Origin of the sequence: Flaviflexus sp. (genome assembly GCF_052087705.1) — a bacterium.
Lineage (GTDB): Bacteria > Actinomycetota > Actinomycetes > Actinomycetales > Actinomycetaceae > Flaviflexus > Flaviflexus ciconiae.
The window spans coordinates 56,478-151,058 of sequence record NZ_JBQCYC010000004.1; the positions used below are offsets into that span (position 1 = coordinate 56,478).

91 protein-coding genes and 2 tRNA genes are annotated in these 94,581 nt (G+C 60.7%); 34 read left to right on the forward strand and 59 right to left on the reverse strand.

Annotated features, from left to right (window positions below; all coding sequences use genetic code 11):
* The first annotated feature begins 280 nt into the window (after positions 1–280).
* The 5 genes from ACTHUY_RS03395 (at position 281) to ACTHUY_RS03415 (ending at position 4,667) form a co-directional block, all read left to right on the forward strand.
* Entirely contained in the window at positions 281–1,135 is an 855-nt protein-coding gene (locus ACTHUY_RS03395; protein WP_441655391.1) for a transporter substrate-binding domain-containing protein, read from the forward strand.
* On the forward strand, positions 1,135–1,815 hold the full coding sequence (locus ACTHUY_RS03400) for an amino acid ABC transporter permease (protein ID WP_441655390.1): 681 nt from the start codon (positions 1,135–1,137) through the stop codon (positions 1,813–1,815). Before ACTHUY_RS03395 ends, ACTHUY_RS03400 begins: the two co-directional genes overlap by 1 nt.
* Positions 1,812–2,558: an amino acid ABC transporter ATP-binding protein gene (locus ACTHUY_RS03405; protein WP_441655389.1), complete on the forward strand. Its 747-nt coding sequence runs from the start codon at positions 1,812–1,814 to the stop codon at positions 2,556–2,558. Before ACTHUY_RS03400 ends, ACTHUY_RS03405 begins: the two co-directional genes overlap by 4 nt.
* A gap of 176 nt (positions 2,559–2,734) precedes the next feature.
* A complete protein-coding gene (locus ACTHUY_RS03410) occupies positions 2,735–3,922 on the forward strand; it encodes a CaiB/BaiF CoA transferase family protein (RefSeq protein ID WP_441655388.1) in 1,188 nt (395 codons plus the stop codon).
* Between the two features lies 1 nt (position 3,923).
* Positions 3,924–4,667 (forward strand): enoyl-CoA hydratase/isomerase family protein, encoded by a 744-nt coding sequence (locus ACTHUY_RS03415; protein WP_441655387.1) that lies wholly within the window; start codon positions 3,924–3,926, stop codon positions 4,665–4,667.
* 223 nt (positions 4,668–4,890) lie between these two features.
* On the opposite strand, the gene ACTHUY_RS03420 is transcribed toward ACTHUY_RS03415, so the two are convergent.
* From ACTHUY_RS03420 to ACTHUY_RS03430, 3 genes are all read right to left on the reverse strand, one after another.
* A tRNA-Asn gene (locus ACTHUY_RS03420) sits at positions 4,891–4,965 on the reverse strand.
* Between the two features lie 82 nt (positions 4,966–5,047).
* Positions 5,048–5,509 (reverse strand): hypothetical protein, encoded by a 462-nt coding sequence (locus tag ACTHUY_RS03425; RefSeq protein ID WP_441675033.1) that lies wholly within the window; start codon positions 5,507–5,509, stop codon positions 5,048–5,050.
* On the reverse strand, positions 5,499–5,714 hold the full coding sequence (locus tag ACTHUY_RS03430) for a hypothetical protein (protein ID WP_126703081.1): 216 nt from the start codon (positions 5,712–5,714) through the stop codon (positions 5,499–5,501). The genes ACTHUY_RS03425 and ACTHUY_RS03430 overlap by 11 nt, the downstream gene beginning before the upstream one ends.
* 276 nt (positions 5,715–5,990) lie before the next feature.
* Here ACTHUY_RS03430 and ACTHUY_RS03435 point away from each other — a divergent pair, with 276 nt between their 5' ends.
* The 4 genes from ACTHUY_RS03435 to ACTHUY_RS03450 all read left to right on the forward strand — a co-directional run bounded on the left by ACTHUY_RS03435 (position 5,991) and on the right by ACTHUY_RS03450 (position 11,709).
* Positions 5,991–6,431: an OsmC family peroxiredoxin gene (locus ACTHUY_RS03435; protein ID WP_126703080.1), complete on the forward strand. Its 441-nt coding sequence runs from the start codon at positions 5,991–5,993 to the stop codon at positions 6,429–6,431.
* A gap of 199 nt (positions 6,432–6,630) precedes the next feature.
* A complete protein-coding gene (locus ACTHUY_RS03440) occupies positions 6,631–7,113 on the forward strand; it encodes a YybH family protein (protein WP_441677654.1) in 483 nt (160 codons plus the stop codon).
* Positions 7,114–7,131: 18 nt separating this feature from the next.
* Positions 7,132–7,782, forward strand: a complete 651-nt coding sequence (locus ACTHUY_RS03445) for a class I SAM-dependent methyltransferase (RefSeq protein WP_441677656.1) — start codon at positions 7,132–7,134, stop codon at positions 7,780–7,782.
* 342 nt (positions 7,783–8,124) lie between these two features.
* Positions 8,125–11,709: a metallophosphoesterase gene (locus ACTHUY_RS03450; RefSeq protein WP_441677658.1), complete on the forward strand. Its 3,585-nt coding sequence runs from the start codon at positions 8,125–8,127 to the stop codon at positions 11,707–11,709.
* Between the two features lie 232 nt (positions 11,710–11,941).
* Here the strand turns inward: ACTHUY_RS03450 and ACTHUY_RS03455 are convergent, their stop codons facing one another.
* On the reverse strand, positions 11,942–14,140 hold the full coding sequence (locus ACTHUY_RS03455) for an MMPL family transporter (RefSeq protein WP_441677660.1): 2,199 nt from the start codon (positions 14,138–14,140) through the stop codon (positions 11,942–11,944).
* 156 nt (positions 14,141–14,296) lie between these two features.
* On the opposite strand from ACTHUY_RS03455, the gene ACTHUY_RS03460 reads away from it, so the two are divergent.
* Genes ACTHUY_RS03460 through ACTHUY_RS03475 form a run of 4 tightly spaced genes read left to right on the forward strand, consistent with a single transcriptional unit; the run spans position 14,297 to position 17,771 of the window.
* Positions 14,297–15,187 carry an ABC transporter ATP-binding protein gene (locus ACTHUY_RS03460; protein ID WP_126703074.1) on the forward strand — a complete coding sequence of 297 codons (891 nt, stop codon included), beginning with the start codon at positions 14,297–14,299 and terminating at the stop codon, positions 15,185–15,187.
* Between the two features lie 2 nt (positions 15,188–15,189).
* Positions 15,190–15,963, forward strand: coding sequence for an ABC transporter permease (locus tag ACTHUY_RS03465; RefSeq protein WP_441677662.1), 774 nt, complete (start codon positions 15,190–15,192; stop codon positions 15,961–15,963).
* 9 nt (positions 15,964–15,972) lie between these two features.
* The gene (locus ACTHUY_RS03470) at positions 15,973–17,166 is read left to right on the forward strand and encodes a sensor histidine kinase (RefSeq protein ID WP_441677664.1); all 1,194 of its coding nucleotides are present in this window, start codon (positions 15,973–15,975) and stop codon (positions 17,164–17,166) included.
* Complete coding sequence (locus ACTHUY_RS03475) at positions 17,163–17,771, forward strand: response regulator transcription factor (protein WP_441677666.1); 609 nt, start codon at positions 17,163–17,165, stop codon at positions 17,769–17,771. The genes ACTHUY_RS03470 and ACTHUY_RS03475 overlap by 4 nt, the downstream gene beginning before the upstream one ends.
* A 203-nt stretch (positions 17,772–17,974) precedes the next feature.
* On the opposite strand, the gene ACTHUY_RS03480 is transcribed toward ACTHUY_RS03475, so the two are convergent.
* Genes ACTHUY_RS03480 through nrfH form a run of 7 tightly spaced genes read right to left on the reverse strand, consistent with a single transcriptional unit; the run spans position 17,975 to position 24,522 of the window.
* On the reverse strand, positions 17,975–18,565 hold the full coding sequence (locus ACTHUY_RS03480) for a TlpA family protein disulfide reductase (protein ID WP_441677668.1): 591 nt from the start codon (positions 18,563–18,565) through the stop codon (positions 17,975–17,977).
* Entirely contained in the window at positions 18,558–19,475 is a 918-nt protein-coding gene (gene ccsB / locus ACTHUY_RS03485; protein ID WP_441677670.1) for a c-type cytochrome biogenesis protein CcsB, read from the reverse strand. Before ccsB ends, ACTHUY_RS03480 begins: the two co-directional genes overlap by 8 nt.
* Positions 19,468–20,895: a cytochrome c biogenesis protein ResB gene (locus ACTHUY_RS03490; RefSeq protein ID WP_441677672.1), complete on the reverse strand. Its 1,428-nt coding sequence runs from the start codon at positions 20,893–20,895 to the stop codon at positions 19,468–19,470. The genes ccsB and ACTHUY_RS03490 overlap by 8 nt, the downstream gene beginning before the upstream one ends.
* A 4-nt stretch (positions 20,896–20,899) precedes the next feature.
* Positions 20,900–21,610, reverse strand: a complete 711-nt coding sequence (locus ACTHUY_RS03495) for a cytochrome c biogenesis CcdA family protein (protein ID WP_441654493.1) — start codon at positions 21,608–21,610, stop codon at positions 20,900–20,902.
* Positions 21,607–22,509 (reverse strand): tetratricopeptide repeat protein, encoded by a 903-nt coding sequence (locus ACTHUY_RS03500; protein ID WP_441675029.1) that lies wholly within the window; start codon positions 22,507–22,509, stop codon positions 21,607–21,609. Before ACTHUY_RS03500 ends, ACTHUY_RS03495 begins: the two co-directional genes overlap by 4 nt.
* Positions 22,502–23,986: an ammonia-forming cytochrome c nitrite reductase subunit c552 gene (locus tag ACTHUY_RS03505; RefSeq protein ID WP_441677674.1), complete on the reverse strand. Its 1,485-nt coding sequence runs from the start codon at positions 23,984–23,986 to the stop codon at positions 22,502–22,504. Before ACTHUY_RS03505 ends, ACTHUY_RS03500 begins: the two co-directional genes overlap by 8 nt.
* An 8-nt stretch (positions 23,987–23,994) precedes the next feature.
* On the reverse strand, positions 23,995–24,522 hold the full coding sequence (gene nrfH / locus ACTHUY_RS03510) for a cytochrome c nitrite reductase small subunit (RefSeq protein ID WP_441654496.1): 528 nt from the start codon (positions 24,520–24,522) through the stop codon (positions 23,995–23,997).
* 432 nt (positions 24,523–24,954) lie between these two features.
* Here nrfH and ACTHUY_RS03515 point away from each other — a divergent pair, with 432 nt between their 5' ends.
* From ACTHUY_RS03515 to ACTHUY_RS03535, 5 genes are all read left to right on the forward strand, one after another.
* A complete protein-coding gene (locus ACTHUY_RS03515) occupies positions 24,955–25,647 on the forward strand; it encodes a TetR family transcriptional regulator (protein WP_441677676.1) in 693 nt (230 codons plus the stop codon).
* Complete coding sequence (locus ACTHUY_RS03520) at positions 25,644–26,552, forward strand: ABC transporter ATP-binding protein (protein WP_441654498.1); 909 nt, start codon at positions 25,644–25,646, stop codon at positions 26,550–26,552. The genes ACTHUY_RS03515 and ACTHUY_RS03520 overlap by 4 nt, the downstream gene beginning before the upstream one ends.
* On the forward strand, positions 26,549–28,189 hold the full coding sequence (locus ACTHUY_RS03525; RefSeq protein ID WP_441677678.1) for an ABC transporter permease: 1,641 nt from the start codon (positions 26,549–26,551) through the stop codon (positions 28,187–28,189). Before ACTHUY_RS03520 ends, ACTHUY_RS03525 begins: the two co-directional genes overlap by 4 nt.
* A 274-nt stretch (positions 28,190–28,463) precedes the next feature.
* Positions 28,464–28,537, forward strand: a tRNA-Ile gene (locus ACTHUY_RS03530).
* Between the two features lie 360 nt (positions 28,538–28,897).
* Positions 28,898–29,875, forward strand: coding sequence for a Sir2 family NAD-dependent protein deacetylase (locus tag ACTHUY_RS03535; RefSeq protein WP_441677680.1), 978 nt, complete (start codon positions 28,898–28,900; stop codon positions 29,873–29,875).
* Here ACTHUY_RS03535 and dnaG read toward each other — a convergent pair.
* The 5 genes from dnaG to ACTHUY_RS03560 form a co-directional block, all read right to left on the reverse strand.
* Positions 29,872–31,764 (reverse strand): DNA primase, encoded by a 1,893-nt coding sequence (dnaG, locus tag ACTHUY_RS03540; RefSeq protein WP_441677682.1) that lies wholly within the window; start codon positions 31,762–31,764, stop codon positions 29,872–29,874. The genes ACTHUY_RS03535 and dnaG overlap by 4 nt on opposite strands.
* Complete coding sequence (locus ACTHUY_RS03545) at positions 31,761–32,951, reverse strand: deoxyguanosinetriphosphate triphosphohydrolase (RefSeq protein ID WP_441654502.1); 1,191 nt, start codon at positions 32,949–32,951, stop codon at positions 31,761–31,763. Before ACTHUY_RS03545 ends, dnaG begins: the two co-directional genes overlap by 4 nt.
* A 263-nt stretch (positions 32,952–33,214) precedes the next feature.
* Positions 33,215–34,372: a tRNA dihydrouridine synthase DusB gene (gene dusB, locus ACTHUY_RS03550; RefSeq protein WP_441677684.1), complete on the reverse strand. Its 1,158-nt coding sequence runs from the start codon at positions 34,370–34,372 to the stop codon at positions 33,215–33,217.
* The gene (locus ACTHUY_RS03555) at positions 34,365–35,486 is read right to left on the reverse strand and encodes a YibE/F family protein (protein WP_126703058.1); all 1,122 of its coding nucleotides are present in this window, start codon (positions 35,484–35,486) and stop codon (positions 34,365–34,367) included. Before ACTHUY_RS03555 ends, dusB begins: the two co-directional genes overlap by 8 nt.
* Positions 35,486–36,871 (reverse strand): glycine--tRNA ligase, encoded by a 1,386-nt coding sequence (locus tag ACTHUY_RS03560; protein WP_441654504.1) that lies wholly within the window; start codon positions 36,869–36,871, stop codon positions 35,486–35,488. Before ACTHUY_RS03560 ends, ACTHUY_RS03555 begins: the two co-directional genes overlap by 1 nt.
* Before the next feature lie 152 nt (positions 36,872–37,023).
* Here ACTHUY_RS03560 and ACTHUY_RS03565 point away from each other — a divergent pair, with 152 nt between their 5' ends.
* The 8 genes from ACTHUY_RS03565 (at position 37,024) to ACTHUY_RS03600 (ending at position 43,075) form a co-directional block, all read left to right on the forward strand.
* Positions 37,024–38,268: a metal ABC transporter substrate-binding protein gene (locus ACTHUY_RS03565; protein ID WP_441654505.1), complete on the forward strand. Its 1,245-nt coding sequence runs from the start codon at positions 37,024–37,026 to the stop codon at positions 38,266–38,268.
* Entirely contained in the window at positions 38,265–39,029 is a 765-nt protein-coding gene (locus tag ACTHUY_RS03570) for a metal ABC transporter ATP-binding protein (RefSeq protein WP_441654506.1), read from the forward strand. Before ACTHUY_RS03565 ends, ACTHUY_RS03570 begins: the two co-directional genes overlap by 4 nt.
* Complete coding sequence (locus tag ACTHUY_RS03575) at positions 39,026–39,937, forward strand: metal ABC transporter permease (protein ID WP_126703054.1); 912 nt, start codon at positions 39,026–39,028, stop codon at positions 39,935–39,937. The genes ACTHUY_RS03570 and ACTHUY_RS03575 overlap by 4 nt, the downstream gene beginning before the upstream one ends.
* Positions 39,922–40,335, forward strand: a complete 414-nt coding sequence (locus tag ACTHUY_RS03580) for a Fur family transcriptional regulator (protein ID WP_441654507.1) — start codon at positions 39,922–39,924, stop codon at positions 40,333–40,335. The genes ACTHUY_RS03575 and ACTHUY_RS03580 overlap by 16 nt, the downstream gene beginning before the upstream one ends.
* The gene (locus ACTHUY_RS03585) at positions 40,335–40,838 is read left to right on the forward strand and encodes a VTT domain-containing protein (protein WP_441654508.1); all 504 of its coding nucleotides are present in this window, start codon (positions 40,335–40,337) and stop codon (positions 40,836–40,838) included. Before ACTHUY_RS03580 ends, ACTHUY_RS03585 begins: the two co-directional genes overlap by 1 nt.
* On the forward strand, positions 40,831–41,040 hold the full coding sequence (locus ACTHUY_RS03590) for an RNA-binding S4 domain-containing protein (protein ID WP_126703051.1): 210 nt from the start codon (positions 40,831–40,833) through the stop codon (positions 41,038–41,040). Before ACTHUY_RS03585 ends, ACTHUY_RS03590 begins: the two co-directional genes overlap by 8 nt.
* Positions 41,041–41,390: 350 nt before the next feature.
* Positions 41,391–42,320 carry an ABC transporter ATP-binding protein gene (locus tag ACTHUY_RS03595; RefSeq protein ID WP_441654509.1) on the forward strand — a complete coding sequence of 310 codons (930 nt, stop codon included), beginning with the start codon at positions 41,391–41,393 and terminating at the stop codon, positions 42,318–42,320.
* Positions 42,317–43,075 (forward strand): ABC transporter permease, encoded by a 759-nt coding sequence (locus tag ACTHUY_RS03600; protein ID WP_126703049.1) that lies wholly within the window; start codon positions 42,317–42,319, stop codon positions 43,073–43,075. The genes ACTHUY_RS03595 and ACTHUY_RS03600 overlap by 4 nt, the downstream gene beginning before the upstream one ends.
* A gap of 152 nt (positions 43,076–43,227) precedes the next feature.
* On the opposite strand, the gene ACTHUY_RS03605 is transcribed toward ACTHUY_RS03600, so the two are convergent.
* The 25 genes from ACTHUY_RS03605 to dinB form a co-directional block, all read right to left on the reverse strand.
* Positions 43,228–44,202, reverse strand: a complete 975-nt coding sequence (locus tag ACTHUY_RS03605; protein ID WP_441654510.1) for a YeiH family protein — start codon at positions 44,200–44,202, stop codon at positions 43,228–43,230.
* 37 nt (positions 44,203–44,239) lie between these two features.
* On the reverse strand, positions 44,240–44,431 hold the full coding sequence (locus tag ACTHUY_RS03610; RefSeq protein WP_126703047.1) for a DUF6767 domain-containing protein: 192 nt from the start codon (positions 44,429–44,431) through the stop codon (positions 44,240–44,242).
* The gene (gene dnaE / locus ACTHUY_RS03615) at positions 44,428–47,967 is read right to left on the reverse strand and encodes a DNA polymerase III subunit alpha (RefSeq protein ID WP_441654511.1); all 3,540 of its coding nucleotides are present in this window, start codon (positions 47,965–47,967) and stop codon (positions 44,428–44,430) included. The genes ACTHUY_RS03610 and dnaE overlap by 4 nt, the downstream gene beginning before the upstream one ends.
* A gap of 284 nt (positions 47,968–48,251) precedes the next feature.
* Positions 48,252–48,701 (reverse strand): GNAT family N-acetyltransferase, encoded by a 450-nt coding sequence (locus tag ACTHUY_RS03620; protein ID WP_441654512.1) that lies wholly within the window; start codon positions 48,699–48,701, stop codon positions 48,252–48,254.
* Positions 48,698–49,627 (reverse strand): RluA family pseudouridine synthase, encoded by a 930-nt coding sequence (locus ACTHUY_RS03625; protein ID WP_441654513.1) that lies wholly within the window; start codon positions 49,625–49,627, stop codon positions 48,698–48,700. The genes ACTHUY_RS03620 and ACTHUY_RS03625 overlap by 4 nt, the downstream gene beginning before the upstream one ends.
* Positions 49,620–50,126 (reverse strand): signal peptidase II, encoded by a 507-nt coding sequence (gene lspA / locus ACTHUY_RS03630; RefSeq protein ID WP_126703043.1) that lies wholly within the window; start codon positions 50,124–50,126, stop codon positions 49,620–49,622. Before lspA ends, ACTHUY_RS03625 begins: the two co-directional genes overlap by 8 nt.
* 45 nt (positions 50,127–50,171) lie before the next feature.
* Positions 50,172–50,756, reverse strand: coding sequence for a DivIVA domain-containing protein (locus ACTHUY_RS03635; RefSeq protein ID WP_441654514.1), 585 nt, complete (start codon positions 50,754–50,756; stop codon positions 50,172–50,174).
* 75 nt (positions 50,757–50,831) lie between these two features.
* Positions 50,832–51,128, reverse strand: coding sequence for a YggT family protein (locus ACTHUY_RS03640; RefSeq protein ID WP_441654515.1), 297 nt, complete (start codon positions 51,126–51,128; stop codon positions 50,832–50,834).
* On the reverse strand, positions 51,128–51,538 hold the full coding sequence (locus ACTHUY_RS03645) for a cell division protein SepF (protein WP_126703040.1): 411 nt from the start codon (positions 51,536–51,538) through the stop codon (positions 51,128–51,130). Before ACTHUY_RS03645 ends, ACTHUY_RS03640 begins: the two co-directional genes overlap by 1 nt.
* Positions 51,539–51,625: 87 nt before the next feature.
* Positions 51,626–52,324, reverse strand: a complete 699-nt coding sequence (locus ACTHUY_RS03650) for a polyphenol oxidase family protein (protein WP_441677709.1) — start codon at positions 52,322–52,324, stop codon at positions 51,626–51,628.
* Positions 52,321–53,532, reverse strand: a complete 1,212-nt coding sequence (gene ftsZ / locus ACTHUY_RS03655; RefSeq protein WP_441675023.1) for a cell division protein FtsZ — start codon at positions 53,530–53,532, stop codon at positions 52,321–52,323. Before ftsZ ends, ACTHUY_RS03650 begins: the two co-directional genes overlap by 4 nt.
* A 177-nt stretch (positions 53,533–53,709) precedes the next feature.
* Positions 53,710–54,735, reverse strand: coding sequence for an FtsQ-type POTRA domain-containing protein (locus ACTHUY_RS03660; protein ID WP_441654517.1), 1,026 nt, complete (start codon positions 54,733–54,735; stop codon positions 53,710–53,712).
* Complete coding sequence (murC, locus tag ACTHUY_RS03665; protein WP_441654518.1) at positions 54,732–56,081, reverse strand: UDP-N-acetylmuramate--L-alanine ligase; 1,350 nt, start codon at positions 56,079–56,081, stop codon at positions 54,732–54,734. The genes ACTHUY_RS03660 and murC overlap by 4 nt, the downstream gene beginning before the upstream one ends.
* On the reverse strand, positions 56,078–57,175 hold the full coding sequence (gene murG / locus ACTHUY_RS03670) for an undecaprenyldiphospho-muramoylpentapeptide beta-N-acetylglucosaminyltransferase (RefSeq protein WP_441654519.1): 1,098 nt from the start codon (positions 57,173–57,175) through the stop codon (positions 56,078–56,080). Before murG ends, murC begins: the two co-directional genes overlap by 4 nt.
* Complete coding sequence (locus ACTHUY_RS03675) at positions 57,172–58,395, reverse strand: FtsW/RodA/SpoVE family cell cycle protein (protein ID WP_126703029.1); 1,224 nt, start codon at positions 58,393–58,395, stop codon at positions 57,172–57,174. The genes murG and ACTHUY_RS03675 overlap by 4 nt, the downstream gene beginning before the upstream one ends.
* Positions 58,396–58,398: 3 nt before the next feature.
* Positions 58,399–59,802, reverse strand: a complete 1,404-nt coding sequence (murD, locus tag ACTHUY_RS03680) for a UDP-N-acetylmuramoyl-L-alanine--D-glutamate ligase (protein ID WP_441654521.1) — start codon at positions 59,800–59,802, stop codon at positions 58,399–58,401.
* Positions 59,803–59,807: 5 nt separating this feature from the next.
* Positions 59,808–60,893 (reverse strand): phospho-N-acetylmuramoyl-pentapeptide-transferase, encoded by a 1,086-nt coding sequence (mraY, locus tag ACTHUY_RS03685; RefSeq protein WP_441654522.1) that lies wholly within the window; start codon positions 60,891–60,893, stop codon positions 59,808–59,810.
* Entirely contained in the window at positions 60,887–62,278 is a 1,392-nt protein-coding gene (locus tag ACTHUY_RS03690) for a UDP-N-acetylmuramoyl-tripeptide--D-alanyl-D-alanine ligase (RefSeq protein WP_441654523.1), read from the reverse strand. The genes mraY and ACTHUY_RS03690 overlap by 7 nt, the downstream gene beginning before the upstream one ends.
* Positions 62,275–63,771 carry a UDP-N-acetylmuramoyl-L-alanyl-D-glutamate--2,6-diaminopimelate ligase gene (locus tag ACTHUY_RS03695; protein WP_441654524.1) on the reverse strand — a complete coding sequence of 499 codons (1,497 nt, stop codon included), beginning with the start codon at positions 63,769–63,771 and terminating at the stop codon, positions 62,275–62,277. Before ACTHUY_RS03695 ends, ACTHUY_RS03690 begins: the two co-directional genes overlap by 4 nt.
* On the reverse strand, positions 63,768–65,669 hold the full coding sequence (locus tag ACTHUY_RS03700; protein ID WP_441675019.1) for a peptidoglycan D,D-transpeptidase FtsI family protein: 1,902 nt from the start codon (positions 65,667–65,669) through the stop codon (positions 63,768–63,770). Before ACTHUY_RS03700 ends, ACTHUY_RS03695 begins: the two co-directional genes overlap by 4 nt.
* Positions 65,670–65,677: 8 nt before the next feature.
* Positions 65,678–66,079 (reverse strand): hypothetical protein, encoded by a 402-nt coding sequence (locus ACTHUY_RS03705; protein ID WP_441654526.1) that lies wholly within the window; start codon positions 66,077–66,079, stop codon positions 65,678–65,680.
* Complete coding sequence (rsmH, locus tag ACTHUY_RS03710; RefSeq protein WP_441654527.1) at positions 66,076–67,020, reverse strand: 16S rRNA (cytosine(1402)-N(4))-methyltransferase RsmH; 945 nt, start codon at positions 67,018–67,020, stop codon at positions 66,076–66,078. Before rsmH ends, ACTHUY_RS03705 begins: the two co-directional genes overlap by 4 nt.
* Positions 67,021–67,136: 116 nt before the next feature.
* Positions 67,137–67,568 carry a division/cell wall cluster transcriptional repressor MraZ gene (mraZ, locus tag ACTHUY_RS03715; RefSeq protein ID WP_126703021.1) on the reverse strand — a complete coding sequence of 144 codons (432 nt, stop codon included), beginning with the start codon at positions 67,566–67,568 and terminating at the stop codon, positions 67,137–67,139.
* Positions 67,569–67,775: 207 nt separating this feature from the next.
* Positions 67,776–68,147, reverse strand: a complete 372-nt coding sequence (locus tag ACTHUY_RS03720; RefSeq protein WP_126703020.1) for a DUF3040 domain-containing protein — start codon at positions 68,145–68,147, stop codon at positions 67,776–67,778.
* A 29-nt stretch (positions 68,148–68,176) separates the two neighbouring features.
* Complete coding sequence (gene dinB, locus ACTHUY_RS03725; RefSeq protein ID WP_441675016.1) at positions 68,177–69,382, reverse strand: DNA polymerase IV; 1,206 nt, start codon at positions 69,380–69,382, stop codon at positions 68,177–68,179.
* 23 nt (positions 69,383–69,405) lie between these two features.
* Here dinB and ACTHUY_RS03730 point away from each other — a divergent pair, with 23 nt between their 5' ends.
* The gene (locus ACTHUY_RS03730; protein ID WP_441675014.1) at positions 69,406–70,173 is read left to right on the forward strand and encodes a spermidine synthase; all 768 of its coding nucleotides are present in this window, start codon (positions 69,406–69,408) and stop codon (positions 70,171–70,173) included.
* A 183-nt stretch (positions 70,174–70,356) separates the two neighbouring features.
* Here ACTHUY_RS03730 and ACTHUY_RS03735 read toward each other — a convergent pair whose 3' ends face one another.
* Positions 70,357–71,862: an MFS transporter gene (locus ACTHUY_RS03735; RefSeq protein WP_441677686.1), complete on the reverse strand. Its 1,506-nt coding sequence runs from the start codon at positions 71,860–71,862 to the stop codon at positions 70,357–70,359.
* Complete coding sequence (locus ACTHUY_RS03740; protein ID WP_441654531.1) at positions 71,859–72,779, reverse strand: PAC2 family protein; 921 nt, start codon at positions 72,777–72,779, stop codon at positions 71,859–71,861. Before ACTHUY_RS03740 ends, ACTHUY_RS03735 begins: the two co-directional genes overlap by 4 nt.
* A gap of 77 nt (positions 72,780–72,856) precedes the next feature.
* Here ACTHUY_RS03740 and ACTHUY_RS03745 point away from each other — a divergent pair, with 77 nt between their 5' ends.
* The 4 genes from ACTHUY_RS03745 to ACTHUY_RS03760 all read left to right on the forward strand — a co-directional run bounded on the left by ACTHUY_RS03745 (position 72,857) and on the right by ACTHUY_RS03760 (position 78,690).
* Complete coding sequence (locus tag ACTHUY_RS03745) at positions 72,857–74,929, forward strand: HelD family protein (protein WP_441677688.1); 2,073 nt, start codon at positions 72,857–72,859, stop codon at positions 74,927–74,929.
* Entirely contained in the window at positions 74,929–75,330 is a 402-nt protein-coding gene (locus tag ACTHUY_RS03750) for a DUF3151 domain-containing protein (protein WP_441654533.1), read from the forward strand. Before ACTHUY_RS03745 ends, ACTHUY_RS03750 begins: the two co-directional genes overlap by 1 nt.
* Before the next feature lie 239 nt (positions 75,331–75,569).
* Positions 75,570–76,778 (forward strand): phosphoglycerate dehydrogenase, encoded by a 1,209-nt coding sequence (serA, locus tag ACTHUY_RS03755; protein WP_441654534.1) that lies wholly within the window; start codon positions 75,570–75,572, stop codon positions 76,776–76,778.
* Positions 76,779–76,848: 70 nt separating this feature from the next.
* Entirely contained in the window at positions 76,849–78,690 is a 1,842-nt protein-coding gene (locus tag ACTHUY_RS03760; RefSeq protein ID WP_441677691.1) for an AMP-binding protein, read from the forward strand.
* A gap of 85 nt (positions 78,691–78,775) precedes the next feature.
* On the opposite strand, the gene nrdR is transcribed toward ACTHUY_RS03760, so the two are convergent.
* Together nrdR and ACTHUY_RS03770 are read right to left on the reverse strand one after the other, a co-directional pair.
* Complete coding sequence (nrdR, locus tag ACTHUY_RS03765) at positions 78,776–79,255, reverse strand: transcriptional regulator NrdR (protein ID WP_126703011.1); 480 nt, start codon at positions 79,253–79,255, stop codon at positions 78,776–78,778.
* 23 nt (positions 79,256–79,278) lie between these two features.
* Positions 79,279–79,569, reverse strand: coding sequence for a hypothetical protein (locus tag ACTHUY_RS03770; protein ID WP_441675003.1), 291 nt, complete (start codon positions 79,567–79,569; stop codon positions 79,279–79,281).
* Between the two features lie 171 nt (positions 79,570–79,740).
* On the opposite strand from ACTHUY_RS03770, the gene lexA reads away from it, so the two are divergent.
* The gene (gene lexA / locus ACTHUY_RS03775) at positions 79,741–80,397 is read left to right on the forward strand and encodes a transcriptional repressor LexA (RefSeq protein WP_441654537.1); all 657 of its coding nucleotides are present in this window, start codon (positions 79,741–79,743) and stop codon (positions 80,395–80,397) included.
* 144 nt (positions 80,398–80,541) lie between these two features.
* On the opposite strand, the gene ACTHUY_RS03780 is transcribed toward lexA, so the two are convergent.
* Both ACTHUY_RS03780 and hflX read right to left on the reverse strand, forming a co-directional pair.
* Positions 80,542–82,392 carry an ATP-dependent DNA helicase gene (locus ACTHUY_RS03780; RefSeq protein WP_441654538.1) on the reverse strand — a complete coding sequence of 617 codons (1,851 nt, stop codon included), beginning with the start codon at positions 82,390–82,392 and terminating at the stop codon, positions 80,542–80,544.
* The gene (gene hflX / locus ACTHUY_RS03785; RefSeq protein WP_441677693.1) at positions 82,379–83,848 is read right to left on the reverse strand and encodes a GTPase HflX; all 1,470 of its coding nucleotides are present in this window, start codon (positions 83,846–83,848) and stop codon (positions 82,379–82,381) included. The genes ACTHUY_RS03780 and hflX overlap by 14 nt, the downstream gene beginning before the upstream one ends.
* 29 nt (positions 83,849–83,877) lie before the next feature.
* Here hflX and ACTHUY_RS03790 point away from each other — a divergent pair, with 29 nt between their 5' ends.
* Entirely contained in the window at positions 83,878–84,498 is a 621-nt protein-coding gene (locus ACTHUY_RS03790; RefSeq protein ID WP_441677695.1) for a class I SAM-dependent methyltransferase, read from the forward strand.
* Here the strand turns inward: ACTHUY_RS03790 and ACTHUY_RS03795 are convergent.
* From ACTHUY_RS03795 to pgsA, 11 genes are all read right to left on the reverse strand, one after another.
* Positions 84,464–85,345, reverse strand: coding sequence for a hypothetical protein (locus ACTHUY_RS03795; protein WP_441677697.1), 882 nt, complete (start codon positions 85,343–85,345; stop codon positions 84,464–84,466). The two genes, ACTHUY_RS03790 and ACTHUY_RS03795, sit on opposite strands and share 35 nt — an antisense overlap.
* Positions 85,342–86,259, reverse strand: a complete 918-nt coding sequence (miaA, locus tag ACTHUY_RS03800; RefSeq protein WP_441677699.1) for a tRNA (adenosine(37)-N6)-dimethylallyltransferase MiaA — start codon at positions 86,257–86,259, stop codon at positions 85,342–85,344. The genes ACTHUY_RS03795 and miaA overlap by 4 nt, the downstream gene beginning before the upstream one ends.
* On the reverse strand, positions 86,256–87,815 hold the full coding sequence (miaB, locus tag ACTHUY_RS03805) for a tRNA (N6-isopentenyl adenosine(37)-C2)-methylthiotransferase MiaB (protein WP_441654551.1): 1,560 nt from the start codon (positions 87,813–87,815) through the stop codon (positions 86,256–86,258). Before miaB ends, miaA begins: the two co-directional genes overlap by 4 nt.
* Positions 87,816–87,864: 49 nt before the next feature.
* Positions 87,865–88,251 carry a hypothetical protein gene (locus ACTHUY_RS03810; RefSeq protein ID WP_441654543.1) on the reverse strand — a complete coding sequence of 129 codons (387 nt, stop codon included), beginning with the start codon at positions 88,249–88,251 and terminating at the stop codon, positions 87,865–87,867.
* Positions 88,252–88,253: 2 nt separating this feature from the next.
* Positions 88,254–88,835 (reverse strand): SatD family protein, encoded by a 582-nt coding sequence (locus ACTHUY_RS03815; RefSeq protein ID WP_441677701.1) that lies wholly within the window; start codon positions 88,833–88,835, stop codon positions 88,254–88,256.
* 40 nt (positions 88,836–88,875) lie between these two features.
* On the reverse strand, positions 88,876–89,388 hold the full coding sequence (locus ACTHUY_RS03820) for a regulatory protein RecX (RefSeq protein ID WP_441677703.1): 513 nt from the start codon (positions 89,386–89,388) through the stop codon (positions 88,876–88,878).
* A complete protein-coding gene (gene recA, locus ACTHUY_RS03825) occupies positions 89,388–90,455 on the reverse strand; it encodes a recombinase RecA (protein WP_126703001.1) in 1,068 nt (355 codons plus the stop codon). The genes ACTHUY_RS03820 and recA overlap by 1 nt, the downstream gene beginning before the upstream one ends.
* Before the next feature lie 228 nt (positions 90,456–90,683).
* Positions 90,684–90,908 carry a DUF3046 domain-containing protein gene (locus ACTHUY_RS03830; protein WP_441654546.1) on the reverse strand — a complete coding sequence of 75 codons (225 nt, stop codon included), beginning with the start codon at positions 90,906–90,908 and terminating at the stop codon, positions 90,684–90,686.
* A 101-nt stretch (positions 90,909–91,009) separates the two neighbouring features.
* On the reverse strand, positions 91,010–91,339 hold the full coding sequence (locus ACTHUY_RS03835) for a helix-turn-helix domain-containing protein (RefSeq protein ID WP_228201657.1): 330 nt from the start codon (positions 91,337–91,339) through the stop codon (positions 91,010–91,012).
* A 134-nt stretch (positions 91,340–91,473) separates the two neighbouring features.
* Positions 91,474–91,974, reverse strand: coding sequence for a CinA family protein (locus ACTHUY_RS03840; protein ID WP_441654547.1), 501 nt, complete (start codon positions 91,972–91,974; stop codon positions 91,474–91,476).
* Complete coding sequence (pgsA, locus tag ACTHUY_RS03845) at positions 91,949–92,560, reverse strand: CDP-diacylglycerol--glycerol-3-phosphate 3-phosphatidyltransferase (RefSeq protein WP_441654548.1); 612 nt, start codon at positions 92,558–92,560, stop codon at positions 91,949–91,951. The genes ACTHUY_RS03840 and pgsA overlap by 26 nt, the downstream gene beginning before the upstream one ends.
* A gap of 47 nt (positions 92,561–92,607) precedes the next feature.
* Here pgsA and ACTHUY_RS03850 point away from each other — a divergent pair, with 47 nt between their 5' ends.
* Complete coding sequence (locus tag ACTHUY_RS03850; RefSeq protein WP_441654549.1) at positions 92,608–93,960, forward strand: CapA family protein; 1,353 nt, start codon at positions 92,608–92,610, stop codon at positions 93,958–93,960.
* 328 nt (positions 93,961–94,288) lie between these two features.
* Here ACTHUY_RS03850 and ACTHUY_RS03855 read toward each other — a convergent pair.
* On the reverse strand, positions 94,289–94,581 hold a 293-nt coding region (locus tag ACTHUY_RS03855), incomplete at its 5' end, for a hypothetical protein (protein ID WP_441677705.1).

Sequence of the window (94,581 nt, forward strand, 5' to 3'; positions counted from 1 at the left end):
TAGCCACATCCGCTGTACCCAATCCGGTCCACTTCATCAGCCAACGCTCACCCGCATCTATCACGGCACCGGTGCTCCCACGCCACATAACCCTGGACTAGCTATATCCAATCCCGGGCTTATCCCGCTGGGCTACGTGTATCCCGGCGCGAAGCCGTAGTTTTCCGCACCCATTTTCATCCGGCCAAGTGCCGTCACTCTTTCACACCCAAAACCCTCCAACACTCTTTCCAAACGTCTCAATTAGCCACCGATAGAAACCCCAAAAGGAGAGACCACCATGGTCCGAACAACGAAGAATCTGTCCCGTCTAGCTGCCGCGGGTGCGGCCCTTATGCTCACTCTGAGCGCCTGCGGCGGTGGGGATGATGGTGCGGACAGCAACGTCATTGTCGTGGGCGGCACGGGGACGAGCTTTCCTCATTCCTTTGTGGAGGACGGTGAGCTGACCGGCTTCGACACGGATGTCATCACGGAGGCCGCGGAGCGTGCGGGTTACACGGTCGAGTTCCAGACGATGGACTTCCCGGGCCTTATGGGCTCCGTTTCCTCCGGCCGGATCGACACCACGGGAACGAACCTCACGTGGACCGAAGAGCGGAGCGAAACCTACGTGTTCACGCGGGCCTATGCCTATGGCGGGGTGGTGCTTTCCACCGGTGGGGATAATGACGCAATCCAGACAGCGGATGACCTGGCCGGCAAGGTGATCGCCACCGGAGCTGGCTCAACCAACGAAACGGCTACGCTTGCCTGGATCGAAGAGACCGGCAATGGCGCAACCGTGCGCGCCTATGACGGACCGCAGCAGGCTCGTACAGATACCCAGCTGGGCCGTACGGACGGCTATGCCTCCCCAATTTCTTCAATTTCGGCCATGATCGCGGTGCAGGACGTTGACATGAGGATTGTCAGCGAGTTCCTCACGTTCGAGCAGACCCGCTTCCCGTTCGCCGACACGGAGCGTGGCCGTCAGCTTGCCGCCGATATCTCAGGCGCGCTCGACGAGATGGAAGAGGACGGCACACTCACAGATATCTCGGCAAAGTACTTCGACGATGATCTCACCGTTCCCACCGAGGACCACATGGTGCCCGATCCGTACAGCGGAACCTTTCCGGGCGGTGCCGAGTAATGAAGGGTTTTGATCCGAGCTATATGCTCGAGGCACTGCCGGATCTGCTGGGCTACGTGCCAACGACACTGCTGCTGGCAGCTCTTGCCATGGTGTTGTCCGTCGCAGTCGGCGTTGTCCTGGCCCTGGTCCGGTTCACAAAAGTCCCGGTTCTCAACGAAGTAGCGATCTTCTACATTTCGTTCTTCCGTGGCATCCCCGGCCTGGTCATGCTCTTTCTCATCTACTACGGCCTACCCCAGATCATTCCGGGCATGAGGGCGGTGGATGCTCTCACGGCGGCCGTTGTTGGCCTCGGGCTGAAGGAGGCCTCGTATCTGGCCGAGATCTTCCGAGCCGCCCTTATTTCCGTTGATCGGGGCCAGCGGGAGGCGGGCCTCAGCCTCGGGCTGAGCCACGAACAAATCTATCGCCGCTACATTCTTCCCCAGGCCGCCTACAACGCCCTGCCCGGAACCGCCAACGTGTTCATCGGCTTGGTCAAAGAAACATCGATCGTCTTCACTCTCGGAATCACCGACATGTTCGCAAGCGCACAGATGGTATCGGCTGCGAATCTGCGTTACCTGGAGACCTACCTGATGGTGGGCCTGCTCTACTGGGCCATCATTTTCATTTTCGAACAGCTCGTCCGCGTCCTCGAGGCACGCATGAGCCGACCCTACGTGAGGTTAACATGATCACCGTTCACAACCTTCGGAAGAACTTCGGAACCAACGAGGTACTCAAAGGCATCGACCTTGAGGTTCACCGCGGCGAAGTTGTCGCCGTTGTCGGGCCATCCGGCTCCGGCAAATCCACCCTCTTGCGTTGCCTCAACCTGCTGGAATCCCCGGATGCTGGGACGATCAAGATCGGCGATGCTCAGATCAGCGCCGAGGGCAAGATCCCGCACAGCGCCGCCCGGGCCCTGCGGTCAAAGACGGCGATGGTTTTCCAGCACTACAACCTGTTCCGCAATCGCACCGCGCTCAACAATGTTCGCGACTCAATCGAAATGCGGAAAGTTGCGCATCGTATCGAGGCAACGACGATCGCACAGGATCTGTTGCGCCGCGTTGGCATCACCGCCGACGTTGAGCGCCAGTACCCGATCACGCTATCGGGAGGGCAGTCTCAGCGAGTCAGCATCGCCCGCGCACTTGCCATCAACCCCGAAGCGATTCTCCTCGACGAACCCACGTCTGCACTAGATCCGGAGCTCGTCGGAGAGGTTCTCACCGTTATCCGCCAGCTCGCCGCCGAGCACACGACGATGGTGATCGTCACCCATGAAATGACGTTCGCTTCCGAAGTCGCCGACCGCGTGATCTTCATGGACGACGGGCAAATCGTTGAACAGGGACCCGCCCGAGATGTCATCTTCAATCCCCGTCATCCCCGCACCAAACAGTTCCTCGGCAGTTCCCTCGCGGCGGCCTAACCCGCCATCGTGAACGAGCGTAGCCACCGCGTCGCGGATACTCCCGCCAGGCCGCAGATGCTTGGCCACCCGCGAGCACCCACAAGCAAACCCAGAAAACCCCGATTTGACGAAACGAATGGCTTAAGTCAGCCGCTTGCTTCTCCGCGAACGGCAACCCTGAAAGGACCAGATTTATGGGAATCAAACAGAAACCACTGAGTGGATGGCGGGTGGTGGAATTCTCCCACTTCATCGCCGCACCCTCCGTCGGTCAGGCACTTCTCGACCTCGGTGCCGAGGTCATTAAAGTGGAGAATCCCGCCGGTGACCCCACCCGCCCCACGACAGGTAGCGCGGCCTCCTCGATCTTCGAGACCTTTAACCACGGGAAGAAGTCGGTCGTTCTTGACCTGAATGATCCAGAAGATGAGGAGATTGCGCAACGGCTCGCGCTCGGGGCCGACATTGTCATTCACAACATCTCCGCCTCCTCCATGGAGCGTCACGGCCTCGGAGGCAAGCAGCTTCGCGAACAGAACCCCGCCCTTATCTACGGATCGATACGCGGCTTCCCCTCCAACACGTCTCGGGCACACGATAAAGGGTTTGACGGAATCGGCCAGGCCGAGACCGGCATGATCTGGGTGAACGGGACCGAAGAGAGTGGCCCGCTCAAACTGCCCTACAACCCGGTCGACGTTGCCACGGGCGATTCGCTCCTGCAGGGCATCTTGGCGGCGATCATTCAGCGCCTACAAACCGGGGAAGGAACAGAGGTTGAGACAAGCCTGTTCGAGGGTGGCCTGCACGCCCAAACCTACTACTGGGGCCTGTTCCTCCAGGGTGGCGAGAATCCGGGCCGGATCGGTAACCGCGAACCCGCCGTCGCCCCCGCCGCAGAGATCCACGAAGTGACGGACGGATACGTCATTTTCTCCGCATACCTTCCCAAGCACTGGGAGGCCCTATGCACGGTCCTCGACGTCCCCGAACTCATCACCGATCCCCTGTTCGAAACAAACGACCGGCGGCTGGCAAACCAGGACGAGCTGTGGAAGCGCCTCCAGTCCGCACTCGACCGTAAAGGCTGGACTGTCAAACAGGCCGGAGAAGCTTTCGACTCGATCAAGATCGCCAACGGTCAGGTCTCCAGTTACCAGGACATTTATGACCGTGGGCTCCTTCAAGAAAGTGGACAGCTCGCGCAAATCCGCGAAGACAACCGCGATCCCTACTACGTCTTCAACGCCCCCTACCGGTTTGTTGGAACCGACCGACCAGCAACCGCAGAGGTACCTCCAAAGCTCGGTGCACACACGGACGAAGTCATCGCCTCCGTCACGGCAGGCGGCTGGGAACTCGACACCAGGAAGGTGAGCTGACATGACCCTCAACAAGATCCAGGGCGATGCCCCCATCATTGTGACCGAACGGGGAGCCGTCCTCGAAATTCGGATCAATCGTCCCCACAAGCGCAACTCGCTTACCCAGGAGGCCGTTGATCTGCTGGGTGCGGCGTACGAGAAACTCGAAGCGAACGACTTTGCCGTCGGCCTCGTCTACGGAACCGGTGATGCAGCGTTCTGTGCGGGAGCCGACTTTAACACTCCCCCGAAAGATGATTCCCGCGCCTACCCGAACTTCACCATCAAGCTCACCAAGCCGCTCGTTGCCGCCGTCGAGGGATATGCGGTGGGAGCCGGTTTTGTTCTCAGTCAGAGCTGCGACATCGTCGTAGCCGGGGATGGCGCACAGTTCGGCTACCCCGAAGCACGGATCGGCGTCACCGGAGGCGGCGGCACCTATATTGCCTCCCGCGTCCCCACGAAAGTCGCCGCCGATCTACTTCTGACCGGCCGGTTCTACACCGCCACCCGGGCCCGCGAAGCTGGCCTTGTCAGCGAGGTCGTTGAGCGGGGCAAGGCGCTCGCGTTTGCTCGCGAGCTTGCCGACCAAATCGCCGACAACCACGGCCCTTCTGTCCGACTTCTCAAGGCGCTTATTGATCGAGAAACACAGACGACAACGGCCGAGTCCGCGCAATTCTTAGGTCTGCTTAAGGCCCACACGTCCGACTCCAGCAGGCTCCAAGTCTCCAAGGGACTCAAGGGCTTGAAGGGCGCATAGTCAGGCACTGCTTGGGGCGGGGTGGCTCAAAGTCCGCCCCGCCCCTTCTTGTACCTCTGATCAACATTCTGGAACTGGCTCGCAACGCACCAAATAAAGACACACTTTTTGACACTTAACCCACAGCGCCCCGTGGGCCAGACACACTTTTGTGGCCTACAACTCGGCTTTCGAATCGCGGGCAGTAAAACTAAAAAGCCCCGGACGCGTGGTCCGGGGCCGGTGGCTCCCGCAGCTGGATTCGAACCAGCAACCCTTCGATTAACAGTCGAATGCTCTGCCGTTGAGCTATGCGGGAAGGCAACACAGTGACTTTAGCAAGCAACGCCGCGAGGTTTCAAACTCGTTCTTGCCTTTTGCCAGAACTGTGCTGAATGGCACTAGTCGATCGGCATCCCGACCGCTTCGCGCACCGCGTACTCCAGTTCCAGAACAACCTTTTCCACCGTGGCCGGGTCAGCATCATCAATGTTGAAGCCCAGCGACTGGGTAAACATGGTGCCGTCCGGGTTCCGCCTGACGAACACCCGAACCCAGCCAGCATCGGTGACAAGGGCGGTCTCCTGGTAGACAATCGAGGACTCGATGCGGTCGGAGATCACCAGGCCAACGCTGATATCGGTTTGGGGACCGAACTCGAGGATCAGGTCATCAACGTCGTCGGCAATCGCTGTCGCCTCGAATGTTCCGGCTTCGCCTTCCCACTCTCCCGAGGCGTAGTTAACCCACGGCCATTCCTTGACCGTTTCAGAACCGTCGACGATGAGTCCGAAGCTCTCGGTGACAACAAGCGTCGTTCCGTCCTCAAGCTTCCCTTCCCACATCGTCCGCTCACGCGACATAGCTAACCTCCTGAACGATCGAGACACCGACGGGAGCCGACTCATCGTCAGATACCCATTCCTTCACGGTGCGCCCCGCGAAGAACGCGATGATCAGCATGAAGAGCCCCGCGAGCGCGAACAGAATGAACTGCTTCCGCTGCTTGCGGATCGCTTCCTTCTCGTTGAACGGCGTCTCGATGTCGTCCTTATCGTCGGTTGCCACGCGGCCTCCCTTTCGTAAACTCTTCGCCCAGTCTACGTTGTTCCCCATGGGCCCCACGACGGTGACATGTCACAGTTCTCAGGGTATCGTTCTCGGCTCGTCCGGCATCCTCTCGCCACCACCAGGCGAACGTGCCACAGCTGGCGGGCTTTGATTGCAAGGTTCTTCGCCAACAGCTTGGCACCGTTGACCTGGACCACACTGCGGGCGAAGAATGAATGCACTCCGACATCGAGGCTCGGCTCACTACCGGGCAGAAAAGCTAAGGAGATCATCATGGCTATCGCATCACGCAATACAACGACGACGTGGGAAGGCGACCTGCCGTCCGGCAAGGGCGTCCTCTCGAATTCTTCCTCCTCTGTTCTTGACGACCAGGTCGTCACCTGGGGATCCCGCACCCGCGCTCCCGAGGGCAAGACCAGCCCCGAGGAGCTTCTCGCTGCGGCTCACTCTTCCTGCTTTGCCATGGCGTTCAATGACCGTCTCAGCAAGGACAACCTTGTTCCTCAGCGTCTCGAGGTGAGCGCGGAGGTTACCCTCGACGAGGTGGACGGCAACCCGACCATCACCACCTCGGCCCTCACCCTGAAGGCTCAGATTGACGGCATGGAGCAGGATGCTTTTGAGGCCGCCGTGAACGACGCAGCGGCGGGATGCCCGGTGTCGCGTCTCTACGCATCGGCAGAGATCACGGTCAACGCCGAGCTGGTCTAGGGCCAATGCCGTAGCCGGATCCCCCGCACCGTTGCTTGGGCTCTCATGAGCCATGCTCGCCAGGTGCGGTTGATCCACCAAACTTCTTGCCTGTGGGGCCGCGCGATGCGGCCCCACAGTCGTCTTTAACACGTCGCTTGTTCTCTACATCAACGCCTTACTTGCCCTCACCCAACTTGCCCTCATCGAAAGACCGATCATGACGGATGTTTCTTTGCCTGACTCCCCCAAAGGCGTTCTGCATGCGTTCCGGGATGCCTGGAACAGGCACGATGCCGATGAGCTGGCCTCGATCTTTGCCCCCGACGCAACCTTTGTGAACGTCACGGGACTCTGGTGGAACACCAGGGAGAAGATTAAAACGGCACACGCCTACGGTTTCGAGAAGATCTTCGGCCAGAGCTCAATGAGGGTGGGACGTACGACGGTGAAAACGCTCGGTGACGATCACGCCGTTGTCGTTGGCAGGCTTATCGTGACCGGTCAGGTCGATCCCGACGGCCGGGAGCTCGATGAGAGGCGAACGGTGCTCACGGTTGTGGCCCAGAAGCTTGCGGCTGGCACCTGGCGAGCGGTGTCGGCGCAGAATACCGACATTCCGCCTGGCGGAATGGAGACTCATGCAAATGTGGGCTCAACGCAGTCACCGATCACCTATCGCGGTTCGACACCCCGACATTAAAGGCCGATACTTAAGCGTATGAGCGCGCCCGAGCACAATGTCTGGAAATCCGTGACGAGTCAGAATCCCGATCATGCGATTCGCTATGCGGAGAGGTGGCGGAACCTCGAGAGGGCCGGTCACGATATTCACGGTGAGGCACGCCTGGTCGATGCACTCGCGGAGCGCGGATCTCGGATTCTTGACGCTGGCTGTGGATCTGGCAGGCTCGGTGGCTATCTGGCTCGCCGCGGCCACCAGGTCATTGGAATCGACCTTGACCCTTATCTCATCTCGGTAGCTCAAGAAGATCACCCGACCGCACAGTGGGTTGTTGGTGACCTCGCTACCTTCCAGCTCCAAACTGATACCGGGCTCGCAAAGTTCGACCATATTGTCTCCGCCGGTAACGTCATGACATTCCTGGCCGGCCATGAGCGTCTCCCTTCCCTACAACGGCTGCATGAGCACCTGGCTGACGATGGCCGGATCACCATTGGCTTTGGTGCCGGACGCGGCTATGACTTCGCGGAGTTCGAGGCGGATGCGTTGGATGCTGGTCTGGTTATCGACGCAAAGTTCTCTAGCTGGCAGCTTGCCCCAGCGAACGAAAACTTCCTTGTTGCCTTCCTGTCGAAGGCCAGCAAGCACACCCCGGTTAACCCCGGCGTCCAGGTCAACATCGGCTAACCTAAGGCGTTTCCGAGCACCCGGCACGGCCAAACCCTAGCCACTCCTGGGCCGAACCCCTAGCTTCGGACCAGGCGCAGCACCAGGCCGAGCCGAGCCATGTCTCATCGTTTGGCCTTAATCGGGGCAATAAGGTCAAATCACCCTGGTACATCCGGGCTCCCCTACAGCCGTTTGGGTTGGTCCACGACAACCAATGTTAACGCCGCCTGTGCAGGTCAGTGACTTTTCGGGCCAGCTCATGAACAAAATCGCCAAGCCGTAACCTGTCGGTTAAGTGACGGTCATCTCCCCCTCGTAGCGTGGCAAGGTCTCTACTGGCCACAACGACTAGGAGATCACATGAGACCCCTGCCTCCACGCAGGACCGCCGCGGCGGCAACAGCCCTCACACTGCTGTTTGCCACGCCCGGAATGGCAACAGCAGTCAACGATGACACGTCAAGCACCGATACGGGGGTGCAGTGGGCGCCGATCGAGCCCGATCCGGGACAGGTTGAGGATGGCTCCCCCACCCTTAACCTGGAGGATGCTCAGCGCATTTCTGGGACGCACACGGTTGTGTCGTCTCCGAGTTCCCCGGGAGCTAATCCAACGGAGATCCGGGTTGACGGAACAGCGGCGGCTGACGCCCGGGAAACTCTCGGCTCGGAGTATCTGGACGAGACCGACTCGGCATTGGTGCTCGACGTCAAGGCCGCGATTGAGATCGCCTATTCAAACTACCTGCTTGTCAACGGCGAGCGCGTGGCGATCCTCGAACAGATCGCGCACGTTAACGATCACCCGATCAACGTTCCGGCGGAGCTGCTCACAACCGGTGAGAACTCCATTGAGTTTTGGACGGGCACCCGAGCATCAACGTGCGGGCTTAACCACGACGATGTTGTGATCGCAAACTTCCGCCTTCAGGGACCAGACGGCACACAGTACACGAACCCGGACAACCCGATTACGGGACCCGCTGTTGGCGCTGACGGTTACTACAACATCGGTGACGGCAACTGCGGTTCCTCCAACAAGCCCCGCCACCTCACACTTTCGTTCAATGTTGATGGTGAGCCGGGCCCGAACTCGGGCCTGCTCCTTGAGCTCGATACCACCGAACTTGAGGATGGCACCCACACCATCACGGCAGCCGCCGGAGACGCCGAGACAACGACCGAGGTCATTGTCGACAACACCGGCCCCGCCCTCTCCTCCTCCGTGCCTGCCGACGGAGACGAAGTCCTCGGCGAGGTCACGATCGACGCAACACTTGCTGATGATGCTGGCGTAGCGGGGGCACCCACCCTCACTCTCGACGGCGACCCCATCAATATTGGTGACACGCTGTCGAGCGACGAGATGGCGGCGGGCGCGCACGAGCTCCGGATCGAAGCAACCGACGAGCTCGGCAACACCTCCGTTCACATCGTTTCCTTCACCACTCACCCGAACACGCCCGTCTTCGGCGACCTGTCACCCGTTTCCGGCACGTCCGGGACCGAGGGAACCGTGACCCTGTCCGCCACCGTCACCGATCCGCACGGTGGGGATGTTGATACCACGTTCTACGAGGCAACGCCCCGCATGCCGGAGATGGCGGCGCAGGGCACGACGCCTTCCCTGCCCCTCAACCAGCTGAGCTTCACCGGCCAAGAAGAAGCCGGCACCGACGGCCTCGCCCCCGGTGATGACGAGACGCTCCGCAGCCCTGCCGCGGAAGAGGTCACGTTCCAGCGCTTCGATGTTCCCGTTGACGAATCATCATCCGATCAGGTGATCTCCTGGTCCGGTGAAGTCGATCCGGCACGCGGCGCACGCCTTTACGTCTGGGATGGTGAAGAGCAGATTTGGCAGCTCCTGCAGGATTCCCGCGGTACCGCGGACGGCCTGACCGAGCTCACCGGTATCGCACAGCCCGCCCACATCACCGACGGCACGGTTCACCTGCTTGTCGAGGGCTACGATCCGTTCACGGATGACATTGCTGGCGAGGTCACGGACGAGTTCCGGGATCCCGAAACATACGACTTCTCAATCGCCCACAACACTGACACGCAGTACCTTGCCGAGGGCGCAGTCGACCAGGAGGGTGCCGCCGCTGAACGCTTCCGCGACGCCTATCTGGACACCACCCAGTGGATTGCGGATAACGCTGACGAGCGCAAGATCGCCTATGCCGTGCACACGGGCGACCTCGTTAACGACGACACCGTCATCACGAACGATCCGGAGTGGATTGGGCACGCCCGCGACCAGTACGCGGTCGCTGACGAGGCCCAGACCATCCTGGACGAGGCAGGAATCCCCAACGGCGTCCTGCCTGGTAACCACGACAACAAGTACGGTACCGACAACTCCCTGTACAACGAGTACTTCGGTCCAGAACGCTACGAGGCACTATCCGAGACCTGGGAAAATGCCGAATACGGTGGCCCCTGGAAGCCCGGAGATAACCAGAACCACTACGATCTCTTCACCGCTTCCGGGCAGGACTTCCTTGTCGTGTACCTCGGCTACATGGCAACGGATGAGGAACTGGCCTGGGCCAACGAGGTTCTCGCCCAGTACCCCGACCGCAACGCGATCCTTGCCTCCCACGAGTACATCAACGCCTCCACGGCAACCGATGCTCGCGGAGCATCCCACACCGCCCACTGGGGCGAAGCGATCTACGAGAAGGTTGTTTCGCAGAACCCGAACATCTTCCTCATTCTCTCCGGTCACGTCCACGGCGTCGGCACGAACGTGCGCCACAACGTTGCCGAAGACGGCCACCACGTTATCGAGCTACTCGCTGACTACCAGGAATACCTCGTTGATGGTGAGAAGACCGCGGGCTACATGAGGCTCCTCCAGTTCGATGTTGATCGTTCAGAGATGTCGGTCAACACGTACTCGGCACGCCTGGATGATCACGGCGCACACGAGTACGACTCCGCAACGAACCGCGAGTACGACGGCACCGAGGACGAGTTCACTGTCCCGATCAACCTCAATACTCGCACCACCAGCATCGCAACCGACTCCGTGCTCGTCACCGCCTACTCGGACATCGAGATTGGTAGCGACACCGTAGCCTCCGGCGCGAGCGCCACTGCCGACTGGACAGGACTCGGGCCCGGTACCACCTACGGATGGTACGCAGTTGCAGAGAACGCCACCGGCGGAACCGGCACCTCTCCCCTGTCGGTCTTCACGGTCGCTGCATCTACCACCGAACCGGAAGAGCCCGGCGACCCCACCCCTATCCCAGACGCCGAGGGCAAGACCTACCTGCTCTCGAACACGTGGGATAGCACCACCCACGACACCGCATTCGTCTACGGACGCGCCAACGATGAAGTGTTCGTTGGTGACTGGGACGGAGATGGTGAAGACACCCTGGCAGTCCGCCGTGGCCACACCTTCTACGTCAACAACAAACTCATCGGAGGCAACGCCGACGCCGAGTTCGCCTACGGACGCGAGGCAGATACCGTCCTCGTTGGCGACTGGGACGGAGACGGCAACGACACGTTCGCGGTACGCCGCGGCGATCGGTACTTCGTCTCCAATGAGCTGAGGGGCGGCAACGCCGACAGCGAGTTCGCCTACGGTCGCGAGGCAGATACCGTCCTCATTGGTGACTGGGATGGCGACGGCGAGGATTCTCTCGCTGTCCGTCGCGGGCACACCATCTACGTCAACAACGAACTCATCGGAGGCAACGCCGACGCTGAGTTCGCCTACGGACGCGCAGACGACACCGTTATCGCGGGCGACTGGGACGGAGATGGATCCGACTCGTTCGGTATCCGCCGGAGCAACGAATTCTTCCTGCGGAACGCCCTCGAAGGAGGCGTTGCCGACATGACGCTCCGCTACGGTCGCGACAGCGACATCGTCCTCATCGGCGACTGGGATGGCAACGGAACAGATACTCCCGGCGTACGCCGCTAGTACGGCTGGCTGACCGAGCGTCACTAACCGCTGTGGGCCCAAGCAAACGCTTGGGCCCACAGTCGCGTCCGCGGTAGCTCACGGCATCGAAGTGCAACGAGATCTCCCCCGTTGACCGAGAGTGCTCCGCCGTCACCATCAAGCCGTTATGACCACAGCGCTCTTCGCCAGGCAGGCCATGCACCCGGTTCTGAGTCACCGGTGCAACTGCCAGGTGCGGATGAATGCTGCCCTAGACGCGGGTGTCTTCTCGGTCGCCTTCGATCTGCTTCTTTTCTTCGGCTTCGACCATCTTCTCGTGCCAGGGCCACCACACCTTGTTGCCGATCTGGTGGACGAGGCCCGGGATAAGGAGAGTGCGAACGACAAAGGTATCGAGAAGAATACCTGCGGCCACAATGAGCGCCAGCTGGACCATGAAGAGCAACGGGATCACGGTCAGAGCCGCGAAGGTCGCGGCAAGGACGAGACCCGCGGACGTGATGACACCGCCGGTGACGGCAACGCCGCGGACGATTCCTTCCCGCGTGCCGTACTCGAGTGACTCTTCTCGTGCTCTCGTCATGAGGAAAATCGTGTAATCGATCGATAGGGCAACGAGGAAGATGAAGGAATAGAGCGGGACCGAAGCATCCGAACCGGGCCAGGACAGAACATGGTTGAAGACCAGTGCCGCCAAGCCCATCGTGGCCGCAAACGACAGGATGTTCGCTCCCAGAACGAGTAGCGGCGCTGCGATGGAGCGGAGAAGCACCATGAGCATGAGGACAACAACAAGGAGCGTGACGGGCACGACCTTGATGAGGTCGGACGTTCCCGTCTGCTGGGTGTCGAGGCGCGTGGCAGCATCGCCGCCAACAGCCACATCCATGCCTTCCACAGCGTCACGAATATCCGCGACAGTTTCCTGCGCTTCCATGGCCTCCGACGGTGCCGTCGTGGCAACGCTGATGAGGACCTCACCATCGACAACAATTGGGCCGCTGTCGTTTGTTGTGAGCTCGGCAGAGGCCACACCCTCAACGGACTGAATGGTAGCGATGACGTCCTCAGCACTATCCGCAGGAGCAAGCACGGAGAGGGGCTGTGCCGAGGCGGCCTGCGGGAAGTTCTCGTAGAGGACCTCCAGCCCGTCTTCCGATTCTGTCTCGCCGAGAATCGTGTCGGTCTGGGACAGGCCCTTGGCTTGGAAGGTCGGAGCAAATGCTGCGAGCGCAAGGAGCGCGATCGCCGTTGTGATCCACACCTTGCGGTCGTTTCGGGCCACAAAGCGTGCCGACTTTGACCAGAAGCCATGCTGCGCCATGAGGTCGGTTTCGGTCGTTTCTGAGGGACCGGGAACCTTGGCGGGCCAGAACATGGCTCGCGAACGACTGCCCGGGATCAGGAGCAGAACGGGAAGGAGGGTGAGGGCTGCCAGGACACAGAAGATGATTCCGATGACGGCGACGGGACCGAGGGAGGACGTGACTCGCAGGTCCGACAGGAGGAGGCAGAGCAGGCCCGCGATCACCGTGGCCGCGGAGGCAATAATAGGCTCCCAGGTAGCCTTGAGCGCCTGCCTCATGGCTCCCTTCGTGTTCTGGATTCGGGCGAGTTCTTCTCGGTAGCGGGCAACGATCAGCAAACAATAGTCCGTTGTCGCGCCAATGACGAGGATGGAGAGGATGCCCTGGGTTTGGGCCGACAGGAGGACAATCTCGGCGTTCGCCAGGAAGTAAACGAGCAGGCCAGCACCGCAGAGCGCAAAGACCGCCGTCAGAAGGACCGCTATCGGGATCAGGAAAGACCGGTAGACAATGATGAGAATAATGAAGACAAGGACCACGGCGACAAGCAGGAGCACGAGATCGATTCCTGCAAAGGCATTCCCGAGGTCGGCTACGAGGCCACCCGGGCCGGTCGTGTAGGCAGTAATACCTTCCATGCCGTCCACCGTGTCGGCAACGTACGCTCTGATGGCTTCCACGGAGCTGGATTGAACGGGATCGCCGTTCGCGTCCAGGTCCTTGATCTGGGTGGAGTCGAGCGAAATGGGCCACATGCCGGCAGTTCCGCTCTCGGCCGGAACAAAGGCAGACTGCGAGTTATCGAGGAAGTCGGCAAGGGTCTTACCGCCCGGCATAGCAATACCCGGCACTCCCTGGGCGGCTTCGTTCAGGGCAGCGATCTGCTCGCCTGTTAACGGGTCACCGCTATCGGTTTCAAACACAACAAAGACCGGAAGCGAGGTGGAGTCGCTGTATTCCCCGACTTTCTCAGCAACCCTGGTCGATTCTGCTGACTCGGGAAGATAGAGCGCCTGATCGTTTTCTTGGACGCCGGACAGCTGACCCTGAGCCATTCCGCCGACAGCGCCAACAACGAGCCAGACGATGAGGATAAGAAGCCGCAGGAGGGTTGTTTTCCTGCCCCGTAACGCGTTTTGCATGGTGACCTTTCAACGACTAACCACCCAAGACTACTTTGCCGACATCACCGGTTCGGGCCTCGTGACAAATGTCAGTAATTGCTCCCACACATCTTCATGAACTCGGGTGACAGTGCGCTCTACTGGGCTTTCCTCGTTCCGGGAAGACTGATAGCCATGAATACGACACCAGTCCTCACGGCCCGCGGCCTCACCCGCACATACGGTAGCTCCTTCACGGCAGTCGACGGTATTGATTTCGACATTTACGAGGGTGAGATCTTTGGCCTGCTCGGAACGAACGGCGCGGGCAAGACATCGACTCTTGAGATCCTGGAAGGCCTGGCAAAGGCCTCCGCCGGAACCGTCAAGGTCTTTGGCCTTGACCCCATCAAAGACAGGAAGAAGGTCCGGCCCCGCCAGGGACTGATGATGCAGGAAGGCGGTTTCCCGACCGACCTGACGGCCAGGGAAACCCTGTCCATGTGGGCGGGCACCCTGTCGAACCCGCTTCCCGTTGGCACAGTCCTGGACTGGGTAAGCCTCGATCACCGCGCCAACGTTCGCGTCTCATCACTTTCCGGCGGTGAAGTGAGACGCTTGGACTTGGCCTGCGCCATCATCGGACAGCCCCAGCTTCTGTTCCTGGACGAGCCCACAACGGGCCTGGACCCAGAGTCTCGCCGGCAAGCCTGGGAGCTTATCGCCTCCATCCAGTCCTCCGGCACAACAATCGTGCTGACCACGCACTACCTGGAGGAAGCCGAGTACCTGTGCGACCGGCTCGCCATCATGCATGAGGGAAAGATCGTCACCTCCGGAACATCCGATTCGGTCGTTGCCGGTCACCCCTCGACAATCAAGTTCGACGAGCTCGCCATTCCTGTCGAGTTCGAATCCAGGGCAACGTCCCACCGCGGGACAACAACGATCACAACCCACCAGCTCCAGAAGGACCTCGCAAAGCTCCTCGCCTGGGCAGAGGAAACGGGCACTGAACTGTCTGGCCTCAAGGCTTCCGCCGCGTCCCTCGAATCCGTGTTCCTCGACATCGCAGAAGGAAAGTAACCATGACAACGACCGTAGATACACCCCGCGTTTCCCCTTTCTCCCGCTGGGCCTCGCTTACCAAGGCCGAGTTCGTCCTGTTGCGCCGCAACGCCCTCCAGCTTTTCTACGCGCTCATCATGCCGCTGGCGGCGCCCTTCCTGTTCCGCGATCTCGCAGACGTTGAAGGAGTCCACGGGCTCCTCGCTTCCGTCATCACTCTCATCGTGCTGTTTGGCCTCGTCTTCGTTGCCTTCTACAACCCGCTGTCAGCCATCGTGAACCACCGCGAAGAATCCGTCCTCCAACGCCTGCGGGGCGGCGAGGTCTCCGACGCCACGATCCTCACCTCGGTATCCGCTCCCGGCTTCCTCGTCGGGGTCCTCATGGCGTTTGCAACGATTGCTATTTCTGTCCCCGCGCTTGGCCTGGATATCCCGGTCAACATTCCGCTCATGATCGCAACCATTCTCGTGACCGCAGCGATGTTTGTTGTCATGGCGTTCGCGACCTCGATTTCGACCCGCACAGCCGAGTCCGCCCAGATCACCTCGATGCCGTTCATCATCCTCGTGTTCCTGGGCGCCGCAGTTCCGCTCATGCCGGACACGACCTCAACGCTCTACCAGATCGGCCAGTTCCTGCCGACGGCCCCCGTTGCGGAACTCCTCTCCGCCAGTTGGTTTGGCCCCGTCGACTTTGCGGAGCTCGGCCAGCCCGTCCTGATCCTGCTCGCATGGACCGTCCTTCCCGCCCTGTATGCGGCAAAGCGATTCCGTTGGGCGAAGCGGTCCTAGTCTTTTACTATGAAGCCCATGTCCCCCATGACCCGCGCAAGGTGGCGGTACGAGCCGCACGATGAATTCACCACGAAAGAATCGCGCAGGCTCTACCGCACTTTCGCGTGGTCCCTCTGGGGTCTTATCCTCTTCATCCCCGTCGTCCTCATCGGCCCAATGATGGTCACCGCCGACTTCGGACACCTCTCCGACCCGTTCACGCTCACCTTCCTCCTGCCCGGGCTGATCATCCTCGCGGTTGTGTACGGCAAGTGGCTGTTCCGCGGATCAGATCTGCGGGAGAGATCGACCCAGCTCGAGGCGGCCTCCCTCTTTGTTGTCCCGGCGATCACCGCGATCGCAGCCATACTCACGGATTCCCCGGACCAGACTCTCTCCGCGGCCTCGACCGCAGCCTCGCTCTTCATCACCGCCCTCATCTGTGTCACCGCAACCGGACCAAACTCGGTGTCACTCCTCGTTGCTCTGCTGTCAGGTGGAGCAACTGCACTTATCCCCGGAAACCAATTCATCCAGGTGGTAGCAATCGCCTTCGTCACCTTCGTGTTCTGGGGATCGGTCAAGATGTCACTCTGGTACGTCGTTGTTATCGGAGACCTCGAAAAGGCTAAACAAACCGAAGCTGATCTTGCCGTAGCCCGCGAACGACTCCGCTTCTCAGCCGACCTGCACGACGTCATGGGCCGCAATCTCGCCGCGATCTCGCTCAAAGCCCAGCTGGCAGACCAGCTCATGGCTCGCGGGGACGACCGTGCCCGCGCGCAGCTTGCCGAAGTTTCATCTCTCGCCAACTCCTCACTTGACGAGGTCCGTGCCCTCGTCCGCGGCTACCAGGCACCCGACCTGGCAATGGAAATGGAAGGGGCAATTTCCCTCCTTGAGGCCTCCGGAGCTCGCGTCACCCTCACGGGACGCGCACACGAGCTCAGCCCCGAACGGGCCACCCATACTGCCGCTCTTATCCGCGAGGCCACGACAAACATCATTAGGCATTCCAACGCCACCCAGGTCTCCATCACTCTCGGTGCCGACGGCGTGCAAATCATCAACGACGGTGTGGGATATTCAGACCAAGAGCAACGGTTAGATGGCACGGGCCTCGCGGGACTAGCTCGCCGCATCGGAACCGATGGAACGATCACGCACTATCGTGAAGGACAGCAGTTCGTTCTCACGCTCGACTTTCCGGAGGCCCCATGATCCGCATCATCCTCGTCGATGACGAGCACCTGATCCGCTCCGCAATCGCAGGTCTCCTGGGTCTCATGGATGACATCGACGTCGCAGGGGAATTTGAAAGCGGCGAGGAAGCCCTCAAGCTGGCACCGGCCCTGGAGCCAACCCTCGCCATTGTCGACCTGCAACTGGGTGGCATGGACGGGATCGACACCGCCATCGCCCTCATGGACAAGGTCCCGGGACTCAAGACCATGATCCTTACGTCCCACGCGCGGCCCGGCTACCTCAAGCGAGCCCTGTCCTCCGGGATCTCGGGGTTCCTTCCCAAGAACGCCATGGCCCAGGACCTCGAGAAAGCAGTTCGGGACGTTGCTCGCGGCTCACGGGTCGTCGATCCCGGGCTTGCTGCCGACACGATCGCCGCCGGCGATTCACCGCTCACCCCGCGCGAAACCGACGTCGTTGAACTTGCCGCGCACGGAGCACCGATCGCCGATATAGCCCGCCGCGCACATCTTGCCGAAGGCACCGTCCGGAACTACCTGTCCTCCGCACAGCTCAAACTCGGTGCAAAGAATCGGCACGAAGCAGTCGATATTGCGAGAGCCAAAGGCTGGTTGGGTTAGCCACCGTTCTTCTCCTGCTCGTCACGAACCCGAACAACGTCAGTATTCGCTACCGATAGGCCCGGAGCGCGATTCCGTCTGATAACAGAACGTGGGAGGCGATACTTTGCCTCCCACGTTTAGATTCTTCATGTCGGCCTGATCAACCCCCGTTCCTGCAGTCCCCACAAGCAGTGGACTCATAATCCATCGGTCGCGCGGGTCTATCCAAGCCCCTCCAGTGCCCTGTCGATCTGGGAGGGCGAGATCGCTCCCTGGTGGATCGAGGCAACCGTGCCATCGGTGTTGATGAAGAAGTGAGCGGGTACCCCCATCGTTCGATAGGCAGCAGCAATCTCTGTTGTGGGGTCAAGCATGTGGGTGTAGCTGAGCCCAACCTGGTCAGTGTAGGACCGGACAGCATTCTCAGATTCGTTCACGTAAATCGCCAGGATATCGATGTCATCCCCGTACTTTTCTTCGGCTTCCTGAATGTGTGGGGTCTCTGCCCGACATGCCGTGCACCAGGTGGCGTTGAAGATGAGCCAGACGGGTTCGTCTATGTTCTCAAGATCAACGGTTTCGCCGTTGAGGTCGATTCCGCTGAACGTCGGGGCTTGTTCTCCAATGGCAGGGGGCTTGGCGGCGGCCTCCTCGGAGAGTTCGATCTCCGACAGTGCGGCCGCCTCTTCGTTTCCGCCTTTGACAAGGAGAACACCGGCGATGACAATCACGGTCGTGATGATCACGACGAGGAGGGAACCGATCCGGGAGTTCTGGATCCGTTCCCGCCAGTCAAGTATCTGATCAGCCATAGGAGTGCAGACCCCCGAAGAAGTAGTTGCCGAAGTAGGCGAAGAGGACGGCAATAAAGCCGGCGATGAGGAGCCAGGCGGCACGCTTACCTCGCCAGTCGCGGACCACGCGCGCGTGCAGATAGGCACCGTAGAGAAGCCAGGTCACGAACGCTGCCGTTTCCTTCGGATCCCAACCCCAGTACCTGCCCCACGCAGTATCTGCCCAGAGGGCTCCGAGGAGAATCATGATGGTCAGCACCGGGAAGGTGAACACCGCCGCCTTGTAACCGATTTCATCGAAGAGATCAGCGGACGGCATGCGGCGGATCTTCTTCGACAGGGGCTTATGAGCCAGGTAGAGAACGGCCCCACCGAACGACACGCACGCAGCACCGTAGGCGAGGATTGCCGTGGAGACGTGGAGAGTCAGAAGCAGGTTGTTTTGGAGGGCCGGGACGAGTGGCTCGATGCCGGTGTCGAGGCTTTGGGCGTAGATCATCAAGCCAAGCACCACCGGCATAACAACCAGTGAGAGCATACGGATCCGGTAGCGCCACAGGAAAAACAGGTAGGCGCCGAGGATCCCCCATGTGAACGACACGGCGAACTCGTGCTGGTTGGCAAACGGACCGTGGCCGGTCAGGCTCATACGGCCAATGAGATACACCGTGACGAGAAGGAACGCGACGATCGTGAAGGCGCTACCGTACCAGGCGAGCCCCTTCGTCTTCGGGCTCCTCGATGCTGGCTGGATCGGACCGGGATTGTCCTGCCCGTCGACGATCCCACTACCCGCAGCACCTGCCAGAACCTTGGGCTGTTTGCGGACCTGATGCTTGCAAGATGTCAGGTAGGCACCATCGCAAATCAGGGCAAGGGCAGCGACGATCGTTGCCGCCAAAAGAAAATATTCAAATGTCTCAAGCATCGGTGGTCCTTTCGGGGATCTGCTCGATTTCACCAATGAGCCGGTTGAATTGATTGGCGTAGATCGCGTCGTGCTTGTCGACGGACGCAAGCGACAGGTTCGAATCATCATCGACTCGGACCCAGATCCTGCGGTGCGGGAAGCCGAATGTCATGAACATGCCGACAACAAGCAAGATTGACGCGATCCAAAGGAGCGGAGAGCCAGGATCATGACGGGCAGTGATACCGGTGTACTGGGCTTCGCCTTCGAAGGTAAACACGAAGTCGCCGACGGTCACCGCCTCACCCTGGGGTAACTGAGTAACAGCAAGCGGTTCGTTAGACCCACTGGGATAGATCTCGACCATGGCCGAGCCAATCGGGATGACGGAGTCGGTACGTCCCGAAGCGGGCGTGACGATCAGAATGTCGAGGTCTTCCCGCTCGTCAATTGAGCCAACGGAGTTTGTGCCATCCGTCGAGGTCCACTGCATTGGCACGGCACCGTCGAAGACAACATTTCCATCGAGCTCGGTGACGTGAACGTTGGAGGCAATGCCGTACGAGGTCTGGTGGAACTTCACTCCCCCATAGGCAAGGGGCGTGTTGACACGCACTTCCTGCGAGACCATGTCCGTCCCGTTATCAACGATGGTCAACTCAGACACGTAATCGATCGGCCTGCCGTCTTCGTTGTAGGAATCAACGAAACTGTCCGCGCGAACTTCCACACTGGAATCCTCAAGTTCGACAGAGCCTCCGACGGGGATGACCATGAACTGCTCAAAGGAGAAGAGAGAAGAGACAACGAAGGCGGCCATGATCAGAACAAACGCGGCATGGGCCAGTGCCGTTCCGAATGGACCGAAGCGGTTCTTATCCGTGTAATAGGCACGCGGATCCCTATCATCGGCAAGTATCCGCCAACGGTTCTTCTTGAAGACGTCCTTCGATCGTTGCAGGAGCGCATCTGGCTCATCCTCGGATGTGACGAGACGACGGTTCTGTGCGTGACGGTGGAAACCCTGGGAGACGTGAGTGCGGGGGTGCATGGCGGCCCGCCACAGTAGCGGCAACCGGTGCACGGTACAACCGATGATTGAGCCTGCCAGCAGGGCGCTCACGGTCAGGAAGATCGGGGACGTGTACATCCGGAAGAAGCCAAGGAATGCGAGGACGTCGGTCCACATGCCGTACTTGGGTCGGACAGACTCGAGGAAACTCTCGGCCTGAATCGGATCGTCAAAGGTACCTGTCGGCGCCTGCATGATCATCGTTCCGAACAGCGCAAGAACCGCCATGAGAATGATGAGGATCAGACCGACCGTCTTGTTGTAGAAGAAGGCGTAGATTCGCTTGACGAGGGTCAGGGGCGAAACATCGTCCTCCTCCGGGGGAAGCTCCGGAGCCGAGCTTTGCTGTCTCACTGTTTCAGCCATGTTGCTACACCACCGCCGGGACGAGGGCCGCCAGCCTTTCCAGCAGGCCCGAGATCATGAGGAAACCGATAACGATGAGGAAAAGTCCAAGGACGAGTTCGATCGTCCGATAGTGCCGCTTGATCCAGGCAGTACGCTCAAGAACGTCGCCGAGCCCGGTAGCAACAAGAATGAAGGGAATGCCAAGACCTGCGCAGTAAACAGCAAGAAGGAGAGCTCCTTCTGCAACGCTCTGCGTCGTAGCAATACCGATGACACCACCAAGAACGGGTCCGATACACGGGGTCCAACCTGCTCCGAACGCCAGCCCGAGAAGAGCGGCCCTGCGGACTGATGGATCACTGTCGCCATCAACCTTCGCACGGACGGTGCGGTCAAGGGCCGGAATACGGAGGAGGCCAGCAACGTGGAGCCCGAGAGCGATGAGGATGATTCCGCCGACGATGGTGAGGGTGTCGCGGAAATCCCCCACGACGTATCCGATGAGTCCGACGAGGATCCAAAGGCCCGCGAATACGGTGGAGAACGCGAGAACAAAGACGCTGGCTCGCGCAGCCGCACGGGTTCTTGTGGCGGTCAGGACCGCCCCGCCTTCCGATCCCGGCCGTGCCGGACTCGTTCCCGCGACATAGGTTGAGAAGACGGGAACAACCGGCAAGAAGCACGGGGATAGGAAGGAAACAAAACCCGCGAGGAAGACGAGCGCGATACTCATGGCTCCTCGGTCTCCTCAGGAACCGTCCCGTCATCGGCGGGGACAGATTCATCCTCGGCGGGGACGGTCGTTTCTTCGGCAGGGTCCGCCGACTCATCGGCCGATCCTTCGCCCATTCCGCCGAGCGAGTCGACGTGCATCTTCACGTTCGCCGCGTAGTCCGAGTCGGGAGCAAGGTCAATGACCCTGTTCCACGAATCAACGGCCTCCTGCTCGCGCGCGGGTTCGGAAGCGAGGTAGGCAAAGCCCATGTAGTAGTGGCCAGCAACGCTTTCCGGGTCCAGCTCAATGGCCTTCGACCAGTGCTCTTCGGCAACCTCGTATTCGCCGTTGTCGAAGCGGAGTCCGCCCATGGAGATGAGGAGGTCAACGTTGTCCGGGTCCGCCTGGAGGGCGGCCTCGGCCTGCGCCATTTCGGCAACAGACACGGCCGGCTCATCGCTGATATCGGGATGTCCCGCCGGCATCCCCATCGAGGCACTGGTTTCCGGCGTCTCCCACTGGCTTGCGAAGTAGGCGCTGGAGCCGATACCGACAACGAGGGCAACGACAAGGGAGATAAGAACGACCTTGCGTTCCGACGGCCCATTATCTGCATTCTCGCTCGCAGGCTTGGCCGCCTTGCGTGCGGCCTTTGCTTTGGCCCTCTTACGGAAGACAGGCACTTCTTCCTCGAACTCGTCGAGTTCGGCGAGGGCCGTTTCGTTCTCGTCGAGAGGCGCCGACGCAGTCGTTGCCGGCTTCACGGATGTTGCCTGCGCATCCAGTTCTTGCCGGATGAGCTTGGACTGCTCCCCCGCCCATCCTCGAATCGACTCCGGGGCCGATTCGAGGAAGGCAAGGATGTCGTTCGGGTCCCCGCCCGTGGAGGCGGGCAAGGAATCCGACTTCTTACTCATTAGCTGCAGACCGCCTCTGCTCGTTCCTCTCCAGGTTTGCCTGGGAGATATCGGAAGGCTCAAGCTCCTCGGCTGTCTTACCGGTCAGGGCAAGCTCGCCGTTCCTCGATGCATCCATCGAGGACATGAGGATCGACTGAATGTAGTCCGGTGCGTGGAACCCGTAGGAGTTCTCCGAGTACACGTAGTCGAGGTAGAAGCTGGCCTTGTTCTGGTATTCGCGTGCCAGGTCAATGGCCTCGTCATCGACACCGTCTTCAATCGCGGCCTCGATGTTGTAGATGAGGCTGACAAGAGCATCGAAGGTCTGGTCGCGGGAAACGATGAAACGGTCCTGGATCGTTTCAACTCGGTTGACGAGAACGTCCGAATCATCGCTGTGGCAGGTACCGCACGACTGGTTGGTGTCGAGCAGCGGGGAATTGATCTGGTGATCGGTGACCTTCTGAGCCCCGGCACGGTCATATGCCATATGGCAGTCCGCACAGGAGACGCCAGCATCGGCGTGGACACCGTTCCTCCACAGGTCGAATTCGGGGTGCTGAGCCTTCACGATCTCTGCTCCCGTGATCTCGTGGGTGAAGTCGATGTGACCATCCTTCTGGTAGTACTCCCAGATCTCGTCAATGTGAATACCCTCGGACCAGGGGAAAGTCAGGCGATTGCCAGCATCCCCGTCGAAGTAGTATTCGACGTGGCACTGGGCGCACACATAGGACCGCATCTCGTCCGTTGTCGCATCCCGGTTGACGTCGTAGTCTTCAATGCCTTCCGCCGCCTTAAGATCGGCGATGCCGTTGATAAACGCAGGCCTCGTGATCTGGAGTTCCATGGTTTCCGCGTTATGGCAGTCGATGCAGGCAATCGGACCGGATGCGTGCTCAACCGCTTCCTCATACGAGAGTGCGTTCACCGCATCAAATCCGGCATTCATGTCACCATCACCAAGCTCGTTATAGATCTCGGGCATGGAAGCATGGCAGTTCAGGCACGTGCCGGGCTGGTTAAAGTCCGTCACGCGCTGGGTGTACATCTGGTCAATCAGCATGTACTCGTGTCCGCGTGCGTGCGTGTAGTCGACGGAGAAGGGGTAGCCGGCCCACATGATCTCCAGCCTGGGATCCTCCTCGAGCCTCGACGAAGATGCCTCGGTCCGAGGATCGTCCTCGGTCGGCTCCTGCTCGACTGCGTGCGCACCCGCATACCGGGTCGGTACCATTTCGTCGGTCTGCAGGTATGTCTCGTACTGCTGCGGGTAGTTCTGGCCCCACACTGCCGGGTCATACGTCGTGTCAGTCAGCTCGACAACATTGTGCGAGGGCTGCGCCGCCTCATTCTTGCGCTCAAGAATGTTGAGAAGCAGCGCCGTCATAGCGAATGTCACGAGAGCAGTCACGATGACAGCAATGAGGATTTTCGACGCGGACCACGACCTCACAGCCTTCGCGTCATTGTTTGTTGTTTCGTTGTCACTCATCTTCTTACTCACTTCGCATGTCCCACGGTCTCGTGGCACCTTGTGCAATCCAATTCGTCACCTTCAGCACGAACCTCATGTACGCCGCTGAGATAATCTCCGTGGCAGTACACGCAGGCTTCGTTCGTCACCTGCCTGTTTGACTCACGGATTTCGATATTCGTCGGGTAGTCACCGGTCGTGAACTTCAACGCATGCCAGAAGCCGTTATCGGCCTTCACCCACAGCGACTTCGCCAGGTTGTCATGGGGCATATGGCAGTCATTGCACGTCGCCACATCCTTGTGGCTACCCTTGTTGTATCCCTCCAGATAATCGTCCATAGCGTGGCACTGAGCGCATCCCTCCGGTTCGTCGTAGAGGTAGCCAATGCCGTTCGCGTAGAGGAACGTGAAGCTTCCGACTCCGATGAAGGAGCCGAAAACGAAGACCGCGAGAAAAAGAAGAACGTTCTTCCCGCGTAGCCATGTGCGTTGACGTGCCGGCCTAGCTTCCGAAGGCTGTTCGGTAGCTGTTACCGTTTCCTCCTCGGCCATTGCCCGTCCTTTCGTTCACCGACCTCGGCGTCGATGTGTTCCACGTCCTGTCAGAGTATTCACAGGATCAGTAGAATTAATTGTCAGGTTTAACCAGTAATTAACCTGGGTCGCAGGTCCCAGAACCCTTCAAACCGTTGCAATGAAGCCACTTCCATTGGACACGACCCGCGTATAGCAGTTGACAGATATATGCAACAAATAACTGACCTAATGTGTATTTATACCGTTTTGCGCTTATTGTCCGGTACGTCCCACCGACACGATCTACTCATTCCATCGAAATCTCGACGCACATCTCGACAGGCTAGCGAGCACAAACCTCGATTCGCACCCTGCTACAGCACGAAAATTGCGGCCACTGACGTCCCAAAGCCCATCGATCCGAGGTCTGACTTGAACCGGATTAAACAGGCGTTTAACATATTGAATATGGGTTCAGATCCCGATCTCAGCACCTCGGCCCGGATTCGCAATGCTGCGATCCTGCGCTACGCATCCGATGGCATGAACGCTTCCATACGGTCAATTGCAGCAGAAGCCGGGGTGAGCCCCGGTCTCGTTATTCACCACTTTGGATCCACTCAGGGACTGCAGGAAGCCTGCACCGACCACGTCCTTGCCATGATCAAGGAGGCAAAGACTTCCGTTCTCCAGCCAACCGATGGTCCCGCGGTTCTTCTTGGCGCACTCGCCTCAATCGAGGGTTATGCGCCCCTCGTTGGCTACACCCTTCGCTACCTTCAATCGGGCGGGGAAAGGGTGGCAACGTTCGTGGACCAGTTCGTTTCGGACGCTAAAGACTACATGGAGGACGCGGCCTCCCACGGCATCGTCAGCTCCACTCGATTCCCGTCAACGCGGGCCCGAGTTCTTGCTGAGCAGGCACTCGGCGCTCTACTTCTCAACTTCTCCATGACGCAACAGGGCTTCAACCTCGAAACCCTTCCAGCATGGCTCCGGTCCTACTACGAACGGGCGACCGGACCAATGCTCGAGGTTTATACCGAGCCTCTCCTTCTCGACTCCACCCTTCTCGACAGTTATCTCGCCAACCGGAGCAATGACTCCATCGAACAGCATTCCGAGCCACCCAAAGATACTCCCCCGAAGGAGATCCCATGACCCACCCCTCGATTTCCGTCTCCAATCTCGTCAGAACATTCGGATCCACCCGGGCCCTTGACGGTTTCAGCCTCGCGGTTGAACCGGGTGAGATCCGCGGTTTCCTTGGTCCGAACGGCTCCGGTAAATCCACAACCATTCGTATCCTGCTCGGCATGCTGCGCGCCGAATCCGGCCGGGCCCAGGTTCTTGGACTCGATCCCTGGAACGACTCGGTCCACATCCACCGCAGGATCGCCTACGTCGCGGGCGACACCGCTCTCTGGCCGAGCCTGACAGGCGGGGAAGCAATCGACGTATTAACTCGACACTGGGATTCCCCGAGATTGACGTCGCGAAAGGAGGAGCTTCTCGAACGATTCGAACTGGATCCCACAAAGAAGACGAGGACATACTCAAAGGGCAACCGGCAAAAGGTCGCACTCGTCGCTGCGCTGTCCTCCGATGCCGAGCTGTACTTTCTCGATGAACCCACCTCGGGACTGGATCCACTCATGGAGGCGATCTTCCAAGATGAGGTGCGCAAACTGAAGGATGAAGGACGCACGGTGCTGCTCTCGAGTCACATCCTGGCCGAGGTTGAGAAACTCTGCGATTCCGTCACCATTATTCGCGCAGGCAAGGATGTCCAAACCGGCACTCTCCAGGAGCTCCGACACCTAACCAGGTCACGCGTAACAGCAACCGTCTCATCGGATCCTGCTTCCCTCCTTCAACACCCCGCTGTCCACGACGCCTCAATCGACGGTGACCGCATGTCTTTCGACATCGACGACACAGACGTGAACAGCATCCTTGCCACCCTTGCAGACCTCGGCGTCCGCAATGTGACAATTGCTCCACCTTCACTCGAGGAAATGTTCCTTCGGCAGTACGGCGATGAGATTCCGGAGGAAACAGAATGACCACCGCAGTAGAGGACACCCGCTCATCCGCATCAGCCCCGTCCCGCTTCACCGGAACGGGATTCCTACTCTCCTTCTACTTGCGCCTGGATCGAATCCGGATTATTTCCTGGACTCTCGGATTCTTCCTCCTTATCTGGGCATCCGTCATTGCCATGGAGAACGCGTACCCAACCCCGGAGGCCCTGCAGGGCCGCGCCACACTCATGTCGAATCCCGCCGCGGTCATGATGACCGGCCCGGCCTTTGCCCTCGACAACTACACGTTCGGCGCCATGCTCGCGAACGAACTGGCCCTCTGGGTGTTCTTACCGACGGCGATCATGAGCATCCTGTTGGTCGTCCGCCACACGAGGCAGGAAGAAGAGTCTGGCCGCATGGAAGTTCTCCTTGCACTTCCAGTTGGCCGCTTCGCACCAACAACCGCAACCATGGGAATAGTGGCGATAGCAAACATCGCCGTTAGCCTCGCCATCATCCTCGCCCTCTTTGCCTCGGGCATGACGGGCATTGATTCTGTCGCGTTCGGTGTTGCGGCGGGAGCAACCGGTCTCGCCTTTGGTGCCATCGCCACCCTGACTGCTCAGCTAACTGAGCACGGTCGCACCGCAAGCGGCATGGCCTTCGGAGCCCTCGGCATCGCCGTCATCATTCGCGGCATCGGTGATGTCATCAACCCGGAGGGCTCCTGGCTGTCCTGGTTTTCGGCCATGGCCTGGGCCCAGCAAACGAAGCTCTACGTTGACCTGCGCTGGTGGCCACTCATCCTGTCCCTGGCACTCACCATCATTGTCCTGATCGTCGCCATTAGGCTCAGTATCCGCCGCGACCTTGGCGAGGGCATTCGCCCAACGCAACCCGGACCAGCCGAAGCATCCACGGGCCTTCTCTCCTCCATTGGCATACCGCGCCACCTGCTGACCGGAAACTTTGTTGGATGGACGATCGGCGTCTTTATCTTCGCGGTCGCATTTGGAAGCCTCGCGAACTCGATTGATGGCATGGTGGAGAACAATCCTGCAATCGGCGAATGGGTCCCCATCTCCCTCGATGACCTGACGCTGTCGTTTGCTGCAATCATCCTTGCCTTCCTGGCGATCGGCCCGCTGATCCTTCTCGTTTCCGCAATCCTTCATTTAAAGAGCGAAGAAACAGAAGGTCGCGTCGGAGCAACCATCATCTCGGGAACACCGCGAACGATAGTCATGACAACCTGGGCAGGAATTGCACTCGTCTACGCGATCATTTCCATGCTGTTCCTGGGGCTTGGCGCAGGCCTTGGCCTCTCCGCAGCCACTGGCAACTGGTCGTGGACACGGGAACTAACGAGCGCTTCAGCCGCCTACCTCCCCGCCATTGCCGTCACCGGGGCTATCGCCTTTGCACTCTACGGAATCACACCGAGGTTCACGGGCATGGCCTGGGCCTTCGTTACCTTCATAGCCATTGAGGTTTTCCTTGGCGACCTGCTGAACCTCCCACAGTGGCTAAGCAATCTCTCCCCGATCGCGCACGTGCCACTGGTGCCCTGGACAGATCCTGCACCCCTGCCCCTGGTGGCGATGACGGTCTTCGCATGCCTGCTTGCACTCGCCGGCATTGCAGGCTTTAAGAGAAGGAACATCCTCAACTCGTAGGAGATACGAGGAAGACGCCGCGGCAGTCAGCCGTAAATGCCGCTCTCCCACCCACCCAGCGCAGCACCTTGAATTTCTCAATTCAAGGCCAATGCCTGGGGTCGGTGAGAGCCACCGAGGACTTGTATCAACGTGCCCAGCGCGGCACCGACCGGTCGGTACCGGCCGCAAGCACCGATTGCTGACACGATGAAGGTCGGCAGTGACAACAACATCGCGTGGCACCGGAGCATTTCATGATCTACCGATGATTCATCTAGAATTATGAAGGCCCGCCCCTATAGCTCAGTCGGTTAGAGCAGTGGACTCATAATCCATAGGTCACAGGTTCGAGTCCTGTTGGGGGCACAAGGAAAGACTCACGGTCACGAACTGGAAATAAGCACTCGCCCAACTCGCTCTGGCATACCCCGACCGTATCCAGCCCTACCTCCAAAACCGATTAAACCGCCACCCCCACTTACACAAACAACTTGACAGGCTCCACCCATTGATTCCCAAATCTCACCCCGGTATCACCCGGGTTACCGAGCTAACATGAACGGGTCCGTGAGCCAGGTCTCAGAACGTTGAAAGAAGCCGCAGAAATCGAGCATGCTTCGCATCGCTCGTGACAACCTTTTGACTCGGCTCCCAGATTACCTGCGCAACCGCGCGCGTAGGTAACCTCCCGACTGAGGAATTCTTGACCCGTGATGTAATACGGGTATGGCCAATTCGATTGAGGACTACTTCCCCGGCGGTTCTGTACCGAATCTACGAATCAAACACATCGAAGCACCACCCGCCGAGGCAGCTCTGCCCGAACCTGAAAATCTCGATGAGGCGATGGCACGCGCGATCAAGATCCTGCAGGGGAAGAAGCTCGCCGTTATTACGGGTGCCGGAATCTCAACTGATTCGGGCCTGCCCGACTACCGTTCCCCCGGTTCACCGCCTCGCCACCCGATGACGTTGCAGCAGTTCATGGCCAGTTCCTCAATGCGCTCCCACTACTGGGCGCGCAACCATGTGGGCTGGTCCCGCCCCTACCGTGCAATACCGAACGCTGGCCACTACGCCCTCGCACACCTGGAGAAGCGGTGCATCGTCACCGGTGTTATCACCCAGAATGTCGACATGCTCCATGCATCCGCGGGAACAACGAGGCTTGTTAACCTGCACGGGAGGGGCGACCGGGTTGTTTGCACCCAGTGCGGCATGTTTATCGACCGCGCCGAGCTACATAAGAAGCTGACGGAGCTTAACCCGGGGTGGACCGAACGTCACGTTGCCGATGCTGAGATCGCACCCGACGCCGACGCGGCAATCGCCGACACCGCGGGATTCGTCGTGGCGGACTGCCCACGGTGCGGCGGTATTCTCCGCACCGATGTGGTGTTCTTCGGTGGCACGGTCCGCAAGGACGACATCGAGGAGGGGCGTGCCATCTGCGCGCAATCCGATGCGCTTCTTGTTGCGGGAAGCTCGCTATCCGTGGCGTCGGCCATGAGGTTTGTTCGCGAAACAGCCAAGGTTGGGCAACCGATCGTCATCATCAACCGAGGCACCACCAGGGGCGATAAGTTTGCCGACGAGCACGTCTACATGGGTACATCCCGGGCACTGCCCTATCTCGACGTCACTCTCAGGAATCCCAAAGATCTTTTGGCAGGCCCTACTCATCCTCATCTAAGGCGTCGCTAGGCCTCCTCGTAGGCTCGCTTCTGCTTCTCCAACTGCATGAGCCTGGTAAACAGCGCAACATAGTTGTCGTCATCGGGATCTGTGCGCTGTAGTCGTCCCCGAATTTCACCGATTTGCCTGGTCACTCCGAGTCGCAAGAGCGACAGAATAATTCCGCGAGCGTAGGCCCACAGGCCAGCCGGGTCGTGCTGCGGGATCGGTGCCACCGAAATCTGCGAAATAGCGGCAATAACCTCGGGTTCCGCGCGCTCAGATACCTCTTCCACAAACCAGGAGCTGGCCTTGCCAGCGGGATCGGGAACGCCGCGGCTCTGCAGTTCTTCTTCCTTTGCCGCATAGGCAGCCACACCACCCGCGGCCCGAATAGCGTCGTGAACGGAGCGGTGCACGGGCACAACAAACGTTTCCGCAGGAAGATCATCGACCCCGGCGGCTCTCGCGTAGTTCGGCATTTGCAGAATGACTTCCAGGGCTTCCCTCTCGATCCGTTCGATCGGATCGCGCAGTTGATTACGGGGAGCGAGCTGTGCGGGAGTTTGTCGTGCCTGACCCTGCGGCCCGCCGGCGTTCCGCACGTAGGTGCGGACCGTGTCTTCATCCATGCCGAGCCAGCCGGAAAGCTGACGCGTGTATTCGCCTCGAAGAACGCGGTCTCGGATTCCGGCAACCATGGGGGCCGCAGCGCGTAGCCCGGCCACTCTGCCTTCCGCCGTTTCTAGACGGGCGCCCTTGAGGACGGAACGGATCGCAAAGGCAAAGAGCGGTTCACGAGATTCGACGAGCTCGCGCACCCCCTCATCCCCATCCTGTTGCCTGACATCCGCGGGGTCCCGGCCTTCCTTATCAACGGCAATAAAGGTCTGGGCCGCAAACGACTGGTCTTCCTCGTACGCACGCAGTGCGGCCTTTTGACCGGCTTCATCACCATCGAACGTGAAGATAATTTCTCCGCCGACAGACCTGCCGGAAGAGAGCTGAACACCCGCGGAAGGGGAAGCCGAGTCACCGATGAGGCGGCGAACAATCTTCGTGTGCTCAGTACCGAAGGCCGTGCCGCAGGTTGCAACAGCCGATTCAATGCCGGCGAGATGCGCCGCCATGACATCCGTGTACCCCTCAACGATCACAACCTTCCGTTCGGAACTGATCTGTTTCTTTGCCCGGTCGAGGCCGTAGAGAACCTTGGACTTTTGATAGAGCTGAGTTTCGGGGGTGTTGAGGTACTTCGGCTGTCCATCCCCCATGATCCGGGCACCAAAGCCGATCGTTTCACCGGTGATGGAGTGGATGGGCCACATGATGCGGCCGCGGAACCTGTCGTACATGCCACGGTTACCGGTCGAGAAAAGACCCGTCGCGGCAAGTTCCTTCTCCGTGAAGCCCCTGCCTCTCAGGTGTCGCAGGAGTTCATCCCACGAATCCGGGGAATAACCAACCTCGAAGGAATCGATGACGTCCCGATCGAATCCGCGTCCGGTGAGGAACTCTTGGGCGGCAGGATTCTTCGCGAGCTGATCACGGTAAAACTCGACCGCAATGGTGTGAGCATCAACGAGCCGTGCACGGGTCACCCCCCGGTTCTGGCTGGGCCCCTTCTCGTCACGAAGTTCAATGCCCGCCTTGCGGGCAAGGAATTGGACGGCTTCGATGAACGGGATGTGTTCAATTCTTTCAACGAAGGAGAAAACGTCCCCACCTTCGCCGCAGCCGAAGCAGTGCCACCTGCCCACGTGCGGGCGCACGTGGAACGACGGGGTCTTCTCATCATGGAACGGGCACAGGCCTTTCATCGATCCCGTGCCCGCGTTCCGGAGCGACACGTAGTCAGAAACAATGTCCTCGATCTGGATCCGTTCCCGAACCTTGTCGATGTCTTCTCTGGGAATCACAGCGGATTCCTCAGCATTCCGCACAGCCGAGCATGCCAGGACATCGCCGACTGGTCGGTGAGGGCCGCGACCTGGTCGATAATGCAGCGGAGCTTCGATTTCTCATCCCCGGCCTCACGGTAGGGCTCGAGGTACATCGGCTCCATTTCGCCCGGCCTATCCCAAAGAGCATCCACCAGGTCAAAGAGAACGGACCGCTGGGAAAGATACGTTGGCTCAAGCTCCCGTGGAGCCATGACAAAGGTGACCGAGATTCCCTTCAGCAGCAGGATCTCATCCTCGATATCCCGGGGAATAACAACTTCCCCGTCGTAGCGTAGCGAACGCGGCGACGCGTCCGTCACGGCCGTGAGGAAACGGCCAATGAAGCTTGACGTGAGGTCCTTCAGCTGGGCAAGGTCACGCTGGGATCCCGCGTACCTCTCGGGGAATAGCGGGGACAGGCGATCGAAAGCAGCATCGAGCCGATCAGCGTCTCCCCCGTACCAATCAACTGTTGAAGCGACGATTTGCTCTCGTTCATTATCGAGATTTTCGAGAATGAGATGTCCCTTGACGACGGCGTCCTCAACGTCATGTACGGAATAGCCAATGTCGTCGGCGAGGTCCATCATTTGCGCTTCCGCACACTGGCCCCTGTTCCCCATCCGAGCCCACTCGAACACCTCGCGGTCGTCCTCGTAGACGTTGAACTTCCGTTTGCCGGCCTCGATGCCCCACGGGTATTTGATCGTGGCGTCGACCGCCGCGCGCGTGAGGTTCATCCCGGCTGGCCGACCGTCGGGAAAGAATCTCTTCGGTTCGAGGCGGGTGATGAGGCGAAGCGTTTGTGCATTTCCTTCAAAGCCACCGATGTCGGTGGAGACTTCCGCGAGCGCACGCTCACCGTTGTGACCAAACGGCGGGTGGCCGAGATCGTGGCACAGGCATGCCGTTTCGACGAGGTCCTGGTCTGCTCCCATGTATTTGGCGAGCGATCGTCCGATCTGAGCTACTTCGAGGGTGTGGGTGAGGCGGGTGCGGATAAAGTCGTTTGTGGCCGGTCCAAGTACCTGTGTTTTCGCGCCGAGGCGGCGCAGGCCGGAGGAATGGAGTACGCGGGCGCGGTCCCGTTCAAAGTGCGAGCGGGCTACGCTGTGGGAGCCCTCAGGCGCCCACCGTTCAACATCGATGCTCCCATAGTCCACGTATGAAGCTTACTAGTTTCTCGGCGGTGACATTTACATGAGCCTGCTGAGCGGCTAGTGCCTGCTGTCAATATTATTTTGGTTCAGATGTGCACAACACCGCGAGCCTGCCGTTTGGTTGAGGGCACGCGCCGTAGGGCAGCCGGCTTCGTGGTGATTGTTGTCGGGCGTCTTGATATCCGGCTTCGTCGGGGGCTCACGCGTTCTGCACAGCCGGTCTTTTGCATGTGCGTGCTGAGCCTCAGCTATGCCTGCGCTCGGTCTCAGCCGCCAGAGATGTTGACTTCGGCCGCCTGGATTTTGAAGGACTGTTCGGCTGAGAGGGCCCTTGAGTCGAGCCAGAATTCGGGCAGGTGGGGCTTCTTCTCGGTGCCGGCACGGCCCCTGGGGCCCTCCGCTGCCTCCGGGTATTCCTGGTCGGGGATTGCAGCGAGACGCTCGTCGAGTTCGGCGAGGCTGGAGACGAGGGCGAGGTCTCGACGGTTTTCGCCACCGATGGCGAAGCCGCGCAGGTACCAGGTGATGTGCTTGCGCATTTCCCTCATGGCGCGGAGCTCTTCACCGAAGTGTTCGATGGAGTATTCGGCGTGGCGGTGGATGATGGCGGAGACTTCGCGGAAGGTGGGGCGGGCACGGACGGTGGAGCCATGCGAGGCGGCGACAAGGTCCGTGAAGAGCCAGGGCCTGCCTTGACATCCCCTGCCTACGACAACTCCTGCACATTCGGTGTGCTCTCTCATGGCCTGGGCATCGTCGGCACTTAACAGGTCCCCGTTGCCGAGGACGGGAATGTCGAGTTCGTCAACGAGGGTTGCGATGGTGTCCCAGTCGGCCTTGCCAGCATAGTGCTGGGCCATGGTCCGCCCGTGGAGCGCCATGGCGACAACGCCAGCATCCTGTGCGATCCGTCCAGCATCCAGATATGTCTGGTGGTCGGCGTCGATTCCGATGCGGGTCTTGATGGTGACGGGAATGCCGCCAGCATTGTCCACGGCCTGCTTGACGAGGTCGGCGAACAGGTCCGTTTTCCACGGCAGGGCTGCTCCCCCGCCCTTGCGGGTGACCTTCGGTACCGGGCATCCAAAGTTCAGGTCAATGTGGTCAGCGCGGTCTTCGTCAACAAGCATGCGTACCGCCGCACCAACGGTCTTGGGTTCGACGCCGTAGAGCTGGATGGAGCGGATGGGGTCTTCCGGGTCGGGTTCGATCATCCGCATCGTTTCGGGGTGACGTTCGACGAGCGCCCTTGTGGTCACCATTTCGCACACGTAGAAACCGGAGGCGCCGGTGTATCCCGCCATGCGGGCACCCTCTTCTCCCGCTTCGCGGCAGAGCCTGCGGAACGGAGGGTTTGTTACACCTGCCATGGGAGCTAGGACAACGTCCGTGGCAGTCAGGTTTCCAATGTTAAGTTCAGGCACGCGCCAGCCTCGCTGCGATTCCAGTGGTGAGTGGGATGGCGAGAACGAGGCCGATCGAGGCCACGAGGGTCCGAACGATCTCCTCGGCGATCTCGCCGGTTGACAGTGTAGCGAGGAACGACCGGTCGAGAACAGCCGCAGCCATCAGAAGCGGTAGGGCGGTGCCCACATATGCGAACGCCAGGGTGTAGATCGTGGACGCAATATGGTCTCGTCCGACGACCATGCCCTGCTTGTACAGTTGCATGACAGATGCATTGGGGTTGGCGGATCGCAGTTCCCAGACCGTGGAAACCTGAGTGATCGTCACGTCATTGAGGGCTCCCAGGCCGGCGAGAATCATTCCGCAGACGAGTAGCTGATCCAGTTGAATGTCGTACGCGGTGAGCGAGAGTGCGGAGCTGGTGAGGGTCCCCGTGAGGTTGGCGAAATCGGTCGCGATGATGGCAAGTATGCCGGTGACTATAAGCCCGCCAGCGGTGCCGAGTATGGCGGTGGTTGTTCGGATTGATATTCCGTGGGCGAGATAGATCGAGGAGAACATCATCGCTCCCGCGCCCGCCAGAACAACAAGAAGCGGGTTCTGCCCCGCCAGCAACGCGGGAAGCATGAAGACGACAACAACGGCGAGACTTAGGCCCAGGCCAGCGACCGCGGCGAGGCCCTTACCTCTGGCAACAACGGTGACGACCAGAATGTAGAGGCCGATCAGCAACCACAGCGGGACATCTCGTTCAAAGTCCCAGAAAATGTAGGGAGTTCCCGTGCCCACGGCGGCCGGGGTGAACAGCACTTCGATGGAGTCACCAACGTCGAGACCGTTGTCGATGATTTCGGGCGGGATGTGGACGGGCACTTCCGTGCCCTGATCCAACATCATCCGAATGTCAGTTGCCCCAGACTCGTCCGTGTCACCAATTTCGGTGACGGTGCCGGTTTCGATCGTGACGGAATCGGCAACGAGGGGGACGGAGCCCGCCGGGGAATCGGCAGGCCAGAGGAGAACAAGCCCAATGAGTGTGGCAAGTGCCAAGGGTACGACGAGGATCGCCTGCCATATGGCGACGCGCCTCGCCGTACCCGACTCGAGGGTGATGTCCTCGTGAGAATGCACTAGCGCGGGATCCGCTCGTTCAGGTACGAGGAAACCTTCGACAGGGAGACGCGTTCCTGCGCCATCGTGTCACGGTCGCGGATCGTCACCGACTGGTCTTCGAGCGAATCGAAGTCGTAGGTGATGCAGAACGGGGTGCCGATCTCGTCCTGACGGCGGTAGCGGCGACCAACCGCGCCAGCATCGTCGTACTCGATGTTGTACTGCATGCGCAGCTCCTGAGCGAGCTCCTTGGCGGGGCCAACCAGCTCTTCCTTACGGGACAGCGGGAAGACGGCGGCCTTGACGGGAGCCAGGCGCGGATCGAGACGCAGGACGGTGCGCTTATCGACGCCACCCTTCGTGTTCGGAGCCTCATCCTCCTCGTAAGCTTCCACGAGGAAAGTCATGAGGGAGCGGGTAAGACCGGCCGAGGGCTCGATAACGTACGGCGTGTAGCGTTCACCCGATTGCTGATCGAAGTATTCAAGCTTCTTACCGGAGTGCTTCGTGTGGGTCGACAGGTCGAAGTCCGTACGGTTTGCAACACCCTCAAGCTCGCCCCAGTCGCCGCCCGCAAAACCGAACTTGTATTCGATGTCGACGGTGCGCTTGGCGTAGTGGGAAAGCTTCTCTTGCGGGTGCTCGAAGTGGCGAAGGTTCTCACGCGAGATACCGAGGTCGACGTACCAGTTGGTGCGCTCCTGCAGCCAGTACTCGTGCCACTCCTCATCCGTGCCCGGCTCAACGAAGAACTGCAGTTCCATCTGCTCGAACTCGCGGGTGCGGAAAATGAAGTTACCGGGCGTGATCTCGTTGCGGAAGGACTTACCGATCTGGCCGATGCCGAACGGCGGCTTCATACGAGCCGAAGTCATGACGTTACCGAAGTTCACGAAGATACCCTGGGCGGTCTCGGGACGAAGGTAGTGCACGCCGGACTCATCCTCGACGGGACCAAGGTAGGTCTTCAGCATCATGTTGAAGTCGCGGGGCTCGGTCCACTGCCCCTTCGTGCCACACGACGGACATCCCAGTTCGGCCAGCTCAACCGTGTCCGGATCCTCAATGCCCTTCTTGTGCGCGTACTCCTCCTGCATCTGGTCCACACGGAACCGCTTGTGGCAGTTCATGCACTCGGTCAGCGGATCGTTGAAGACATCGAGGTGGCCGGAGGCAACCCAGACATCGCGGGGAAGAATAATCGAAGAATCGAGGCCGACGACGTTATCCCGGCCCTGAACCATGAAGCGCCACCACTGGCGCTTGATGTTCTCCTTGAGCTCCACGCCAAGCGGACCGTAATCCCATGCTGAGCGCGTACCACCGTAGATCTCGCCGGACGGATAAACGAAGCCTCTCCGCTTCGCAAGAGAAATAACGCTGTCAAGTTTCGATGTAGCCATGGGAACCTTTCTATTTCCCGTACCTGGATGGCACGGACGATGACGTACGTGACCAAGTATCCCCGACTCTCCCGAAATTGCCACAATCAAACGTGACGTATCCCGCCACTCCCTAATTGACAACGATTCTCACTTGTCCGAGAATGGTTCTCATGAAGAGATTGAAGCCCGCAGTGGCGGTCCTTGGCAGTACGGCACTGATCCTCGCAGCCTGCTCATCGGAAACTGGCGACGAAACGAGCTCCGACGGCATCCAGGTCACCACCTCGATCTACCCCCTCGAGTATGTTGCGGAAGAAGTGGGGGGAGACCACGTCTCGGTCACCTCGCTCACTCCCCCGGGCTCCGATGATCACAGCCTGGAGCTCTCACCCCGCCAGGTCAACAATCTCTCGAACGTCGACCTCGTCGTGACCCTGTCCGGATATCAAGCAGCCATGGATGATGCCCTCGGCGCCGCCGAGGTCAGCCGAGTCATCGACGCTGCCGACCACATCGAGCTGATCGAAGACATCGACCACTCCGGTCACGATCACTCAGGCGACGTAGCCGAGGAACAGGAAGCCTCCCAGGACGCACATGACGCGGCGTCCGAGGAAGCAGAAGCGCATGAGGATCACGATCACGCCGACGAGGAAGATCACGAAGGACACGACCACTCCGAGGAAGGTAGCTCGGACGATGTCAACCCGACGGAAGACGATCATTCAGACCACGATCACGCAAACGAGGACACGACCACCGAGGACGACCACTCCGATCACGACCACGAGTCCGAAGTAACGGACGATGCTGCCGCGGCGCAGGAATCCCTCCAGGACGCACACGACGCTGCGTCCGAGGAAGCGGAAGAGCATTCGCACGACGGACACGACCACTCGGGCCCTGATCCGCACTTCTGGCTTGACCCGACTCAGCTGGCTCTGCTGGCGGAGCCCGTCGCTGAGCAGCTTGCCGAGATTGATCCCGATAACGCTGACGAATACCGCGCTAACGCCGAGCAGCTGATTGCGGATATGGAGGCACTGGATGGCGATTTCCACGAGGGGCTGGCGCAGTGCGAGAGCGACACCTTTGTCGTTTCCCACGAGGCCTTCGGATACCTTGCTAATGCTTACGACCTGGACCAGCAGGGAATTGCCGGTCTCGAGATTGACACCGAACCTTCGCCGCGTCGTGTCGCTGAGGTCACGGCGCTGATCGAAGAAGCGGGAGTATCATTGATCTTCGCAACCTCTGAGGCCGAAATGTCCGTGACGGGCGCTTTGGCGGAGGAAGCGGGAGTGGACGTCGACATTCTGGATGCCGGGGCCACCCAACTCGATGAAAACGTTGACTACGAGGCTCTCATGCGAACCAACCTAGACAAGCTCCAAAACGCACTGGACTGCCGTTGACGGCGGTAGAACTTGAAAGCGTTGGAGTCAGACTCGGCTCCTCCCAGATCCTGACCGATATCAGTCTTGACGTTCCCGAGGGTTCCACCCTCGGGATTCTGGGGCCTAACGGCGCCGGCAAATCCACTCTGGTTCGAGCAATGCTCGGTATCTTTCCGCACACCGGCACCATCCGGCTCCTCGGTCAGGAACTGCCGGGCCGCTCGCTCGACTGGGAGTCGATCGGCTACGCACCCCAGCGCGTCACCTCCACCGCGGGCGTTCCAGCAACCGCTCTCGAAGTTGTCTCCTCCGGCTTGCTATACGGCAACTCTTTCCGGCACGGTAAGGACGCCAAGGAAAAGGCAATGGATTCCCTCGAACGTGTGGGCCTTGCCCACCGCGCTCATGAGTCCGTCCAAACGTTCTCCGGCGGGCAGCAGCAGCGCGTCGTGCTCGCCCGCTCCCTCGTCCGGAACCCTTCCCTTCTTTTCCTCGACGAACCGTTCTCCGGTGTCGACAAGAGATCCCGGGAGCTCATTACGCAGACTCTGACGGAGAAGCGCGACCAGGGCCTCACCATCGTTGTTGTCTTGCACGAACTGCAGGACCTTAAGCCGCTCATTGACGCCACGGTCGTTATCGAACACGGCAGGGTCGCGCACTTTGGTCCCGCTCCTCGGGTCGCAGAGGGCCACGATCATCCGGACCACGACCATGACCACGAGCACGGCGATGACTACCTGCCGTTCCGTACACCCGACTTGGAGGGCGGCCTGTGATCGACATACTGAGTGAAATGTGGGGAAGCGGGCTACTGCGCCGCGCGCTCATCACCGCCGCAATCGTGGGTGTCTCCGCTCCCGTCATGGGCACCTATCTTGTCCAGCGCAGGCTCACCCTTCTCGGTGACGGAATTGGGCACATGGCCCTAACCGGCGTCGCCGCCGGATGGCTCGCCGCTTCCGCGGCGGGAGCCACTCAGCAGGATCAGTGGGCAGTTCCCGGAGCCATCTTTGCTTCCGTACTCGGAGCACTCCTCATCGAATATCTCCGCGACCGTGGCAAGGCCTCCGGAGACGTGGCCCTCGCGCTCCTGTTCTACGGCGGCATTGCTGGCGGCGTTCTCCTCATCGGGATCGCCGGTGGCACCACCAACAATCTCAACGCCTACCTGTTCGGTTCGATCTCCACAGTCACCCCACTCGACATGTGGCTATCGGTTTTCCTCGCCGTCATCATCTTTATTGTTGGCATCGGGCTACGCCCCGCGCTGTTTGCCCTGTGCCACGACGAAGAGTTCGCGAAAGCAACTGGACTGCCCGTACGGGTCCTATCTGTCCTGATCTCCGTGACCGCAGCCCTCACCATTGCTATCGCCATGCGTGTCGTTGGTGTTCTCATGGTGTCCGCCCTCATGGTTATCCCAGTCGCCACCGCACAGCTCGTCACGCGATCATTCATCTCGACCATGAGGATGGCAATGATTATCGGCCTCGTCGTCGCCGAGGCCGGTCTCATCATTACGTACGTTTACGACATTTCACCGGGCGCCATGATCGTCATGCTGGCTGTGGGTCTCTACGCACTCCTCTCGATTGTGCGCCCCCTCCTAGTAAGATCGCAGGAGAAAGATCCCCATCCAAACATGGATGACAGTCTGAGAGGTGAAGAGTGTCGAACGGAGTAGGGCAGCCCGCCAGGAGGTCCACGCGCGCGCGATCGCTGATTTGGCAGGTGCTGGAATCAACCGATCGGTTCCTGTCCGCCCAGGCCCTGCACGAGGTCCTGTCCGATCGCGGTGAAGACGTCGGGCTAGCCACCGTCTACCGGGCACTACAAATGTTTGCCGACGACGGCGACGTTGACTGCCTGCGCGACTCCGATGGAGAGATGCTTTACCGCAAGTGCCTTCACGACGCCCACCACCACCATCTGATCTGCCGCAGGTGCGGCAAGACCCGAGAGGTTGAGGGAGCGGGGATTGAAACCTGGGCCGATGAGGTAGCCAATCATCACGGCTTTTCCAACGTCACCCACACGTTCGAGCTATACGGCGTGTGCGGCGAATGCCAGGCAGCAAACTGATGGGAGACTTTCTCGACAGCGGCCCGTTGATCTGGGTTTTCCTCTTCCTGCTGTTCGTCGTGTTCTGCCGCGCCCAGGCCACGTATTGGCTCGGGTATTTCATAGCCTCCAAGCTCACAAGCAATGTCCCGCAAGACGGGTGGCGCAGGAAGCTCTACAACTGGTCCGAAAGCGATGCCGTTATCAACGGTATCGGCACACTCCACCGCAGAGGCTGGATTATCATCCCTCTGTCGTTCCTCACCGTCGGATTCCAGACCATCATCCAGCTTGCAGCCGGCCTCACCCGCATGGCTCCCCCAAAGTACACCCTCGCCATGTTCCCCGGCTGTATTGCCTGGGCGATCATCTACTCGACCATCGGTTTCTCCGTCTGGAACGCGCTGCTCGCCACATTCGCTGGTTCCCCCGCCGGAGTCGCCACCCTTATCGGTCTCATCATCCTTATCATCGTCCTCGTTTGGCTCCGCAAGAGAGCCCAGGAGAAACTCATCAATGAATGACGTACCAGTAAAGCTTCCCATCAGGCTCGGCCAGTTCCTCAAGCTCGCTAACCTCGCCGAGTCCGGTGCCCACGCCCGTGAACTCGTAGAGAACGGCGACGTTCTTCTCAACGGCGCCCCCTGCACCCAGCGCGGCAAGCAGCTGACCGAAGGCGACAAGGTCTCCGCACACGGCGAGACGATAACCGTCGTAGCGGAATAGTCCACGACCGAACTGCACGATCTGGTCGCTCCGATAACTGCTTCATCCGAGCGTCCAGAGCCAACCGATACCCACCGTCCTAAGCCAGCAGGCACCGCAGGCCCATCGGCTCGGCGGCCGGGCGGCATGAGTATCCCACCCTCGGCTACAGAGGGATAAAGGCCGCGATCCGCGATGCTGGGCAGTGACACAAGCACCTGAATAGGTCTCGTTTCAGCTTTTTCGAGGCGCGCTTACGCCCGACAAATTCCTATCATTCCAGGCGTCCCCCAACCTCATTAACCAACTGTTCATCTGGACAATATGCGCGTGCAGTTTCGCTCCCCCACCATTTGCGCAACACTTGAGAAATGACCTCCCAGCGTCCACCGACGGACACCACCTCTGCAGTTCACATCAGTTCGCTCACCAAGCACTTCAAGAAGGGCGCGGTGAAAGCTGTCAACGGAATCGATCTCACGATCCAATCGGGTGAGATCGTGGCCCTCCTCGGACCGAATGGAGCCGGGAAAACCACAACACTCGACATGGTCCTCGGGCTCACGACCCCCACCTCAGGGAACGTTCTCATTGGTGGTCTTCAGCCCAAGGACGCAATCGACAAAGGCATGATCTCCGCTGTCCTCCAAACCGGAGGCCTGCTCCACGATCTCAAGGTTGGCGAGGTTATCGACTATGTTGCCTCGAACTACCGCACCCCGACCCTGGGACGGGAGGCCCTGGAACGGGCCGGGATCGCACATCTAGCCGACCGGAAGATCTCCCTGTGCTCCGGCGGCGAGCAGCAGCGCGTCAAGTTCGCGCTCTCCCTCCTACCCAATCCCAAAATGTTGGTCCTCGACGAGCCGACGGCTGGCATGGATGTGAGCGCCCGCAGGTCGTTCTGGGAGAACATGCAGTCGGAGGCGCGCGAGGGCCGCACGGTCGTGTTCGCCACCCACTACCTGGAAGAAGCCCAGTCGTTCGCACAGCGGGTTGTCCTCATGTCGAAGGGCCAGATTGTCGCGGACGGCCCCATGGCCGAGATCAGGCACCACACAAACATCCGTCTGGTCAGCGCCCACGTTGAAAGCGAAACAGCGGTCAGGGACGAACTGTCGCGCACACTCCCGGATCTGCAGTTCACCATCCACGGCGGCTTGCTCGAAGCAAAAACCACCGAGAGCGACAATCTTGCTCGTCACCTACTGTCACTGGACGGCGTGCAAGATCTCGAGATCTCTGCTCCGTCGCTCGAAGAAGCATTCGTTGACCTCACCGAGGAGGGGATGGCCGAATGAACTGGACCATGTACCGCATTGAATTCAAGCGGATCCTCCGCGACCCCGCATCCCTCTTCTTCATCGTGGCCCTGCCGGCATTTATGTTCATCATCTTCGGTTCCACCATGGAATGGGCCGAACTCCGGGTCGGCAACGGCAACATCGCCATGTCCACCATGATCGCCATGAGTGCCTATGGCGCCGCCACCGCGACATCCTCGGTGTCGGGTATGGCGGCGGTGGAAAAGACTCAGGGCTGGGGCAGGCAGCTTGCCCTCACCCCCATGAAGCAGGCCTCCTATGTCGGCGTCAAGACTCTGCTTGCCATGACGATTGCGGCCATCCCCATCGGCATCATCTACCTGCTCGGCTTCTTCCTGAAGTCGGAGGCAACGGGGATGACCTGGTTGCTTTCCGCGATCATCCTGGTCATCGGCTCCATGACATTCGCCCTGTATGGACTCGTGTTCGGCCTCTACTTCAAGTCGGAAACAGCCGCCTCAGTTTCCTCCGGCATCCTCGTCATCCTCGCCTTCCTCGGCAACCTCTTCGTTCCCCTGTCCGGCCTTATGCTGACCATCGGTAAGCTCACCCCCATGTACGGATATGCAGCGCTGGCAAGATATCCGCTGTACGAGGGCACGGGCTATGACATGAACGGCAACGAGATCTCCGAGCCGCTCTGGCAGGCTCTGCTGAACTTCGGGATCTGGACCGCTCTCTTCGCAGGTCTGTGCGTCTACCTCGTCAGAAAAGGCACGGCCCGCGTCTAGCCCAGCGGCGCTGAGCCGATCAGTTGAGAAGCGGAGCAGTTGAGAAGCGGATCCGTTAGGTAGCCTCGCAACTCAGGCCGTCACCCACGTGTACGGTCCCGCCCTCACGACCATGCTCGAAGGCTCCGGTGCGAACTATCCGCCGGGGCCTTTCAGCTGACTAGAATCATGCCGACCGTCGAGATAGCGGCAACGAGCGCGGTGGAGAGTCCGCCAAGCAGGACGGGCCGGAAGCCCACCTGCTTGAACTGTGCAAACTTAATGCCTAACCCGAGGGCAAACATTGCCGCGGCAAGGCATAGGGTCTGGAGGAACGAGATCACTGACAGGAAGCCCGTCGGCAGGTCAACCATCGTGGCAACAACCGATGCCGCAATGAATCCTGCGACAAACAAAGGAACAATCGGGGCCCGATGGCCCCGGTCTTCGCGGTTCCTCTCCATCAGCCCGAGAACAGCGATCATCGGTGCAAGCATGAGGACCCTGGCGAGCTTGACGATCACGGCAACGGTGAGCACCCCGCCGCCCATAATTCCACCGACAGCCACCACCTGGGCCACCTCGTGAATTGAGGAGCCCGCGATAAGACCAGCGAGGCGATCATCAAGACCGGCTGCCCCAAGTGCCAGCGGGGCAACGAGAATCATCAGGGTGCCGTAGAGAACGACCAGGGCAATCGCCGTGGCAACCTCAGAGTCCTTCCGCTTAATCGTGGACTCCACACCGGCAACCGCGGCCGCCCCACATACCGAAAACCCGGCACCGATCAGGATCGACTGGGACCGGGTAACACCGAGTCTTTGCCCAATCAGCATCGTTCCAAACAACCCACCGAAAACCACGGCAACAATGACAAGAACAACGCCCCAGCCGAGGGCCACAATGTCGTCGAGGACGATTGAAAAGCCGAGAAGGACAATGCCGGTGCGGAGGATCTTCTTCGCGCTAAAGGCCACCCCATCATCCAGCACCGCGGGTAGCTTCACGAGGTTCGCAGCGATTATCCCAGCGAGGATCGCAATCAGGAGTGCGCTGACCTCGGGGACGAGCCGCTGAACGAGGACGCAGACAAGACCGATGACGAGACAGAATAGGGAACCGGGGAGAACGCGTTTAAGCACGATCATCAGCCTACTCCTGTTAGACGGCTGGAAGCCGGGCCGTCTATCGACGCGGCCCAGTGGCGTTCTTTCGTTCCCGGTACTCGCGGCGCTTGACCGCAAGCATTTCCCTCAGTTCGTCATCCTCCATAACCAGCTTGACCGTCTGGCAGTCCTCCGGGCCCGTCACGAAGGCCTGGCATAGGGTGCAGGGCTCGCCCGGGCGAATCGGACACTGGGGAACGGGTCTGCTCACGCGAGACTCCTAGGCCCGAGAAGGACCGAAAGGTCCGCTGCCAGAGCGGGCCCGGACTGGACATTGAAGGCATTTGATACCTGGACAACGGTCGTCGCCGAACGACCACGAACCCGGATGCGGACGGGAGTGTTACCCGGGTAGTTACCAAGCAGGCCACGCAGCCTGGACATGAGTTCCTTCGTGCACTTCTCCTCTGCGACCGTGATCTCGACGGGTCGATCATCGGCGCCCCGAGTATCAACGGGAAGGATCTCTTGAGCATTGAGCTGGATATCGCCTTCTCGGTTCGAAACCCTCGACTTCACGGCAACCACCGAGTCTTGGACGAGCTGATCGGAGACCTTCTGGTAGGTCGCGGGGAACACGTTGATCGAAATCGATCCCGTCATGTCTTCCAACATGACCTGAGCCCAGAGCTTGCCCGACTTCTTCGACACTCTCGTCTCCACCGAGGTAATAAGGCCGGCGACCGTGACCTGCTCCCCGTCGGCCCGCTCATCGCCTTCAAACATCGAAACAATCGAGGTGGATGCAGCACGCTCAACGGCAGCTTCGAGGCCGGACAGCGGGTGGTCGGAGACGTAGAGTCCCACCATTTCCCGCTCAAAGTTCAGCTTCGTCTTCTTGTCCCATTCGGGGATCTCCGGAACCTCAATGTCGAAGGACATACCGGAGTCCTCGCCGAGGCCGGCGAAAAGATCAAACTGGCCAGCCGCCTCGTTGCGCTTCACAGCCACAACGGCATCGACCGATTCCTCTGCGATCAACGCTAGAGCCTTGCGGTTGTAGCCGAGCTTGTCGAAGCCTCCGGCCTTGATCAGGCAGTCCATCGCGCGCTTGTTGCACACGGGCAGCGGAACCTTGTTGAGGAAGTCCTGGAAGGACGTGTAGGCGCCCTTCTCCTCGCGTGCCGACACGATGCCTTCAACGACGTGAGCACCGACGTTACGGATCGCCGACAGGCCGATACTGATCGAGTCACCAACGGCCGTGAAGTTGGCAGATGAATCGTTGACATCGGGCTGGGTCACCGTTATTCCCATGCGGCGGCACTCGGCCAGGTACAGGGCAAGCTTCTTCTTGTCCGACTTCTGGGAGGTCAGCAGTGCAGCCATGAACTCGACCGGGAAGTGCGCCTTGAGGTAGGCAGTCCAGTAGGAGACGACACCGTAGGCAGCCGAGTGCGACTTGTTGAAGGCGTACTGGGAGAACGGAAGGAGGATGTCCCACAGGACCTTGACGCATTCCTTCGAGTAGCCATTGTTGACCATGCCGGCCTCGAAGTCCGCGAACTGCGCGTTGAGGACGTCCAGCTTCTTCTTACCCATGGCCTTACGCAAAACGTCTGCTTTACCGAGCGTGAAGCCAGCTACCTTCTGAGCGATCTGCATGACCTGCTCCTGGTAGACAATCAGACCGCAAGTCGTGCCCAGGATTTCCTGGAGCGGTTCCTCAAGCTCGGGGTGGATCGGGACGATCTCTTGGAGCCCGTTCTTACGGAGCGCATAGTTCGTGTGGGAGCTCGCACCCATCGGGCCCGGACGGTAGAGAGCCGAAACGGCCGAAATATCTTCGAAGTTGTCGGGTTTCATTTGCTTCAGCAGGGTGCGCATGCCGGCGCCATCGAGCTGGAACACACCGAGCGTCTCGGCCCGGCCCATGAGCTCGTACGTTTCTTTGTCGTCGAGCGGCAGATGGTCGATGTCCGGAGCTTCCTTGCCGTTGTTCCGGATGTTCTCCAGTGCATCCTCAATGACCGTGAGGTTACGAAGACCGAGGAAGTCCATCTTCAGTAGACCGAGTTCCTCGCACTGCGGGTACTCGAATTGAGTGATGACTGCGCCGTCCTGAGGGCGTTGCATGATCGGAATAACGTCTTCGAGGGGCTCCGAAGACATGATGACGGCACAGGCATGTACGCCCCACTGCCTGGTCAAGCCCTCGATACCCTGGGCGAGTTCAAACACCTTCTCGTTGTCGGGTGTCGACTCGATGTGCGCACGGAACTCGCCGGCCTCCGCGTACCGACTTGACTCCTTGTTGTAGACGTCGCCAAGAGGGATCGAGTTGCCCTGCACGTCCGGCGGCATCGCCTTCGTCATCTTCTCGCCAACCTCGAATGGATATCCAAGAACACGTGCCGAGTCCTTCAGCGCCTGCTTCGACTTGATCGTGCCGTAGGTGACGACCTGGGAGACGTTCTCCTTGCCGTACTTATTCTCGACGTAATCGATCACTTCGCCGCGTCGACGCTCGTCAAAGTCAACATCGATATCGGGCATGGAAACACGTTCGGGGTTGAGGAATCGCTCAAACAGGAGACCGTGAGGAATTGGGTCAAGGTCGGTGATCTGAAGAGCGTAGGCAACCATCGAACCGGCACCGGAACCACGGCCGGGACCCACACGAATGCCCTGCGACTTCGCCCACTTGATGTAGTCGGAGACGACCAGGAAGTAACCCGGGAATCCCATCTGATTAATGACGCTAACCTCGTAGTCGGCGCGCTTGCGGACCTCCTCCGGGATGGTCTCGCCGAAGCGTTCGTGCAGGCCGTTCTCGACTTCCTTGACGAACCAGGAGGTCGGATCCTCACCCGGAGGTGTTGGGAATTCCGGCATGTAGTTCGCGCCCTGATCGGCGGTCACGAACTCCATCTCCGCCCGCTCCGCAATGAGCATGGTGTTGGACAGAGCTCCCGGGATGTCGCCGAACAGTCTCTCCATGTCTGCCGTCGAACGGAGGTAATAACCGTGGCCGTCGAACTGGAAGCGGTCCGGATCATTGAGTGTTGAGCCAGAGTTGATGCAGAGCATCGCATCCTGGATCTTCGCGTCGTCCTCGTTCACGTAGTGAGAGTCGTTAGTCGCGATGATCGGGGCATCAATAGCCTTCGCGAGCTCAAGAAGCTCGTTCCTGACGCGGCGTTCGATCTCGTTGTCGTGGTCCATGATTTCGACAAAGTAGTTCTCCTTGCCAAAAATGTCCTGCATCTCCCCCGCGGACCGAATCGCTTCGTCCCACTGGCCGAGCCGCAACCGCACCTGGACCTCACCAGATGGACATCCTGCCGTGCCGATAAGTCCCTCGGAGTATGTTTCGAGCAGTTCCCGGTCAATCCGGGGCCACTTGCCCATCTGCCCCTCCAGGGAGGCCTTCGAGCCCATGCGGAACAGGTTGTGCATGCCCTTCGTCGAGTGGGCCAGGAGGGTCATGTGGGTGTACGCGCCCGATGCTGAGACATCATCGGCCTTCTGCTCCGGAGTACCCCAGCGGACTCGTTCCTTCGAGTGACGGGAGATGCCCGGGGTCATGTACGCCTCAAGCCCAATAATTGGCTTGATGCCGGCGGACTTGGCCGTGCGGTAAAAGTCGTATGCGCCGAACAGGTAACCGTGGTCGGTGATTGCGAGGGCCTTTTGGCCATTTTCGACGGCCGCGTTGACCAGCTTCTTGATCTTCGCCGCCCCGTCCAGCATTGAGTATTCGGTATGGACGTGCAGGTGAGCGAAGTCTTCATTAGCGATGGCCATGTTCCTAGTCTAGGAGCCCGGGCGGACAAAGTGGAGTCAGCAAACACCACAATGGCCCGCCGCACACTTCGGGCTGGGAAGGCCTTCATGCCAAAAACCCCGGGGCATGAAATCGTCGTCAGCCGTGCTCATGCCGCGTGTCCGGGAGCTCCATTGGCAACAAGAAGCCGTCGTAAGAACTTGCTCAGTATGAACGGAATTGACCGCTTGGTCCGGATGTCCGGGGCTCTTGGGAGCGCTGTTGGGAACCAAGACCCGGCATTCTTAACGGACGATCGCTCTGCTTAACGGGCGATTATTTTTCTCATATCTCGATGCCAGATTCCAGCATCCAAATATCTGCGATCATCAATGATCTCGTACCCGAGCCTGCCGTAGAAGCCTTGGGCGCTGTCCTGTGCCGACAGGTCGATGGTGAGCTTGCCGTCCGCCGAGTACTCTTCGGCGGCGATGCGTTCCAGCTCAGACATGAGAATCCTGCCAAGCCCGGACCCCCGAGTACGCTTCGCTACGCAGATTCGGCCCAGGTGAACCCGGCCCGGTCCGTCCAGCAGGATCCTACCCGTGGCCGTGGGGCCCTCCTCGTCAGCGGCGAGGACATGAATTGTGGTGGGTACCTGGTCGAGGTCGTCGAGCTCTTCAGAGACCGGCACGTTCTGTTCGTCAACAAAGATATCCTTGCGGAGTTGCCAGGCAGCATCCAGCTCTTCCTGGGTCTCAATTCGTTTGATCACCACAGGTCCCCTTCCCGGAGAATGTCGAGAGCATTCTGAAGGTCTTCAGGATAGTCGGAGTGGTACGAGACGGCCTTGCCGCTACCCGGATGTTCAAACGACAGTGAGACCGCATGGAGCCACTGACGGTCCAAACCAATTTTTTCGGACAGGGTCGGATCGGAACCGTAGAGCGGATCACCAACCGCCGGATGATGGACCGCGGACATGTGCACGCGGATCTGGTGGGTTCTTCCGGTCTCCAGATCGATCTCGAGCAGGCTCGCACCCGCCATTGTTTCGATCGTCTCGTAGTGGGTGATCGAGGGGCGCCCACCGGACACCACCCCCATCTTCCACGAATGCCGGGTGTCTCGAGCAATTGGTGCGTCGATCGTGCCCTTCTGCGGGAACGGGTGCCCCTGCACGAGGCAGTGGTAGGTTTTCGTGACCGTGCGTTCCTTGAATGCCCGCTTGAGTGTCGTGTAGGCCCTCTCGGACTTGGCGACGACCATGAGCCCGGATGTACCAACGTCGAGGCGGTGCACGATGCCCTGGCGTTCCGCAGGGCCGTAGGAGGTAATGCTTACTCCGGCTGCTCGCAGGGCGCCCACAACGTTGGGGCCTTCCCAGCCCACCGAAGGATGTGCCGCAACTCCAGCCGGCTTGTCTACGACAATGATGTCCGCATCTTCGTGGACCACATCCATGTCCACCGGAGTTTCTACCGGTTCCTGCGAAGGCGGATCTGGTAGTTCAACGTCGAGCCGTTCCCCCGCCAACAGTCTCCGGGACCTGCCTACCGGCTTACGGTCCACGGTGGCCTTGCCTTCGTCTACGAGTTCTCCGGCTTTCGTGCGGGACAGTCCCGTGAGCCGAGAAACCCCGACATCAACTCGCTCACCGGCAAGCCCGTCGGGGACGAAGTAGGTGCGGAACTCACTCATGTACGGGCTCCGCCTCCTCGTCCTCCGCCCGTGCCTGCTTGCCTCCAAACGGAACGCCCTTGAGTTCAATGACAATGAGGGCTGCAACTCCCAGGACAAGAGCTACGTCGGCAACGTTCCCAACAAACCAGCCGTTGTAGTTGATGAAGTCAACGACGTGTCCCTGGCCGAAGGACGGGTCCCTGAAGATCCGGTCAATGAAGTTACCCATCGCGCCACCGACAATCACTCCAAGGGTGATCGCCCATGGCTTCGACTTGCATTCCTTCAACACGTACGTGATCACGGCGATGACAACGATCGAAAAGATCGTGAACAGCCACGTATTCCCGGTACCGAAAGAAAAGGCAGCGCCCGGGTTATAGACGAGCGTGAAGCTCAGGAAATCCCCAATGACTGAGATCCGCTGACCATCAGACAGAGCCTGTTCGGCCCAATACTTCGTCGCCTGGTCAACCAGAGTGATGATCAGGCCGAGGGGAAGCGCGAGTTTATACATAACAGGCCGATGGCGGCCCGTAGGCCGCCATCGAATACCAATCTCTTAAAGGTTGCCGGCGCCGGTTTGGCCCGATTCAACGTTCGAAAGGAGCGACTCGAGGTAAGACTTCATGCGCGAACGATAGTCGCGTTCGAAGTCGCGGAGCTCGGCGATCTTCCGTTCAAGAAGTCCCCTCTCCTGCTCAAGCTGCGTGAGGGTCCTGTTGTGCTGGTCCTCCGCTTCCTTGATGATGCGAGCGGACTCGGTGTTCGCCTCGGCGAGGATGCGGTCGCCCTCTTCCTTGCCTTCGTTGACGTACTTGTCATGAAGCTGCTGGGCGAGAGCAAGGACACCGGCTGCGGGGCCGGACAGGTCGCCAGTATCGGCGAATGTCTGGGCGGGGGCAGCGGCAGCGGCGGGCTGCTCAGGTGCGGCGCCAGCGCCAGCCTCGAGCTCTCCGACGCGCGCCTTGGACTGTGCCAGCTCGTCGCGGAGCTTGTCGCGCTCCTCGATCAGGTTCTTGATCGTCTCAGCCACCTCGTCGAGGAAGTCGTCGACCTCGTCCTGGTTGTAGCCAACTTCGCGTTCACGCGGGCGCGTTTCGGTGAATGTCTTGTTAACGACATCCTCTTCCGTGAGCAGCGTCATTTCTTCACCTCATGTGTTCGGTTGGGTAATACTAAACGATATTAAGACTACACCAGGTCTTTTAGGAAAACGGGTCTACAGAGCGATGAGTATTCTCTGGATGATCCACTGGGCAATCGACACTCCAAAGAAGAGGACAAGGAAGCCCATGTCGAGCGCCACGGCCCCCAGCCTCAGCGGCGGAATATACCTACCGAGGAAGCGGAGCGGTGGATCCGTCAGTCGATAGACGAGGTTCGATAGGACGAGAACGAAGCCGGTGGGGCGCCAGTCTCGCGCGAACACCGATACCAGGTCGATGACGACGCGTCCAAAGAGGACAAAGGTGTATAGCCAGAGGGCCCACCAGATAATTGTGAGGAAGAGAGCCATTAACGACCGAGTCGGTTGGTCCCGTCGGAACGGTGCTCTTCCATCCTGACCGAGTGCGGGGTCATGAGAAGCACGTCATCGGAGATCTGGTTCAGCGTTCCACCACGTCCGTAGCAAACGCCAAGGGCAAAGTCAGCGATCCGCTGGCGCGCCGAGTCATCGGCGTTCGCGAGGTTGAGGATCACGGGCAGGTCCTTACGGAACTCGTCAGCGAACGTTGCAACGTCGGCGAAGTTGGTCGGCCAGCAGGTGGCAATACGAGACACCTCTTCGGCGGGGGCCACTGCCCTGATCTTGCTCACGGGCGCTTCTTCCTCGTAGTCGTCGTACTCGTACTCCTCCGAGTCGTAGTACTCCTCTGCTTCGTCGAGCTGCGGTGCTTTCTCCATGAAGCGCTCAAACATTCCCATGACGCTCCCCCTTCCGTAATTGGCATGCCATGTTTAAGGTAAGTCAGTTAGAAATATTTCGGACGTAGGCCGCGCGGAGTGTCGCGATTATGGCAGGACCAGAACCCCCGCAAACCGGCCCGCTTGTCCCTTTTGTCTGCGATGTGAGAAGTACCTGTCATCTTCCATCGTACAAACCCGTTCGTCACGCACTTCGACCCCGTTGCTCCGCAATTGCTCGGCAAGGGCTCCCGGGATATCGATCCCGGCAGTCCCCCACCGCGTTACGCACGAGCTTCCGGGCATAACCTTCTCGGAGTCCTCCGCCATGGCTTCTCCAACCTCGTAGCACTGGCCGCAGATCGCGGGGCCGATTATCGCCTCGATTTGCTCGGCACCCTTAACCCTGAGTGCTTCGACACCGCGGACGCCGATGCCACCGAAGAGACCCGCCCTACCAACGTGCACGACGGCTCCAATAACGGGATCGTTATTGCTTCGCCCAATGAGCAGAAGGGGAACGCAGTCGGCTACCATGACGGCTGCGCCCTGACCGGGCCTCACCAGCAGGCCGTCGGCTACCTGGACATGCGGCTGAGCATCGAGAATCGTTGTGCCGTGCACCTGGCTCATCCAGGCAAGCGGTCCCGTCTGCTCCTGGAGCTCAGCCCGCCACCGGTCAACGTTCTTCGGATCGTCACCAACGTGGTAGCCGAGGTTCCCGGCATACGACTCCGGGGGCGTCCCCGGAACACGCGTGGTGAAGCCGGCGAGCGCCCCCGGGATCGAGAGGAAATCGATGATCAGTCCTCGGAGAAGAGGAAGGACGGAATATCGAGGTCGGAGCGGCCGCGTTCGGGCTGAACCGGCTCGGGACGCCGCGTGGGGGTTGTGGCCGGGGCCGCCGGGGAGACCGGGGCGGACGGCGAGACAAGGTGACCGGGCTCGGTGTCACCGTTGGCAGCGGGAGCGGACTCCGACTGTACGGGCGATTCCGGGACGGCTGCCGGCAACTGGTGACCCTGGGGCTGCGACACGGCGCCCGGGATGCGGCCCTCGAGGATGTGGTCCTCTGCCTCATCGAAGCCTGCGGCAATGACTGTCACGTTGACGACGTCGCCAAGGGAGTCCTCGATGATCTGTCCCACGATGATGTTCGCGTTCGGGTCAACCGATTCCTTGACGAGCTGCGAGGCGCTTGCCAGCTCTCGCATCGTGAAGTCGGCACCTGCCTGGAATGACAGGAGGACGCCGTGGGCACCGTCAATACGTGCTTCGAGAAGCGGGGAGGAAATAGCGTTCTCCGTTGCCCTCATGGCGCGGTCCTCACCGGAGGCGGAGCCGATGCCCATGATGGCCGTACCGGCATCCTTCATGACGGCCTTGACGTCTGCGAAGTCGAGGTTCACGAGGCCGGGGATCGTGATGAGGTCGGAAATTCCCTTGACACCCGAGCGGAGCACCTCGTCTGCCATATGGTAAGCCTCGATGATCGACGGCTCTGTTTCGGCGATCTCCAGGAGGCGATCATTCGGGATAACGATAAGGGTGTCGACAGCGGAGCGGAGCTCCTTGATACCCTCGGCTGCCTTGGAGGCGCGCTGGCGGCCCTCAAAGTCGAATGGGCGGGTTACCACGCCAACGGTCAGTGCACCGAGCTCGCGAGCTACCTTGGCGACGATCGGGGCCGCACCGGTTCCCGTGCCACCGCCCTCGCCTGCGGTGACGAACACCATGTCGGCACCTTCGAGGGCTGCACGGATGATGTCGATGTTTTCCTCGGCCGACTTGCGGCCAATCGACGGGTCGGCACCCGCACCGAGACCGTTGGAAACGGAACGACCGATGTCGAGCTTCGTCTCGGCCTCCGACTTGACGAGCGACTGGCCGTCAGTATTGACGGCAATGAACTCGACCCCGGAGACGCCGTCCTGGATCATTCGATCGACGGCGTTTACTCCTGCACCGCCAACCCCAATGACCTTGATGTTTGCTGCATTGTTGATTGTTGACATGTTTCCTCCGGGACCTCAAGTTGTGGTTGAGGTTTCTTGGCTCCAACCTCGCGCATAAGTTACGGACCTTCAGGGCCGCGATCAACTACCGACGCGCCGCGTGTCGAAACTCGTCGCAAGTCACTTTCCGGCGTGGATCATTACCGGCAGGAAAAGACCGGGGACGCCCCACGCGGATCAGTAGGTGATGGGTGCGTCCGGGCTCGTCACGTCGTAGGTTCCGGCAGATTGTTCGAGAAGAACCGCGATGATGCGAGCCTTCTTCTCGTTCTGCTCGGAAGACCCCCACTTCACGAGCCCCTCATCCAGCTGGAATTCGATGAGGCCGCTGTCGGACACCGATGCGGTCTGCACCCGTGCACGTACATCCTCGGGAAGCGTCGATACTGCGTCGATCAGTCCGGTGAGTTGCGCCTGTGCGCGATCGGAATCGACATTCATCGTGATCTTCGGCAGGCTGTCCCGCTGTTCCTGGGTTAGCGCAATCTGGGTCGCGTCGTCGGAAATGCCCACGCAACTATCGGAGGTGCCAACGCAGGCGATTGGTTCCCGAGCATCAATCGTGACAGCCATTCCATTCGGGAAGCTCGTTGTCACCGTTGCATCAAGAACCTCGGGGAGGTCCTCCAGTGCAGACTCGATCTCTCCCCCCGGCATGCGCAACACCGGCTTACCGACCGCGGTCTCCGCGATCTGCCGGACCTCCGTCTCGTCAACAATGCCAACCGGATCGTCGATCGCGACCTCGATGGACTCAGAGTCGACCGTGAACAGGGAGGAGAAGAACAGCGCCCACACCACGCCCGCGACAATGGCGATACCGGTGAGGAGCGCGAGGCTTCGCAGGAGCAGCTTCTTGCGGCGCGCCTTCCTCTTGGTCTCGATCTTCGAGCTCAACGGATACGGATCGGAAGACTTCTTCCGGTGCTCGTGCAGCGGGATCTCGGGGGCCGCCGATTCCGTCCGCTTGCGCCGCGGCCTCGTCGGAAGGCTTCGAGCCGGCGTGCCCGGATGCGTTTCGATCGGCTGATCCGCCGCTTCCGCCTCGCGGCGCGGCTTACCAGCATTGGCGGACCTCGTCGTTTTGGCTCGTGGGGTCTTTGATTTTTGGGGTGCCGGATCCTTGCGAGGTGCCTGCCGCTCCTCGCGGACGGGGCCCGGACGCTGGTGGGTAACCGGGCGGGGTTTCTTCGGGGGCCTCACAGGGCTTCCAGGATCTCCGTGGCCAGCGAGGTGACGCTGCCCGCACCCATGGTCATGATGAGGTCGCCGGGCTCGGCGAGGCGAGCGACCTCGCGGGCCGCTTCGTGCATGTCGGCCACGAACTGGCCGCGCACCATTTTGTCGGCAATAAGGTGGCCGTCAATGCCGGGAACGGGCTCTTCACGGGCACCGAACACGCCTGTGACAACCACGGCGTCTGCCAAGTCAAGCGAGCGCGCGAACGCTGCGGAGAACTCTTTGGTTCTGGAGTACAGGTGCGGCTGGAAGAGCACGACGATTCGGCCCTCGGTTTCCTCCGCCGCGGCCCTAATTGTTGCGGCAACCTCAGTCGGGTGGTGCGCGTAGTCGTCGTAAACGACAATGTCGCGAACGGTGCCACGCTTCTCGAAGCGCCGACCGGTTCCCGTGAACCTGCCGAGTGCCCGTGCCATCCGGTCCGCTTCAACACCGAGTTCAATGCCCGCAGCCCACGCGCCGGCTGCGTTCAGTAGCATGTGGTCGCCTGGAACGGCAAGGTCCAGGGTGGCACTCACGGAGGGCCCTCGAGCGGTGATGAGCGTGACCCGGCCCTGCCCGGGGCCGGTGATCTCCAGTGACACGTGGGCTTCGGTTCCCGGAACCCGAGCGCCCGTTCCGTAGGACCAGCGCCTGCCCTCGGCAGAGTGCAGAAGGCGTGCCGACCCAACATCGTCGGCACAGCCGATGAGAAGCCCGCCCTTCACACGGCACTTGGCAAACTCGACAAAGGATTCCTCGAATGCTTCGGCGCTGCCGTGGTGGTCAAGGTGATCGGGCTCAACGTTCGTGACGATTGCAATCGCCGGGGTGTAGTTCAGGAAGGACCCATCGGACTCATCGGCCTCCGCGATGAAGACTTCCCCGGCCCCCAGATATGCGCCGGAGGCGCCCCCGGGCAGGGTCGACCCGACCGCGTAGGACGGGTCCAAACCCGCCTCCCGCAGGGCAACGGCCAGCATTCCAGACGTTGTCGTCTTCCCATGCGCACCGGCAACGGCAACAAAGTCGAGCCCGGTTGCCGCCAGCGCGAGCGCCTCGGAGCGGTGAAGTATCCGCTGGCCGCGCTGACGCGCCACCGCATACTCCGGGTTGTCATCCTTAATTGCAGAGGACACGACAACGGCAGCATCGGGGTCGACGTGCTCGGCGTCGTGACCGACGTGGATCGCAATGCCGAGAGAGGCAAGCCGCCTCGTGTTGTCAGACTCGGCCCGATCGGAGCCCACAACTTCCTGACCGCGAGCAGCGAGGAGCTCCGCGACGGCCACCATGCCGGCGCCGCCAATACCGATGAGATGGAATTTCACAGGGACTCCTCAACAAGATCGGCGACGGCACTCGCCCCGTTGCCCACCCCGGACGCCAGGAGGATCTCCCTGCGCCGACGAAGTTCGGCGGTGTCGAGCAGGGGAACGATTGCGGAACGTACCGCCTCGGGACTGAACTCGTCATTGGAAATATGAGTGAAAGCGCCAGAGTCGATCGCGGACTTGGCGTTGAGGTACTGCTCCCCGTTGCCGATCGGCAAGGGGACAACGACGGCGGGAATACCGAGCGCAGCAAGCTCCGCCACCATGCCTGCACCGGCACGTGTCACCACAAGGTCCGCAATCGCGTATGCCTCTTCCATGTCCGACACATACTCGACGAGTCGGTAGCGCTCACCTTCTGTGCCATCGGCGATATCGGTGAGCTTGCCCTTGCCTGTGACGTGCAGGACCTGGGCGTGGGAGTTGATGACGTTACCGGCCTGGGAGAAGACGGTATTGATGCGCTGTGCACCGGAAGACCCACCCGTGACGAGGACAATCGACTCATCGGGGTTAAGGCCGAAGCGGGCCGCCGCGACTTCCCTGCGGAAGCGCGCCCGCTTCTCATCGCGCAGGTCATCCGCAAGCTTGCTGATCTCCGCCCGCAAGGGCAGGCCGGTCACCCGGGTCATCCCGTTCTTGGCTTTCAGGGGGGTCTGCTCAAAGGTGAGGGCCACTCCCTTCGCCCATCGGGCACCCAGCTTATTTGCGATCCCTGGCCGGGCGTTCTGTTCCTGAACGATCACGGGGACATTTTCTTGCCTCGCAGCCAGGTAGGCCGGTGCCGAAACGTAGCCACCGAACCCGAGAACAGCATCGATACTTCGGTCTCTCAGGACACCGCGAAGGTCATCGACGGCTCCCTTGAGCCGGCCCGGCAGGCGGAAAAGATCGCCAGAAGGCTTGCGCGGGAGCGGGATGCGAGCAATGGGATAGAGTTCAAGGCCCGCGGCTGGTACTAGTTCCGCTTCGAGGCCGGTCCTGGTCCCCACTGCGAGAACCTCGTGGCCCCGCCGGGCTAGCTGGTCGGCCGTGGCAAGCATGGGATTGACGTGGCCAGCGGTTCCGCCGGCGGCTGCGAGGACTTTCACGGTGTGCTCCTCAGGGACGCTGTTGACTGGAAGGTACCGCGGGGCAGGCGGAACGACTTCGCCACACCCGGCTGGCGTAGAGCCAGGGACAGGACAACGCCGATCGCCAGCAGACACGCGATCAGGGACGACCCACCCTGGGAAATAAACGGAAGTGGCACGCCGAACACCGGCAGGACTCCCGTCACGACCATCATATTGAGGATCGCCTGACCCACGAGCCAAATCGCAATCATGGCGACAAACAGGCGCACCCACATTTCCTTGTGGTAGGCGACAATCTGGACGAGGCCGTAGCCGAGAACGAGGAAGAGCAGGATCACGGCGAGGCAACCAAACAGGCCAAGTTCCTCACCGATCACCGCGAAGATGAAGTCATTGTGCGCTTCGGGAAGGTAGTTCCACTTCTCTCTGGAAGCACCGAGTCCCACTCCCCCGATGCCACCGGTTCCAAACGCCCACATCGCGTACTCCGACTGGGTCGGATCGTAAATGTCGGGAGTGATGAACAGATTCTCGAAGTAGTCGAGCACGCGATTGAGACGGGACGCCTCCACCGCGATAAGCAGTACCGCCACGATTCCCACCACGACGGCGAGAACCGCAACCCATTTGAAGGGGATCCCGGCCAGCCAGAAGCAGAGCCCAATCATGAGAACAAAGATGATGGCGGTGCCGACGTCCCTACCGGCAAGAACTCCGCCGAGTGCCGCAACGGCACCAATTCCAGCGGGAACGGCAACGAGCCGAGGGTTCTTCATTTCTTCGCGGGTTTTCCTGCCAATAATGACGGCGAGCCAGAGCGCAACCGCGAGCTTCAGGAACTCCGACGGCTGGACCGTGATACCGCCCAGGTTCACCCAGTTGCTGTTACCGCGCGACGTATGAGCAAGCGGTGTAAGCACCAGGGACTGCAGTCCGAGGGCCGCGATAAAGATTGGCCAGGCTGCCCATTTGTAAACGGACGGCGGTATTGCCGCGGCAATCGGCATGAGAACAAGACCGATGATGCCGAAGGTTAGCTGCCGGGACGCATCCGCGAAACGGGCACTCGGATTGTCGTAGACAACCGCCTGGGAGATCGACGTGACCGAGGTGGCGGAGAAGACCATGACGATGCCGAGCACGGTCAGGATCAGCGTTGCCGAAACAACGAGAACAATGGCGTGCCGGATGACGTCCCTCGCCCGCTCATCCTTCGCGGTGAGTGTGACGTTCATGGGCTACTCCAAAACTGCGCGGGCGAACTGCTGGCCCCGATCGGCATACGACGTGAACTGATCCCAGGAGGCACATGCTGGTGCAAGCATGACAACTGCCGCCTGGCCGGCATGCCGCCGTGCGGCCTCGACAGCATCCGACATGACTTTATCGGAGGAAGGCGGGATGACGGTGACGGGCACGCCCGGGGCCTGCGACTTCAGTGCCTCAACAACCGGCTGCTGGTCCGTTCCGATGACAACAGCGCCCTTCAGTTTCGATGCCACGTCGGCAACAAGCGAGTCGAGCCGCGCGCCCTTCAAAACCCCACCAACAATCCACACGACAGACCGATCGGCTTGGGCCCAAATGGAGGCGCGTGCGGCGTGGGCGTTGGTCGCCTTCGAATCGTCGATCCACGTAATTCCATCATGCACGGCCACGGTCTCAATCCGGTGCCCTCCAAGACTGAACGAAACAAGCGCGCGCTGGACGGACTCGGGGGCTGCTCCGGCCGCCCGAACCAGCCCCGCCGCCATCATTGCGTCCTGGACAAGATGAACGGGGACGCCGCCGTGGGACAGGTGCTGAAGGTCGGAAACACGGAACAGCTCATTGGCGGAATGGAAACGCTCCGGGCCGAAGGCGCGCTCGGCCACGATGTCCTCGACCAAACCGATCTGACCGGGTGCGGGCACTCCCATGGTGAGCCCAATAGCTCGGGCCCCTTCGATAACGTCGGCATCTTCGACCATCGCCGACACAACCGGATCGGCGGTCGGGTACAGGCAGGCAACGCGAGTGTTTTCGTATACGCGGGCCTTGGCAGCTCGGTAAGCCTCGCGGGAGCCATGCCAGTCAAGATGATCATCGGCGATGTTCAAGCAGCCCGCGGCTAGCGGAGACATCGAATGCGTAGAGTGGAGCTGAAAAGATGACAGTTCGAGGGCGATGAGATTGGGGCCCTCCTCGTCCGTCACGGACGTGATGAGCGGATCGCCAACGTTGCCAACGGCGCGAGCATCAAAACCCGCTTCGTTCGCCATTGCCGCCGTCATCTGCACCGTCGTGGTCTTCCCGTTCGTACCGGTGATGGCCAGCCAGGGGGCGGCTTCACCGTTCTCGTCCCGGGACCGCAGATGCCAGGCCAGCTCTATTTCCGACCAGATCGGAATCTTGTAGGCCGTGAGAGCCTCGTAGATGTCACCCACGGCGGGAATCCCAGGAGAGACCACCGCAATATCCGGACGCCATTCAAGGAGCGCCTCGGGAGTGAGGAGCTTGGCCCCGGCATCATCACCCCGGCCGTCCCATTCTGAGACCTCCGCCCCCGTGTGGGCGGCCAGGGCCGCGCTGACGGCGCGGCCGGTTACCCCCATGCCGATGACGGCGATGCGGACGGAATCGAAGTCGGAGTTGCGCGGCACGTGCCTCACTGGAGCGCCAACCATTCGGTGTAGAACAGGCCGCCACCGAGGGCCGCGAGAAGGGCCGCAACGATCCAGAAGCGAATAACGATCGTAACCTCGCCCCAGCCCTTGAGCTCAAAGTGGTGGTGCAATGGCGCCATCCTAAACACGCGTTTGCCGGTGGCTTTGAAGACCCCGATTTGAATGATGTCGGAGAAGACGATGATGACGAAGAGGCCGCCGAGGAGGACCGCGAGGATCTCGGTGCGGGACAGGATCGAGACGCCTGCGAAGGCGGCGCCCAGCGCGAGGGAACCGGTGTCGCCCATGAAGATCTGGGCCGGAGATGCGTTCCACCAGAGGAAGCCAAAGCAGGCACCAACGATTGCCGCACAGATCATCGCGAGATCGCGGGGGTCCCTGACCTCGTAGCATCCCGTCGACGGGTCGAGGAGGGACAGGCAGGACTGGTTCGACTGCCAGATTGTGATAATCGTGTAGGCGCCGAAAGCAATCATGGAGGCGCCGGTTGCCAGTCCGTCGAGGCCGTCGGTCAAGTTCACTGCATTCGACCAGGCCGTGATGAGGAAGTTCGCCCAAATAACAAAGAGAACGAGGCCGATACCGGCACCGGCGAACGCCAGCGTCATGTCGGTGTCTCGAACAATTGAGATCCGCATGGAGGCGGGTGTTCGGAAATCATCATTGCGGAACTGGAGGGCGAGGACCGCGAACAGAATACCGACGAGGGCTTGGCCAATGATCTTGCCCATCGGCTTCAGGCCAAGGGATCTCTGGTTCGTGATCTTGATGTAGTCATCAAGGAAGCCGATGAATCCCATGCCGACCATGAGGAACAGGAGAAGCCAGCCGGAGGCCCCCGGCATACGACCCGCCACAATATTCGCAATGGCGTAGGCAAGCACCGCGGCAAGGATGATGACAACGCCACCCATGGTGGGCGTGCCACGCTTGGTCAGGTGGCTGGTCGGACCATCCTGGCGAATGAACTGTCCGTACTGCTTATTAACGAGGAGTTTGATAAACAGGGGGGTGCCAAACAGGGAGATAACCATCGCCACTCCCATGGCCACCATGATGCTTAGCACATCTCCTCCTTCAGCCGGTCAGCAAGCTGCCAGATCTTTGAACCGTTCGAGCCTTTCAACAGAATAGTGCCTGATTGGCCAGCCAGTGAGAGGACGACCGGCCAGGCCGATTCAATATCGGTCACGTCTACCGCGGAAACATTGGCCTGACGGGCACCTTCAGCGAGCGCAGGAGCTCCTACCGCGACAAGCGTGTCGATTCCCAGCTGACCCAGTTCAAGGCCGACGCTCGTGTGCTCAGCATCCGATTCTTCACCAAGTTCGAGCATGGCACCGAGAACGGCAACCTTCGGGCCTTTCCCAAGTTGAGAGAGGGCCCTGATTCCCGCCCTCATCGAATCCGGGTTCGCGTTGTAGGAATCGTCAATGACGGTCAGGTCCCCCGACTGCCACACGTCCATCCGGTGCGGAGATGCGGCGCCAACGCCGCCGAGACGCTCGGCGATCTCAGTTAGGTCCATGCCGCTCACAATGCCAACGGCCGCGGCCGCCAGAGCGTTCGATACGTGGTGCTCGCCCACAAGGCCAAGGGAAACCGATGCGGTGCTCCCACCGTGTCCGAGGGTGAAGGACGCCCTGCCATCGTCTCCGAGTGCGATGTCGGACGCGGTGACGTCGCCACTGCCGGTGGCGGAGAAGGTGACCACCTTATGTGCCTTGGAGGACATGGCGGCAACCCGGTGATCATCGGCGTTCAAGATCGCTACGCCCTCGGGCAGAATTCCCGAGACCAGTTCGGATTTTGCCTTTGCAACGTTCTCGATGCCACCGAATTCGCCGAGGTGGGCGCGCGCAACCGCGAGGACAACACCGATGTCGAGCGGGGCAATATCGGTCAGGTGCTCGAGGTTACCGATCTTGTCCGCTCCCATTTCCAGCACGAGGGTGGCGGTGTTCTCGTCGGCTCGGAGCACCGTCAGCGGTAGCCCGAGCTCGTTGTTGAAGGAACCGGGGGGCGCAATGATGGGTCCGCGCGGCTCCAGAAGCGTGGCAAGCAGATCCTTCGTTGTTGTTTTACCAACAGAACCGGTCACGCCGACAACGAGCGGGTTGGCAACCTCCCGGATTCGGCGCAGAGATGCCCGAGCAAGATGTCCCAACGCATCCTGAGTAGAGGGAACCGCAATGAGTCGTGCGGGGTCGGCGCCGTTTGCAACAGCCCGATCCGGGTCCTCGACGAGCACTCCAGCGGCCCCGCCGTCGAGGGCGGCCTTCGCGAAATCGTGGCCGTTGACCCGCTCTCCGGGGATCGCGACGAAGAGGGCGCCACCGGCAACCGTGCGGGAATCGATGGTGACCGATGCGGCAATAGTGTCACCGGAGCCCTCCGCGAGGAGGCGTCCCCGTGTATCCATAGCAATCTGGTTGAGCGAAACGGGGATCATTGCCCATGCCTCCTTGCGAGAGCGGCTCTCGCTTCCACGCGGTCATCGAGCTCAATCTCGACTCCGTCGACATCTTGAATCGTCTCGTGTCCGCGACCGGCGAGAAGAACGGTGTCCTCGTCCTTCGCGTCGGCGATCGCGGCGTGAATAGCCTCGGCGCGATCCCCGATCTCCACGATCTCCACGAGTCCCTCCGCGCCTGCACGTATCTCGGCTCGGATCTTCGCGGGATCCTCGCTGTGCGGATCATCGTCGGTCAGGTAGAAAACATCGGAACCTTCGGCGACAACCCTGCCCATGATGGGGCGTTTGACAGCGTCGCGGTCCCCTGCCGAACCGGTCAGGGTAATGAGGCGGCCCGCCGTATCTTCCCGCAGGGACGACATGGCCTTCTCGAGAGCATCCGCGTTGTGTGCGAAGTCGACAATCACTCGGGGGCGTTTAGCGAGCACTTCCATGCGACCCGGTATAACCGGGGTGATGTCGGCAATGGCGTCGCGGGTGCCGGGGATGTCTGCTGCGAGGACCATGGCTGCGGCGAGTGCGGCGTTCGCAACGTTGAACTCTCCCGGCAGGCCGGTTCGGCACTCGTACACGTTATCGGCTCGGTCGCCGTGGCTCACCGCGTTCCTGAGGCCAGCCCCGGCAGGGTCGTGACCGTGACCGGTCAGAGTGAAGGAAGCGTCGCCTTCCACCTGCCATCCCATGCCCGGGCGGATCGTACGACCCACCCACAGCACATCGCGGCCCTCGTCAAGAAGTCGCTCATGGAGCTTGCTGCCGTATTCGTCGTCGGTCCACAGCACGGCGGTTTGCGACTTGTCAGCGGAAAACAGCAGTGCCTTGGCTTCGAAGTATTCCTCGATGGTGTCGTGGTAATCCAGGTGGTCCTGGGTCAGGTTCGTGAATCCCGCAACCGTGTAAACGATGGGGTCGGTCCTGCGCTGAGCCAGCGCATGGGAGGAGACCTCCATGACCACATCGCTTCCACCAGCTTGGACGAGCTGGCTGAGGAAACGTTGCAGGTCGGCGGGCTGAGGGGTGGTGAGCTTAGCGGGGACCTCGCGGCCGGCGATCTGTAGGGCAATGGTGCCGATGAGGCCAACCGTTGAGCCCAGCTTGGAGAGGATGTGCTCAAGCATGTAGGCGGTTGTGGTTTTGCCGTTCGTTCCGGTCACGCCAAAGCTCCGCAAGTGCTTGGTGGGTTCCCCGTAGGCTAGGGAAGCGACGGAGCCGAGAATACCCGCCACGTCGGTGGCAATGACGACGGGGAAGCCGTCCGGCACGTGCTCCAGCCCGGCAGCGTCCGTGAGGATCGCGGCCGCACCGCGGTCGATGGCGTCCTGGGCAAAGCGGGCACCGTGAACGCGTTCGCCGGGAACACCCGCGAACAGGTCGCCGGGCTTGACATCCCGGTTATCGGAGACGACGCCGTTGATGTCGCAGTCGCCACGGACCTCGAGGCCATAGTTGGCTAGTTCGTGAAGTTTCATCGGTCCGTGTACTCCCTGTAAGTTCCGCCCTCGGTGAGGAGACCCTCGCCCTCCGCATAGTTGAGTTCCGTTTCCGTCCAGGGGTACTGGACGAGTGGTGTCGTTGAGGGCGGGATGCCGAGGTGACGGACGGCGAAAGCACCGAATTCACCAAAGACGGGTGCTGCTGTTTCGCTGCCGTAACCGGGGCCATTACCGTTATAGACAACGACGGCGATAGCGATTTGGGGGTCCTCGGCGGGGATTAATCCCGCAAACGTGCCGACGCGGTCGTTGAGTTGGCCGGTCTCGTCCGCCATCTGCGCCGTACCGGTCTTACCAGCCACGTTGTATCCGGGGATCCGAGCATAGTATCCGGTTGAGCCGGATTCGGTAACGGCCTGCATGATCTCCAGCATTTCTTCCGACGTCTCGGGGTCAAGAACCTGTACGGGGTCGTCAACAATGGTCGGCTCGACCGTGCCATCCGCGTACGTAATGGAATCAATGATGTGCAGGTCGTTGCGTACGCCGTCGTTACCGATTGTTGCCACCATCTGCCCCAGCTGGGCTGTGGTGAGTGCGTAGGCCTGGCCAAACATGGTCGTGTACCTCGTGCGGTCACCCCACGTCGTGTAGTGGGACAGGATACCGGGCGACTCGGCGGGCAGTTCGATTCCGGTGCGTTCCCCAATGCCGAAGGCCTTCATGTAGTCGTAGCGGGTCTCGTCCGAAATCGTGTCACCGATCTGGATGAGGCCGGTGTTGTACGACTTCGCGAGAATACCTGCAACTGTCATGTTCTCCGACGGGTGCGGGTCATTATCGCGAATCGTTTCGCCGTTCGGCATGGTGATCGTCGACGAGACTGGGAAGAGCGTGAGCGGGGTGACCGCGTCCTGGTCCAGTGTCATTGCGAACGTCATAAGCTTGCCGGAAGAGCCGGGCTCGACGGGCGTCTGTACGGCACGGGATCCGATCGATCCACCGGCGTCGGGATTCTCCGGATCGAAGGTATGGGTGTCGGATAGCGCGAGAACACGTCCGGTCGCCACCTCGATAGCGATCGCAGAACCCCACTCGGCGCCCTGTTCCTCAACCGAACGCTGGAGCGTCTCGTCCAGGGCATACTGCAGGTCGACATCGGACGTGAGCGTCACGGAAGCGCCGTGGGTGGCGGGTTCTTCGATGGTGCGCCCGGTGGGGATAACGGCACCGGAGCGGGAGATCTCGACGGTCAGCGACCCGTCCTCTCCGGTCAGGACGTCATCCATGGTCCGCTCAATCCCCGCCTGACCACCAATATTGCCAGCATCGTCTTCGCCGAGGAAGCCGAGGGTGGAGGCGCCCACTCGGTTGTTCGGGTATTCCCTGCGCATGAACTGCTCTGGTTCGATTCCGGGAATCCCGTAAGAGTTGATTTGGCGCCACACTTCCGGAGAGATGTCGCGGGCAATGTACCGCCATGTCGACTTCTTTTCCCCACCGTAGAGGATTCCGGCGAGCCGGGCCTCTTCAATATCGAGAATTGGGGAAAGAACGGCAGCGGCTGCGGGAGCCCCTCGGCCGATCACGTTCCCTTCCTCGTCCCTACGCACGTATTCCTCGATGAGGTTCTGGTTGACGGCAACGTTGTAACGTTCTCGCGACACGGCAAGAACGTTCCCATTGGCATCGAGGATCTGGCCACGTTCGGCAGGAAGTGTGTAGGTGCGGGAGCGGTGCTGGACGGCAGTTTCGGAAAGCGTGTCGGCCCGAACGACCTGAAGGTCGACGAGGCGAACGCTCAAGAGGATCACGCCCACGAGGAAAATACCGACGATCGGTTTCAGCCTCGAAACGAAGCTGTTCTTGACGCTGAGCCTCTCACGGAGTCGGCGAAGAGGCGAGCGCCGTTTGGGCTTGGACGTGGTACTCACGTCTGCCATTATTGCGCGTTGTCGTCGCTACCACCGGTAACGACACCTGCGCCGAGGTCAACGTGACGTATCTCTGTGGCTGGGACCAGCCCCATTTCTTCCGCACGATCCCGCAGAGCAACGGCCGTTGACGCCTCCGAAATCTCATCCTGCAGAGTGTTCCGAGTGTCAGCGAGATCATTGAGAAGAACCTGCTGTTCCTGAATGTGGTAGGCGCCTTCGACCATCGAAGTATTGAGGTAGAACACGGTGGCTAGTGCCCCGCAGAACAGGAGTATGCAGGCGATGGTGGCCGCGATAAAGCCCCGTATCGGTGCGGGGCTTGGTACTACCTGTATCGAGGGCAGTCCAGTGACGACTGGCCGGCGGGCCGGGCGAGCTGGTGCAGTTGCCGTTGCTGTTGCGCTCATGAACGTCGTCCTTCGCTGAGTTTCTCGCAGGCTCGCACGCGTACCGAGGCGGAGCGCGGGTTTGCCAGTCTTTCTTTGTCGTCTGCCTGAATGGCCTTGGGGGTAAGAAGTTTGAACGGGGGCTTGTCGATGTCAACGGGAAGGTCGAGGGGCGTACTGGAGGTCGATCCCGCCTGCATAGCCTTCTTGACGATCCGATCCTCGAGCGAGTGATAGGACTCCACAACAAGGCGGCCGCCGACTTCGAGGCAATCCATTGCCATCGGGATCGCCCGCTCCAGGATCACCATCTCGTCGTTGACCGCGATCCGCAGGGCCTGGAACGTCCTCTTTGCGGGGTTGCCTCCCGTGCGGCGGGCCGCTGCCGGGATCGCTTCCTTCACGAGATCGGCAAGCTGACTCGTCGTCAGGTTGTGCCGGTCGGGATGGTTCATGATCTTCGAGGCGATCTTGCCCGCGAAGCGTTCCTCGCCGTAGACCGAGATGATCCGAGCAAGCTCACCGTGTGAGGAGGTGGAGATCAGCTCCTGGGCAGTCTGCCCCTGGGAGGTATCCATCCTCATGTCGAGTGGCGCATCCTGCGCATAGGCGAAGCCGCGGCTCGCGTCATCGAGCTGGAGTGAGGACACTCCGAGATCCATGAGGATTCCCATCGGCTTGCCGTGCTTGGCAACGACCTCGTCCATCGAGTCATATTCAACATGCTCGGCCGTGAACCGGTCTCGAAACGGCGCGAGCCGCTCGGAGGCAAGGGCGATTGCTGCCGGGTCGCGGTCGATACCGACGGCCTGGATGTGTGGAAAGCGGGTGAGAGCAGCTTCGGTGTGGCCTCCCATGCCGAGGGTCGCATCAATGAAAAGGGATGATTCGGAAAGTGCGGGGGCGAGTAGGTCCATGCAGGTGTCCAGTAGGACGGGTACATGCAGATCCGCTGCGCTCATGACACCTCCCAGTTCTTTCTTCCCAGTTATTTCTGCTGTCTGACAGTGGTCCCTTCCCGTATCTCTGGCAGTGGGGAATGAAGCCAGAACCACGGGAAGGGGCCGCCGCCCCGGGGCTACAAGAGTCCCGGGATGATCTCGTCATCTCGGTCCGCGAACGCAGCTTCCTGCTCTTCCAGGAACGTGTTCCAGGCGGCGAGGTCCCAGATCTCAACCCGGTTGCCCGCGCCAATGACGGCGAGGTCCCGGTCAAGTCCCGCATACGCCCGCAGGTTGGCAGGGATGGAGATCCGTCCCTGCCGGTCAGGTTCCTGGTCGACAGCTCCCGAGAGGAACACGCGCAGGTAGTTGCGCGCCTCCTTGTTCGAGAGCGGTGCCTTCCGGGCCTGCTCCTGCATCTGCATGAACTCGTCGACTTCGAACACGTAGAGGCAGCGTTCTTGGCCGCGGGTGATAACCATTCCGTCCGCGAGCTGGTCGCGGTACTTGGCAGGCAGAATCAGTCGTCCCTTGTCGTCGAGCTTCGGCTCGAAGGTCCCTAGGAACATCTGACACACCTCCCCCGGCTATCACTGCGCCCCACTTTACCCCACTTTCCTCCACGCGCAACCGCGAATCACCGTTCTGACCTGGAGATTTTGGCAGTTTTTAGCCCAAAAAGGCAGTGGAGGGAAAAAGAGACTATCAGCCTATTTTCAGGCACGAAAAAACCCGGCCGAGGCCGGGCTCTTCGCGACGTGGAGGGAAGTGGAGGGCTACCTGCCGTCCTGGTCCCTGCGGCGCTCCCACATTTCTTGCTGGCGCGCCATAAAAGATTCCTTGGTGCTGGAAGCCTGTGCTCCCGCGCTGACCTTAGGTCCGGACGATACGCCGATCGGGCCGGAGAAGATGTAGAGGGCTCCACCGAGCATGACAACGAATCCAATGATTCCGACCCAGCTCATGGAGAAAGCGACCGCAGCAACGAGAATGCCGAGGCCGGCAACGACAATGAAGAGACCGAGAACGAGTCTCTTGAGGGACACCTGGCGAACAGGCTGGAATGACTCGGCAAGCTTGGGATCTTCATCCCTCAGCTGTTCTTCGAGCTGTTCGAGCATCTTCTGCTCATATTCTGACAGCGCCATGGGGGACCTCCTAGTCGTTGTATCGTCCATCATACCCGCTCATCACCCTTAGGTGATAGCAGAGTGCCGGGTCCCACTACCCCTGTGCCAAACCGCTTCCGGATAGTATCCAGGGCTCTTTCAGCTTGTTCCACTCGCCCATCGTCTTCCAGGGTCGCCTGGGAGCTCTCCCCCTCCTCAAGGTTTTCCACGCGAACACCGATGAGCCGCACCCCATCTTTGGGCATCTCCAACAGCGAAGCAGCGACTCGGTAAATCTCCGATGCGAGGTTCGTGGGGGTGGGAAGGGTGTGCGAGCGGGTGATGGTCGTAAACGAGGCATCCCGCACCTTGATGCTGACCCGCCACGCCACAAAACCCCGGTCTCGCAGCCTTCCGGCGCAGGCGTGAGACTGGTCAAGCATCCTGGCTTCAACTTCGGAACGGTCGGTTAACAGCTCAAAGTAGGTTTCTTCCTTACCGATCGATTTCTCCACCCGGGTTGTGACAACCTGCCGGGGGTCAATTCCGTTGGCAAGCTCCCAGAGCTTCACACCGGACTTACCCAGCATCCGCGAAAAGTCATCGCGGGACAGTTCCCGAACGTCGGCAACGGAGTTAATTCCCCGCTGGCGGAGCCTCGTCCGGGTCGCTTCTCCCACTCCCCATATCGCTTCCAGCGGAAGATCATCCAAGAACGCCTGCGTCTGCCCTTTCGGAACCAGCAGGAAACCATCGGGTTTCGCGTGAGCGGAAGCAATCTTCGCCACGTGCTTTGTTGCGGCGATCCCAACGGAGGCGGGCACGCCCTCCTGCTCGCGGACCCGGCGGCGAATCTCTTGCGCAATCTGAACGGGAGAGTGTTTGCGGTCCCCCGACACGTCGAGAAACGCTTCGTCGACCGAGATCTGCTCAAGGAGCGGAGTAAATTCTCCCAGGATCTCCATGACCCTGCGGGACACGGTCGAATAGATTCCGTGCCGCACGGGGATCATGATGAGGTTCGGGCACAGCCGCTTTGCCTGCCCCACGGGCATAGCCGAATTCACACCGAAGGCGCGCGCCTCGTAGGACGCGGACGTGACGACACCGCGCTCTGCACCGCCAACCGCAACGGGAAGTCCGCGCAGATGGGGCCTTTCCAGAAGTTCCACCTCGACGAAGAAAGCATCCATGTCGACGTGGAGGATCGGCGTTTGAGAGTCGTCTCCGCCTCTCATGCGGCGAGCCGCCTGGGATCTGGGAGCCCGAGACATGACACCTCCCGTAATCTAACCTCATGGAAGAAATGACATCGATGAGCGTGGCCAGCATTGGGGTCGATCCCGATCGACCCTCTCTGTTAACACTCTATCTGGATGGTCTGCCTTCGTCAGCGCTGGATCTGACCGATCGCGAGCATCTCGAGTTCGAGTACATGCAGCACATGAGGATCATGGTGGAAGCAAAGCGGCCTCGAGGTACGCGAATAAAGGCTCTCCACATCGGCGGCGCGGGGTGCGCACTGCCGCGAGCTCTCGATTCTTCCCACCCGAACTCCCGACAGCTCGCCATCGAGGTCGACGAAATTCTTGCCACAAAGGTCCGCGAATGGTTCCCGCTCCCCCGCTCACCGCTCCTGAGAATTCGGGCCGCCGAGGGACGACAGACCCTGCAGCAGCAGGCCGGACGCAACTGGGACATCATCGTGCGTGACGCCTTCGCGGGAGGCACCGTCCCCTACCAGCTCATGACCTACGAGGCCGCGGTCGACGCGCGAAATGCTCTTGCTCCCGACGGCGCTTACCTGCTTAACCTGTCCCGGCACGACAAGCCGGAGATCGCAACAATTCTTGCGGTCTTCCCGCACGTCGTTGCTATCACCGACCCGGCCATCTGGGCCGGACGCCGCTACGGAAACATCACGCTTGGCGCATCCATGACGCCATGGCGGGACATGCACAGGGAAGTTTTCCGACTACCGCTCCCGGCCCGGATCTACTCCGATCTCACGCCCTCAGCCGCTCCGTTCCATGACCTACCGGAAGACTTCACCCCGACGCACTGATCGATAGTAGCTGGGCCGGAGTAGCTCACCTGTCCGCCGGTCGATGCGATCAGGATTTTCCCTAGACGGTCAGGGCTTTTCCGGTGAATCGCCCTCGGGTGAGGAATCAGTCGCCCGATCGCCAGGGCCTTCCTCCGGCATGGGTGAGGAACGCTCCGCTCGCTCAGCGGGGAAACCATCTACTTACTCGGAAGACGATTGCCCGCCCGCCGCCGGTAACGAATTTCGTTCCGGATCCGTCGCAGGGTCTTCAACCGAACCATTGGCAGGATCTTCGCGCTGGTCCGTGGTCGCGGCTCGATACGACGTACTCGCGCCGTCACGAGCCGGTTTTCCGTCACTATCGGTGGGACGCGTGGGAGGTACGGTACTTGACGGGCCCGCCACGCCCTTTTCCAGGCGCAGTAGCTCATTGAAGCGCGGGAAGTCGGCTCGTCGTTCTCTGACGATGCGTTCGATGGCAACCCGTGCCGGTTCGATTGTCATGCCCAGGTGCTGTTCGTATCGCCTGTTTGACGCTGGTCCGAGAGCGAGGAAGCCGATAAGCCCGATAAGGATAATGACGAACTGGGCGGACAGGGCAACACGGAAGTCCATGGCCGTGTAGTCGCCGTCCGGGGAGCGAGCGTCAAGGATGACGCCGATGACGTAGGAGACGAGGAGAGCTCCCGTAAAGGCACCCTGGTTGACGAGACCATTTGCGGAGCCCAGCTTGCTGAGTGGGACGGACGTTCGAGCATAGTCGAAGCCCATGGTGGAGCCGGATCCTGCGAGTGCAATGACGAACAGGAGGACGGAGAACTCCCAGATCTCGACGGGTCGGTCGCGAGTCAGGAGGTAGGCCCAGGATCCCGCGAGCACAAGCATGATGCCGACAACCGACCATTCCCGACGCAGCGGATGCCTGGATGTCAGTCTCGCCACGAGAGGTCCGGCAATAATGCCGGAGATTGAGAAGACGATGAGGACGGCGGAGGCGACGGCCTGGTCGATTCCGGTGACCGTCATAAACGGCACGCCCCACAGGAGCAGGAAAACGTGTGAGGAGAATCCGAGTGCGAAGTGAGCCCAAAAGCCCTGCCAGACACCGGGATGGGTGAATGCACTCGCGCCGCCCTTCTCGGCGTTACGGACGAACGCTTCCTTTTCCCGAATGAAGACCGCGGCAGTGAGCCCGACGATGCCGCCGGCAACACCGAGACCCACAAATGCTGATTCCCAGCCAAAGTGTGCGAGTGCCATGGCAAACGGCAGGGAGGAGACAACCTGCCCGAGTTGGCCAAGAATCGACGTGAGCTGCGTATAGAGGGGGACCTTCTGGGCGGGGAACCATTGCGGGATGAGTCGGATCACGGAGGTGTAGGCGGTGGCATCGCCGAGTCCAATCAGAACGCGGGCAACGAGTGCCGATCCGTAGGTTCCGGCGAAGGCAAGCCAACCCTGGCCGAGCGCCAGAATGATAGCTCCACCAACGATGATGGGGCGGGACCCGAAGCGGTCCAGGAGCACCCCGAGCGGGATCTGACAACCCGCGTAAACTCCCAGCTGGATAACTGTGAAGAGGGACAGCTCGGTGGCCGAGATGTCGAATCGAGATAGCGCGTCAAGAGAGGCGACTCCGAAGCTGGTGCGGGCCGCGACCGCCATGATGTAGACGGCGAGCCCCGCCAGCCAGATACGCTTGCTCATTCGTCGTCGCGCTTGGCGTGCCTTCCTCGCTTGCGCTTGGGACGAGTGCTGCGGCGAGCAAGGAACTGCTCCGCCGCCTCTCCCAGTTCGTCAGCGGTCGGAATTTCTGTCGTGCCGTCGGAAGGAATAATGAACCCGGTGTTGGGTCCTTCGGTGTCGTACTCCTGCTCGAGGGACGTCACGAGGTTGTGGAAGTCTTCCTGTTCTCCGTAGGCGGCCTCGATCTGGTCGGACTCGGTTTGGGCGACGCGCTCAAGGTCACCGACCGGCAGGGCAAGCCCCGAGTCGTCGGCCACGTACGTGGCAACCGCTCCGGCTGCCGCCGCGTAGACGGAGTTCACGAGGTAGAACGGAACGCGGGCCAGAACCGAGGACGTGTCGATGCCGGCGGCACCGAGGGTGTAGACGAGGAACTCGGAGAAGTTCACGGACTGAATGTAGGAGGATTCCTGGTCGGGCTGGGACTTGCGGTAGCCGCGGATCAGGAGGTCGACGGGGCGCGTGTGCGGGATCCCGGACGGTAGTCCGCCAAGGGCGTAGAACTTTTCCACACCGAACTGGGTGGCAAGCTGAAGAACGCCTTCGGCCAGGGAGTGCCAGCGCAGGTCCGGCTCGTTGCCGCGCAGCAGAAGCAGCTTCTCCCCTTCGATGTCCTCGACGATGTGCACGTCGAGCCGCGGGTCCGTCATCCTCGTCATCGCACCGTTTTCAAAGGTGATAAGCGGGCGTTCGGAACGGAAGTCGAAGATCAGATCGGGGTCGAAAGAAGCAATGAGCTCCCCTTCCCCGATGCTCTGTCCAATGGCACCGGAGATCCCTCCTGCGTCGAAGGGTCCACCGCCCACCGCGCAGATCAATGTCGTGATCTGCTGTGGAGTTTCGTCAGGATCTGATGTGAATTCCAGCAGGTCCGTCATGGTCCACCTCCGCTCGATGATGACAAGACGCCTGTCCGTCTTGGATAATTGTATGTCTCATCAGCGAGGGAGGAACAATGGACGCATTATCTGAGGAGCAGGGGTACGTCGATCAGGCGTATGCACGTCTCGACTCCCTAGCGGCAGGATACTCCCGCAAACTCACCGAAATACGGGCCCAGGGTGGGCGTGGAAACCCCGAGGAACTGTTCCAGAGGGACTCGTTCGCGGCCGACTACGAGGACCATTTGGCCCGCCTTTCGCACGTCGAACACCAGCTCGTTCTCGGCCGACTCGACGCCGAAACCGGTGACGTGGAGCATATTGGGCGCATCGGACTGCGTGATGAGAATCGCAATGTGATTCTTCTCGACTGGAGGGCTCCGCAGGCGGAGCCCTTCTATCAGGCAACCGCACTCAACCCTCAGGGCATGGTGCGCAGGCGCCACATTCAGTCCCGGCTCCGCAAAGTTGTTTCCGTTGAAGATGAGCTCCTGACCTCCGACGCCGAGGCGACGGAAAACCTGAACCTCACGGGCGAGGGCGCCCTCATGGCCTCTCTCGGCTCTGCCCGTCAGGGCCACATGAGCGACATCGTTGCCACGATCCAGGTCGAACAGGACAGGATCATTCGCGCTGACTCCACCGGTGTCCTCGTCGTCCAGGGCGGTCCCGGCACCGGCAAGACAGCCGTGGCCCTGCACCGCGCCGCCTACCTCCTGTATGCACACCGCAAGCGGCTCTCCCGTTCCGGTGTTCTTATTCTGGGCCCCAGCACGGGCTTCCTCTCCTACATTTCCCGCGTCCTCCCGTCGCTCGGCGAGTCCGACGTCGTCTCGTCAACGGTCTCCGATCTCCTTCCTGGAATTACCCCAACCCGCGAAGACACCCCCGCAGCCGCCGACGTCAAGGGCAGAACGGTGTGGGCCGCGATCGCCAAGCGAGCAGTCAACTACCTGCGCAGGCCGCTCAAGAAACCGGTCACGATCAGGGTCAACTCCCACAACATCCGGCTCACCCCGGACATGGTGGCCGCGGGGCAGGCTCGGGCGCGCCGCCACGGCGGACCACACAACGCCGCCCGCGAAGCGTATGCTCGCACGGTCGTTGAAGAACTCGTCCAGGAATACCTCACGGTCACCGACACCGAGAACCAGGACTGGCTGCTCGCCGACATTGCTTCAAACGAAAAGGTGCGCCGCGAAGTCAACCTCCGGTGGCTGCCCGCCTCTCCCACGTGGCTTCTCGAGCACCTCTACGCACACCCCAACCTTCTAGCCGAACTTGCGCCGGAACTCTCGGGCAGCGAGCGTGCACTCCTCGCTCGTCCGCGCGGCGAAGGCTTCACCTCGGCGGACATCCCGATCCTCGACGAACTTGCCGAACTACTCGGCGATGCACCCATCCAAGAGCAGATCGAGGACACGCTCGAGGCATACACGCAGGCAACCCTGTCCGGCATGGATCTAGGCGGCGGTATCGTCACCGCGAAAATGCTTGCCGACAGGCAGCGCCAGGCAACCGCATCGCACCTACCCCTGGCGGAACGTGCCGCGGCGGACCGCACGTGGGCCTACGGCCACGTCGTGGTCGACGAAGCGCAGGAACTGTCTCCGCTCGCATGGCGCATGGTGGCACGGAGGGTGCCCTCACGTTCACTCACGATCGTCGGCGACCTCGACCAGCGTTCCCAGGGCGCCCCGGAAGGTGGCTGGCGCGAGCTTCTCGGCCCATTAGCATCGCACCTGACCGAGGAGGTCCTGACGATCTCCTACCGCACGCCCGCCACCGTTCTCGACGAGGCCGAAGCTGCAATGAACCGGCGCGACATCAAGCTCCACCACCCCGTGAATGCCGTGCGAGAGGTCGAGAATTCACTGCGCACCGCACCGCTGGAGACCGCAATCGAGGAGGAACTCGAGTTCCTCAACAGCGAGTTTGGGCCGGGCCAGGGACTCATTGCCGTGATCTCGAACGCCCCTCCCCACATCGACCACCCGCAGGTGCACACCATGACGCCACGCGAGTCGAAGGGCCTGGAGTTCGATTCCGTCATCATCCATGGGACGATCGAGGAGCCGGGCGATCTCTACGTCGCCATGACCAGACCAACCCAGCACCTCATCCTTACCCCAGGAACGGAAATCTGATGCATATCTCTATCGGCCCAGAATCGACCTACCTTCCCGAAGACCCCGAGGTCGACTCCCTGATCGCCTCCCAGGATCCGGAGACCGTAGCCCGCGTCCGTCCCGACTCCCCGCTTGCGTGGGCAGTATTGGCGCAGGACGCCTGGGACCACGGAGACGAACTCGAGTCGTATGCCTTCGCCCGCGTCGGCTACCACCGCGGCCTCGACCTGCTCCGTCGCAATGGCTGGAAAGGCAAGGGCCCCGTCCCCTACTCCCACGAGCCCAACCGCGGTTTCCTCCAGGCCCTCCATTGCCTGGGCCGCGCCGCCGAGGCCATTGGAGAAACCGACGAGGTTACGAGGATCTCCGAGTTCCTCGACGATTGCGATCCTTCCGCCCGCGCCCAGCTCGAGAAGTAGCAGCACCGTCTTCCGCGGTTGCCGGACTTGGCTGGCCCGCGCTTACGGAAACCGACCGTGCAACCCGGTGGTGCCCGGTGGGAGGCATCACCGCACGGGCCAACGCATTCTGGCACGGTCCACCAATCCCGGCTCTGCAGCCTCAGGACCACGTCAATGGGCCGGCACATCTTGAGGATTACTTCTCATCTTTCGGCACACGTTTGCCCAATGGGTGGACAGGCGACGAAGATGGTCCCATGACTCGTGCCCTGCTTCTTGAGAATCCGCACTCGAACGCTGACGCCGCCTTTGCTCGCGCCGGCATCGAGGTCATCCGCCACCGCGGCGCCCTCGACGAAGACGATCTCATTTCGGCCCTCGACGGTGTCGACATCCTCGGTATCCGATCTAAGACGGAGGTCACCCGGAAAGTCATCGAGGCCCGCCCCGACCTCCTGGCCATCGGCACGTTCTCGATCGGCACCAACCAGATTGACCTGGAAGCCGCCACGAACAAGGGCGTGGCCGTATTCAACGCCCCGTACTCCAACACCCGCTCCGTCGTGGAACTCGCCATTGGCGAGATCATCTCACTGTCGCGACGTCTGCCGGTGCAGAACGACGCGCTCCACAAGGGCATTTGGGAGAAGTCGGCGGCCGGCTCCCACGAGGTCCGCGGCCGCACCCTCGGCATCATCGGATTCGGCAACATCGGCATGCAGCTATCGGTTGTTGCCGAAGCACTGGGCATGAGGGTCGTGTTCTACGACACGGCCGAGAAACTCGTGATCGGTAACGCCCGCCGCATGAACTCCCTCGAGGAGCTCCTCGAGGTCGCGGACGTCGTCACCATCCACGTCGATGGTCGCGCCTCCAACAAAAACTTCTTTGGCGAGGAGCAGTTTAAGTTGATGAAGCCCGGCGCTATCTTCCTCAACCTGTCCCGCGGCTTCCTTGTCGACATTGATGCACTCGCTGCTCGCGTGAAGGACGGTTCGATTGCCGGAGCCGGAGTCGACGTCTTCCCGACCGAACCCCGCGGGAACGGCGACCCGTTCGATTCGGTCCTCACGGGCCTCGACAATGTTATCCTTACGCCCCATGTCGGTGGCTCCACCGAAGAAGCCCAGCGGGCCATCGGCCTGTTCGTGTCGGAGAAGCTCGTGAGCTACTTCCGCAAGGGCGCCACCGACATGTCGATCAACATGCCCCAAATCGTCGATTCGCCTGCGCTGTCATCCCGCTACCGGATAGCCTGGGTGCACTCGAATATGCCGGGCGCCCTCGCCAAGGTCAACCAGGTATTCGCAGAGTCCGGTGCCAACATCGACGCCCAGCAGCTCGCCACCCAGGGCCAGATTGGTTACATGGTGACCGACATCGCATCCAATATTCCCGAAGATGCGGTCGCTGCTCTGGCGAAATCCCCCGAAACAATCCGGCTTCGAGTTCTGTCACGAGATTAATTTTCGGGACTACAGCGATCCAACATGACAAGCTGGACCGTAGTCCACTTTTGCATGTGAGGAGAACACTATGGCGCGTGCCCACTATCCTGCCGGAGTACCCGACGAGATCGAGCTTCCGACAGTTCCATTGACCGACTTGCTTGATCGCGCGGTCGCCGATTTACCAAAGAGGCACGCGATCGACTTCATCGGACAGAAGACCAGCTACGAAGAGCTGGGCGAACTCGTCAAGAAGACCGCCTCCATGCTGTCGCTGGCCGGCGTGAAGAAGGGCGATGTTGTCGCCGCGATCCTTCCCAACTGCCCCCAGCACGTGGCACTCGCCTACGCTACCTGGTCGCTCGGCGCGACCCTGGCCGAACACAATCCGCTCGCTAAGACGAGCGAGCTCATCGCCCAGCTCGACAATCACGGCGGCAAGATTGTCGTTGGCTGGGAAAAGACCCTAACGGATCTCGCCGACCACCTGCCCGGCAGGACAATCTTTGCGGTCAACCTGACGGCCGCCCTCCCCAAGCGTTCCCAGATGCTCCTGAAGCTTCCAATCAAGGCCGCAAAGGCGCAGAAGAAGAAGATGAGGGGCCGCGTGCCCGATCACGTCTACTCCTTCGAGAAGATGGTGGCCTCGGCACCGGCTTCGTTTGTCGGCGAGACGCCGGGCATGGACGACGTGGCCGTCTACCTCCACACGGGTGGCACAACAGGTGTGCCGAAGGCCGTGTGCCTCACCCACATGAACCTGATGTCGAACTACACGCAGGTCATTGCCTGGCTCCACGAGTTCAAACGTGGCGAGGAGACCATTGCGTCGATCCTGCCGTTCTTCCACGCCTTCGGCATGATGCTGTCCCTTGTCCTCTCGATCGGCCTCGGTGCTACGCAGGACATCCTTCCCAGCTTCGACCCGAAGATGCTGATCGCCGCAAACAAGCGTCACCCCATCACATTCTTCGCGGGTGTTCCCCCGATGTACGAGAAGATCCTCGCCGAGATTGGCGACGACCCGAACCCGTTCACGAAGCTCCGCTATTCGGTATCCGGCGCCATGGCGCTCCTTCCCGAGCTCGCAGCTCAGTGGGAAGAGAAGACCGACTCCCTCGTCATCGAGGGCTACGGCATGACCGAGTCCTCCCCCGTGCTCTCCGGTTCTCCCGTTTCCGCTGCACGCAGGCCCTCCACCCTCGGGCTTCCCTTCCCGTCTGTCGACGCAAAGGTCGCGAACCCCGACAACATTGAAGAGGAGATGCCGTTGGGAGAGGTTGGCGAGCTGCTCGTTCGCGGACCGAATGTCTTTGTCGACTACCTCAACCAGCCCGAGGAAACTGCTGCCACCCTGATCGACGGCGAATGGCTCCGCACGGGCGACCTCGTCCGCTGGGACGATGGCTTCCTGGTCATGGCCGACCGCCGCAAAGAAATGATCATCCGTTCCGGCTTCAACGTCTACCCCTCGCAGGTTGAGGAAGCTGTCCGCTCCATGCCCGGCATCCACGACGTCGCCGTTGTCGGAATGCCCGACGGATCCGCAGGCGAAGCCGTCGTTGCTGCGCTCGTTCTTGAGCCCGGCGCTTCAATTGATCTGGAGAATGTGCGCAAGTGGACCCAGGACAAGCTCTCCAACTACTCGATGCCCAAGTCCATCGCCGTCTTCGACGAGCTCCCCCGCTCCCAGCTCGGCAAGGTCATGAGGCGCTCCGTCCGCGAGCAACTCGACGATCTTGAGCTTCAGGCCGGCCAGTGGCGGAAGAAGCTTTCCGAAACCGGCGATGAACTACGCGAACGCGCCAGCGAATTCCGCCACCGCATGGATAGCTCACGGGAAAAGCCTGCGGGCAATGCAAATGCACCCCAGTCCGACCAATCAGCACGTGATCAGTCCGCGAGTAGCGACGACACTTCCGACAAGTAGTCGGATACGCGCAGGAACGTAACTGTCGTTCTCATAGTTGTGCTCCCCACCAAAACGGTCGGGAGCACAACTATGTTAAGTATTCCTACTGCTCACTATCGCCAGCCGGAGCCAGTTCGCCACCCGATTCCTTGAGTTCCTCGATGGCCGCCTGGAAGTCATCGAGATCTTCGAAGTTGAGGTAGACGGAAGCGAAGCGCAGGTAGGCGATCTGATCGAGCTCACGAAGCGGACCAAGGATTGCGCGACCGATGTCGTCGGAATTGATGTGGGCGGCACCGGTGGCGCGCACATTCTCTTCTACCTGGCTTGCAAGGACCGCCAGGTCGTCTCGGGTGACGGGCCTGTTCTGGCATGCCTTCAAGACACCGTCAATGATCTTCTCTCGTGAGAAAGGTTCGGTGACACCCGAACGCTTGACGACGACGAGGGATGCCGTCTCGGTTGTCGTGAATCTCCGCTTGCACACGGGGCACTCGCGACGACGTCGAATGGCCTGACCCTCATCGAGCGAACGGGAGTCAATGACGCGGGAATCTGTGTTGTGGCAGAACGGGCAATGCATTCTGCCATTTTACACAGGGCGTCTTACATGGAGAGCCAGAGCTGTAGCCCAAAAGCAAGGGCAACGCTGGCAGCGACAAGGGCGCTGGCCTTGAGGACGCCGACGAGGCGCTGGAGGCCGGGGTAGACAACGGCGTCGGGAGCGATCTCATGCTGCTCCGCCACGACGCTCAGTCGAGCCTTGCGAGCTGGAGCTTCCGGTGCCGCCATCTGCGGAACGTCGATCGGGGTCCGGTTGGAGACGGGGCGCAGACGGGGCAGATCAATGGGACGCAACCCTGTTGTCTCAGGCTTGGTTACGAGAAGAGCACTCATGGCGTATCTCCTTCTTTTCTCGAACGTTTGTTCTCGAACATCTGTTTGCATTCTATACACGACATGCCGATTAGAACAAGTGTTTGATTGTTCGTCTCGTGGTGCATATCCTGGATCCAACTTACGAAGCGACTCGGACAGAAAAAGTCGCAACCCGATAGCGAGGGCAGCATGGCCGACAAGATCAGTACGAGACAGCTCGAGATTCTTGCGTTCCTACGCGATTCCATTAGCGAAAACGGATACGCCCCAACGGTTCGCGAGACCTGCACCGGCATCGGCCTGTCCAGCCCCTCGTCGGTCAAGTACCACTTTGATGCACTCGAGTCGCACGGCCTGATCGATCGCGATCCCCAGCGTCCTCGCACGCTCACTCTGACGCCTGCCGGCCGAGCACTGCTCCCTGAGGAAGAAGCTCCGAAACCGGTCGCAAGTATTGACGAGCTTCGGGCTGACTCTGTTGATGTTCCCCTCGTCGGACGCATTGCCGCTGGCTCCCCGATCCTCGCCGATCAAATGGTTGAGGAAGTCTTCTCCATTCCGCGCCAGATGACCGGCAACGGCGAGATGTTCATGCTCGAGGTATCCGGTGATTCGATGGTCGACGCAGGCATCTTCGACGGTGACTGGGTGGTTGTCCGCAGGCAGCAGGACGCACGTAATGGCGATATTGTTGCCGCTCTTATCGACGACGAAGCCACCGTGAAGACCTTCGACCGGAGGGACGGGCACGTGTGGCTTCTCCCCCATAACGACGCCTACGCACCAATTCCGGGAGACATGTCCACCATTCTTGGGCGCGTCGTCACCGTTATTCGCGCCTTATAGTCGAGAATTTAAGTACTCAAGCACTGTCACTCATCGGTCACTCGTGGAGCGGCAGTGCTTGTTTTTGCCCTAGATTAGGCCCCGGATTCTCACGAGGTCCCCGCAGCTACTCATGTCGGCGAGGCCCTATTGACACTTAGCCCCCTATTGACCGCGTGCAAGACGCTCAAGGGACTTCTTCGTGAGTTCAAGATCCTTTGTTGGCCACATGTCCGGCATACCGGAGCGAAGGTAGCCTCCGTATGCCTTGGAGACGAGGCGGGAGTCAAAGATTGCGACAACTCCCCTGTCGGTGGTCGAACGCAGGAGCCTGCCAGCCCCCTGGGCCATGAGAACCGCCGCATGGGTTGCTGACACCTGCATGAAGCCATTCCCGCCGCGCTTACCCACCTGCTCGGTCCGAGCTTGCGAAACGGGATCGTCCGGCCTGGGGAACGGAATCCTGTCAATGAGAACGAGCCGACATGCTCTCCCCGGAATATCGATTCCCTGCCACAGTGAAAGAGTGCCAACGAGGCAGGCGCGGTCGTCTTCCTTGAAGTCACTGACCAGGGTAGAAAGCTGATCCTCTCCCTGGCAGAAGATGGGCAGATCGGTGTGCTTGCGGAAGTATTCCGCGGCCACCTCAGCTCCCCTTCGCGAGGAGAACAGCCCGAGCGCACCACCATCGGATGCTCTCAGGAGCTCGGCCATACGGGCGAGCGCCTCGTCGCCCTGTCCGTCCCGACCGGGGGCCGGCAGGTCAGCGGCCACGTACATGATTCCCTGCTTGGGGTACTCAAAGGGAGAGCCAACATCCAGTCCCTCCCACGGACCCTGGTCGGGGAAGGCTAAGCCAACCTGGTATGCCATGGGGTCAAAGGAACCACCAATTTCGAGGGTGGCCGACGTCAGAACTGCGGCCCGTTCAGAGAAGACGTTGTTCGCGATCGGGCCTGCCACGTCAAGAGGAGCACCATACAGGGCGTCCTCGTTTGCCCACACAACGTACTTGCCATCCTCGGAGAGAAGATCGTCGATGTCCTTCATGAAGGCTTTCGCCCACTGTTCTGACTCGCAGGAATCCTTGAGAGCTCGCGCCATGGCGCCGAGCGGTTCCCGGATCGTGTCTGGCACGATCCGTATTCGCCCTTCAGCTTCCTTGAGTGCGTCAAGCAGGGAGTCGCCGTGACGAGAGAATTCGGTGTCGAGTTTTCCGGCTGATCGCATCATGCGGGAGATTCGGCCGATATCTGCGGCACCGACCCTGATTGTCAGCTGGCTGGTCACCCTACCGACAAGATCGTGGGCCTCGTCGATGATAACGGCACCGGCCTCGGGAAGCACTTCAATTCCTGAGGACTGCACGCCCAACATCGCATGGTTGGTGATAACAATGTCGGCTTCCATGGCTTCCTCACGGGCCTTCTCGGGGAAGCATTCGTTAAACAGGGGGCAGTCCTTGCCATCGCATTCTTGCTTCGACACGGAAATCTGCCGCCACGCCAAATCCGGCACACCGGGAACCAGGGAGTCCCTGTCACCGTTCTCGGATTCCAGCGCCCATTCCCGAGCCCGCAAAACGTGCTTACCCATATCGGTAGCCTGCTCTTCACCGAAGAGTGCTTCACCAAAGAGAGATTCTTGTCCTGCGGTCTGGTTCACGCGCTTCAGGCAGGCATAGTTTTGCCAGCCTTTGAGGAGGGCGGTCTTCACGCGCACACCCGTGTCTGCCGCAACCGCGTCTATGACCCTGGGAGCGTCCTCCTGGGTGATTTGCCGTTGCAGGGCAAGCGTCGCGGTCGAGACGATAGCTCTTCCACCGGTCTTTGCCACCCATTGAACGGCAGGGACAAGATAGCCCATGGACTTACCGGTGCCGGTGCCTGCTTGGACGAGCAGGTGACCCCCATCAGTTAGTGCATCGTAGACGGCTTCCGCCATCTCAACCTGGCCCTCGCGCCGACTGCCCCCGATCTCGGAAACAACGGCGTCGAGAACCTCAACGACCGACACTGAGGAGCTCGGCGGCAAGATCCTCGTCAACGAGAGCCTCAAGGACCGTTCCGTCCTTCGAGTACTCCTCCCTGAGGATCTCCCCATCCGTGTGGACACGAGAAATAAGGTCACCGCGATCAAACGGGATCGTGACGGACACGGCAACACTCGGGCGCGGCAATCCGTCCGCAATCCGGTCACGAAGCTCCTCGATGCCTTCACCGGTCTTCGACGAGACCACCACGGCGCCCGGGTAGCGGGAACGCAACGCAGCGAGGTCAATCGGGTCCGCCAGGTCAGCCTTCGACAGGACGATCATCTCCGAGACGTCCTCGGCACCGTCAACTTCCCGCAGGACATCGTGCACGGCGTTAACCTGACCAACCGGGTCCGGATGGGCCGCGTCGACCACGTGAAGCATGAGATGCCCTTCGGCAACCTCCTCCAGCGTCGAACGGAACGCCTCCACGAGCTGGGTCGGCAAGGATCTCACGAAACCAACAGTGTCGGAAATTGTGTAGGCGCGACCGTCTTCGGTCTCGCTTCTGCGGACCGTGGGATCGAGCGTGGCAAACAGTGCGTTCTCAACGAGAACATCCGCATTGGTCAGGCGGTTCATGAGCGACGACTTACCGGCGTTCGTATATCCAACAACGACGACGGAGGGAAGTCCGTGGCGCCTGCGGTTGGAGCGCTGGGTTCGGCGTGCCGGTTCCATGTTGGCGATGTCGCGCTTGAGCTTCGCCATACGCTGGCGAATACGCCGACGATCAAGCTCAATCTGGGTCTCACCGGGGCCACGGGAGCCGATACCGTCACCGGCGCCGACGCGTCCGCCCGCCTGACGGGACATCGATTCACCCCAGCCGCGCAGTCGCGGAAGCAAGTATTCGAGCTGGGCGAGTTCCACCTGGGCCTTACCCTCTCGGGACTTGGCGTGCTGGGCAAAAATATCGAGGATAAGCGTCGTGCGGTCAATGACCTTGACCTTCGTAACATCCTCAAGGTTCCTTCGCTGGTTCGGCGAAAGCTCGGAGTCCACAATGATGGTGTCAGCGCCGGTGCTTGCAACAAGATCAGCAACTTCACGGGCCTTGCCCGAACCCAGGTACGTGGCATTATCCGGCTTATCTCGGCGCTGTAAAACACCCGCCAGGACAACGGATCCAGCGGTCTCGGCAAGGGCAGCAAGTTCGCGTAGAGAGACTTCCGCATCTTCGGCGGTGCCGGATGTCCAGATACCGACGAGGACAACGTTTTCAAGCCGGAGCTTTCGGTATTCGACCTCGGTGATGTCCTGGAGTTCGGTCGACAGGTTCGGAACCCTCTTGAGCGAGGATCTCTGTTCTCTGTCAAGCTCGTCTCCGGCATACTCCTGCTGGTAGTCAGCGTCTGCTTGCAGGGCCGTGCCCTTGCGGGATGAAATATCGCGATCGGTAATGTGTCTCTCCTTTTCGTTGCACCATTGTCTCACGCAGCCGTGTCCTGCGGTAGTTTAGATCTGTGTCAGACCATTATTTCTCCTCACAGCCAACCGGCCCCGAAAAGCGCCGCGACTACAGCTTTACGGTCCGCGGCGACCGCTTCGACGTTGTGTCGGATAGCGGGGTGTTCTCGCACGACAGACTCGACAAGGGCACGCAAATTCTTCTCAAGTACGTGGTCGACCCGCCCCAGGAGGGCCTGCTCGTAGACGTGGGGTGCGGGTGGGGGCCGATCGCTCTAGCCCTTGCCACGGCGGCACCGAACGCCACCGTACTTGCCGTTGATGTGAACGAGAGGGCTCGCACCCTCACGGAGGAGAACGCCAAGCGTGCAGGCCTAACCAATATCATTGTGGCAACCCCCGACGAGGGGCTTGCCTTGGCAGCAGAGCGCGGGATCGACGCTATCTGGTCAAATCCCCCGGTACGCATCGGCAAGCAGGAGCTCCACCAGTTGCTTCTCTCGTGGTTCGAGCACCTGGACGGCTACGCTGACCTTGTCATCGGAAAGAACCTTGGAGCGGATTCGCTTCACGCGTGGCTTGAGAACCAATCCTACGAAGTTGAGCGGATTGGGTCTTCGGGAAGCTTCCGGGTGCTCGAGATTATCGACCGTCGCCGGCAATCCCGGTCAGGCTAAACTCGGCGACAATCTCGGCCGGCCCGGTCATCTCGATCTCTCCCCGGGCAAATCGGATTTCCAGCCCGGTTCCCGCGACGTCAGCCCGGTAGATCCCGGTAGCAGTCTCCCCCGCCCACGCGTGGAGAGCCACCGCAGCGTCCCGGGCACCCTGCTCGACTGCCGGTCCCTCACCAAACACGCGTGCGGCAAACGCACTGAAGGGCCTCTCCACGCCGTCAAAGTCCGTGAACATGGCATCGCCCTGCGGGACAACCACCGTGAGGCGGGCTCCGGGGACGTTCGGATCGTACTGGGCCTGACCGGTCACAGCCGACATTTCCTCGTCCTTCTCGAGGGCGACGACCACACCGAAGTCCGAGGAACGGACCACGAGGCCGCCGCGCACCCCCTTCACTCCATCGAGCGAAACAGCAACGTCGTATCCCCGGCTGACCGACTCCTCGCTCACCGGCAACGCCAGTTCGTATCCGGTCGAATAGTGCAGCCCGGTGCGCGTCACGTAGAGCGGGTCCTCCGGACCATCAAACGCCACCGATTCCCCGTCGAACAGATCGATGAGCCCCGAGACACGAAGGTAGTGGGCCGCGAGCCGAGCGAACGGCCCAGCATGTACGAGAGGCCTGCCCGCGCTGTTCCAAGCATCGATCCTCCATCCAGCTTCCGTCTCGGTCCGCACGACACGTATGAGGCAGTCGGCGCCGATTCCGAGCCTACGATCGCAAATCATCGCGATCTGTTCGGGCCGCACCTCCCTCGAACTGTTGAGATCAGGAAAGATGATGGCGTCACTGCCCCCAACGTTTCCCTTGGTGAGTGTCAGGCCTTCGAGACTGGGGATGATCATGGGGTCAGTCTATCGAGGACCTCGCCAATCCTGGTGTCAACTCCCGGCCCTGCTTCAACCCAGGTGATCCGGGGATCTCGGCGGAACCAGGTCAGTTGCTTCTTGACGAGCTTGCGGGTCGCGACCGATACCGATTCGATCGCTTCCTCCACCGTCATTACCCCATCGAGCACCGCCAGCGCCTCCCGATAACCGGTGGCGGTCCGGGCAGTTGGCGCGTCGTCGAGCCCGCACTTCCTCAACGCCTTCGTTTCCTCAAGAAGGCCGAGCTCAAACATTGTTGCGGTGCGCTGCGCAATTCTTTCGTCAAGGATCTTCTGATCGAGCGTCAGGCCAATGACCATGGTGCTGTCGTAGTGGCTCGTATGCCGGGGAAAGACCGGTTGGAACGATCTCCCAGTCACTTCGTTGACTTCGAGCGCCCGAACCACGCGCCTCTCGTTGCGAGCATCAATAACCTTCGCCGAGGCAGGATCGACGCGCGCCAGCTCCGCATGCATGGCGGCGCCACCGACCTCGGCAAACTTCGCCTCGAGCCGCTCCCTTACCTCCGGTACGGTCCCCGGGAAATCAATCTTGTCGAGAGCCGCCGAGACGTACAGACCCGAACCTCCCACGAGAATTGGGGTCTTGCTCGCGGCAACGATTCCGTCAATATCTTCCCGGGCATGATTCTGGTAAGCGGCAACCGAGGCTTCTTGGGAGATGTCGAGGACGTCGATCTGATGGTGCGTAATTCCGCGCTTTTCCTCGTCTGTCACCTTTGCGGTACCAATATCCATATCGCGGTAAAGCTGCATGGCGTCAGCTCCGACAATCTCGGAGGAACCCGCTCCACCGAGGCTGTGGGCGAGGTTCACTGCCGCAGCGGATTTCCCGACCGCTGTCGGGCCCACGACGGCAATAATTGTCATGGTCCGACGCGAAGAGTGGGGAGCCCGAGCGAGACGGGTCCGCGCGCCTCCGCATCTAGCTCCGCCACGCGGGCTTTGCCACGTGCCCAAGCCTCTCCGGCCCGGGTCCGGATGATCTCGAAAGTTCCACCGGTCACCGCAGAGTCCGCAAGCAAGTGGTGCGGGGCGCCGTGCGTGACAACGGCGCGCACCATATCCCCGGGACGGGGAAGGTTCTCAACGTGGTTCTCCCCAGAGAACGTGTCCGCATAGGGACGGAGCTCTTCAGGAAGAGCGACATGGACAAGCCGATTGTCTTCGGCCCGGCCGGTTAGCCGAGCGGTATCGGCATCCTTACGTCCTTCACCCTCAGCAATGAGGACCTCGACGGTGCGACCAACAATCTCCTCGTTTTCTTCGGTGGAGATGCGCTTCTGAAGGTCGAGAAGCCGGCGGTAGCGCTCTCCTGCGACCTCGGCAGGAACCTGGTCCTCCATGTCGGCCGCCGGGGTGCCCGGCCGAGGGGAGTACAGGAATGTGAAGGCCGAGGAGAAGCGGGACTGTTCAACGACGTCCAGCGTTGCCTGGAAGTCCTCTTCGGTCTCCCCCGGGAAGCCGACGATGATGTCTGTCGTGATCGCGGCATTCGGGATCCTCTCCCGAACAGCATCGAGAATTCCGAGGAACTTCTTTGACCGGTACGAGCGCCTCATGGCACGGAGAATACGATCGGAGCCTGACTGGAGCGGCATGTGCAGCGACGGCATGACGTTGTGCGTCTCCGCCATCGCATCAATGACGTCGTTCGTGAAGGCAGCGGGGTGCGGGGATGTGAACCGGACGCGCTCCAGCCCCTCAATCTCCCCGCAGGCGCGCAGCAGGTCCGCGAAGGCCCCCTTCTGCCCAAAGCCAACGCCGTACGAGTTGACGTTCTGTCCGAGCAGGGTCACCTCGATCGCGCCGTCAGCGACAACCGCGCCAACCTCGGCGAGGATTTCCCCTGGTCTGCGATCACGTTCCTTGCCTCTTAGCTGGGGAACGATGCAGAAGGTGCACGTGTTATTGCATCCCACAGAGATCGAGACCCAACCCGCGTAGGCGGACTCGCGCTTCGTGGGAAGAGTCGAGGGGAAGACCTTGAGTGACTCCTCGATCTCAACAGCCGCTTCATTGTTGTGGCGAGCCCGTTCCAGGAGCGTGGGAAGCACATCAAGGTTGTGGGTTCCGAGGACAACATCGACCCAGGGGGCCTTCTCGACGATCCCATCGCCCATCTGCTGAGCAAGGCAACCGCCCACGGCGATCTGCATGCCGGGGCGCTCACGCTTGACGGCAGCGAGCTGGCCGAGGTTGCCGAAAAGCTTGTTGGCCGCGTTCTCGCGGACAGAACAGGTGTTGAGGACAAGAACGTCCGCTCCGGCGTCGCCCGCCCCGTCATGGGCACGTGCGGCTGCTTCGGGGACCGTGTCGACGTGACGATATCCCGCTTCCTCCAGCATGCCGGCCAAACGCTCCGAGTCGTGGACGTTCATCTGGCATCCGAGGGTGCGGATCGCATATGTTCTGGGCAGGGTCATCTCAGTCATCGCCACCATTGTAGGGCCCATGCCCGAACTACCAGGTAACTCAGACAATGATTTGCAACGCAATGAACCCGACAAGCCCGGCCCACAGGTAGCTGGCAAGGGAACCGATGATGAATCGTTCACTCACCGCCGGATCATCCTGAAGCTCGGCCCACCGTCCAAGCGACTTAATCGCAACAACCACGGCAATCAGTCCGGCCTGGCCAACAATGACAAGTCCTGTGGTGGCCATGCGCTCGAGCACACCGATAACCGCACCGCCACGGAGCACGTGCTTCTTCGCCGGGGCGGGCGGGCTAATGACGAGATCCCCATCGTCCTTCGTTTCCTCCGGAACGACCCGGGCGATCGCCAGCACGCCCTCAACGACCGCCCACCCAAAAACCGAGGAGACGAGAAGGGCAATGATGGAAATAAGAATGTCCACGGTTACTGCGCTCCGTCCAGGAGAGCATCAAGCGTCGGCCAGGCGGCCTCCTCGATCGACTGAGCACCATAGCCCCTTCGTTGCGACACGGCCTCAACACTGATGCCCAGGCGGTCCGCAATATCTGAGACGGATTCCCCCGCCCTGTGCGCTTCAATGGCTTCCCATTGAGCATCCGTCCGCCCGGAAATGATGAAGCCGAGAACCCGTAACAGGGATTCCGCGGACGCGGCGGCATCCGCGTTATCGGAGTCGACCGCGACTGATGGAGTAAAACGGTTTGCGGACTTGGCGCGTTCAACGGCGCTGCGGGCGTGCAGATAGGCGGGGCCCGTTCCCGACCGCGCCGTGTCACCGAGGCTTGCCTCGCCTGCACCGATGCCGATATGCCAGGAGCCGTCGCGGATCAGAGCAAGGGCGATCTCTCGGACGAGACTGGGGTTGGAAATGACACCCTGCACTTCGTCGCCTACCGTTCTCTCGAACGGGCGCTCGCACTCATACGATCCGAGCCGAGCGAGAAGCTCCGGCACTCGGTCATCCCCGCTACGAGATCCAATTTGGTCAATTGTTAGGACGAACATGCCGTCACCTACCCAAGTTCATAACCTTGATTTATTAATTTCAAGTGTAATAGCTTGAGTAATCATTGTCATCAAGAACGGCGCGAACGGCTGACATGGTCTGATCGGGGCTGAAGCCACGGCGCGCAAGTGCGCCATAGATGCGTCGCCGCCGGACCTCATAGTCAAGGCCCTCGGTGGAGCGTGCCTTCTTCCTCGCAAGCTCGAAGGCGGCCCGGCGCTCATCATCGGAGCTGACTTCTGCGAGTGCCTCTTCGGCGATCTCGCGAGAGATGCCTTTTCGATCGAGGTCGCGGGCGAGTCCCCTGCGGGAGATGGGCTTCTCGGCCATCCGGCTTCGAATGAGCGAGGCCGCAAACTTTTCGTCGTCGACGAGTCCGGCTTTCTCGAACTTGTCGACCATCTCCATGGCGAGATCCTCGGGGACCCCGCGGGAGGTTTGGGCGTCGATGAGTTGCTGGCGAGAGCGGTCCATCATCGCCAGCTGCCTCATGACGATCGCACGGGCCTCCTTGCGGAGTTCCTCCGGGGTTTCCTCACCGGTGAGCTTCATTAGAAGTCAGTCGGGATCGCTTCCTCGTCGGCACCCTCGGGGCTGGCCGCCGATTCCACGTCCGCGTACTGTCCAATGCCGAGCTTCTGCAGGATCTTCTGCTCGATTTCCTCGGCGGTGTCCTTGTTCTCGATGAGGTAGGTTCGCGCCTTCTCCTTGCCCTGCCCCAGCTGCTCACCTTCGTAGGTGAACCAGGCGCCGGACTTACGGACGATGCCGTTATCGACACCCATATCGATGAGACCACCCTCCTTGGAGATGCCCTGGCCGTACAGGATGTCGAACTCGGCCTGCTTGAACGGCGGGGCCATCTTGTTCTTGACGACCTTGATGCGGGTGCGGTTACCGATCGGCTGGCCGGCTTCCTTCAGCGTCTCGATCCTACGAACGTCGAGGCGGACCGAGGAGTAGAACTTCAGGGCCTTACCACCGGTCGTGGTTTCGGGGGAACCGAAGAAGACACCGATCTTCTCACGCAGCTGGTTGATGAAGATCGCTGTCGTTCCCGATGCTGAGAGCGCACCGGTGATTTTGCGAAGGGCCTGGGACATGAGGCGGGCCTGAAGACCAACGTGGGAGTCTCCCATCTCGCCTTCAATTTCTGCCTTGGGGACAAGGGCGGCGACGGAGTCGATGACGACAATGTCGAGAGCACCCGAGCGGATCAGCATGTCCATAATCTCGAGGGCCTGCTCACCCGTATCGGGCTGGGAAACGATCAGTGCGTCGGTGTCGACACCGAGCTTGCGGGCGTAGGCCGGGTCGAGGGCGTGCTCCGCATCGATGAAGCCAGCGATGCCGCCAGCCTTCTGAGCGTTTGCTACCGCATGGAGGGCGACGGTTGTCTTACCGGAGGATTCCGGGCCGTAGATCTCAACGACGCGGCCTCGCGGGAGGCCGCCAATTCCGAGCGCAACGTCAAGGGCAACGGATCCGGTCGGGATGACCTTGACCTTCTGGGCAGACTGGTCTCCCAGTCGCATGATCGACCCCTTGCCAAACTGGCGATCGATCTGGGCAAGAGCAGTGTCGAGTGCCTTTTGGCGGTCTTCGGCTTTCACGGCCATTATTTCTCCTTGACTTGTGCGGGTAGAACAGGCGAACTGTAGGGAACCCGCCCTCTCCGAGCGGCAACCTAAGAGCAACGCTAGGCCACGCCTTAGGCACAATAATCGACAGAACTCCACGCTGTGGACATCTGCGGTTGCATCGCTCCGGAGAACATCCTAACTGAACATTCGTTCGAAGAAATCCGCCACGCCGTCGGCGTGGCATTTTGGTGCGACCGGTCCGGACTACTTTTTCTTTTGTTCCTTGCGGTGCGGGAACATGTGGTCCTCCCCCAAGTCCATCTCTTCGCATAGGGCGAGCCAGATCTTCTGTGGATTCTCGCCGTCCTCGATGAGCTCTGCCGCGGTCTTGTGTCCAAGGGACGGGAGGGCAAGGGACCTGGTGAGGGCCTGGCCGTAGGCGGTGCCGAATTCGTTGTCGACAACTTTCCAGAATTCCGAGTGGTTCATGCGGGGGTCTCAGCGATCGTTCGGATGGTGCGCAATGGTGCGGTCATTGTCGTGGGGAATGCAAAAGCCGCGGCATCAGCCGCGGCTTCCGCAGTATCAGGTTAGTTCACGCCAGCTTCGGCGAGAGCTTCCTGGACGGTGTCGGGGACCCGGAAGCTCGGGGGCACACGGCCCTCCGACAGGTCGATCCGGTCAGCTACGAGGCGAAGCACGTGGCCGAGGGGGACGTTGAGCGCCTGCGTGATTGAGAGAAGAAGCTCCGAGGAAGCTTCCTTCTGGCCACGCTCAACTTCCGAAAGGTAGCCGAGCGATACGCGTGCGTCCGAAGACACCTCGCGTAGCGTGCGGCCCTGGCGCTGGCGGTATGCCCGCAGGACATCGCCGAGTTCACGACGAAGGAGTACAGGTTCGGACGACTTGGAGGCGCCCATGTCGCGCGGGCGAATAATTTCGGTCTGGTTTTTCCGGTTTACGCCGGTTCGTGTTTCCATTGTCATCACCTAGTTCAACGAGGTATTCCCGATATTTGTTCCCGATGAGCCAAAAAGGCCGGGAACGCCACAGACTATTTCCAGGTTTCTATCTTTTGGCGGAATTTCGCCAGTTTTTCCGGTAGTTCCATCTCCGCCAGAATATACAGGGCGGCTAGGACGGAAGATTCCCGAATATCTTCTCGACCTCCCGGGAATAGGAACAGAGTTGCCCGACCATCCTCCCGGCCGATCCAGACGGTGCCAGCGTCGAAACCGTCGGCGGGGCCGGGTCCCGCCACTCCCGTTGTCGAAACGGTATGGGCCGCTCCGGTCAGCTCGGCAACTCCCCGCGCCATCTGAACTGCCACCTGGCCGTTGACGGGGCCTTCTCGGTTTAGAAGGTCCCGGTCGACGTCTAGAACATGGGCTTTGATTTCATTCGTGTAGGACACAACTCCGCCCCGGAGGATCTCGGAGATTCCCGGGACCTGGACAAGGGTTGCGCAGACGAGACCGCCGGTCAGGGATTCCGCCACCGCTATGGTGTCGCCCTTCTTGAGGAGGACCTCACTCGGGCTGGTTGTCGCTGCCATGGTTCTTCTCGTATTCCTTGTTGATTCGGATCGCATCCTGGACGTATTGGATCGCGGACCAAATGGAGGTGATGAGGGCCCCTGCAACGAGGACCCAGGTTGCCCACTCCATTGTTGTGGCTGCCCAGTCCGGCAGGAAGGAGCGCCAGGGCAGGAGGAGTCCGCCGATGAAGAGGGACTGGAGCATCATCTTGAGCTTGCCGCCCTTGCCCGCCGCCATCACCGATTTCCGCTTCATGTACATGCGCATGACGGTGATGCCGACTTCGCGGAGCAACATGACGATCGTGATCCACCAGGGCAGCATGTCGTGCCAGGAGAGCATGATGAGGGCGGCGCCGATCAGTGCCTTGTCGGCAATCGAGTCGGCCAGCTTCCCAAAATCCGTGATGAGATTCCGCGAGCGCGCCAGGTGTCCGTCGAGCTTATCGGTCATGGCCGCGACGAAGAATATGCCGGTGGCTATCCACCGCGATGTGGTGTCGGCTTCCCAAAACGCCCATATGAACGCCGGGATCAGCAGCAACCTGATGATCGTCACGAAGTTCGCGATGTTGAGGACCGGTACCGGTTCTTGAGTGTTCACACCCCTAGCCTACGTTGTCTTGTCCGCCTGTCCCCTATGCTTGACCCATGTCCATCCGCACTTTCACAGCTGCCGCATTCGCGGCGACGCTCCTCCTTGCCTCGTGTTCGAGCGTGACCGAGGGCGATGACGCCACCACCGACGCGCCTTCTCACACAGGTGCGGAGGAGCCAACGGCCTCCTCCGATACAGACACTGGCGAAGGCTCGGCCGAGGGTTCCGACGAGAATACCGCTGAGCCTTCCGAGTCAGGTGAGCCGGAGCCGACGGAGCCCGAGGTTGATCCGGATGAGGTTATTTCGCAACTGACGATCGTGTCGGGCGGGGATATTCTCCTGCACCCGTCGATCTATCAGACCGCCTGGGTTGAGGGTGATACGTACGACTTCACCTACCAGTACGAGCACATCGAGCCGTGGATCAGCGGAGCCGATCTGGCGCTCTGTTCGCTTGAGGTCCCGATCGCCCCGGAGGGCACGGCATATTCCGGATATCCGACGTTTGGGGCTCCCGCCGATCTCATTCCTTCCCTGAAGGAGGTTGGCTGGGACGGGTGCAACACGGCAACGAACCATACGATGGACAGAGGCTTCGCCGGCGTGGAGCGCACGAACACCGTTCTTGAAGAGAACGGCATGGGCTTTCATGGCGGGGCACGTACCGAGGAAGAGTCCGAGGAGGTCCAGTTCTACGATCTGGACCTGGAAGAGCGCACGGTTACCGTCGCTCATATCTCTGCCACGACGCTGACGAATGGAATCCCGATCCGTGGCGAGCAGCCGTGGTCCTGGTTCGTCATCGGAGAGCTGGGTCCCTACGAGACTTCCGATGTTGTCGACATGGCGGAGCAGGCCCGCGAGGACGGCGCCGATCTCGTTGTTGTGTCGATGCACTGGGGCACCGAATACGTCTCGGAGCCGATTGATGAGCAGCTGATTATTGCTGAGGAACTGGCAGAGTCCGGTCAGGTCGACCTTGTTTACGGCAATCATTCCCACGTCCCGGAGCCGGTCGTTGAGCTTGAGGGTGGCCCGCGCGGCGACGGCATGTGGGTGGCCTGGTCAATGGGCAACCTCATCTCCGGCCAGACAATCGCCAACCACGGTTATCGCGTTACGACCGGATACCTGGGTACCGCAACCATCGATGTTCCCCGCGAGGGTCCCGCGACTGTCGCACGGCTGGATTGGACGGTTGTCACGCAGGACGCCCCAGGAGCGAACCGCCTCTACTTCCTCAACCAGGAACTCCGGGGCGGACGGCCCGCGACACTTACCCTGGGCGACGCTGAGCTCATTGCCCGCGGCGACGCCACCTACCCGGTGATGGAAGCCAACGGTAGTACTGAACGGCTCGACGTCCCCGAGCAGCAGGTCGAATCGGTGACCCCACGGCGGTAGTCGAATCCCGGGCAGTAGTCGCCACCCAGTCCATTGACGCACCACGCGTCCACAAATTCTTTGGATGAGTGTTTCCCAGCAATAACTCGTCGGGCAACGCTCGTCTCCATTTCGAGGCCGCGTTCACGTCGGCGACCGCGACAACGTTGTCTATCGCGACGGTACTGTCTATCGAAACCCCGTTGTCTATTGGGGCAGCCTTGCCCATGTCTATTGGGGCAGCCTTGCCCATCCGGCCCGCATCGGCACCAATCTCATTTACCGCAGCGGTTCAACGGGTGACGATCATGACCGTCACCCGCCCGAATCCGACTGCCAAGAGCCTTTTCTACGACTCGTCGAGCACGTCCAATGACACGGACCCACCGCCGAAGGTTTCAGGGAGAACATCCGCGCGCGTGGGAACAACTTCGCCCTCGACGATCGGGAAGACGCCTTGGCCCGCCAGGGGCGTTGACCATACTGTGCCGTCCACCGTCCCGGGATTGGGTGTGTACTCCAAAGCAATGATGACGTAGTTACGTCCAGGAACCAGGTGTTCCTCCTCGGACGTTTCGCTCATCGTGCCCAGCGATGAGTGGACAAGCGTCAGTTCCGTTCCCGCCAGCGATTCGTCGCCCT

Coding starts and splice junctions, on each gene's coding strand:
- ACTHUY_RS03640 (WP_441654515.1), bottom strand. CDS start 51,128: ATGGCTCTCTTCCTCACAATTATCTGGTGGGCCCTCTGGCTATACACC.
- ACTHUY_RS03815 (WP_441677701.1), bottom strand. CDS start 88,835: ATGTTCGTCCTAACAATTGACCAAATTGGATCTCGTAGCGGGGATGAC.
- ACTHUY_RS03625 (WP_441654513.1), bottom strand. CDS start 49,627: ATGAGTGAGTTCCGCACCTACTTCGTCCCCGACGGGCTTGCCGGTGAG.
- ACTHUY_RS03450 (WP_441677658.1), top strand. CDS start 8,125: ATGAGACCCCTGCCTCCACGCAGGACCGCCGCGGCGGCAACAGCCCTC.
- rsmH (WP_441654527.1), bottom strand. CDS start 67,020: ATGAGCGCAGCGGATCTGCATGTACCCGTCCTACTGGACACCTGCATG.
- ACTHUY_RS03695 (WP_441654524.1), bottom strand. CDS start 63,771: ATGAAACTTCACGAACTAGCCAACTATGGCCTCGAGGTCCGTGGCGAC.
- ACTHUY_RS03500 (WP_441675029.1), bottom strand. CDS start 22,509: ATGAGTAAGAAGTCGGATTCCTTGCCCGCCTCCACGGGCGGGGACCCG.
- ccsB (WP_441677670.1), bottom strand. CDS start 19,475: ATGCTTGAGACATTTGAATATTTTCTTTTGGCGGCAACGATCGTCGCT.
- ACTHUY_RS03475 (WP_441677666.1), top strand. CDS start 17,163: ATGATCCGCATCATCCTCGTCGATGACGAGCACCTGATCCGCTCCGCA.
- ACTHUY_RS03505 (WP_441677674.1), bottom strand. CDS start 23,986: ATGAGTGACAACGAAACAACAAACAATGACGCGAAGGCTGTGAGGTCG.
- miaB (WP_441654551.1), bottom strand. CDS start 87,815: ATGACCCTGCCCAGAACATATGCGATCCGCACCCTCGGATGCCAGATG.
- miaA (WP_441677699.1), bottom strand. CDS start 86,259: ATGACAATTATTGCCGTCGTGGGCCCGACAGCGGTCGGGAAATCCGCT.
- ACTHUY_RS03520 (WP_441654498.1), top strand. CDS start 25,644: ATGACCCACCCCTCGATTTCCGTCTCCAATCTCGTCAGAACATTCGGA.
- ACTHUY_RS03600 (WP_126703049.1), top strand. CDS start 42,317: ATGAACTGGACCATGTACCGCATTGAATTCAAGCGGATCCTCCGCGAC.
- ACTHUY_RS03395 (WP_441655391.1), top strand. CDS start 281: ATGGTCCGAACAACGAAGAATCTGTCCCGTCTAGCTGCCGCGGGTGCG.
- ACTHUY_RS03455 (WP_441677660.1), bottom strand. CDS start 14,140: ATGCAAAACGCGTTACGGGGCAGGAAAACAACCCTCCTGCGGCTTCTT.
- ACTHUY_RS03730 (WP_441675014.1), top strand. CDS start 69,406: ATGGAAGAAATGACATCGATGAGCGTGGCCAGCATTGGGGTCGATCCC.
- lspA (WP_126703043.1), bottom strand. CDS start 50,126: ATGTATAAACTCGCGCTTCCCCTCGGCCTGATCATCACTCTGGTTGAC.
- ACTHUY_RS03425 (WP_441675033.1), bottom strand. CDS start 5,509: ATGTCGCGTGAGCGGACGATGTGGGAAGGGAAGCTTGAGGACGGAACG.
- ACTHUY_RS03410 (WP_441655388.1), top strand. CDS start 2,735: ATGGGAATCAAACAGAAACCACTGAGTGGATGGCGGGTGGTGGAATTC.
- ACTHUY_RS03585 (WP_441654508.1), top strand. CDS start 40,335: ATGGGAGACTTTCTCGACAGCGGCCCGTTGATCTGGGTTTTCCTCTTC.
- ACTHUY_RS03400 (WP_441655390.1), top strand. CDS start 1,135: ATGAAGGGTTTTGATCCGAGCTATATGCTCGAGGCACTGCCGGATCTG.
- serA (WP_441654534.1), top strand. CDS start 75,570: ATGACTCGTGCCCTGCTTCTTGAGAATCCGCACTCGAACGCTGACGCC.
- ACTHUY_RS03745 (WP_441677688.1), top strand. CDS start 72,857: ATGGACGCATTATCTGAGGAGCAGGGGTACGTCGATCAGGCGTATGCA.
- ACTHUY_RS03495 (WP_441654493.1), bottom strand. CDS start 21,610: ATGAGTATCGCGCTCGTCTTCCTCGCGGGTTTTGTTTCCTTCCTATCC.
- ACTHUY_RS03770 (WP_441675003.1), bottom strand. CDS start 79,569: ATGAGTGCTCTTCTCGTAACCAAGCCTGAGACAACAGGGTTGCGTCCC.
- ACTHUY_RS03820 (WP_441677703.1), bottom strand. CDS start 89,388: ATGAAGCTCACCGGTGAGGAAACCCCGGAGGAACTCCGCAAGGAGGCC.
- ACTHUY_RS03760 (WP_441677691.1), top strand. CDS start 76,849: ATGGCGCGTGCCCACTATCCTGCCGGAGTACCCGACGAGATCGAGCTT.
- ACTHUY_RS03705 (WP_441654526.1), bottom strand. CDS start 66,079: ATGAGCGCAACAGCAACGGCAACTGCACCAGCTCGCCCGGCCCGCCGG.
- ACTHUY_RS03795 (WP_441677697.1), bottom strand. CDS start 85,345: ATGATCATCCCCAGTCTCGAAGGCCTGACACTCACCAAGGGAAACGTT.
- mraZ (WP_126703021.1), bottom strand. CDS start 67,568: ATGTTCCTAGGGACCTTCGAGCCGAAGCTCGACGACAAGGGACGACTG.
- ACTHUY_RS03605 (WP_441654510.1), bottom strand. CDS start 44,202: ATGATCGTGCTTAAACGCGTTCTCCCCGGTTCCCTATTCTGTCTCGTC.
- ACTHUY_RS03840 (WP_441654547.1), bottom strand. CDS start 91,974: ATGGCAGCGACAACCAGCCCGAGTGAGGTCCTCCTCAAGAAGGGCGAC.
- ACTHUY_RS03445 (WP_441677656.1), top strand. CDS start 7,132: ATGAGCGCGCCCGAGCACAATGTCTGGAAATCCGTGACGAGTCAGAAT.
- ACTHUY_RS03595 (WP_441654509.1), top strand. CDS start 41,391: ATGACCTCCCAGCGTCCACCGACGGACACCACCTCTGCAGTTCACATC.
- dnaE (WP_441654511.1), bottom strand. CDS start 47,967: ATGGCCATCGCTAATGAAGACTTCGCTCACCTGCACGTCCATACCGAA.
- ACTHUY_RS03850 (WP_441654549.1), top strand. CDS start 92,608: ATGTCCATCCGCACTTTCACAGCTGCCGCATTCGCGGCGACGCTCCTC.
- ACTHUY_RS03720 (WP_126703020.1), bottom strand. CDS start 68,147: ATGGCGCTGTCAGAATATGAGCAGAAGATGCTCGAACAGCTCGAAGAA.
- ACTHUY_RS03525 (WP_441677678.1), top strand. CDS start 26,549: ATGACCACCGCAGTAGAGGACACCCGCTCATCCGCATCAGCCCCGTCC.
- ACTHUY_RS03465 (WP_441677662.1), top strand. CDS start 15,190: ATGACAACGACCGTAGATACACCCCGCGTTTCCCCTTTCTCCCGCTGG.
- ACTHUY_RS03480 (WP_441677668.1), bottom strand. CDS start 18,565: ATGGCTGATCAGATACTTGACTGGCGGGAACGGATCCAGAACTCCCGG.
- ACTHUY_RS03560 (WP_441654504.1), bottom strand. CDS start 36,871: ATGGCTACATCGAAACTTGACAGCGTTATTTCTCTTGCGAAGCGGAGA.
- recA (WP_126703001.1), bottom strand. CDS start 90,455: ATGGCCGTGAAAGCCGAAGACCGCCAAAAGGCACTCGACACTGCTCTT.
- ACTHUY_RS03490 (WP_441677672.1), bottom strand. CDS start 20,895: ATGGCTGAAACAGTGAGACAGCAAAGCTCGGCTCCGGAGCTTCCCCCG.
- ACTHUY_RS03440 (WP_441677654.1), top strand. CDS start 6,631: ATGACGGATGTTTCTTTGCCTGACTCCCCCAAAGGCGTTCTGCATGCG.
- ACTHUY_RS03470 (WP_441677664.1), top strand. CDS start 15,973: ATGAAGCCCATGTCCCCCATGACCCGCGCAAGGTGGCGGTACGAGCCG.
- ACTHUY_RS03835 (WP_228201657.1), bottom strand. CDS start 91,339: ATGGGCGCCTCCAAGTCGTCCGAACCTGTACTCCTTCGTCGTGAACTC.
- lexA (WP_441654537.1), top strand. CDS start 79,741: ATGGCCGACAAGATCAGTACGAGACAGCTCGAGATTCTTGCGTTCCTA.
- ACTHUY_RS03535 (WP_441677680.1), top strand. CDS start 28,898: ATGGCCAATTCGATTGAGGACTACTTCCCCGGCGGTTCTGTACCGAAT.
- ACTHUY_RS03565 (WP_441654505.1), top strand. CDS start 37,024: ATGAAGAGATTGAAGCCCGCAGTGGCGGTCCTTGGCAGTACGGCACTG.
- ACTHUY_RS03515 (WP_441677676.1), top strand. CDS start 24,955: ATGGGTTCAGATCCCGATCTCAGCACCTCGGCCCGGATTCGCAATGCT.
- ACTHUY_RS03405 (WP_441655389.1), top strand. CDS start 1,812: ATGATCACCGTTCACAACCTTCGGAAGAACTTCGGAACCAACGAGGTA.
- ACTHUY_RS03415 (WP_441655387.1), top strand. CDS start 3,924: ATGACCCTCAACAAGATCCAGGGCGATGCCCCCATCATTGTGACCGAA.
- ACTHUY_RS03590 (WP_126703051.1), top strand. CDS start 40,831: ATGAATGACGTACCAGTAAAGCTTCCCATCAGGCTCGGCCAGTTCCTC.
- ACTHUY_RS03435 (WP_126703080.1), top strand. CDS start 5,991: ATGGCTATCGCATCACGCAATACAACGACGACGTGGGAAGGCGACCTG.
- dinB (WP_441675016.1), bottom strand. CDS start 69,382: ATGTCTCGGGCTCCCAGATCCCAGGCGGCTCGCCGCATGAGAGGCGGA.
- ACTHUY_RS03830 (WP_441654546.1), bottom strand. CDS start 90,908: ATGAACCACTCGGAATTCTGGAAAGTTGTCGACAACGAATTCGGCACC.
- ACTHUY_RS03460 (WP_126703074.1), top strand. CDS start 14,297: ATGAATACGACACCAGTCCTCACGGCCCGCGGCCTCACCCGCACATAC.
- ACTHUY_RS03635 (WP_441654514.1), bottom strand. CDS start 50,756: ATGACGCTGCTCACGGAAGAGGATGTCGTTAACAAGACATTCACCGAA.
- ACTHUY_RS03645 (WP_126703040.1), bottom strand. CDS start 51,538: ATGGGAATGTTTGAGCGCTTCATGGAGAAAGCACCGCAGCTCGACGAA.
- nrfH (WP_441654496.1), bottom strand. CDS start 24,522: ATGGCCGAGGAGGAAACGGTAACAGCTACCGAACAGCCTTCGGAAGCT.
- ftsZ (WP_441675023.1), bottom strand. CDS start 53,532: ATGTCAACAATCAACAATGCAGCAAACATCAAGGTCATTGGGGTTGGC.
- ACTHUY_RS03735 (WP_441677686.1), bottom strand. CDS start 71,862: ATGAGCAAGCGTATCTGGCTGGCGGGGCTCGCCGTCTACATCATGGCG.
- ACTHUY_RS03675 (WP_126703029.1), bottom strand. CDS start 58,395: ATGAACGTCACACTCACCGCGAAGGATGAGCGGGCGAGGGACGTCATC.
- ACTHUY_RS03750 (WP_441654533.1), top strand. CDS start 74,929: ATGCATATCTCTATCGGCCCAGAATCGACCTACCTTCCCGAAGACCCC.
- nrdR (WP_126703011.1), bottom strand. CDS start 79,255: ATGCATTGCCCGTTCTGCCACAACACAGATTCCCGCGTCATTGACTCC.
- ACTHUY_RS03690 (WP_441654523.1), bottom strand. CDS start 62,278: ATGATCCCCGTTTCGCTCAACCAGATTGCTATGGATACACGGGGACGC.
- ACTHUY_RS03740 (WP_441654531.1), bottom strand. CDS start 72,779: ATGACGGACCTGCTGGAATTCACATCAGATCCTGACGAAACTCCACAG.